Annotated in this window: 111 protein-coding genes and 1 pseudogene (2 of these 112 cut by a window edge); 49 read left to right on the top strand and 63 right to left on the bottom strand. The window is 63.3% G+C overall.

From position 1 onward, the window contains the following. From DNK59_RS04815 to DNK59_RS04805, 3 genes are all read left to right on the top strand, one after another. Positions 1-96: the end of an alginate O-acetyltransferase gene (locus DNK59_RS04815; protein WP_110722439.1), read on the top strand. The gene continues 1080 nt to the left of window position 1, outside the view; only the last 96 of its 1176 coding nucleotides appear in the window; its start codon lies beyond the left edge, outside the window; the stop codon is at positions 94-96. Positions 97-112: 16 nt separating this feature from the next. After that, complete coding sequence (locus tag DNK59_RS04810) at positions 113-769, top strand: alginate O-acetyltransferase AlgF (RefSeq protein WP_110722438.1); 657 nt, start codon at positions 113-115, stop codon at positions 767-769. Between the two features lie 102 nt (positions 770-871). After that, positions 872-2323: a mannose-1-phosphate guanylyltransferase/mannose-6-phosphate isomerase gene (locus DNK59_RS04805; RefSeq protein ID WP_092319777.1), complete on the top strand. Its 1452-nt coding sequence runs from the start codon at positions 872-874 to the stop codon at positions 2321-2323. 275 nt (positions 2324-2598) lie between these two features. On the opposite strand, the gene DNK59_RS04800 is transcribed toward DNK59_RS04805, so the two are convergent. Next, entirely contained in the window at positions 2599-2871 is a 273-nt protein-coding gene (locus DNK59_RS04800; RefSeq protein ID WP_092319775.1) for a DUF3077 domain-containing protein, read from the bottom strand. A 456-nt stretch (positions 2872-3327) separates the two neighbouring features. Between DNK59_RS04800 and DNK59_RS04795 the strand changes: the two genes are divergently transcribed. The 3 genes from DNK59_RS04795 (at position 3328) to DNK59_RS04785 (ending at position 5941) form a co-directional block, all read left to right on the top strand. Beyond that, complete coding sequence (locus tag DNK59_RS04795; protein ID WP_092319773.1) at positions 3328-3792, top strand: multidrug transporter; 465 nt, start codon at positions 3328-3330, stop codon at positions 3790-3792. Positions 3793-3828: 36 nt separating this feature from the next. Beyond that, on the top strand, positions 3829-4653 hold the full coding sequence (locus tag DNK59_RS04790) for an SDR family oxidoreductase (protein WP_110722437.1): 825 nt from the start codon (positions 3829-3831) through the stop codon (positions 4651-4653). Positions 4654-4915: 262 nt separating this feature from the next. Then, positions 4916-5941 (top strand): sel1 repeat family protein, encoded by a 1026-nt coding sequence (locus tag DNK59_RS04785; protein ID WP_256596294.1) that lies wholly within the window; start codon positions 4916-4918, stop codon positions 5939-5941. Positions 5942-6083: 142 nt separating this feature from the next. On the opposite strand, the gene DNK59_RS04775 is transcribed toward DNK59_RS04785, so the two are convergent. The 4 genes from DNK59_RS04775 to DNK59_RS04760 are packed head-to-tail and all read right to left on the bottom strand — an operon-like array spanning position 6084 to position 10875. Next, positions 6084-6944, bottom strand: a complete 861-nt coding sequence (locus DNK59_RS04775) for an HlyD family secretion protein (protein WP_110722435.1) — start codon at positions 6942-6944, stop codon at positions 6084-6086. A 10-nt stretch (positions 6945-6954) separates the two neighbouring features. After that, positions 6955-7155 (bottom strand): DUF1656 domain-containing protein, encoded by a 201-nt coding sequence (locus DNK59_RS04770; protein ID WP_110722434.1) that lies wholly within the window; start codon positions 7153-7155, stop codon positions 6955-6957. Continuing rightward, on the bottom strand, positions 7145-9352 hold the full coding sequence (locus DNK59_RS04765) for an FUSC family protein (RefSeq protein ID WP_092319767.1): 2208 nt from the start codon (positions 9350-9352) through the stop codon (positions 7145-7147). The genes DNK59_RS04770 and DNK59_RS04765 overlap by 11 nt, the downstream gene beginning before the upstream one ends. Before the next feature lie 11 nt (positions 9353-9363). Continuing rightward, complete coding sequence (locus DNK59_RS04760; RefSeq protein ID WP_110722433.1) at positions 9364-10875, bottom strand: efflux transporter outer membrane subunit; 1512 nt, start codon at positions 10873-10875, stop codon at positions 9364-9366. Between the two features lie 266 nt (positions 10876-11141). Between DNK59_RS04760 and DNK59_RS04755 the strand changes: the two genes are divergently transcribed. Next, entirely contained in the window at positions 11142-12110 is a 969-nt protein-coding gene (locus DNK59_RS04755) for a LysR family transcriptional regulator (protein WP_092319763.1), read from the top strand. Positions 12111-12317: 207 nt separating this feature from the next. Beyond that, positions 12318-13292 (top strand): D-glycerate dehydrogenase, encoded by a 975-nt coding sequence (locus tag DNK59_RS04750; protein ID WP_110722432.1) that lies wholly within the window; start codon positions 12318-12320, stop codon positions 13290-13292. 169 nt (positions 13293-13461) lie between these two features. On the opposite strand, the gene DNK59_RS04745 is transcribed toward DNK59_RS04750, so the two are convergent. Beyond that, a complete protein-coding gene (locus DNK59_RS04745) occupies positions 13462-14361 on the bottom strand; it encodes a DMT family transporter (RefSeq protein WP_110722431.1) in 900 nt (299 codons plus the stop codon). Between the two features lie 156 nt (positions 14362-14517). On the opposite strand from DNK59_RS04745, the gene DNK59_RS04740 reads away from it, so the two are divergent. From DNK59_RS04740 to DNK59_RS04730, 3 genes are all read left to right on the top strand, one after another. Next, positions 14518-15411: a helix-turn-helix transcriptional regulator gene (locus tag DNK59_RS04740; RefSeq protein ID WP_110722430.1), complete on the top strand. Its 894-nt coding sequence runs from the start codon at positions 14518-14520 to the stop codon at positions 15409-15411. A gap of 462 nt (positions 15412-15873) precedes the next feature. Then, positions 15874-17148, top strand: coding sequence for an OprD family porin (locus DNK59_RS04735; protein ID WP_110722429.1), 1275 nt, complete (start codon positions 15874-15876; stop codon positions 17146-17148). Positions 17149-17317: 169 nt separating this feature from the next. Beyond that, positions 17318-18028 carry a phosphatase PAP2 family protein gene (locus tag DNK59_RS04730; protein ID WP_256596292.1) on the top strand — a complete coding sequence of 237 codons (711 nt, stop codon included), beginning with the start codon at positions 17318-17320 and terminating at the stop codon, positions 18026-18028. Here DNK59_RS04730 and DNK59_RS04725 read toward each other — a convergent pair. The 9 genes from DNK59_RS04725 to DNK59_RS04685 form a co-directional block, all read right to left on the bottom strand. Further along, complete coding sequence (locus tag DNK59_RS04725) at positions 18025-19074, bottom strand: YncE family protein (RefSeq protein WP_110722427.1); 1050 nt, start codon at positions 19072-19074, stop codon at positions 18025-18027. The genes DNK59_RS04730 and DNK59_RS04725 overlap by 4 nt on opposite strands. Beyond that, positions 19074-21512, bottom strand: a complete 2439-nt coding sequence (locus tag DNK59_RS04720) for a TonB-dependent receptor (RefSeq protein ID WP_092319751.1) — start codon at positions 21510-21512, stop codon at positions 19074-19076. The genes DNK59_RS04725 and DNK59_RS04720 overlap by 1 nt, the downstream gene beginning before the upstream one ends. 153 nt (positions 21513-21665) lie before the next feature. Next, the gene (locus tag DNK59_RS04715; RefSeq protein ID WP_110722426.1) at positions 21666-23369 is read right to left on the bottom strand and encodes a bifunctional UDP-sugar hydrolase/5'-nucleotidase; all 1704 of its coding nucleotides are present in this window, start codon (positions 23367-23369) and stop codon (positions 21666-21668) included. 143 nt (positions 23370-23512) lie between these two features. Then, entirely contained in the window at positions 23513-24157 is a 645-nt protein-coding gene (locus DNK59_RS04710; protein ID WP_060837612.1) for a MotA/TolQ/ExbB proton channel family protein, read from the bottom strand. A gap of 28 nt (positions 24158-24185) precedes the next feature. Continuing rightward, positions 24186-26426: a TonB-dependent receptor gene (locus DNK59_RS04705; RefSeq protein WP_110722425.1), complete on the bottom strand. Its 2241-nt coding sequence runs from the start codon at positions 26424-26426 to the stop codon at positions 24186-24188. A gap of 43 nt (positions 26427-26469) precedes the next feature. Beyond that, on the bottom strand, positions 26470-27240 hold the full coding sequence (locus DNK59_RS04700) for an energy transducer TonB (protein ID WP_110722424.1): 771 nt from the start codon (positions 27238-27240) through the stop codon (positions 26470-26472). Positions 27241-27244: 4 nt separating this feature from the next. Continuing rightward, on the bottom strand, positions 27245-27652 hold the full coding sequence (locus DNK59_RS04695) for a biopolymer transporter ExbD (RefSeq protein WP_060837609.1): 408 nt from the start codon (positions 27650-27652) through the stop codon (positions 27245-27247). A 168-nt stretch (positions 27653-27820) separates the two neighbouring features. Next, on the bottom strand, positions 27821-28810 hold the full coding sequence (locus tag DNK59_RS04690) for a FecR family protein (protein ID WP_110722423.1): 990 nt from the start codon (positions 28808-28810) through the stop codon (positions 27821-27823). Further along, positions 28807-29385 (bottom strand): RNA polymerase sigma factor, encoded by a 579-nt coding sequence (locus DNK59_RS04685; RefSeq protein WP_110722422.1) that lies wholly within the window; start codon positions 29383-29385, stop codon positions 28807-28809. Before DNK59_RS04685 ends, DNK59_RS04690 begins: the two co-directional genes overlap by 4 nt. Before the next feature lie 377 nt (positions 29386-29762). Here DNK59_RS04685 and DNK59_RS04680 point away from each other — a divergent pair, with 377 nt between their 5' ends. The 3 genes from DNK59_RS04680 (at position 29763) to fecA (ending at position 33713) form a co-directional block, all read left to right on the top strand. Then, entirely contained in the window at positions 29763-30251 is a 489-nt protein-coding gene (locus DNK59_RS04680) for a sigma-70 family RNA polymerase sigma factor (RefSeq protein ID WP_110722421.1), read from the top strand. 8 nt (positions 30252-30259) lie between these two features. After that, positions 30260-31225 (top strand): FecR domain-containing protein, encoded by a 966-nt coding sequence (locus DNK59_RS04675; RefSeq protein ID WP_110722420.1) that lies wholly within the window; start codon positions 30260-30262, stop codon positions 31223-31225. 130 nt (positions 31226-31355) lie between these two features. Continuing rightward, positions 31356-33713, top strand: a complete 2358-nt coding sequence (fecA, locus tag DNK59_RS04670; RefSeq protein WP_110722419.1) for a TonB-dependent Fe(3+) dicitrate receptor FecA — start codon at positions 31356-31358, stop codon at positions 33711-33713. 87 nt (positions 33714-33800) lie between these two features. Here the strand turns inward: fecA and DNK59_RS04665 are convergent, their stop codons facing one another. After that, on the bottom strand, positions 33801-34208 hold the full coding sequence (locus DNK59_RS04665) for an HPF/RaiA family ribosome-associated protein (protein WP_016962913.1): 408 nt from the start codon (positions 34206-34208) through the stop codon (positions 33801-33803). A 213-nt stretch (positions 34209-34421) separates the two neighbouring features. Beyond that, positions 34422-35369, bottom strand: a complete 948-nt coding sequence (locus DNK59_RS04660; RefSeq protein WP_092319735.1) for a LysR substrate-binding domain-containing protein — start codon at positions 35367-35369, stop codon at positions 34422-34424. A 135-nt stretch (positions 35370-35504) separates the two neighbouring features. Between DNK59_RS04660 and DNK59_RS04655 the strand changes: the two genes are divergently transcribed. The 3 genes from DNK59_RS04655 to DNK59_RS04645 all read left to right on the top strand — a co-directional run bounded on the left by DNK59_RS04655 (position 35505) and on the right by DNK59_RS04645 (position 38783). Further along, positions 35505-36881: an L-serine ammonia-lyase gene (locus DNK59_RS04655; protein WP_092319733.1), complete on the top strand. Its 1377-nt coding sequence runs from the start codon at positions 35505-35507 to the stop codon at positions 36879-36881. A gap of 63 nt (positions 36882-36944) precedes the next feature. Beyond that, positions 36945-38246 carry a serine/threonine transporter gene (locus DNK59_RS04650; protein WP_110722418.1) on the top strand — a complete coding sequence of 434 codons (1302 nt, stop codon included), beginning with the start codon at positions 36945-36947 and terminating at the stop codon, positions 38244-38246. Positions 38247-38465: 219 nt separating this feature from the next. After that, positions 38466-38783 carry a DUF3509 domain-containing protein gene (locus DNK59_RS04645; protein WP_092319729.1) on the top strand — a complete coding sequence of 106 codons (318 nt, stop codon included), beginning with the start codon at positions 38466-38468 and terminating at the stop codon, positions 38781-38783. On the opposite strand, the gene DNK59_RS04640 is transcribed toward DNK59_RS04645, so the two are convergent. Beyond that, positions 38780-39280 carry a phosphate-starvation-inducible protein PsiE gene (locus tag DNK59_RS04640; RefSeq protein ID WP_016968029.1) on the bottom strand — a complete coding sequence of 167 codons (501 nt, stop codon included), beginning with the start codon at positions 39278-39280 and terminating at the stop codon, positions 38780-38782. The genes DNK59_RS04645 and DNK59_RS04640 overlap by 4 nt on opposite strands. Before the next feature lie 267 nt (positions 39281-39547). Between DNK59_RS04640 and DNK59_RS04635 the strand changes: the two are divergent. Further along, a pseudogene (locus DNK59_RS04635) lies at positions 39548-39802 on the top strand (YebG family protein); the annotation flags it as partial. A gap of 145 nt (positions 39803-39947) precedes the next feature. On the opposite strand, the gene DNK59_RS04630 reads toward DNK59_RS04635, so the two are convergent. From DNK59_RS04630 to DNK59_RS04620, 3 genes are all read right to left on the bottom strand, one after another. Beyond that, positions 39948-40415, bottom strand: a complete 468-nt coding sequence (locus DNK59_RS04630) for a hypothetical protein (protein WP_110722417.1) — start codon at positions 40413-40415, stop codon at positions 39948-39950. Continuing rightward, positions 40412-40666, bottom strand: coding sequence for a hypothetical protein (locus DNK59_RS04625; RefSeq protein WP_110722416.1), 255 nt, complete (start codon positions 40664-40666; stop codon positions 40412-40414). Before DNK59_RS04625 ends, DNK59_RS04630 begins: the two co-directional genes overlap by 4 nt. Positions 40667-40745: 79 nt before the next feature. Continuing rightward, complete coding sequence (locus DNK59_RS04620) at positions 40746-41765, bottom strand: Glu/Leu/Phe/Val dehydrogenase dimerization domain-containing protein (protein WP_110722415.1); 1020 nt, start codon at positions 41763-41765, stop codon at positions 40746-40748. Positions 41766-41947: 182 nt separating this feature from the next. Here DNK59_RS04620 and DNK59_RS04615 point away from each other — a divergent pair, with 182 nt between their 5' ends. Together DNK59_RS04615 and DNK59_RS04610 are read left to right on the top strand one after the other, a co-directional pair. Beyond that, on the top strand, positions 41948-42751 hold the full coding sequence (locus tag DNK59_RS04615) for a SirB1 family protein (RefSeq protein WP_092319721.1): 804 nt from the start codon (positions 41948-41950) through the stop codon (positions 42749-42751). Positions 42752-42810: 59 nt separating this feature from the next. Beyond that, complete coding sequence (locus DNK59_RS04610) at positions 42811-43278, top strand: GNAT family N-acetyltransferase (RefSeq protein WP_110722414.1); 468 nt, start codon at positions 42811-42813, stop codon at positions 43276-43278. Positions 43279-43284: 6 nt separating this feature from the next. Here DNK59_RS04610 and DNK59_RS04605 read toward each other — a convergent pair whose 3' ends face one another. From DNK59_RS04605 to hmgA, 4 genes are all read right to left on the bottom strand, one after another. Further along, the gene (locus DNK59_RS04605; RefSeq protein WP_110722413.1) at positions 43285-44655 is read right to left on the bottom strand and encodes an aromatic acid/H+ symport family MFS transporter; all 1371 of its coding nucleotides are present in this window, start codon (positions 44653-44655) and stop codon (positions 43285-43287) included. A 139-nt stretch (positions 44656-44794) separates the two neighbouring features. Continuing rightward, positions 44795-45433 carry a maleylacetoacetate isomerase gene (gene maiA, locus DNK59_RS04600; protein ID WP_092319715.1) on the bottom strand — a complete coding sequence of 213 codons (639 nt, stop codon included), beginning with the start codon at positions 45431-45433 and terminating at the stop codon, positions 44795-44797. An 11-nt stretch (positions 45434-45444) separates the two neighbouring features. Then, positions 45445-46749, bottom strand: coding sequence for a fumarylacetoacetase (fahA, locus tag DNK59_RS04595; RefSeq protein ID WP_110722412.1), 1305 nt, complete (start codon positions 46747-46749; stop codon positions 45445-45447). Between the two features lie 3 nt (positions 46750-46752). Next, positions 46753-48057: a homogentisate 1,2-dioxygenase gene (hmgA, locus tag DNK59_RS04590; protein ID WP_110722411.1), complete on the bottom strand. Its 1305-nt coding sequence runs from the start codon at positions 48055-48057 to the stop codon at positions 46753-46755. A 167-nt stretch (positions 48058-48224) separates the two neighbouring features. On the opposite strand from hmgA, the gene DNK59_RS04585 reads away from it, so the two are divergent. Further along, positions 48225-49025 carry an IclR family transcriptional regulator gene (locus tag DNK59_RS04585; protein WP_092319708.1) on the top strand — a complete coding sequence of 267 codons (801 nt, stop codon included), beginning with the start codon at positions 48225-48227 and terminating at the stop codon, positions 49023-49025. 9 nt (positions 49026-49034) lie between these two features. On the opposite strand, the gene DNK59_RS04580 is transcribed toward DNK59_RS04585, so the two are convergent. The 9 genes from DNK59_RS04580 to DNK59_RS04540 all read right to left on the bottom strand — a co-directional run bounded on the left by DNK59_RS04580 (position 49035) and on the right by DNK59_RS04540 (position 59894). Then, positions 49035-51590 carry a LuxR C-terminal-related transcriptional regulator gene (locus tag DNK59_RS04580; protein ID WP_110722410.1) on the bottom strand — a complete coding sequence of 852 codons (2556 nt, stop codon included), beginning with the start codon at positions 51588-51590 and terminating at the stop codon, positions 49035-49037. 148 nt (positions 51591-51738) lie between these two features. Next, positions 51739-53106 (bottom strand): DUF1329 domain-containing protein, encoded by a 1368-nt coding sequence (locus DNK59_RS04575; RefSeq protein WP_110722409.1) that lies wholly within the window; start codon positions 53104-53106, stop codon positions 51739-51741. A 24-nt stretch (positions 53107-53130) separates the two neighbouring features. After that, entirely contained in the window at positions 53131-54921 is a 1791-nt protein-coding gene (locus tag DNK59_RS04570) for a DUF1302 domain-containing protein (RefSeq protein ID WP_110722408.1), read from the bottom strand. A gap of 488 nt (positions 54922-55409) precedes the next feature. Then, the gene (locus tag DNK59_RS04565; protein ID WP_060837582.1) at positions 55410-55769 is read right to left on the bottom strand and encodes a hypothetical protein; all 360 of its coding nucleotides are present in this window, start codon (positions 55767-55769) and stop codon (positions 55410-55412) included. Between the two features lie 152 nt (positions 55770-55921). Then, a complete protein-coding gene (locus tag DNK59_RS04560; RefSeq protein ID WP_092319700.1) occupies positions 55922-56833 on the bottom strand; it encodes an SDR family oxidoreductase in 912 nt (303 codons plus the stop codon). A gap of 167 nt (positions 56834-57000) precedes the next feature. Then, positions 57001-57903: an alpha/beta fold hydrolase gene (locus DNK59_RS04555; protein WP_110722407.1), complete on the bottom strand. Its 903-nt coding sequence runs from the start codon at positions 57901-57903 to the stop codon at positions 57001-57003. Beyond that, the gene (locus DNK59_RS04550; protein WP_110722406.1) at positions 57903-58685 is read right to left on the bottom strand and encodes a class II aldolase/adducin family protein; all 783 of its coding nucleotides are present in this window, start codon (positions 58683-58685) and stop codon (positions 57903-57905) included. Before DNK59_RS04550 ends, DNK59_RS04555 begins: the two co-directional genes overlap by 1 nt. Positions 58686-58831: 146 nt before the next feature. Further along, a complete protein-coding gene (locus DNK59_RS04545; protein ID WP_092319694.1) occupies positions 58832-59518 on the bottom strand; it encodes an LrgB family protein in 687 nt (228 codons plus the stop codon). Then, entirely contained in the window at positions 59508-59894 is a 387-nt protein-coding gene (locus DNK59_RS04540) for a CidA/LrgA family protein (RefSeq protein WP_110722405.1), read from the bottom strand. Before DNK59_RS04540 ends, DNK59_RS04545 begins: the two co-directional genes overlap by 11 nt. A gap of 97 nt (positions 59895-59991) precedes the next feature. On the opposite strand from DNK59_RS04540, the gene DNK59_RS04535 reads away from it, so the two are divergent. Beyond that, entirely contained in the window at positions 59992-60888 is an 897-nt protein-coding gene (locus tag DNK59_RS04535; protein ID WP_016964759.1) for a LysR family transcriptional regulator, read from the top strand. On the opposite strand, the gene DNK59_RS04530 is transcribed toward DNK59_RS04535, so the two are convergent. Beyond that, positions 60869-61324 carry a flavodoxin gene (locus DNK59_RS04530; RefSeq protein WP_110722404.1) on the bottom strand — a complete coding sequence of 152 codons (456 nt, stop codon included), beginning with the start codon at positions 61322-61324 and terminating at the stop codon, positions 60869-60871. The genes DNK59_RS04535 and DNK59_RS04530 overlap by 20 nt on opposite strands. Positions 61325-61479: 155 nt before the next feature. Here DNK59_RS04530 and DNK59_RS04525 point away from each other — a divergent pair, with 155 nt between their 5' ends. Together DNK59_RS04525 and DNK59_RS04520 are read left to right on the top strand one after the other, a co-directional pair. Next, positions 61480-61938, top strand: coding sequence for a PAS domain-containing protein (locus DNK59_RS04525; protein ID WP_110722403.1), 459 nt, complete (start codon positions 61480-61482; stop codon positions 61936-61938). Positions 61939-62007: 69 nt separating this feature from the next. Next, positions 62008-62613, top strand: coding sequence for a hypothetical protein (locus DNK59_RS04520; protein WP_092319684.1), 606 nt, complete (start codon positions 62008-62010; stop codon positions 62611-62613). Between the two features lie 18 nt (positions 62614-62631). Here the strand turns inward: DNK59_RS04520 and DNK59_RS04515 are convergent, their stop codons facing one another. Continuing rightward, a complete protein-coding gene (locus DNK59_RS04515; protein WP_092319682.1) occupies positions 62632-63591 on the bottom strand; it encodes a MerR family transcriptional regulator in 960 nt (319 codons plus the stop codon). Positions 63592-63803: 212 nt separating this feature from the next. Between DNK59_RS04515 and DNK59_RS04510 the strand changes: the two genes are divergently transcribed. From DNK59_RS04510 to DNK59_RS04485, 6 genes are all read left to right on the top strand, one after another. Then, positions 63804-64373, top strand: coding sequence for an antibiotic biosynthesis monooxygenase (locus DNK59_RS04510; protein WP_110722402.1), 570 nt, complete (start codon positions 63804-63806; stop codon positions 64371-64373). A 136-nt stretch (positions 64374-64509) separates the two neighbouring features. Beyond that, positions 64510-65220: a dihydromonapterin reductase gene (gene folM / locus DNK59_RS04505; protein WP_110722401.1), complete on the top strand. Its 711-nt coding sequence runs from the start codon at positions 64510-64512 to the stop codon at positions 65218-65220. Positions 65221-65242: 22 nt separating this feature from the next. Then, the gene (folE, locus tag DNK59_RS04500; protein WP_092319676.1) at positions 65243-65803 is read left to right on the top strand and encodes a GTP cyclohydrolase I FolE; all 561 of its coding nucleotides are present in this window, start codon (positions 65243-65245) and stop codon (positions 65801-65803) included. Between the two features lie 2 nt (positions 65804-65805). Then, positions 65806-66177, top strand: coding sequence for a dihydroneopterin triphosphate 2'-epimerase (gene folX / locus DNK59_RS04495; RefSeq protein WP_060837569.1), 372 nt, complete (start codon positions 65806-65808; stop codon positions 66175-66177). Positions 66178-66271: 94 nt separating this feature from the next. Further along, complete coding sequence (locus tag DNK59_RS04490; protein WP_060837568.1) at positions 66272-66568, top strand: DUF1244 domain-containing protein; 297 nt, start codon at positions 66272-66274, stop codon at positions 66566-66568. Continuing rightward, positions 66561-66899, top strand: coding sequence for a HopJ type III effector protein (locus DNK59_RS04485; RefSeq protein ID WP_092319674.1), 339 nt, complete (start codon positions 66561-66563; stop codon positions 66897-66899). Before DNK59_RS04490 ends, DNK59_RS04485 begins: the two co-directional genes overlap by 8 nt. Positions 66900-67045: 146 nt before the next feature. On the opposite strand, the gene trxB is transcribed toward DNK59_RS04485, so the two are convergent. Next, positions 67046-68008 (bottom strand): thioredoxin-disulfide reductase, encoded by a 963-nt coding sequence (trxB, locus tag DNK59_RS04480; RefSeq protein ID WP_060837566.1) that lies wholly within the window; start codon positions 68006-68008, stop codon positions 67046-67048. A 310-nt stretch (positions 68009-68318) separates the two neighbouring features. Between trxB and cysZ the strand changes: the two genes are divergently transcribed. Then, complete coding sequence (gene cysZ / locus DNK59_RS04470) at positions 68319-69068, top strand: sulfate transporter CysZ (protein ID WP_110722400.1); 750 nt, start codon at positions 68319-68321, stop codon at positions 69066-69068. A gap of 45 nt (positions 69069-69113) precedes the next feature. Beyond that, the gene (locus DNK59_RS04465; protein WP_110722399.1) at positions 69114-70394 is read left to right on the top strand and encodes a glycosyltransferase family 1 protein; all 1281 of its coding nucleotides are present in this window, start codon (positions 69114-69116) and stop codon (positions 70392-70394) included. On the opposite strand, the gene DNK59_RS04460 is transcribed toward DNK59_RS04465, so the two are convergent. The 3 genes from DNK59_RS04460 to DNK59_RS04450 form a co-directional block, all read right to left on the bottom strand. Next, the gene (locus DNK59_RS04460) at positions 70391-71494 is read right to left on the bottom strand and encodes an NADH:flavin oxidoreductase (protein ID WP_092319668.1); all 1104 of its coding nucleotides are present in this window, start codon (positions 71492-71494) and stop codon (positions 70391-70393) included. The genes DNK59_RS04465 and DNK59_RS04460 overlap by 4 nt on opposite strands. Before the next feature lie 213 nt (positions 71495-71707). After that, positions 71708-72190 (bottom strand): glutathione peroxidase, encoded by a 483-nt coding sequence (locus DNK59_RS04455; RefSeq protein ID WP_092319666.1) that lies wholly within the window; start codon positions 72188-72190, stop codon positions 71708-71710. A 121-nt stretch (positions 72191-72311) separates the two neighbouring features. Then, positions 72312-72797, bottom strand: a complete 486-nt coding sequence (locus DNK59_RS04450; RefSeq protein WP_016964800.1) for a peptidylprolyl isomerase — start codon at positions 72795-72797, stop codon at positions 72312-72314. Between DNK59_RS04450 and DNK59_RS04445 the strand changes: the two genes are divergently transcribed. The 3 genes from DNK59_RS04445 to DNK59_RS04435 are packed head-to-tail and all read left to right on the top strand — an operon-like array spanning position 72766 to position 76167. Continuing rightward, on the top strand, positions 72766-73104 hold the full coding sequence (locus DNK59_RS04445; RefSeq protein WP_092320581.1) for a DUF3565 domain-containing protein: 339 nt from the start codon (positions 72766-72768) through the stop codon (positions 73102-73104). The genes DNK59_RS04450 and DNK59_RS04445 overlap by 32 nt on opposite strands. 57 nt (positions 73105-73161) lie before the next feature. Next, on the top strand, positions 73162-75261 hold the full coding sequence (gene pta, locus DNK59_RS04440; RefSeq protein ID WP_092319664.1) for a phosphate acetyltransferase: 2100 nt from the start codon (positions 73162-73164) through the stop codon (positions 75259-75261). After that, complete coding sequence (locus tag DNK59_RS04435) at positions 75262-76167, top strand: acyltransferase (RefSeq protein ID WP_110722398.1); 906 nt, start codon at positions 75262-75264, stop codon at positions 76165-76167. A 70-nt stretch (positions 76168-76237) separates the two neighbouring features. Here DNK59_RS04435 and cysN read toward each other — a convergent pair whose 3' ends face one another. The 4 genes from cysN to DNK59_RS04415 form a co-directional block, all read right to left on the bottom strand. Next, a complete protein-coding gene (cysN, locus tag DNK59_RS04430; RefSeq protein ID WP_092319660.1) occupies positions 76238-78136 on the bottom strand; it encodes a sulfate adenylyltransferase subunit CysN in 1899 nt (632 codons plus the stop codon). 53 nt (positions 78137-78189) lie between these two features. After that, the gene (locus tag DNK59_RS04425; RefSeq protein ID WP_092319658.1) at positions 78190-78531 is read right to left on the bottom strand and encodes a four helix bundle protein; all 342 of its coding nucleotides are present in this window, start codon (positions 78529-78531) and stop codon (positions 78190-78192) included. Positions 78532-78641: 110 nt separating this feature from the next. Further along, complete coding sequence (gene cysD / locus DNK59_RS04420) at positions 78642-79559, bottom strand: sulfate adenylyltransferase subunit CysD (protein WP_060837559.1); 918 nt, start codon at positions 79557-79559, stop codon at positions 78642-78644. A 169-nt stretch (positions 79560-79728) separates the two neighbouring features. Then, the gene (locus DNK59_RS04415) at positions 79729-80487 is read right to left on the bottom strand and encodes a Nif3-like dinuclear metal center hexameric protein (RefSeq protein WP_092319656.1); all 759 of its coding nucleotides are present in this window, start codon (positions 80485-80487) and stop codon (positions 79729-79731) included. Positions 80488-80589: 102 nt separating this feature from the next. Between DNK59_RS04415 and algW the strand changes: the two genes are divergently transcribed. The 3 genes from algW (at position 80590) to DNK59_RS04400 (ending at position 84676) form a co-directional block, all read left to right on the top strand. Beyond that, on the top strand, positions 80590-81744 hold the full coding sequence (gene algW, locus DNK59_RS04410) for a Do family serine endopeptidase AlgW (protein ID WP_092319654.1): 1155 nt from the start codon (positions 80590-80592) through the stop codon (positions 81742-81744). A gap of 85 nt (positions 81745-81829) precedes the next feature. Next, on the top strand, positions 81830-83935 hold the full coding sequence (locus DNK59_RS04405) for a TonB-dependent siderophore receptor (RefSeq protein WP_110722397.1): 2106 nt from the start codon (positions 81830-81832) through the stop codon (positions 83933-83935). 12 nt (positions 83936-83947) lie between these two features. Then, complete coding sequence (locus DNK59_RS04400; RefSeq protein ID WP_110722396.1) at positions 83948-84676, top strand: DUF4198 domain-containing protein; 729 nt, start codon at positions 83948-83950, stop codon at positions 84674-84676. A gap of 102 nt (positions 84677-84778) precedes the next feature. Here DNK59_RS04400 and hisC read toward each other — a convergent pair whose 3' ends face one another. From hisC to DNK59_RS04350, 10 genes are all read right to left on the bottom strand, one after another. Continuing rightward, positions 84779-85831, bottom strand: coding sequence for a histidinol-phosphate transaminase (hisC, locus tag DNK59_RS04395; RefSeq protein WP_110722498.1), 1053 nt, complete (start codon positions 85829-85831; stop codon positions 84779-84781). Positions 85832-85833: 2 nt separating this feature from the next. Further along, on the bottom strand, positions 85834-87162 hold the full coding sequence (gene hisD, locus DNK59_RS04390) for a histidinol dehydrogenase (RefSeq protein ID WP_110722395.1): 1329 nt from the start codon (positions 87160-87162) through the stop codon (positions 85834-85836). 154 nt (positions 87163-87316) lie between these two features. Continuing rightward, positions 87317-87952, bottom strand: a complete 636-nt coding sequence (hisG, locus tag DNK59_RS04385) for an ATP phosphoribosyltransferase (RefSeq protein WP_016968619.1) — start codon at positions 87950-87952, stop codon at positions 87317-87319. A gap of 129 nt (positions 87953-88081) precedes the next feature. Further along, positions 88082-89347 (bottom strand): UDP-N-acetylglucosamine 1-carboxyvinyltransferase, encoded by a 1266-nt coding sequence (murA, locus tag DNK59_RS04380; RefSeq protein WP_011059281.1) that lies wholly within the window; start codon positions 89345-89347, stop codon positions 88082-88084. Between the two features lie 22 nt (positions 89348-89369). Beyond that, positions 89370-89609 carry a BolA family protein gene (locus DNK59_RS04375; RefSeq protein WP_016966651.1) on the bottom strand — a complete coding sequence of 80 codons (240 nt, stop codon included), beginning with the start codon at positions 89607-89609 and terminating at the stop codon, positions 89370-89372. A gap of 117 nt (positions 89610-89726) precedes the next feature. Next, positions 89727-90032, bottom strand: coding sequence for a lipid asymmetry maintenance protein MlaB (locus DNK59_RS04370; protein ID WP_110722394.1), 306 nt, complete (start codon positions 90030-90032; stop codon positions 89727-89729). Continuing rightward, positions 90029-90682, bottom strand: coding sequence for a phospholipid-binding protein MlaC (locus DNK59_RS04365; RefSeq protein WP_110722393.1), 654 nt, complete (start codon positions 90680-90682; stop codon positions 90029-90031). Before DNK59_RS04365 ends, DNK59_RS04370 begins: the two co-directional genes overlap by 4 nt. An 11-nt stretch (positions 90683-90693) precedes the next feature. Further along, on the bottom strand, positions 90694-91161 hold the full coding sequence (gene mlaD, locus DNK59_RS04360; RefSeq protein ID WP_092319642.1) for an outer membrane lipid asymmetry maintenance protein MlaD: 468 nt from the start codon (positions 91159-91161) through the stop codon (positions 90694-90696). After that, a complete protein-coding gene (gene mlaE, locus DNK59_RS04355; protein ID WP_092319640.1) occupies positions 91161-91958 on the bottom strand; it encodes a lipid asymmetry maintenance ABC transporter permease subunit MlaE in 798 nt (265 codons plus the stop codon). Before mlaE ends, mlaD begins: the two co-directional genes overlap by 1 nt. Continuing rightward, entirely contained in the window at positions 91958-92767 is an 810-nt protein-coding gene (locus tag DNK59_RS04350; protein WP_092319638.1) for an ATP-binding cassette domain-containing protein, read from the bottom strand. Before DNK59_RS04350 ends, mlaE begins: the two co-directional genes overlap by 1 nt. Before the next feature lie 264 nt (positions 92768-93031). Between DNK59_RS04350 and DNK59_RS04345 the strand changes: the two genes are divergently transcribed. The 10 genes from DNK59_RS04345 to DNK59_RS04300 all read left to right on the top strand — a co-directional run bounded on the left by DNK59_RS04345 (position 93032) and on the right by DNK59_RS04300 (position 100106). Continuing rightward, entirely contained in the window at positions 93032-94006 is a 975-nt protein-coding gene (locus DNK59_RS04345) for a KpsF/GutQ family sugar-phosphate isomerase (protein WP_110722392.1), read from the top strand. After that, positions 94007-94531 carry an HAD family hydrolase gene (locus DNK59_RS04340; protein ID WP_110722391.1) on the top strand — a complete coding sequence of 175 codons (525 nt, stop codon included), beginning with the start codon at positions 94007-94009 and terminating at the stop codon, positions 94529-94531. A 9-nt stretch (positions 94532-94540) separates the two neighbouring features. Further along, positions 94541-95113 (top strand): LPS export ABC transporter periplasmic protein LptC, encoded by a 573-nt coding sequence (gene lptC, locus DNK59_RS04335; RefSeq protein WP_016966644.1) that lies wholly within the window; start codon positions 94541-94543, stop codon positions 95111-95113. Then, positions 95100-95645 carry a lipopolysaccharide transport periplasmic protein LptA gene (lptA, locus tag DNK59_RS04330; protein WP_011059271.1) on the top strand — a complete coding sequence of 182 codons (546 nt, stop codon included), beginning with the start codon at positions 95100-95102 and terminating at the stop codon, positions 95643-95645. The genes lptC and lptA overlap by 14 nt, the downstream gene beginning before the upstream one ends. Then, positions 95645-96370, top strand: coding sequence for an LPS export ABC transporter ATP-binding protein (gene lptB / locus DNK59_RS04325; RefSeq protein WP_011059270.1), 726 nt, complete (start codon positions 95645-95647; stop codon positions 96368-96370). The genes lptA and lptB overlap by 1 nt, the downstream gene beginning before the upstream one ends. Before the next feature lie 182 nt (positions 96371-96552). Then, positions 96553-98046 (top strand): RNA polymerase factor sigma-54, encoded by a 1494-nt coding sequence (locus DNK59_RS04320; RefSeq protein WP_110722390.1) that lies wholly within the window; start codon positions 96553-96555, stop codon positions 98044-98046. 128 nt (positions 98047-98174) lie between these two features. Next, the gene (hpf, locus tag DNK59_RS04315; RefSeq protein ID WP_016966642.1) at positions 98175-98480 is read left to right on the top strand and encodes a ribosome hibernation-promoting factor, HPF/YfiA family; all 306 of its coding nucleotides are present in this window, start codon (positions 98175-98177) and stop codon (positions 98478-98480) included. Between the two features lie 12 nt (positions 98481-98492). After that, positions 98493-98957 (top strand): PTS IIA-like nitrogen regulatory protein PtsN, encoded by a 465-nt coding sequence (gene ptsN, locus DNK59_RS04310; RefSeq protein ID WP_011059267.1) that lies wholly within the window; start codon positions 98493-98495, stop codon positions 98955-98957. Between the two features lie 2 nt (positions 98958-98959). Then, positions 98960-99817, top strand: a complete 858-nt coding sequence (gene rapZ, locus DNK59_RS04305; protein WP_016966640.1) for an RNase adapter RapZ — start codon at positions 98960-98962, stop codon at positions 99815-99817. Positions 99818-99833: 16 nt separating this feature from the next. Continuing rightward, positions 99834-100106: an HPr family phosphocarrier protein gene (locus DNK59_RS04300; protein WP_012722237.1), complete on the top strand. Its 273-nt coding sequence runs from the start codon at positions 99834-99836 to the stop codon at positions 100104-100106. Between the two features lie 29 nt (positions 100107-100135). On the opposite strand, the gene DNK59_RS04295 is transcribed toward DNK59_RS04300, so the two are convergent. The 6 genes from DNK59_RS04295 to pmbA form a co-directional block, all read right to left on the bottom strand. Then, positions 100136-101029, bottom strand: coding sequence for a ZIP family metal transporter (locus tag DNK59_RS04295; protein ID WP_110722389.1), 894 nt, complete (start codon positions 101027-101029; stop codon positions 100136-100138). A gap of 34 nt (positions 101030-101063) precedes the next feature. Then, the gene (locus DNK59_RS04290; RefSeq protein WP_110722388.1) at positions 101064-101675 is read right to left on the bottom strand and encodes a superoxide dismutase; all 612 of its coding nucleotides are present in this window, start codon (positions 101673-101675) and stop codon (positions 101064-101066) included. A gap of 1 nt (position 101676) precedes the next feature. Next, complete coding sequence (locus DNK59_RS04285) at positions 101677-102126, bottom strand: hypothetical protein (RefSeq protein ID WP_110722387.1); 450 nt, start codon at positions 102124-102126, stop codon at positions 101677-101679. Between the two features lie 27 nt (positions 102127-102153). Further along, on the bottom strand, positions 102154-103530 hold the full coding sequence (locus DNK59_RS04280; RefSeq protein WP_110722386.1) for an aspartate ammonia-lyase: 1377 nt from the start codon (positions 103528-103530) through the stop codon (positions 102154-102156). After that, positions 103523-103918 (bottom strand): FagA protein, encoded by a 396-nt coding sequence (locus tag DNK59_RS04275; protein ID WP_110722385.1) that lies wholly within the window; start codon positions 103916-103918, stop codon positions 103523-103525. The genes DNK59_RS04280 and DNK59_RS04275 overlap by 8 nt, the downstream gene beginning before the upstream one ends. Positions 103919-104143: 225 nt before the next feature. Next, positions 104144-105490, bottom strand: coding sequence for a metalloprotease PmbA (gene pmbA, locus DNK59_RS04270; RefSeq protein ID WP_110722384.1), 1347 nt, complete (start codon positions 105488-105490; stop codon positions 104144-104146). 108 nt (positions 105491-105598) lie between these two features. On the opposite strand from pmbA, the gene yjgA reads away from it, so the two are divergent. Continuing rightward, positions 105599-106120: a ribosome biogenesis factor YjgA gene (gene yjgA / locus DNK59_RS04265; RefSeq protein ID WP_016966626.1), complete on the top strand. Its 522-nt coding sequence runs from the start codon at positions 105599-105601 to the stop codon at positions 106118-106120. A gap of 49 nt (positions 106121-106169) precedes the next feature. Here the strand turns inward: yjgA and tldD are convergent, their stop codons facing one another. The 3 genes in view from tldD to DNK59_RS04250 are tightly spaced (at most 58 nt apart) and all read right to left on the bottom strand, a layout consistent with a single transcriptional unit that may run on beyond the window. Further along, entirely contained in the window at positions 106170-107612 is a 1443-nt protein-coding gene (tldD, locus tag DNK59_RS04260) for a metalloprotease TldD (RefSeq protein WP_092319620.1), read from the bottom strand. Between the two features lie 26 nt (positions 107613-107638). After that, positions 107639-108478 carry a carbon-nitrogen hydrolase family protein gene (locus DNK59_RS04255; protein WP_110722383.1) on the bottom strand — a complete coding sequence of 280 codons (840 nt, stop codon included), beginning with the start codon at positions 108476-108478 and terminating at the stop codon, positions 107639-107641. Between the two features lie 58 nt (positions 108479-108536). Continuing rightward, on the bottom strand, positions 108537-112063 hold the 3' portion of the coding sequence (locus tag DNK59_RS04250; RefSeq protein WP_110722382.1) for a YhdP family protein. Its footprint extends 277 nt past the window's final position; the window shows 3527 of its 3804 coding nt (coding positions 278-3804); its start codon lies beyond the right edge, outside the window; the stop codon is at positions 108537-108539.

Genomic DNA, 112063 nt, shown 5'->3' with positions numbered 1-112063 from the left:
CCGCAGTGGGTCGCAGAACTCAAGCAAGCCGGTGCTCGCCAACAAAACCTAGCTGTTAACACCAAATCCGAGACGCCCGACCGGGCGCAAAACTGAAAAAGAGGTAACACTCATGACTTTCATCACTACTCCTCGTCGTCTCGCCCAAGCAATCACCCTGGCTGCCGGCATGAGCGTCCTGTCCCTGTCCGCCTTTGCCGGTGGCGACGCTGCGCTGTACGGCCCCACCGCGCCCAAGGGCTCGACCTTCGTGCGCCTGTACAACGCCAGCAACAGCGAAGTCAGCGCCACGGTGGGCAGCACCAGCATCAACGACCTCGCGCCCCTGGCCAGCAGCGACTTCAGCTTCATGCCCGGCGGCGACTACAGCGCCAAGGTGGGCAGCCAGAGCGTGCCGGTGAAACTCGCCGCCGATCACTATTACACCCTGGTCAACAACGCCAGCGGCCAGCCGCAACTGATCGAAGAGCCGCCGTTCAAGAACAAGCAGAAATCCCTGGTGCGGGTGCAGAACCTCAGCGACCAGGCCCTGACCCTGAAGACCGCCGACGGCAAGACCGACGTGGTCAAGGCGGTGGCCGCCAAAGGCCGCGGCGAGCGCGAGATCAACCCGGTGAAGGTCAGCTTCGCCCTGTATGACGGCGAGAAAAAAGTCAGCGACCTCAAGCCCGTAGCCCTGGAGCGCGGCGAAGCGGCGGTGCTCTACGTCACCGGCAACGGCAGCAACCTGTCGCCGGTGTGGGTAAAACGCCCAGTCTCAACGCGCTAACCGCGCGAGCTATCAGCCACAAGCCTCAAGCGGCAAGTGAAGAGCTTTTAACTTGTCGCTTGCAGCTTGCGGCTCCCAACTGCATTTATTAGGAGTAACAACATGATTCCGGTGATCTTGTCAGGTGGTAGCGGCTCACGTCTTTGGCCGCTTTCGCGCAAGCAGTTCCCCAAGCAATTCCTCGCCCTGACCGGCGAACACACGTTGTTCCAGCAAACCCTGGAGCGCCTGGTGTTCGAAGGCATGGACACCCCGATCGTGGTCTGCAACAAGGACCACCGCTTCATCGTCAACGAACAGTTGGCCAACCGTAATCTGGAAGCCCAACGCATACTCATGGAGCCCTTCGGCCGCAACACCGCCCCGGCCGTGGCCCTGACCGCGATGATGCTGGTCAACGAAGGCCGCGACGAACTGATGCTGGTACTGCCCGCCGACCACGTGCTCGACGACCAGAAAGCCCTGCAGCGGGCCCTGGCCCTGGCCACCGTGGCCGCCGAGCGCGGCGAAATGGTGCTGTTCGGCGTGCCGGCGAGCAAACCGGAAACCGGCTACGGCTACATCAAGTCGGCCAACGATGCCCTGCTGCCGGAAGGCATCAGCCGGGTCGCGCAATTCGTCGAGAAGCCCGATGAAAAACGCGCCAACGAGTTCGTCCAGGCCGGTGGCTACTTCTGGAACAGCGGCATGTTCCTGTTCCGCGCCAGCCGCTTCCTCGAAGAGCTGAAGAAACACGATCCGGACATCTACGACACCTGCCTGTTGACCCTGGAACGCAGCCAGCAAGATCCGGACAGCGTGAGCATCGACGAAGCCACCTTTGCCTGCTGCCCGGACAACTCCATCGACTACGCGGTGATGGAAAAGACCCAACGCGCCTGCGTGGTGCCCCTGAGCGCCGGCTGGAGCGATGTGGGCTGCTGGTCGTCGCTGTGGGACGTGCATGAAAAGGACGCCAACGGCAACGTCAGCAAAGGCGACGTAGTGATCCAGGACAGCAAGAACTGCATGATCCACGGCAACGGCAAACTGGTGTCGGTGATCGGCCTGGAAAACATCGTCGTGGTGGAAACCAAGGACGCCATGATGATTGCCCACAAGGACAAGGTCCAAGGGGTGAAACAGATGGTCAACACCCTCAACCAACAGGGCCGCAGCGAAACCCAGAACCACTGCGAGGTCTACCGCCCGTGGGGCTCCTACGACTCGGTGGACATGGGCGGACGCTTCCAGGTCAAGCACATCTCGGTCAAGCCGGGGGCCTGCCTGTCGCTGCAGATGCACCACCACCGCGCCGAACACTGGATCGTGGTCAGCGGCACCGCCGAAGTCACCTGTGACGAAAACGTATTCCTGCTCACCGAGAACCAGTCCACCTACATCCCGATTGCCTCGGTGCACCGTTTGCGCAACCCAGGGAAGATCCCGCTGGAGATCATTGAAGTGCAATCGGGTAGCTATTTGGGTGAGGACGATATCGAGCGGTTCGAGGATATCTACGGGCGTTCGACGCCGGTGGAGCGGGGGGTTTCGGTGAAAACCATAGCGCAGTAAGCGCAGCGGCAAGTTTCAAGCGGCAAGCTGCAAGTAGAAGCAGCCGTTAGCTTCGAGCGGCAAGCTGCAAGAAAAAGCAGGGAGTCGTGTTGGTAAGACCTTTGTGTTCCCCCTTTCCAGGTGCCTGCGTCCCCTATCCGCAGGCGGTTGGACAGGGGGATTTTTTTTGAAGCAGGGGCAAGGGACAAGGGCGAGCTTCAAGCGGCAAGAAAAAGCGCTACCCCCCTCCCACGAAGACGTAGCGCCCTTTCGACGTCCTGATCAAGAAGCTGCGATCAGGCCTGCAACACCTCTTCCTTCATTCCCAATCCCACGTCATCGATCACCGCCTTGCCCATCTCCGCCAGGAAATGCGCGGCCCAGGCGTAACGCTCGCCCTGGTCTTCCATGGCCGCATCCAGGGCGAGTTTCTTGGCGTAGTACAGCAGGGTCGACGCGTGCTCCAGCGCCTGCAACAGAGGCACATCGGCATTGACGCGGAACAGGGACTGATCGGCATCACCACAGGAACCAAAGGTGACGAAGCCCGAGGTTTTGATAGCGCACATGGTTGAACCTCCCGTATCAAAGTGAGGACTGCCACGTTCGCGACCAAACGAATGGGTGGCAGCCGTGCGTGGATTGGTCGACCGGAGATACAGGAACCCGGCAGGGCCGAAGCCCTTCCACGCACAGCCGCCATTGCACGGAAATGCGGGCGCAAAAAAAGCGCCTGCAATCGTCAAGGGGCGCTGTTGCGCCTGTATCAAGTCGGGCGACCAAACCCGATCACTGCTTTCACAGCGACGCTCAAAGGCTAGTCCCGGGTTCGATACGGAGCAACGACAAAGGCGTCGCAGTTTATGTCCAAGCCACGGGTGTTGGGAACATCCTTGCCTGGGGCACTGCGGGGCATCAGCTCAATCGCGGGTGCAGGTTTTAAGTCTGTTTCGCAGCCCTCCTCCATCGCCAACCCCACCTACGCTTAGGTAGGATGTCCCCTCCTTTTCCCCGAGGCTCGCGTCATGTTCATCGGCGTTCTGCTGGTCATCACCTGGCTGATCCTGCTTCTGCGCTATCCCGCCAAAGCCCTCCCCGTGTCCCTGGCCGCCGCGTTCGGCCTGGCCCTGGTGGCGTGCTGGGTGGTCTGGCTGGATAACCGCGAAGCCCAGCAACTGGCGCGCCTGGAGCTGCGCCTGATCTATGCGCCGGACCACTGCCCCGCCGACCGGCCATTGCAGGTCAAGCTCAACAACGGCAACAAGGTGCCCCTGGTCGAGCTGCGCTGGCGGGTCGCCGCCTATGCTCCGGGGGATACGGTCAACCTCGCCGACAACCAGTACAGCGCCCCACGCTACCGTGGCCCCGGCGAGTTGCAGGCCGGCGCCAGTTGGCAGGATTGTCTGCCGCTGCCACCGCTGCGCCCGGGCTATCGCCCGCAAACCCTGGAGTTTCGCGCCGAGCGTCTGCAGGGTAGTTTCTCCGACTGATTCGCCCTTCCCCTTACCCAGCACAAGGACCGCGCCATGCCTGTAGCCTTGATCACCGGTTGTTCCAGCGGCATCGGCCGCGCCCTGGCGGATGCCTTCAAGAACGCCGGTTTCACCGTGCTCGCCACTGCTCGCAAGGCCGAGGACGTTGCCAGCCTGCAAGCCGCCGGTTTTACCGCCATCCAACTGGACGTGAATGACGGCCCGGCTCTCGGCGCCCTGGGCGAGAAGATCAACCAGCAATACGGCGGCCTGGATGTACTGATCAACAACGCCGGTTACGGCGCCATGGGCCCGCTGCTGGATGGCGGTGTGGACGCCATGCAGCGTCAATTCGAAACCAATGTGTTTTCCCTGGTCGGGGTGACCCGGGCGATGTTCCCGGTGCTGCGCCGCAGCCGTGGCCTGGTGGTGAATATCGGCAGCGTATCCGGGGTGCTGGTGACGCCGTTTGCCGGCGCCTACTGTGCCTCGAAGGCCGCGGTGCACGCCTTGAGCGACGCCCTGCGCATGGAGCTGGCGCCGTTCGGCATTCGGGTCATGGAAGTGCAGCCCGGGGCCATTGCGTCGAGCTTTGCCAAGAACGCCGGGCATGAAGCCGAGCAACTGCTCAACGAACAATCGCCCTGGTGGCCGCTGCGCGAGGGCATCCGCGCCCGGGCCAAGGCCTCCCAGGACAAGCCCACCCCCGCCAGCGAATTTGCCGCCGGCTTGCTCAAGGCCGTGCAACAGCACAATCCGCCGCGCCTGGTGCGCCTGGGCAATGGCAGCCGCGCCCTGCCGCTGCTGGCCAATCTGCTGCCCAAGGGTTTGCTGGAGAAGGTGCTGATGAAGCGCTTCGGATTGAGCGCCAAACTCTGACCTCCCGTAGGAGCCGGCTTGCCGGCGAAAGGGCCCGCAAGCCTTGCATCGCCCACGCCGGCGCCTTCGCTGGCAAGCCAGCTCCTACAGCAGCGGCGCGGTGCGGATTGTGCCCCCGCGCATTCCCAGTAGAATGCGCTCGCCGCATGGAATCGCTGCTATCGACACCCAAGCACGGAATGGCTAACGCTCCACCCTCTCCCGTCCTGTCACTGCCTGATTTCATGCGCGCTTTTTTCATTCGCCGATCAGGGAATACCCATTGAAATTGTTCAACGCGCTGCCACTGGCATTAGCTGTCTTGCTGGCGGCCTGCGCCTCCACGCCTGCGGAAAACACCGGACCGAAAGTCCCCGACCTGAATGACACCCTGCCCAAGCTGACGCTGGACAGCGTCTTGCCCAAGGTCAGCGCCAACGAATACTGCAACCCGGCCATGGAGGCCGATCTGCTGTACGGCATCGGTTACAAGCTGAACGAGATCGAGGACTACAAGAACGCCAAGGGCTGCTTCGCCATGGCCGCGCCGCACTACACCCGGGCCTTCTGCTACCTGTCCACCACCACCGACCAGGAAACGGACAAGCCCAAGGCCGAGCGCGACCGTGAGTCCTTCAACTACATCGCCTACTCGGCGTCGCAGAACGACTGGTGCGCTGAGTACGGCATGTACGCCACCTACTGGTTCGGCGACAAGGACATTCCCAAGGACCGCGACCTGGCCCTGCGCTGGCTTGAGCGCTCGGCGCTGCACGGCAACCCGGAACCGCAGCAGAGCCTGGCCGACGCCGCCGAAGAATCCGGCGACCTGGTCAAGGCCTATGCCTGGCTGAAGATCATCGATAACACCGAAGACACCAGCCAGCTGGACGCCCTGAAAGGCAAGATGAGCCCGGAGCAACTGGCCGCAGGCGAGCAACGCTTCAACGAGCTCAAGGCGCGGGTGACCAGCAAACAGGTGATGTATGACGAAGCGCGAGATGAGGAGGTGGCGATTTTCTCCGCCGAGATCCATTTCGATCTCCCCGACCTGTTCCAGGGCATGACCACGGCCCAGCGCCAGGCCTTTGTCAAAGCGGCCATCGCCAAGGCCCGGGATAGTGGCCAGTTCAAGCTGCATTACGCGGTGACCCAATACATCATCGTCTCGCGCCTGGCCCAGCAGCGTTACCCCGGTGTCGACGTGCTGCAGAACCCGAAGCTGGTGGCGGTCATCAACCACGTCGACGACGGCCTGGAAGCGGCGGCGAAGAAGTCCCTGGCGATCATGCAGAAGAGCTACAAATAACGGCCCCCTCCATCGTAGGAGCCGGCTTGCCGGCGAAGGGGCCCTTGAGCCCTGCATCGCCCGAGCGGACGCCTTCGCTGGCAAGCCAGCTCCTACAGCAGTCAGGCAGACCGTGCAGTTCCTAGGGTTTCCGCCCCTGTTCCTACAACGGCTCGGGGTTGACGATGACGGTGCAGGTGATGCCCGCCGCCAGCAGCACGCCCTCCGGCACTTCATCAATGTGGATGCGCACCGGCACCCGCTGGGCCAGGCGCACCCAGTTGAAGGTCGGGTTGACGTCGGCGATCAGTTCGCGGCTTTCCGGGTTGTCGCGGTCGTAGATGCCGCGGGAAATGCTTTCCACGTGGCCCTTGAGCACCTGGCCGCTCATCAATTGCATGTCGGCCTTATCCCCGACGCGCACGTGGGGCAGCTTGGTTTCCTCGAAGAAGCCGTAAACCCAGAACGAGTTCATGTCGACCACGGCCATTTTCGCCTCGCCGATGCGCGCGTAGTCGCCGCGGTGCACGTTGAGGTTGGTCACGTAGCCGTCCACCGCCGCCCGCACCTGGGTGCGCTTGAGGTTGAGCTCCGCCGCTTCCAGCTGGGCCTGGGCGTGCTGGTAGTCGGCCAGGGCCGAGTCGGCGATGTTGCCGGCGTCGTCGCGGTTTTCCTTGGAGATCACCAGGTTGTCCATGTCGGCGCGGCGCTTGGCGTTGACCTTGCGCATCTCCCAGGTGGCTTTCTTCGACGCCACCAGCGACTGCGCCTGCTTGACCGCGATCTGGTAGTGCTCGGGGTCGATCTGCATCAGCAGGTCGCCCTTGTGCACCAGTTGGTTGTCCTTGACCGGCACGTCCACCACTTCGCCGGTGACGTCGGCGGCGACGTTGATGATGTCCGCCCGCACCCGGCCGTCACGGGTCCAGGGGGTGTACATGTAGTGCTCCCACAGGGTGCGGCCGATCCACAGGGCCAGGGCAAGCACGAGCAGGGTGGCGAGCAGGCTGAAAAACTTTTTCATCGCGGGGGTCTCAACGGTAGACAGTGAGCGCCATGGCGCCGAACAGACAGCAGAACAGGCTCAGGCGCAGCAGCGCCGGGTGCCAGAAGAAGCGATACAGGTCATAGCCGGCGATGAACCGGTCCAGGGCCCAGGCCAGGGCCGCGGCGATGAAGAACATCAGGGTCATGGTGGGCATGTAAACGCCGTGGAAGGCGATTTCACGAGGCATGGTCAAGTCCTTGGGGTGCAGGCGCCGCCGGCTTGGCCACGGCATAGGCCGCCAGCGGCGATTGCGGATCGAGCAGTGAAGTACGAATGAAGTGCAGGTAGCTCTTGACCCGGCGCAGGGCCGAGGTGTCGAAGTGCGGGGCAAAGGGCTCGTCGGTGGCCTGGACCCGGCTGATGGCGTGGTCCACGGCGATCAGGCCGCGCTCCAGGTTGCTCTGGCTCGGTTGCAAAAACAGCCGCACCAGGGAGCGGCCCATGACCCGGATCGCCTGGCGCCAGGGCTGGGATTCGGCATAGGCCGGGTGCACCGGGAGGATCGCCTGCTCCTTGCGCAACTCGATGATGGCGTGACCGACTTCCAGCACCACGAACATCCAGCGCAGCAGTTCGCTCTGCACCTTGGGCTGGCCCACCGCCAGGCCATAGGCCTGGTGCAGCAGGTCGCGGGTGCGGCTCTCGAAGCTCGACGCCAGGCCCTTGAGCTTGCCGCTGATGGCGTACACCACCTGGCCGCGCAGGTCCTGCTCCAGGCGCCGCCACAGCCAGCGGCTGTTGGGCGGCAGGATGATCGCCCCGGCGGCAGCGCAGACCAGCATGCCCATGACCATGGCGATGTAGTCGTTGATGAAGGTGTAGGGGTTGTACACGGTCAGGTTGTCCGGCACCGAACCGGTGCTGAAAAAGATCAGCAGGCCCAGGCCGACCCCGGCGTACTTGGGCCTGGAAGCGAGGAACGAACCGAGCACGATCACCGGCGCCAGCATCAGGCACAGCAGGGGAAAACCGTCGATCCAGGGGAACACGAAGAACATTTCAACGAAGCCCACCAGCGCGCCGACAAAGGTCCCGCAGGCCATCTGGAAGGCCATGCGCTTGGGGTTCGGCGTGGCGGCGGAAAGGCCGATGGTGGCGGCGGCGATCAGGGTCATGGTGGCGCCGCTGGGCCAGGCCGTGGCCACCCAATAGCTGCCCAGTACCAGCAGCACGAAGGCCGCGCGAATGCCCGAAGCGGCACTGGCCAACCAGTTGGTCTGCGGCGTGTAGGGCTCGTCCCAGCGCTCGCGTTCGTGGCTGTGGTCGGCCAGGGAGGCGTGGGTCTGGGCGTAGCTGTGCATCTCGTCGACGAAGCGGTAGAGCAGCTCGTAGGCGGTGTGAAAATCCAGTTGCTCGGCGTCGCTCGGGCCAGTCTCCTGGAACGCTGCGCGCAGGCTGCGCACCCGCGCCGGCAGCTCGCTCTTGTAGGTCGCCAGGGCGGTGGCCAGGCGCGCCGCATCAGGGCTGGTGAGAGCCCGGCCGGAAAAGCCGTCGAGTAACTCCGCCAAGTCGTAGAGCCCGGGTTTGATCGCCGCCACCACGTGATCGGCACCGCTGCTGCGCAGACGTTCGAGCAACTGGTGCAGGGCGTTGAAGCGCGTGGTGATGCCCATGAACTCGCTGTTCAGGCGGCTCAGGCGGCCGTTGCGCCGACGCATGTGCGGGTCTTCGAACACGGTGACGCTGCGCAGCCCTTCCAGGCCCACGGCCTCGGCGATGAAGCGCACGTTGCTGCTTTCAAAACTGTCGCGCTGGCTGCGCCCGCGCAGGCCGTCGGTGACGAACAGGGCGAACACTCCGAAGCGCTGGTACAGGGCGTTGCGCATCGCGGCGCTGGCGGTCTGCGGCAGGATCGCGGCGCTGACCAGGGTCGAGCAGAGAATCCCCAGGGAGATCTCCAGCACCCGCCACACCGCCGCCATGAAGGCGCCTTCCGGATGGGCCAGGGCCGGCAGGCCGACCATCGCCGCGGTGTAGCCGGCGAGGACGAAACCGTAGGCGCGGAAGTTGCGGCAGCGCGCGGCACCGGCCGAGCAGATGCCGACCCAGATCGCCAGGGAACCGAGGAACAGCTCGGTGTTCTGGGCGAACAGGGCGATCAGCGCCACCATCACCGCCGAGCCGGTCAAGGTGCCGAGAAAGCGGTAGAAGCTCTTGGCGAACACCTGGCCGCTTTGCGGCTGCATGACGATGAACACGGTGATCATCGCCGTGCGCGGTTGCGGCAACTCCAGGCGCATGGCCAGCCATAGGGTAAGGAACGCGGCGGCCAGCACCTTGAAGATATACACCCAGGTCACGCCGTCGCTGCGTGCCCAGTCGAAGAAACCCCGGCGCCATTCAAGGGAGTACAGCCAGCGCAAAGGGGCGGGCAAGGAAGTCATGGGAGCCTGCTTCAGTGGTCGAACACGGCCAGGGCCGCGGGGGTCTTGGGTGCCTGGGTGCGATTGTCCGCGGGTACGTCGCGGCCGGCTTCAAGCCCGCCGCCCAGGGCCGTCACCAGGTCCGCCTGGACGGTCAGGCGCGCGGCCTGCACCTGCTGCTGGATCTGCTGCTGGTGAAACAGCAGGCTCTGGGCGTTGAGCACATTCAGGTAGTCGGTCAGGCCGCGCTGGAAGGCCACGGTGGCGATGTCGTAGGTCTTCTGCGCCGCAGCCACCGACTCGGCGGCGAAGACTTGCTGCTTGTCCATGGACTCGCGGCGGATCATCTGGTCGGAGATACTTTTCAGCGCGTCCACCAGGGTCTGGTTGTACTTGGCCACGGCCAGGTCGTAGCCGGCCGCGGCGTCACCCAGTTCCGAGCGCAGGCGGCCGCCGTCGAAGATTGGCAGGCTGATGGCCGGGCCGACGTTGTAGTTGAGCTTCTTGCCGGTGAGGAACTCCAGGGCGCCGCCGCCAGTGGCCATGAAGCCGATGCTGCCCACCAGGTCGACGTTGGGGTAGAAGCCGGCGTGAGCCACATCGATGCCGCGAGCCTGGGCCGCCACCTGCCAGCGGCTGGCGACCACGTCCGGGCGTTGCCCCAGCAGTTCGGCGGGCAGGGCCGAGGGCAGTTTCAGCGCAGCGCCCAGGGACAGGCTCGGCCGCTGCAACTGCGCGCCCTCCCCCGGACCCTTGCCGGCCAGGGCCGCCAGTTGGTTGCGGGTCAGGGCGATGGCTTCGTCCAGGGCGTCCAGTTGGCGATGGGTTTCCGGCAGCGGCGCCTCGGCCTGGCTGACTTCGAAATGGGTACCCAGGCCGCCGTCCAGGCGCCGTTGCGCCAGGGCCAGGATCTGTTGCTGCTGCTTGAGGGTGGCGGCGACGATATCGCGCTGGGCGAAGTGCAAGGACAGCTGGATATAGCTGCGCACCACGTTGTTCACCAGCTCCAGCTGGGCCTGGCGGGCTTCGGCCACGCTCATGTGGGCCAGGTCGACGGCGCGCTCGGTGTTGTTGCTTTCGCGGCCCCAGAGGTCCAGGGCATAACTCAAGCCCAGGGCCGCGTTGTTGTCCCAGGTGGTGGTGTTGGCCAGGGCGCCGGGGCCGTAGAACTGATCAGTGGGCCAGTTGTGGCGCTTGAGGGTGGCGTCGCCGTTGATCTGCAGCGACTCGGCCGACTCGGCGATACCGGCCAGGGCCTTGGCCTGGCGCACCCGGGCGGCGGCCATGGCCAGGCTCGGGCTGCCTTGCACGGCGAGGCTGATCCAGCGGTTCAACTGCGGGTCGCCGTAGGCCTGCCACCACTGGACACTGGGCCAGTGGGCATCTTGCGCGGCGCTCTGGATCGCCTCGTCGGTGGCCAAGGTATTAGCGGGAAGTGTCTTGCCTTGTGGGGCAATGCCTCCGGTTCCGATGCAGCCGCTGATTGCTAACGATAAAGCCCAAACACTAAGGGTCTTGAACCCTCTGCTGATGCGACGCGGCACTGCTGCGAATTCCTGAAGATCGGGGGGGAGTATTTCTCTCGTGGAAGTCGGCCGGCCGGCGCAGCGAGACGCCTGCTACACCGCGTTGCGCGGACCGCCGGCATGCCGACTCCTACGGATCGGGGCAATTCTAGGGGGCGGCCGGGGCGGCGATAAGCAGGGATTCCTGTGATTCTTTGTTACCGTAAACGCGATAATCCCTTGGTCGCCTATCCAAGCCCCCGTAACTTCGTGTCACAATTTGCCATCTCCCCAGAGAGCACCCCATGGACACTTTGCAAAACATGCGTGCCTTCAGTTGTGTGGCCGAAGCCGGCAGTTTCACCGCCGCCGCGGTGCAGCTGGATACCACCACGGCCAACGTCTCGCGCGCAGTCTCCAATCTAGAGGCTCACCTGCAAACCCGCCTGCTCAACCGCACCACCCGCCGTATCGCCCTGACCGAAGCCGGCAAACGCTACCTGCTGCGTTGCGAGCAGATCCTGGCCTACGTCGAAGAAGCCGAGGCCGAGGCCAGCGACGCCCACGCCCGCCCCGCCGGCCAGTTGAAAGTGCACACCATGACCGGTATCGGCCAGCACTTCGTGATCGACGCCATCGCCCGCTACCGCAAGTCGCACCCGGACGTGACCTTCGACCTGACCCTGGCCAACCGCGTGCCGGACCTTCTGGACGAGGGCTACGACGTGTCCATCGTCCTGGCCAGCGAGCTGCCGGACTCGGGGTTCGTCTCCCAGCGCCTGGGGATCACCTACAGCATCGTCTGCGCCTCCCCGGCCTATGTGAAAGCCAATGGCTGCCCGCTAAAGCCCAGCGACCTGCTGAACCACGCCTGCCTGCGCCTGGTGAGCCCGGTGATTCCGCTGGAGAAGTGGGCCTTCGACGGCCCGGAAGGCCAGGAAATGGTCACCATCAACAGCTCGCCGTTCCTGGTGAACTCCGCCGACGCGATGAAGACTGCGATCATCAGCGGCATGGGCATTGGCGTGCTGCCGGTGTATGCCGCCATCGAAGGCCTGCGCAACGGCACCCTGGTGCGGGTGATGCCCAAGTACCGCTCCCAGGAGCTGAACCTGTACGCCATCTACCCGTCGCGCCAGTACCTGGACGCCAAGATCAAGACCTGGGTCGAATACCTGCGCGGCTCCCTGCCGGAGATCCTCGCTGCGCACCAGGCGGAACTGGCGGCCTACGAACTGAGCAGCAGCCTCACCGGTGCCCGCCTGGCCAATTGACTGCCAGCGCGCCCGCCCAAACCACCGCCCCACCCGTAGGAGCCGGCTTGCCGGCGAAGAGGGCCGCATGTCAGGCGCAAACCTGGAGGCCGCCTTCGCTGGCAAGCCAGCTCCTACAACAAGCCGGCCCGTGGTGGGCGCTTTGGCGGCGGCGGCAAAAATGTTAGCTTGCTTGGCATTCCCACCCGCCTGACGAGCCTTCCCGCGATGAAAAAGACTGTACTTGCCTTCAGCCGCATCACCCCCGAGATGACCGAACGCCTGCAACAGGACTTCGAGGTCATCGTTCCCAATCCCAAGCTCGGGGACATCGCCGCGCAGTTCAATGAGGCCCTGCCCCGGGCCCACGGCCTGATCGGCGTCGGCCGCAAGCTGGGGCGCGCGCAGTTGGAAAACGCCGCGCAGCTGGAAGTGGTATCGAGCATTTCGGTGGGCTACGACAACTACGACCTGGACTACTTCAACGAACGCGGACTGATGCTCACCAACACCCCGGACGTGCTCACCGAAAGCACCGCCGACCTGGCCTTCGCCCTGCTCATGGGCAGCGCTCGCCGGGTGGCCGAGCTGGATGCCTGGACCAAGGCCGGACAATGGCAGGCCAGCGTCGGCCCGGCGCTGTTCGGTTGCGATGTGCACGGCAAGACCCTGGGCATCGTCGGCATGGGCAACATTGGCGCGGCCATCGCCCGCCGTGGGCGTTTGGGCTTCGGCATGCCGATTCTCTACAGCGGCAACAGCCGCAAGGTGGCCCTGGAGCAGGAGCTGGGGGCGCAGTTTCGCAGCCTGGAGCAACTCTTGGCCGAGGCGGATTTCGTCTGCCTGGTGGTGCCGTTGAGCGAGCAGACCCGGCACCTGATCAGCCACCGCGAACTGGCGCTGATGAAGCCCAGCGCGATCCTGGTGAACATTTCCCGTGGTCCGGTGGTGGATGAACCGGCGCTGATCGACGCCTTGCAGAAAGGCCAGATTCGTGGCGCCGGCCTGGATGTGTACGAGAAGGAGCCGTTGGCAGAATCGCCGCTGTTCCAGCTGAAGAACGCCGTGACCTTGCCGCATATCGGCTCGGCCACCACCGAGACCCGCGACGCCATGGCCAACCGCGCCATGGCCAACCTGCGCAGCGCCCTGCTGGGCGAGCGCCCGCAGGACCTGGTCAACCCGCAGGTGTGGAAGGGTTGACGCAATAGCCTTGATGGCCCCTTCGCTGGCAAGCCAGCTCCTACAACCAATGCCACAGCCACCACCGCCCCGTAGGAGCCGGCTTGCCGGCGAAGGGGCCCGCAAGTTCCGCGCAAATCCGGAAACCGAGTTCGCTGGCAAGCCAGCTCCTACACAAGCCAGCGCCTGCTCAGGCGGTAGCGGCCTTGGCTGTCGACAGCGGCTTGGGTTTGCGGAACACCAGGACGTTGCCCAGCATCACCAGCACCAGCCCGGCCAGCGCCGGGGCGGTCCATTGGTAGCCTTCGGCAAAGGCCGAGACGTTCAGCGCCACCACCGGAAACAGCACGGTGCAGTACGCCGCACGCTCCGGGCCCATGCGCCCCACCAGGGTCAGGTAGGCGGTAAAGCCGATCACCGAACCCGGTATCACCAGGTACAGCAGCGAGCCGATGTAGCGGGTGCTCCACTCCACGTCGAAGGCAATGCCCTGGGCCAGGCAATACACCGCCAGCATCGTCGCGCCGTAGGCCATGCCCCAGGCATTGGTGGTCAGCGGCTTGAGCCCGGCTTTCTGCTGCAGACTGGAGAGCATGTTGCCCGCCGAGAAACACAGGGTGCCGAGCAGGGCCAGGCCCAGTCCCAGCAAGGTCTGCGGGCTGGCGCTGTGGCCCGCCAGCTCGGGCCAGAACAGCAGCCCCAGCCCGAATAACCCCAGGCCGCCGCCCAGCAACACGTTGCGGGCGATCTTCTGGCCGAAGAACACCCGCGCATTGAGGGCGTTCCACAAGGTCGCGGTGGAAAACACCACCGCCACCAGGCCGCTGGGAATCCATTGGCTGGCGTGCAGAAAGCACATGAAGTTGATGCAGAACAGGCACAGGCCCTGGGCCAGGCAGATCAGGTGGCCACGACGGTTCATCGGCTGCAGCTTGCGACTGAGCAGCAGCAGGACGAACAGCACCAGGGCCGCCAGGGCGAAGCGATAGACGATGGACACCGGAATCGCCACCACCCCCAGTTGCAGTTTCAGGGCGATCCAGGTGGTGCCCCAGATCAGCACGGTCAATAGGTACAGCGATAGGTTCATGGCGCGACTCCTTGGCAAGGTGTGCAGTGTCCTGCCCCTCGGACCTCGCGCGCTTGCACAAACTTGCGCTTTTTATCAGCCCGGGGCTGGCAGCGCAGGGACGACGGAGTAGCATGCGAAACACCGGTAAACGGACCGTTGATTGACGCCCCCACCATGCCCGCACTGGATACCCTGCAAGTCTTCCAAGCCCTCAACCGCTCGCCCCATGCTCGCCTTGAGCACAGCGCCGAGCTCGGTGACGGCTTGTCCGCGGCCTTGTGGAGCAACCATCACGACGCCCAGGAATATCAGGCGCCCGGTCACCACACCCTGTCCTGCTATCTGGCCGGCGGCACCGGCACCTTTCGCCGCGATCAGCCGGGCAGCAAGGGCGCCCCGGGCAAGCTGTGCATCCTGCCCGCCGAGCACCAGTCGGCCTGGGTGATCAACGGCGATATCCGCCTGGCCCACGTGTATTTCAGCCCCGAACAATTCGCCCTGGGCTGCGTCACCCTGCTGGACCGCGAACCCCGGGAAATGCACCTGCGCGAAAGCACCTTCGTCGACGACCCCGAGCAGACCCGGCGCTTTGCGCAGTTGGTCCGCCTGAACTGGGACGAGCCCGGCGAGCGCCTGCTGACCAGCAGCCTGGCCCACGAGATGCTCAGCCACGCCCTGCTCAATCAAGCAGGCCCGCGCCAGGGGGCCCGGCTCAAGGGCGGCCTGGCCGCGCACCAGCGCCGCCTGCTGGTGGACTACATCGACAGCCAGCTGGACGCGCCCCTGAGCCTGGGCCAACTGGCGGGATTGTGCGCCCTCTCCGAATACCACTTCGCCCGCATGTTTCGCGCAAGCTTCGGCCTGCCACCCCATCAATACGTCCTGGCCCGGCGCCTGAGCCGGGCCCGACAGTTGCTAAGCCGCACGGCCCTGCCCCTGGGCGAGATCGCCCTGGCCTGTGGTTTTGCCAGCGCCAGCCACTTCAGCAATCGCTTCCGTCAGGCCCTGGGGGGAACACCGGGGGACTATCGCCTGGCATTCCTGGGCCAAGGTTCGGACGACCGATAAACCACCTCTGCCGGCCCCTTCTTGTGCCCAGCCCCACGCGGGTACGCCTGAATCAGTAATTGACTCAAGTTCCTTACTTAAACAAGACGATTCTTACAAACCAATTAAACAAATCCCACACGCCTTTCCATAAAAGAGCACTTCCAACAAGCTCTTATATGACACTCAAAAACATAAACAAGTAATTATTTTAAAACCTCAGTTACCACTTCATTCACAGAAGTGATGATTCTTGTTTAACCTCGACCCCAACTTAATCTTTAGACCTTGAAGCCCCTGGCATTAGGCAAAAGCCCAACACACAACCACACACCATTTAAGCCAACCAATTGAAACACCCAGCAACATCACCCCCATAACCAAACACCCGAAACCTTCATTAATTAAATGAACCGGCAATAACTCAACACCTCAGTCGTCAATCGCCTTACTCCAAAAACAACAAGAACAGAGGACGATGCAATGCGTTCAAGAAACTTGCCACGACAATGGGTCCAGTGCTCGACCCTAATATGTGCCTCGATACTGGCCGTTCCGGTGAACGCCAAACTGCTGGACGACAGCAGCGCTCGCCTGGAACTGCGCAACTACTACTTCAACCGGGACTATCGCGAAGGCACCGCCCCACCCCGAGAAGAATGGGCGCAAGGCTTCCTCCTGCACCTGGACTCGGGGTTTACCGAGGGCCGCATTGGTGTCGGTGCCGACGCCATCGGCATGCTCGGGATCAAGCTGGATTCCGCCCCCGGCCGAAGCGGCACCGGGCTGCTGAAGGTGGCGCGCAATGGCCGGGCCGAGGATGACTATTGGAAACTGGCCCTGGCCGGGAAGCTCAAGGCCAGCAAGACCCAATTCAAGTTCGGCGCCCTGGTGCCACCGACACTGCCGACGCTGAAACCCAACGACGGCCGCCTGTTTCCGCAGGTTTTCGAAGGCGGGCTGCTGACCTCGAATGAAATCGACGACCTGGAATTGACCGCCGGGCGCCTGAGCCGGGTCATGCAGCGCAACGCCACGGAGTACACCCCGCTGACCCTGAGCCCCTTGAACCGGCGCTTTCAAGGCCAGGGGGCAACCGCGGAACACTTCGACATGGCAGGCATCGACTACCGATTCCACAAGCAATGGCTGGCTCGCGTGCATGTCGCCCAACTGGAGGACATCTACCGCCAGCAGGTCTTCACCCTGGTCGGCAAGAGCCCCTGGGGACCGGGAACGTTCAGCGGCGATCTGCGCCTGAGCCTGATGAACGACTACGGCGATGCCAAGGGCGGCAAGATCGACAACCGCGCATTGCAGGGGATGCTCGGCTACGCCTACAAGGGCCACAGCCTTGGCCTGACCTACCAGCGAATGTTGGGCGACACCGGGTATGCCAACATCCTGGGGGCCGATGCCAACCTGATCAACTTGTCCATATTGGGCGACTTCGCCAATGCCAAGGAGCGTTCCTGGGCCCTGCGTTATGGCTATGACTTCGCCAGCCTGGGCTTGCCGGGCCTGAGCCTCAATAGTCGCTATATATCCGGCAGCCATGCCCAGATCACCGGCACCCGCACTATTGGCAAATCATGGGAGCTGGATAATGAACTGCGCTATGTCGTGCAACAAGGCCCACTGAAAAACTTGAGTGTGCGCCTGCGCAGTGCGCTCTATCGTTCCAATTACGCCAAGAACTTCATTCGCGACACTGACGACACCCGCTTGATGTTCAACTATTCCTGGAACATCAAGTAACTCAATACACAGAGCCGATATAACAGTTCGAATACCTAGAGGTGCCATTTCCATGCAACGCCTATTATTGAAAAGTTTATCCAGCCTGTTGTTTATAAGCCTGTTCAACCCTGTCGCAGCCAAACAAACCGGTACAGCGGAAAATATCCCGGAGTTCCGGCCGGGTTACTTGATCGGCTATCTGAAACAGCAGGATCTGCCCAATAGTCTGTCGCTGTTGCCGCCACCTCCTGCGCCGGGCACTCCGGCCTTCGCTCTGGACCAGCGCATGGCTGAAAAAAGCCAGGCCTTGCGCGGCGGCAAACGCTGGGAGCTGGCCATCAGCGATGCCAACCTGAAGTTCCCCGCCGCCGCTGAGACGTTTTCCTGTGCCTTGGATGCGCCAATCAGCGAACAGCACACACCGGTGTTGTACAGAGTCTTGCGCCGGACCCTGACCGACGCCGGGCTGGCCACCTACAGCGCCAAGAAGCGCTACCAGCGCACCCGGCCCTTCGTCTACAACCAGCAGCCCAGCTGCACCCCGGAAGATGAGGCCAAGCTGGCCGCGGACGGTTCCTACCCATCGGGCCACAGCGCCATCGGCTGGGCCTGGGCGCTGCTGCTGAGCGAACTGGCCCCCGAGCACGGCAACGCGCTCTGGGCCCGTGGCCGGGCCTATTCGGAAAGTCGCATGGTGTGCAACGTGCATTGGTACAGCGATGTGCGCGAAGGCCGCGAGATCGGCGCGACCACCGTGGCACGCTTGCACGCCGACCCGACCTTCCAGGCCGACTTCGCCGGCGCCCGGCAAGAGTTACTGGCCGTCCGCACCAAGGGCCTGACCGCCAGCGGCGACTGCGCGGCACAAGCGCAAGCCCTGGCACTGGGCGCCGACTAGGGCGCCAGGGTGATGACCTTGAAGGTATTGGCGTGAAACAGCGGATCCGGCTTGGGGTCGGCCGGGCTGGCGGCCGGCTGGGTGAAGTCCATCGCCGCCAGATAGACCCGCTGACTGCTGGGGTCGAATGCCATGTTGTAGGCCATGGGCTGGGTGCTGACGCTGCCCAGGGCCTGGTAGCGGTCGGCGTCGAGCTGGGCGATGACGCTGAGGTTGGCGTCCACCCCGCTGGCGATCAGCAAGCGCCGGGCCTGGGGGTCGTAGGCCAGGGCGTTGACGTCGCGGGTGATCGGCAGGCTGGCCTTCAGCGCGCCGCTGTCGCGGTCGAGCACCAGCAGCAGCGGCCGCTCACCGCGGCAGGCGACGAACAGCCGCCCACGCTGTTCATCCTGGGCCAGGGCACTGGGCCGCTGACAGTCGGGATACTGCCAGCGATCCAGGACCTTGAAGCTGCTGGAGGACAACCGCGCGACGATGCCTTCGTCGCGCATCGGCAAAAAGAAACTGCCATCGCCCTTGAGCAGCAAGGGGTCGATCTTCTTCACCGCCAGCTCATGGGCCGCAGTGATCCGTTCTTCCTTGGGATCGAACACGAACAGGGTCGAACGATCGGCCCGGCGTCCGCTGACGATGATCACCTGCCCGGTGCGCGGCTCGTACACCGCGCTATTGAGGTTGCTCTGGGTCACGGCGATGCGCTTGAGCGGCTTGAGTGTGGATAACTCCACCAGCCCCAGGCTGCCGTCGGTGTTGAGCACCAGCAGACGGTTCAGTTCGGGCAACGCCACCACGCCGTTGGCTCCCTGTGATTGCTCGACGGTGCGCAGCAGACGCTGCTTGTCCACATCAAACACGCTCAGGCCGTTCTCGCGCCGGGCCACGTAAAGGTAGGGCCGGGTCGGGTCCAGGGTGATAAAGCCCCAGCTGCTGCCGGCACCCGGCAACTGCACTTGCTGTTCGCGGTGGTACAGGCGTTCATCCGTTGGCGAGACGGCCTGGGCCGCGCCGCAAAACGCCAGGAACGCACTCAGGGTCAGGGCCTTCATCAGAACTCCAGGGTGCTAGACAGCGATACTTGGCGAGCATCACCCATGGACACGAAGAACTTGCTGGCCGACGAGGTGTAGTAGGTCTTGTCGAACAGGTTCTTCACGTTGAGCTGGAACTTGACCTTCTGCCCTTCGAGCCGGGTGTCGTAGGTGGCGAAGGCATCGGCCACGGTGTAGCCCGGCAGGTCGAAGCTGTTGGGCGCGTCCCCGGCGCGCTGGCCGACATAACGGGCCCCGGCGCCGACCCGCAGGCGGTCGCCGCCGATCAGGCTGCCGAAGTCGTAGACCGCCGACAGCGAGCCGCTGTTCTTGGCCACGTTCTGCAGTTGCTTGCCCTTGTACTGGGTGTCCTTGGTCACCTCGGTGTCGGTGTAGGCATAGCTGCCGATCAGGCTCCACTGATCCGTGAGCTGCCCGGTCAGGTCCAGCTCCAAGCCCTGGGAGTGCACTTCACCGGCGACGCTGGTGACGGTCTCGGTGGCGGTGGCCGTGGACACCAGCACATTGCGCTTGGTGATGTCGAACAGCGCCGCGCTGGCGGTGATGCGCCCGGGGATGTCGAGCTTGGCGCCCAGCTCCCAGGACTTGGCCTCTTCCGGGGCGATGGAGCCGTCCAGCACCGCGGTGCCGCCAGCCAGCTGGGCGATGCTGGAGTTGGGTTTGAACGACTCGGTGTAGCTGCCGTAGAACGACAGCTGGTCGGTGTAGCGATACACCAGCCCGGCACGGGGCACGAACTTCTGCCCGTTGCTGTCGGTGTTGGCGTGGAACGGCCGGCCCTTGCCGGCGTACTGGTCGTATTCCTGGAAGCGCCCGCCGCCCACCAGGATCCACTGGTCGGTGAGGTGGATGGCGTCCTGGAAGAACAGCGAGTCGCTGCGCAGCAGGTCGGTCTGGTCGCTGTCCGGGGCGCTGACCGTGGTGCCGGCCACTTCCCGACCGTAGACCGGGTTCAGGTAGTTGAAGGTGGTCCGGCTTTTCTGCCGGATCAGGTCGGCGCGGTAGATCTTGCGGTACTCGTCGTCCAGGCCGAACACCAGGTCGTGCTGCATGCCGCCCAGTTGCACCTTGCCTTCCAGGCTGGCGGTGGCATAGCGGTCGGTGGTCAGGGCGCCCTGGGTGCCGTCCATGCTTCGGGTCAGGGTGCCGTTGGCATTCACCGCGGTCAGGCGCACCTGGCTGGCGTCGTAGGTTTCGCGGTTCCAGCTGTAGCCGAAGTGGGCTTTCCAGTCGTCGCTGAGCTCGTGGTCGACTTCGAAGCGATACAGGTCCGAGCGCCCTTCCATGTTGTTGAACGGCTCGTCCAGGCGCCGGGTGGCCGGAATGTCCAGCGGGTGATTGGTCTTGGGGTCGATGGCCGTGCCGCGGTCGAACGGGGTCAGAAATTCGCGGTGTTCATAGGCCAGCAGCACCTTGGTGCTTTCGCCGTACCAGGCCAGGGACGGCGCCACCAGGGATTCGCGGTGGGTGCCGAAGTTGCGCCAGTAATCTTCGTCTTCGTGATCGACGATCAAGCGGTAGGCCAGCCCGGAGTCGCCGAGCGGCCCGGTGGTGTCCAGGCTGCCACCGCTGCCGTTCTTGCCCGAGCCGTAGGTCGAGCCGCGCACGGTCAAGGAAGTGGACTGTTGCAACTCAGGCTTCTTGCTGACGACGTTGATCACCCCGCCCGGGTCCTGGATGCCATACAGCAGCGACGACGGGCCCTTGAGCACTTCAACCCGCTCCGCCGTGGCATTCAGCGCCCGGCCCTGCACCACCGGCATGCTGTCGCGCATGATCGACCCGTTGCGGTTGTCGCCAAAACCGCGCAGCAACACCGCGTCCTGGGTGCCGCCCAGGGTGTTGGTCTGGGTGATGCCACTGACGTTCTTCAGGGCGTCATCCAGGTTGCGCGGGGTCTGGTCCTTCAGCACCTGGGCCGGAACCACGTTGATGATCTGCGGGATTTCCTGGTTCAGCGCCTGGCTACGGGCCACCGAGGTGGTGGCCGGCGGCTGGTAGCTGGTGCTGTCGTCAGGCCCCTGGGCGGTGATGCTGGTGGGCGCCAGGTTCAATCCGGCGCTTTTCGGCAAGGGTTCGAGAACCAGGGTGCGAGCATCACTGTGCCGGTAGGTGAAACCGGAATTGCCCAACAGCTGCTGCAGCGCCTGGTCGGCGCTGAGCTGGCCGCTGATCGCAGGTGCCTGGAGGCTGTAGGGCGCGTCGTCGGTGTAGACCACGCTGATCCCGGTGACCCGGGTGAAATCGCTCAGGGCTTGGGGCAACGGCTTGGCCGCGATGGAAAAGTTGAACAGCGCGCTGTGTTGCTCGGCACCGACCTGGGCTGCCAATGCAACACTCAGAGGCAGCAGCGCCGCCCCTGAAACCACCAGCGCCGAAGCGCCGAACCACCGTTTGACCGAAGCGTTTGCCGCCGAATGTGCCCTGGACTTCATGCTTGAGACTCGCGTGTAAAAAAGTCGTGAATGCGAATTAGTCGCACTTTCAAGCACTACACGTAGCTCGAACGCAAAGACCTCACCTGTTTTTTGAAAATATTTTCATGACGGCAAACACCACGCCTGTGCCTCGCGGCATCCCCCCTGCGGCTACAGGGATCGCTGGATACGCCCGGCGCTGGTGCTGGAGCCCACTGGCCGGCCCTGCTGGTCCATGGCCTTGAGGTACTGGAGCATTGCGTCGAGGTCACTGAGCCCGAGGTCGCTGCGGTTGCGGCCGCTCTTGAACAGGCTGAAGCGGTCGCCGCCATCGGCCAGGAAACCGTTCATCACCACCCGGTAGTTCGCCTCGGCACGCAGCGGCTGGCCATTGAGGCGCAGGCTGCCGGGCACTACGCGGCTGTCCGGCGGACGCTTGGCATCCCAGCGATAGCTGAAGCCCTGGGACACTTGCAGGATGTTGGCATCGTCCGCGCCCTTCCACTGCTGGTTGAGCACCTGTTCGATCTGTCGGCCGGTGAGGTCGAAGGCAATCAGGTTGTTGTTGAACGGCTGCAGGGTCGCCAGTTGCCCGTAGTTGACCTGAGTCTGCCCGGGTTCCAGGGCCAGGTCGCTGCGAATCCCACCGGTGTTCATGAAGGCGATCTGCGCACCACCCGCCCGGCCGCCGGCCAGATGGGCGTCGGCGATCAGGTCACCAATCGGCATTTCCCCGGCGGCATCGGCGCGCCGGGCAATCGGCGAGGCGGCAATGGCCCCCACCGGCTTGAGCAACACCTTATTGCTGCGGGCCTCCACCTGCTGTTGCAACTGCGCCAGGGCCGGGTCCTGTGGATAACGTGCCGGATCGGCCAGCAGGTTGGCCGCCTGGATGCTCGCCACCCGGTGCTGGCCCGGTGTCACTTGCAGGGTCAGGTGGGTCAGCAGATGGCCGTAGGCATTGCCCTGGGTCACCAGCAGCGGGCCGACCTTGCACAGGTAGCCCTGGTGCGAGTGGGCGCTGATCAGCACATCCACCGCCGGGTCCAGGCGCTTGGCCACATCGACGATATCGCCGCTCAGTTGCGAACAGTCCGGTTGGTCGAACGGCTCCGGGGTCGCGCCGCCCTGATGCACCACGGCGACGATGGCGTTGACCCCCTGGGCGTTGAGCTCGGGGATCAGCCGGTTGATGGCATCGGCTTCATCGGTCACCTGCAAACCACGCATGCCCTTGGCGCTGACCACCGAGGCCACATCCCGCAGCACCGCGCCGACGAAGGCCACCTTGACCCCGCGCACTTCCTCGATGCGATAGGCCGGCAACAGCGGCTGGCCGGTGTCGCTGTCCAGCAGGTTGGCCGCCAGGTAGGGGAAACCGCTGCCGGGGTAGTTCGGGCGGAACTGGCAGGCCTTGTCCGGCCGCGACGACTGGCAGCCGCCGTTGAGCTGGCGCAGGAACTCGGCCTTGCCGTTGTCCAGTTCGTGGTTGCCGATGGCGCTGAGCTTCATGCCCATCTGGCGCAGGGCCTCCAGGGTCGGCTCGTCGGCCCACATGGCCGACAGCGGCGGGCTGCCGCCCACCAGGTCGCCAGCGCCGATGAACAGCAGCTGCGGGTCCTGCTGGCGCAGTTGGGTCAGCATGCCGCCCAGGGTGGCGATGCCGCCAGCCTGCAGTCTGCGTATGCCGCCCGGGGCCTGCGGGTCCTGGTAGCTGAAGGGGTTGGCTTGCAGGTAGCCGTGCAAATCGTTGATGGCGACGATGTTCACCGCCACCGGTTGCGGCTCGCGGGTCAGCGAGCTGCAACCGGCCAGGGCGACCAGGGCCAGGGTCAGTGCACCCAGCAACCGGGGCATGGGACGAAGACGGGACATAAAAGAAATCCTTGGTAGATCACGAAAAAAATCCGCTGGCGCAGGGCAATCGGGCAGAGAAGAGCGCTGGGGGTACAGCGCGCCTTCACCGTCGATCGTCCGAACGCGGCCCGAGCCTACGGCAGCGGCTACAGGCTAGGCCATCAGGCCGGTTGCAGGCTGCCGTGGAGCGCTTGCGGTGCCGGCGGCGCCTTCAGCGCGGTGCCCATGCCGGCGCGCAGCAGGAGGATCTTCAGGTGGTCGGTGATGCGCTCGACCCGGTCCTGGAAGTGGTTGTGGAAGATCATGCTGCCCAGGGCGATGGCGATGCCCAGGGCCGTGGCATAGAGCGCGGTGCCGATGCCCTTGGACACTTCGCCCGGGTCGCTGACGCCGGTTTCGGCCAGGGCCTTGAAGGTGTCGATGATCCCCAGGATGGTGCCCAGAAGGCCCAGCAAGGGCGCGGCGGTAACCACGGTTTCCAGCAGCCACAGGCCATGCATCAGCTTGCTGCGGGTGGCGATGTAGATCGACTCGCTCAAGTCTTCCAGGTCCTTGTGGCTGGCCAGCCCCTGCTTGTGGGCAAACAGCTCGGCGACCATCTCCAGGGGCAGGCTGTTGCGCTGGCGCAGCTCGGCTGGCAAGTCGTCGACGCTGTGCATCTTCGGGTTGAGCACGCTCTCCAGTTTCTTCGCCTGACGCAGGCTGAAGCTGAAGTAGATGCCCCGCTCCACGGCGATAAAGGCGGCAATCGCGGCGGCGCCGTACATGGTGTAGAAGGTGATGTCGTGCAGCAGATTCATGTCCATCGTCATTTCCTCGTGTGCCTGAAGGGCATCAGAACCCGGCTTCCAGGGAGACCATCGCGGTGCGTTCCTCACCGACGTTGTAATAGGCCGTGCTTGGCGCCAGACCGTTGGTGCGTTGGGTGTTGAACGACACGGTGCGGGTCGAGGCCAGGTATTCCTTGTCGAACACGTTGAGCATGGAGAAGCGCAGGGTCGCGGACTTCAGCACCTTCTTGTCCACCGGCAGGTGGATACCGGCGTTGAGGTCGACCACAGTGCGCCCGGCGATCTTCTCGTCGTTGGTCAGGTCGCCGTAGAAGGCGCCGACGTACTTGCCGACCACGTTGCCGTAGTAGCGCGAGTCGTCGTAGCCCAGGCTCAGGTTGAACATGTTTTCCGGCACGTTGGCCAGTTGCTTGCCGGAGGTCGGCAGCAGCACGTTCTTGTTGGTCAGGTCGTCCATCTGCTCGGACTTGGTGTAGGTGTACGAGGCGTAGTAGTTGAAGTCATGGGGCAACTTGCCGCTCCACTCCAGCTCCAGGCCGCGGTTCTTCACTTCGCCAACGTTGGCCACGACGTAGTCGCCGTTGAGGTCGGTGGTGGAAATCTGCCGGTCCTTGAAGCTGATGTAGAACAGGGTCGCGCTCAGGGCCATGTTCTCTTCGCTGTAGCGCCAGCCCAGTTCCTGGTTCCAGCTCAGCTCGGGTTTCAGGCTGATGGAGTCACCCTTGTTGTAGAGCACGTAGTTGGGCGGCGTGCGCATGTTGCGGGTGACGTTGTAGAAGGCCTGGTTGTTCGGGTCGATCTGGTACTTGGCGTTGAAGCTGGGCAGGAACTGGTGGTATTTGGCGTCGCGTTTTTCCGGCTTGTCGGTGAGGCTGCCGAGGTTGTTGCCGTCACGCTCCACGTACTGGTAGGCCAGGGCCCCGGTCAGGGTCAGGTCCGGGGTGGCCTGCCAGGTGTCCTGCACCCAGAGTTTCTGCGCCGGGGTCACGGTGTACTGGTGACGACCCTGGACCGTGACGCCGTTACGGTCCACCAGTTGGTCGGAGCCGTTGTAGTCGCCCCAGACATTCTCCGGTGCGCCGTTGCCCTTGATCCCGATAAAGGGCTGGGTCTGGCGCTGGCGAGCGCGCTCGTACCAGTAGCCGACGTCCAGGCTGTGGGCTTCGTTGAGGTCCCACTTGAGCTTGGTGGTCATCCCTGGGCGCCAGGTTTCGGTCCACGACGGCCGGTAGTAGGTGCCGGCGGGCAAGCCGGTGAGGTCGTAGTTGCCGGCCTTGTTCGAGCTGGCGGACAGGCTGTTGGCGGTCTGGCCGCTGAAGCTGCCGCCGTTGGACCACACGTAGTACGGGTTGAAGGTCAGGCTCAGGTCGTCGCGCAGTTGAAAGCGCTGGGTCAGCGAAGCAGTCACGCTTTCGAAGGGATTGCGGTTGAGCTTGTAGGACTGGGACACGCTGCCGTTCTTGAACACGGTGTTTTCCGAGTAGTCCAGGCGCCGGCCCTGGTTCTGGAACTGGGCCTTGCTCAGGCTGTTGTAGTTATAGTTTTCCTGCAGGTTGTACTTGACGATGGCGTTGGTGGAGTTGCCGTTGCCGTCTTCGAACAGGGTGTTCCACTCGACCTTGTCGGCGCGCAGGGTGCCCTTGCCACGCCACTTGTCGCCCTCGGTGTGGGACGCCGAAACCCAGGTCTTGAAACCGCCCAGGTCACCGGTGTTCAAGCGGGCGAAGCTCTTGCGCACGTTGTTCGAGCCGATGGACTGCTTGGCGAACACGCCAAAATCCTTGCTCGGGCGGATGGTCACCAGGCCGATGTTGCCACCGCTGGAGCCGATGTGCGGACCGTCGGCTTCGGATGAACCCTGGGTGACGAAGACTTCGCTGAAGTTCTCCGGGTCGCCCATCAGGTTGGGGTAGATGCTGTAGTCCCCGGAATCGTTGATCGGGAAACCGTCGGAAGACAGCCCGACCTGGTCGGAGTTCATCCCACGCATGGTGAAGTTGGTGCCGCTCAACCCCGTGGCGTCGGTGCTGGAGACGTTGATCCCCGGGGTGTACTTGAGCTTGTCCACGGCGTTGGCGGTGGGGGCCATCTGGTCCATGGCTTCCTTGGTCACGGTAGAGCGCCCCTTGGCGCTTTCTTCCTTGATCATGTGGCCGTTGCCCAGGGTCTGTTTACCGGCAACGTTCACCGCACCGACGTCGACGCTGTCGTCGGCCAGAACCAATGGCGCAAAACTGCCCAGGCCCGATGCCAGAAGCAGGGCATAAAGTTTATTGATCTTCACGGGTCAATCCCTTGCTTACAACTTTCGTTAATAGGTGATGGGTTTATTCCACGTTGTAACTAAAGGTCGCGGTAAAACGTTGCTTGTTCTTGCCGGAGAACGCGTCCGAGGGAAACGGTGAAACTTTCTCCACGCGGCGCAAACTGGTTTGCGCGGCGCGATTGAGCAACATGTTCGGCGCCTTGTTTTCGATGCCACTGTCGAGCACGTTGCCGGCCCGATCGACTTCCAGCCAGATCACCACATCGCCCTGGGGACGTTGCAGCGAGGCCTCGCGGCCGCTGGGGTATTGCTTGTGCTTTTCCAGTTCCTTGCGCAAAGCGGCGGTGTACAGGCTTTCCTTGATGGCACTGCTGGGCGCCGCGGGGGCGGGGGCCGGAGCAGGTACGGCGGCCGCCGGCGCCACCGGTTGGGCGGCGGCCACCGCGGCGGGTTGCGGTGTTGCTGGAGCGCTCTGGGCCACGGCCGGAGCCGGCTTGGGTGGCGAAGGCTTGGCCACCATGGGCTTGGGCACGGGCGGCTTGGGCTTGACCACCGGCTTGGGCTTGGGTGGCTCGATCACCAGCGGTTCTTCCTCCGGCACCACCTGCGGCGGCTCGGGCTCGATGGGCAACGGCTCGGGCTCGGGCGGCGGCGGTGGCTCGGCAGCGGCCAGCAGTTCGGCGGCATCGACCAGGGCAATTTCCACGGTGCTTTCGTCGTACACCGGCTTGATCTGCAACTGCTGCAACTGGCTGGTATAGATCACCAGCAACAACAGGCCAGCCGGCAGCAGGCACGCCAGCCACTTGCGTGTTTTATATAAGGCGAACATGGCGTCAGGACTTGCGTGTAGCGATGGAGACGGAAGAGAAGCCATTGCCCTTGAGCAAGTCCATCACCGACACCAGGCGCTTAACTTCCACGCCCTGATCGCTATTGATAATGATCACCAACTTTTCACTGCCGTTGTTCAGCACTTTGAGTTGGGCCAACAGTGCCCCTTCATCCAGATCCTGTCCGTCCAGTTGCAGACGTTCCTGCAGACCCAGGGTAATCACCGCCTTGTTTTGCGGCTTCAACTGTTGCGCGGTGCTGGCGACCGGCAACTGCGTCTTGATCCCTACGGCCGGGATCACGTTGAGGCTGATGAGTACAAAGAACACCAGCAAAAACATCATCACGTCGATCATCGGAATGATTTCGATGTGGGCCTTCTTCTTTTTAGCGACATCCCAGCTGCGCATCGTCTTGCTCCCGCTTCAGCCTTCCCTCCCTTGTGAGAGCTGAATCACAACCCTCGCCGATCCTGACCATGTGCTCAGGAATGCGCAGATCATCCGCGTCCGAGATAACGGTTTGGTGACAGAACGGTGTGATCTCGATGAATGTTCGGGAGCTCTGGGACGGGCTTTTCAGCGCAGAACCAGGAGTCGGCCAAAGAGCTGGTGCTGCTCGAAGCCCAAGACCGCCTGCAGGGAATCGAGGATCGCTTGCGGGTCCTTGCTGGAGAAACTGCCGCTGACCCGGCGCGCCGCCAACTCGTCGTTGAGCAGCACAATGCGCCCGGGGAAATAGCGCCGCAGGTCGGCCACCACCTCGCCCAGGGGCGCGTGGTAATAGTTCAGCCAACCCTGGCGCCAGGCCAGTTGCGCCTCGCTGTCGACGCCGTGCAAAGGGGTCGCTACAGCGTGCCCGTAGGCCACTTGCTGGCCGGCGCCGAGGACCTGCTGCGCCGCGCCTTGGGCCGCTGTGACCGCGACCCGCCCGGACAGCACCGTGACCTGCGCGCCCGCCGGTTGCAGGCGCACTTCGAACTGGGTACCCAGGACCCGTGTCTCGCCCTCCCCGGCCGCCACCACGAAGGGCGCGCCGGTGTGGCTGACACTGAAGAATCCGGCGCCGCGGCGCAGTTGCACATGCCGCTCGCCGCCGCTGAAGTCCACGGCAATCGCGCTGTCGGCGTCCAGGGTCACCTGGCTCTGGTCGGCCAGGGTCACGGTGCGCACCTGGCCCGGCGCGGAAACGTAGTCGGCCCCCAGGTCATCGACCCAGCGCCCAGGCTGCCAACCGGTGCCCAGGGCCACCGCCAGCACCAGGCTGGCGGCCATGGCCAGGCCCGCCGACCAGCGTCGTCGCGCTCGGCCCTTGGCCGCATCCATGGAGCGCAGCAGGCCTTGCAGGGCAAAGGCGTCCTCATCGGCCAGGGTCCGCGCCGGCTGTTCGCTCAACTCCCACAGCACCTGGGCCTGGGCATAGGCCTCGATGTGCGCGGGGTCGGCCTGCAGCCACTGGCTGAAGGTCGCCTGATCACCGCTGCTGGGCTGATCGTGGAGCAGGCTCAGCCAGGCCAGGGCCGCCTGTTCCTGGGCGGGCGTCGGGATAACGCGGGAGCGGTGGTTCACGGTGCATTCCTTGGCGTGCGCGGGGTCGAGGGGTCCCGCAGGCTGGCCTTGCAGGCTTCGAGGGCGCGCATCATGTGTTTTTCCACGGCGCTTTGGGACAGGCCCATGACTTTGGCGATCTCGGCGTACTTGCGCCCGTGGATGCGATTGAGCAGGAAGATCTGCCGGGTACGCTGCGGCAGGCTGCGCAGGGCGGCCTCGACATGGCGCAGATCGTTGCCGGCTTCCAGGGCGGCCTGGGGCTCGCAGCCCTGATTGTCCTGTTGCTCCGGCAGCCAGCCTTCACTGACCCGCACCCGCGCGCCCTCGCTACGCAGATGATCGATGGCGATGTTGCCGGCACAGCGCAGCAGGTAGGTGCTGAGTTCTTCGACCTGCACCAGCGGCCGGCGCCAGAAGCGCAGGAACAGGTCCTGCACCAGGTCCGCAGCGGTGGCCCGGCAACCGACCCGGCGGCTGACCAGGGCTTCCATCTGTGCCCGCTGGGACAGGAACACCTGCAGAAAATGCGCGCGGCTGCCCTGAGGATCGGCGTGTTCCAACTCAGAAGGCTTGGGTGGCAAGGTGCTCATCATCGTCGGCTCGCTCAGCAACAGGCCGGGGCGAGCACTGGCGGCCGCACCCGGTGAGCGAGCCCCTGCTTGAAGCAGGAGGCGTGCGCCAGCAACGCGGCGAGAACCTGCGAAGCCAACGCCAGACAATAGGAAGTGGCGATAGCGCCGACCTGGCTTTTCATGTTTCGACCTTGAAGCGAGAGGAAAGCCGGCACCGCGCACAGGGACCGGAAAACAGGCGGGCATTTTAATGATAAATATTCTCATATGCAAAAAGCCCGCGACGAATTTCTCCTGACTTCGCGGCCGCCCCCTGATTGCCGAATGCCGTATCAACCCTCTAAAATGCGAACAATTCTTGTTATCTAATAAGTCTTGTTCGCGCAGGAGCGTCCGGTTTGTCCCACTCCGCTACCGTCGAAGGCCTCTACCACGCCCATCACAGCTGGCTGAACAACTGGTTGCGACGCCGGCTCGGCTGCCCGCACAGCGCCGCCGACCTGGCACAGGACACCTTTGTCCGAGTGCTCGGCGCCCGGGAAACACCGGCCCTGATCGAACCCCGGGCGTTTCTCACCACCGTCGCCAAGCGTGTGCTGTTCAACCACTACCGGCGCCAGGACCTGGAACGGGCCTATCAGGAAACCCTGGCGCAGATGCCGGAACAGTTCGCGCCCTCCGAAGAGGAGCGGGCCATCATCCTGCAGACCCTGATGGAACTGGACAGCTTGCTCGATGGCCTGCCGCGCCCGGTCAAGCGGGCCTTCCTGCTGTGCCAGCTGGACGGCATGAGCTACGGCGAAATCGCCCGGGAATTGAACATCTCCATCGCCACGGTCAAACGCCACCTGAACAAAGCTGCCATGCGCTGCTACTTCGCCCTGTGAGTGCCTTGATGAATCCACACCTCAACGGCCAGCCCGACTTCAGCCAGCAGGTGGCCGAGCAGGCCGTGCACTGGCTACTGGAAATGCACGGCGGGCCGTTGAGCCCGCGTCAGCAACAGGCCTGGCAGCACTGGCACGACGCCCACAGCGAACATCAACGGGCCTGGGAGCATATCCAGCGGGTCAACCAGCGCTTGCGCGGTGTGTCGTCGCCCCTGGCCCATGCCGCTCTGAACGGCCCCAGGTCCTCCAGTCGACGCCAGGCGCTGAAGCTGTTGCTGCTGCTTGGCGCCGGCTCGGTCGCGGCCTGGGGCCTGCGCGAGCACAACCCGCTGCCGCCGCTGCTGGCGGACTATCGAAGCAAGGTGGGCCAGCGCCGCCAACTGCAACTGAGCGACGGCAGCCAACTGCAACTCAATACCCGCAGCGCCGTGGACGTGCGCTTTGACGGGCAGCAGCGGCTGATCCGTCTGCTGGAGGGCGAGATCATGCTCAGCAGCGCCCAGGACGCCCGCCCCTTGCAGGTGCAGACCGCCCAGGGCTGGCTAAGCCCGCAAGGCGCACGGCTGAACCTGCGCCAGTTCAAGACGCGCGCTCACCTGGCGGTGTTCTCGGGAAGCGTGAGCGTAAAGCCCCTGAGCGACTCGGCCGCGCCCTTTCAGGTGGCGGCCGGGCAACAGGTGAGTTTCGACCGTCACCGCGGGGCAACGCCCCGCGCCCTGGATGCCGGCAGCGGCGCCTGGAGCGAAGGCATGCTGGTGGCGGCGCACATGCGCCTGGCGGACTTTCTCGATGAACTGGGGCGCTACCGCCCTGGCCAATTGAACTGCGATGGGCAAGTGGCCGACCTGCTGATTTCCGGCAGCTATCCGCTGGATGACAGCGAACGGATTCTGGATCTTCTGGAAATCAGCCTGCCGGTCAAGGTGCGGCGCTTTACCCGGTATTGGGTCACTGTTGAAGCACGGGCGTAGAAGCGGCCCGTTCATTCGCACAGGGGTCTTTGCCGCCGAAAAAAATGTCCGATCAGGTGAGCCGTTTGCAACGGCTCGGGTGACAGAGAAGGAAAGCCACCTTGATTCCCCCTTCTCAGGACCCCCGTTCATGACCGAGCAACCCACCCGTCTCACTCCCTTGGCCCGCGCATTGCGCCACTTGCTGCTGGGCGCCAGCCTGACTCTCGGCGGTCTGCCCCTGGCTCAGGCCGCCGAGGCAGCCAAGAGTTATCACATCGCCCCCACCACCCTGGAAGACGCGCTGAACCAGTTCGGCCGGGAGTCCGGGGTGCTGATTTCCTTCGGTTCACAGCTCACCCGTGGCGTGCAAAGCCGTGGCCTGGAAGGGCAATACGCTGCGCAGGAAGGCCTTGATAGGCTGCTGCAAGGCACCGGCCTGCAAGCCCGCGCCGAAGGCAACAATGCCTTCAGCCTGCAACCGGCCAGCCCGGACAAAGCCCCACAAACGCTGCACCTGGAGGCCTCCAACGTGGTGGGCGACTGGCTCGGTGATGCCCAGCAGAACGATGTGTTCGAGCACGCCGGCGCCCGCGACGTGATCCGCCGGGAAGAATTCGAACACCAAGGTGCAACCCAGGCGCGGGACGTGCTCAATCGGATTCCCGGGGTCAATGCACCGGACAACAACGGCACCGGCAGCCACGACATGGCGCTGAACTTCGGTATCCGTGGCCTCAATCCGCGCCTGGCCTCGCGTTCCACGGTGTTGATGGATGGCATTCCGGTGCCTTTCGCCCCCTACGGTCAGCCGCAACTGTCGTTTGCCCCCATCAGCATGGGCAACATGGACGCGGTGGACGTGGTACGCGGCGGCGGTGCGGTGCGCTATGGCCCGCAGAACGTCGGCGGCATCGTCAACTTCGTGACCCGGGCGATTCCCGATACGCCAACGGTCAAGGGAGGTTTTCAGACCGAGACCAGCCCCTCCTCCAGCCATGACGGCTTCAAGACCACCGGCAACCTGCTGGCCGGCGGTACCGCCGATAACGGCCTGGGTGGCGCCCTGCTGTACTCCGGCACCCGCGGCGGCGACTGGCGCGAACACAGCGACACGCAGATCGACGACCTGATCCTCAAAGGCAAGTACCAGCTCGACGAGGCCAACAGCTTCAACGCCATGGCCCAGTACTACGAAGGTCAGGCGGACATGCCGGGGGGCCTGAACGTAGCGGACTACAAGGCCAACCCGTACCAGTCGACCCGCCCTTACGACAAGTTCTGGGGCCGGCGCACGATGTTCAACGTCGGCTACCGCTACCAGGAAGACCGTCGTGAATTCACCGTCAACAGCTTCTTCACCAAGACCCTGCGCAGCGGTTACCTGGACCAGGGCAGCTTCCTCTCCCTGTCACCCCGGGAATATTGGGTGCGCGGCCTGGAAACCCGCTTCGCCCAGGGCTTCGACCTGGGCGCCAGCAGCCACGAGGTGGGGGTCGGTTATCGCTACATCAACGAGGCCGGGCATGAACTGCGCTATCGCACACCGCTGACCGCCAATCAGCAACTGCCCACCAGCAACAGCCGCAACGACCGCGACACCCGCGGCGGCACCGAGGCCCACGCGTTCTTCGTCGACGACCGGATCGATATCGGCAAGTGGACCCTGACCCCGGGCATCCGCTACGAGATGATCGAGTCCCAGCAAAGCAACAACCTCACCCACGTCAAATACCAGGGCGACTACAACACCGCACTGCCGGCGCTGAACGTGATGTATCACCTCAACGAGAGCTGGAACCTCTACGCCAATACCGAAGGCTCCTTCGGCAGCGTGCAGTACAGCCAGATGCCCAACCGTGTGGCCAGCGGCGAGGTCAAACCGGAAAAGGCCCGCACCTGGGAACTGGGCACCCGCTATGACGACGGCACCCTGCGGGCGGAACTCGGCGCGTTCCTGATCAACTTCGACAACCAGTACGACAGCAACCAGACCAACGACAGCGTGATCGCTCGTGGCGAAACCCGTCATCAGGGGATCGAGGGCAGCCTCAACTACGCCCTGGATGGCCTGGATCCGGCGTTGGCCGGTTTCAATGTCTACGCCACCTACGCCTACGTCGATGCCACGATTCGCGAGGACGGTCCGAACAAGGGCAACCGCGTGCCCTTCTCTTCCAAGCACAAGGGCACCCTGGGGGTGAGCTACACCGAAGGCCCGTGGAAGCTCAATCTCGACAGCAGCTACCAGAGCAGCCAGTTCGCCGACAATGCCAACACCTCGCGCGAAAGCGCCGATGGCAGCAACGGTCGAATTCCCGGCTACATGCTGTTCAGCACCCGCGCCGGCTATGACTTCGGCCCGCAGCTGTCAGACCTGAATGTCGCAGTGGGGGTGAAGAACATCTTCAATCACCAGTACTTCACGCGCTCTTTCGACGACAACAACAAGGGCAAATACGTGGGCGAACCGCGCACCCTGTATGTGCAGACATCCGTCGCCTTCTAAAACCCGCCGCGCGCCACACGAACGCACCTGGCAGTGAAAAAAAAGGGCCTGCAATGCAGGCCCTTCTTTGGGGGGGACGCTTGGCCGTCAGCTATTGAGCGCGGCCTGTTGGTTTTCCAGGAATTCTTCTTCAAGCAGGGCATCGGCCTCGCTGCCATCGCTGCTGGGCACGGCGGCCGCACGTTTGCCGCGCAGTTTGCCGAACATGTGCTCCAGGGCGCTTTCCAGCTTGACGGTGGCGCCATCGATGGCCTGTTCCAAAGTATCGGCCTTGTGGGTCACGGAAATCGGTTGGTGACCTTTCGGACGGGCTTCCAGCTGGCAGCGCATATCGTCTGGACCGGACTTGCCGCCGTTCTCGTCCCGCAGGTGGACCACTACCCGGGTCAGGTCTTCTTCGTAGCGTTCGAGCGTGCTTTCAACGGTGCTGCGCACCCACTCCTCCATCCGAAGGCTGCTTTGAATATGGTTATCGCTATGGACTTGGATTTGCATAGTTCTTCCCTTATTTCAGCTTGCTCGTAAGAGGGTCAATGCAGGGCGTTTGGACCTGCGTTTCGTGACCTCTTGGTTACACAATTAGGCACGGCGAGGAACATTTCAACCCCTAAAAAAAGATAAATATTCATACGCAAATAAACCCGGACAAACCGCAAAAGCGCTGTTAATGTCGGGAGTTAGCTCGATTCGGCTTCCTCGCTCAAACCCTCACAATTGCCCCTCTCCCAGAGGGTGCAGACCACGAAAAATCTCCGCCTCCTCCACCAGCCAGTCATGCACCGCGCGAACCCCCGGATGACTCAGCGCGCCCGGCGCATAGAGCAGCACATAGCGCTTGTGATTGGGCACCGCCAGGCCGAAAGGCACGATCAGGGTGCCGCGCTCCAGCTCGTCGTTGAGCAGGGTGCGTCGGGCAATCGCCACGCCCATGCCGGCAATCGCCGCCTCGATGGTCAGGTGATTGCGATTGAAGGTATGACCACGGCGCACATCCGCGCCTTCGAAACCGATGGCATCGAGGTAGAACTCCCATTCGGCGTATTCGTAGCTGCCACGCCAGGCGGTGATGTCGTGCAGCAGCGCAAAGTGCGCCAGGTCCGCCGGGCCATGCAGCGGTGGTCGGCCCCGCAGCAAGCCCGGCGCGCACACAGGAAAGATCTGCTCGTCCAGTAGCGCGGTGGACTGCAAGCCCGGATAACTGCCGTCGTTGAGATCGATGGCCAGATCGAAGTCGCCTTCGTGCAGGGCCACGCTGCTGTCTTCGGCCACCAGCCGCAGCTGGATCTCCGGATAACGCTGTTGCAGGCGCGGCAGGCGCGGAGTCAGCCATTTGCCGAGAAACGAAGGGATCGACCGCAGGCGCAAGGTGCCGCTGATCATTCCCGCGTCCAGGCGCCGCAATTCCGCATCGATGCTGCCGTAGGCCTCGCTCACCGTCAGCGCCAGCCGCTGGCCCTCGGCACTCAGCTCGACGCCCCGGGGCCGGCGATGAAACAGGCGCAGCCCCAGGCGCTCTTCCAACTGGCGGATCTGCTGGCTGACCGCGCCGGGAGTGATGTGCAGTTCTTCGGCACAGCGGGTAAAGGACAGGTGCCGCGCGGCACAGGAAAACACATGCAGCCAGACATAGGTCTGGGCATGAAATTGACGACTCATCGTTTAGTCCTGCTAAAGGATCTCTTAGGAATTTTCGTTGGTCAGCCGCGACCGACCCGGGCAGTATCGCCGACATTGCGCTTGGCCTACAAAAAATGGCAGCGATCCACCTTCCATTGCTTGTAAGGCTTTAGCATGGCTATCAGTGTTTTCGATCTTTTCAAAGTCGGTATCGGCCCCTCCAGTTCCCACACCGTAGGCCCGATGCGCGCCGCCGCCACCTTCGCCCAGGCGCTGTTCGACCAGGGCCTGGAGCAGCAGGTGCAGCGGGTGCAAATCCGCCTCTACGGCTCCCTGTCGGCCACCGGCGTCGGCCATGCCACCGACCGCGCCAGCGTCATGGGCCTGATGGGCCAATGGCCAGACAGCATCGACCCCAGCAGCATCGACCCTTGCATCCAGCAACTGCGCGAAAGCGGCCAACTGCTGCTGGGCGGACGCACCCCCATTGCCTTTGACTGGCAGCAGGATTTGCTGCTGCTGGACGAAAGCCTGCCCTACCATCCCAACGCCATGTCGCTGAGCGCCTGCGGCGAGCAGGGCATGCTGCTGGAGCAGACCTACTACTCGGTGGGTGGTGGTTTCATCATCGAGGCCGCTCAGGTCGAGGCCGGTGTCGACGCCGCTGCCAGCGTCCAGTTGCCTTACGACTTCAACAGCGCCGCCGAACTGCTGGCCCTGTGCAAGACCCACAAGCTGCGGGTCGGCGAACTGATGCTGGCCAACGAACGGGCCTGGCGCAGCGATGCCGAAATCCGCAGCGGCCTGCTGCATATCTGGTCGGTGATGCGCGAGTGCGTGGAACAGGGCCTGCGCCACGAAGGCACCCTGCCCGGCGGCCTCGACGTGCCGCGGCGCGCCGCCAGGCTGCACCGCAGCCTGCTGGAGATCGGCAAGCCGAATGTCATCACCTCGACCCTCTCGGCCATGGAGTGGGTCAACCTCTACGCCCTGGCGGTAAACGAGGAAAACGCCGCCGGCGGCCGCATGGTCACTGCCCCCACCAACGGTGCGGCGGGGATCATCCCGGCAGTGCTGCACTACTACATGAAGTTCAATCCCCAGGCCTGTGACGACGACGTCGTGAGCTTTTTCCTCGGCGCCGCGGCCGTGGGCATCCTGTGCAAGAAGAACGCCTCCATCTCCGGTGCCGAAGTCGGTTGCCAGGGTGAAGTGGGCTCAGCCTGCGCCATGGCCGCCGCCGGTCTGGCGGAAGTGCTCGGCGCCACGCCCGAGCAACTGGAGAACGCCGCCGAGATCGGCCTGGAACACAACCTCGGCCTGACCTGCGACCCGGTGGGCGGCCTGGTGCAAGTGCCGTGCATCGAGCGCAACGCAATTGCCGCAGTGAAGGCGATCAACGCCACCCAGATGGCCCTGCGCGGCGACGGCCAGCATTTCATTTCCCTGGACCGGGTGATCCGCACCATGCGCGATACCGGCGCCGATATGCACGACAAATACAAAGAAACTTCACGGGGCGGCCTGGCAGTGAGCTGGGTGGAATGCTGAGGAGCCTTGCCTGACCGTCCGTAAAACGTGAGCCCGAGCAAAAATAATAACGAGGCGATACCGATGACCGATGTACCCACACCTGCTGCCGAACACCCTGCTGTAGCCACACCCCGCGACACCGCGACGGCCCATCAGGGCTGGAGCAAGCACGACACCACCTGGATGCTCGGCCTGTATGGCACCGCCATCGGCGCCGGCACCCTGTTCCTGCCGATCAACGCCGGGGTCGGTGGCTTCTGGCCGCTGATCGTGCTGGCGCTGCTGGCCTTCCCCATGACCTTCTTCGCCCACCGCGGCCTGACCCGTTTCGTCCTCTCCGGACGCTCCGGGGACATCACCGAAGTGGTCGAGGAGCATTTCGGGATCGGCGCCGGCAAGCTGATCACCCTGCTGTACTTCTTTGCCATCTTTCCGATCCTGCTGGTGTATAGCGTGGCCCTGACCAATACCCTGGGCAGCTTCATGGAGCACCAGTTGCACATGACGCCACCGCCTCGGGCGCTGCTGTCGCTGCTGCTGATCCTTGGCCTGATGGCCATCGTGCGCTGCGGCCAGGGCGTGATCGTGCGGGCCATGAGCCTGCTGGTCTATCCGTTCGTCGCCGCCTTGCTGCTCCTGGCCCTGAGCCTGATCCCCAACTGGAACGGCGCGTTCTTCGCCTCAGCCAGCGAAGGCATGGCCCTGCCGCTGTTCTTCAAGACCCTGTGGCTGGCGATTCCGGTGATGGTGTTTTCCTTCAACCACTCGCCGATCATCTCGGCCTTCGCGGTGGATCAGAAGCGCCAGTACGGTGCCCTGGCCGAGCGCAAGAGCAGCGGCATCCTGGCCACGGCCCACGGCATGATGGTACTGACGGTGATGTTCTTCTGCTTCAGCTGTGTGCTGGCCCTGTCGCCGGCGGACCTGGTGGCGGCCAAGCAACAGAACATCTCGATCCTGTCCTACCTGGCCAACCACTTCCAGACACCGGTGATTGCCTACGCCGCGCCGCTGATCGCGCTGGTGGCCATTACCAAGTCGTTCCTGGGCCACTACATCGGCGCCAGCGAGGGCTTCCAGGGGCTGATCGTGAAAAGCCTGCGCAGCCGCGGCCGTGTCCTCTCGGCCGGCAAGCTGGAAAAGATTACCGCGCTGTTCATGGTCCTCACCTGCTGGGCCGTGGCCACTTTCAACCCGAGCATCCTCGGCATGATCGAGACACTGGGCGGCCCGGTGATCGCCTGCCTGCTGTTCCTGATGCCGATGTACGCGATCCAGCGGGTGCCTTCACTGCGCCAGTATTCAGGCCAGCTGTCGAATCTGTTCGTGGTGCTGATCGGCCTGATCGCACTGTCTGCGATCATTTACTCGTTCCTGCCCTGAAACGGACCGGAATGAAAAAAGCGGACCCTGCGGTCCGCTTTTTTATCCCCGCAATCATTGCCTCGCGCGGTTCCCGGCATGCCCCTTGCTTCGTTCGTCCTTGAGCCACACGGACGTAGACAAACCTCGACGAACGACCGGCCGGCGGTCTGGAATCGCGAACCTATTGCGCGCCCTGCCGGTCAATGACTGCACGATCCAATCAAGCGGTGAGGCATCATGGACAACCCCTTCCAACTGATTACCGACACCTTCACCCCGGACTATCAGGTCAACCTGAGCATCCAGGGCCTGGACGGCAGCATCATGCTGACTCTGTCCCAGGCCGGTCGGGTGGTGGCCAAACGCATGATCAGCGCGGCCCAGCGCAATGACCCGCAACGAATCAAGCGCCTGGTGCAAAGCATCCAGTTCGGCATCGCCATCGAGCAGGGCCACAGCGCCGTGGCCATCCTCGAAGCCATGACCAACGGCGACAACCTGGCGCAGTTGCCACCCGCCGGCCACAGGCCCGCGCCCCAGGCCCTGAGGATTTAAAGCTCGCCCTTCTCCACTTCCGGGTGCTCGCCGGAGCCGGCGCCGAGCTTGCGTTGCGGGTGCTCGATCTTCACCGAGGGAAATTGCGACGAGGCGTAGCGCACCACCAGGATGGCGAAGGCCAGTAGCAGGATGCCGCCGCACAGGTAGATGATCCCCAAATCCGGCGGGTTGTGGTGGGAAACGTTGGAGATCAACAGCCGGGTCAACGCGGTGATCGCCACGTAGATCAGGAAGCGCACCGGCATGTGGTTGGTCTTGAAGTAGATACCGACCATCGCCCCCAATTCCAGGTAGATGAACAACAGCAGGATGTCATCGATCTTGATGTGCCCCGCCTCGATCATCTGCAAAAATTCCATCACCGCCGCCCAGGCGGTCACCGCTCCGATGGCGAACAGCGCCAGGTAATGGAATGTCTCGACGAACAGGTTGCCCAGGGATTCGGCCAACTGATGGACGTTCTGCCGCAGGTTCTCGGCCCAATTGATTTTCACGATGGTACTTCCTTAGGTCGGTTCGACCGGATGATGCGGATTGGACGTGACGGTTGTTCTGCATGCAGAAAAAAGGCCAGGAGCCGTCAATGAGATGGTGGCCGCCCGCAACGAGGCACGGCCCGATAACAATCGACCCCGGAAAAAAATTTCCGTCTACATTAAAAAGCCACTATCCAAGGGAAAAGGATTCGCCTATCCTCTCGACCTGTATATAGATACAGTACTTGTACAGACCCATTATCGTGAAGGCATGTGAGGTGGTGAATGGCCGTCGAAGTGGTATACCGCAGCAGCCGAGATCTGGAGCGCTTGTTCATGGATAAAGCCGAAGCTGACCGTCATGACAAAATGCTCGAACTGGCTGAATTGCTGGCTGAAGTGTTGCAAAAAGCCGTGCCGTCGTTGAGCGAGCAGCAGGTGGAAGAAGCCGGGATCTACATGGCGAAGAACCGCGATGTGTTCGCCAAGGCGTTCAAGAGCCAGCCGGACGCCTTGTCCGAGTTGCTCAGCGCCCCCGCGCCCGCAGTGGAAACAGTTGAAACCGCTGAAGTGCAGCAACCTGCCGAAGCCGAGGCGCCATCCAAACCGGCGAAAGCGGCCAAGGCCGCGAAATAGGCTTCACGCGAATTGAATAAGCCCTGTGCCCCGTGGCACAGGGCTTTTTTCATGCCTGCGAAGGCAAGACTGGCACTTGTGCGGTGGCCGGTTGAAGCGCTGTCGCCCCTGGCGGATCAGGCAATTCGATAGCGTTGCGACGCAGCAGGGAAGTGATCTTGCGCATGAAGGTCAGGGGCATATCAGTTGAGTCGCCATACAGGTCAACCATTCCTACCTCAACTGCGCTGTCAACGATGCAGGAGAACGCCTCAACCTCTTCAGGCGCTATCAAGGCGACAAGTTCCTGGGGCCAATCATCTCCGCGACCATTGAGTGCCAGCCGCGCCCCGGCGCTCTCCCACGCAGTTAGATCACCCTTTGGCGGGTAGCCCTCAAGGTGCTTTATCAAGTCATCGATGGAGGGGTGAGCAATGCCTTTTCGTTCGCAATAAACCGCCAGGCATGCCGCAGCGTACAACTGCAGTTGCCTGATGGAGTAGCCCGTCAGTGGTGGGGCTGGATCTGGCGCTGTCATTGCGCGACGTCCCAGACCCTGGAGCCTGCGGAACAAAAGTCTGATGCGATATCCATGGCTTCCAGAATTCGTTCTTCCAACCCTTCTGATGCGCCAGGCCGGAGTGACGCCAGATGGTTGTACACGGCCTCTGCGCAAAAGCCCTTGTCCCGGTACGCCACAAGAACATCGCGAACCGCCTGAATGTCCGCCCCCGCCCGCAACAGGCAGGACAACTGCTCGTCCAGCCCGGTCTCCAGCGCTTCACGCATCGTCAATAGATTCCTTGTCAGTGGGCACTTCGCTGCCGGATGGTACACAGAGCCTGGCCAAGGGTTAAGGCGTGCATGCCTAGCGGTACAGCACCCGTTCCGCCAGTTCATCGGCCACTCGCGCCGGAGAGCGTTTTTCCGCCTGGGCGTGGGCGAAGATTTCCGTCAGCCGCTGGCTGATCTTCGACAGGTGCGCGGTGATCACCGGCAGCTCGACGTGCTGATGCTTGAGCGACACATAGATCAGGCCGCCGGAATTGATCACGTAGTCTGGCGCATAGAGAATCCCGCGCCGTTCCAGTTGATCGGCGACCTGCAGGTTGGTCAGTTGATTGTTGGCCGAACCGGCCACTGCCGAGCAGCGCAATTGCGCCACGCTGAGGCTGTTGAGCACCGCCCCCAGGCCGCAAGGGGCAAGGATGTCGCAGGGGGTGCTGAGCAGTGAATCGTTGGCGATCGGATGCGCGCCCAGTTGCTCCATGGCCAGTTGCACCTTGCCGGCATCGATATCGCTGACCAGCAATTCGGCACCGGCGGCGTGCAACTGTTCGGCCAGGGCATATCCGACATTGCCCAGGCCCTGGATCGCGACCCGCAAGCCCTCCAGATTGTCACTGCCCAGGCGCGCCATGGCGGTGCTGCGGATGCCGGCAAAAACCCCCATGGCCGCATGTGGAGCCGGGTCCCCCGCGGCGGTGGTACTGGTGACGTAGCGGGTCTGCTGGGCGATGCAGTCCATGTCGGCCACCGATGTGCCGCTGTCGATGGCGGTGATGTAGCGCCCGTCCAGTTGCTCGACGCAACGGCCGAATGCTTCGAACAGCGCGGCGCGGCTTTCCACATGGGCCGGACGGATGATCACCGCGGTGCCGCCGCCCTGGGGCAGGCCAGCCAGCGCGGCCTTGTAGCTCATGCCCTGGGCCAGGCGCGCGGCATCCGCCACGGCACTGATGTCGTCGGGATAGGCGAGATAACGACAACCGCCGAGGGCGGGCCCCAGGCGGCTGTCGTGGATGGCGATCACTGCCTTCAACCCGGTGCTGGGGTCGACGCTGAGGTGCAGCGATTCAAGGCGGGTGCTGTGCATGAGAGCAAACATCGACGGGCTCCCGAATCACTTCTTTTAGTCGCCAGTATAGGCTTGCGCCTGGAATTTGCTGCGCCACGCAGGAATAAGCCCGAGGGATTAGCAGGCTTTGGGAAATAACCTGCTACCACGCATTTCAACACTGGACGAAGCTTCGTCACGAGGCTAAAACGGGGCATCCGTCGGAGATCGTGATGAACCCGCGCCAAGCTTTTTTCGCCTGCCTGCATCGCTCGCCGCCCGCTCTGCTGGAAGCGGCGCTGTGGATTGCCGCCGAACATGCACCGCAGCTGGTCCCCGAACGCCAGCTGGAAGCCTTCAAGGAGATCCAGTTGCAGATCGGCCATAGCCTGCCTCCGCTGCCCGCGAACGAACTGGGCCAGCCGCTGTTGCGCCGGATGAACGACCTGGGCTTCCAGCAGGACGAACATCTGCCCCTGCGGCCCCAGGCGGCGCTGATGGACAAGGTTCTGGAGTCGCGCCGCGGGCAGCCCCTGGCCCTGGCGCTGATCGCCCTGGAGCTGGCGCAGCGCCTGCAGATTCCCATGGTAGGGGTGAACTTCCCCGGACACTTCCTGCTGCGGGTACCCGGCGCCGACCATCTGCTGGACCCTTGCGGCGGACGCCGCTTGTACCCCGCCGACTGCCGGGAACTGCTGCAACGCCAGTACGGTGCCCACATCAAGCTCAGTGCCGAACACCTGGTCAGCGCCGAGCCCACGCAGATGTTCCAGCGCCTATCGCGCAACCTGCGCCAGTTGCACCTGTCCTACGACGACCACCTGGGAGCCCTGATCAACGCCGAGCGCGTGCTGGAGCTGGGCAATGGCAGCGCCGCCGACTACCTGGCCCGGGCCAGCCTCTACCAGCGCCTGGAATGCCCGAATGCCGAACGCTTCGACCTGGAACACGCCCTGCTGCTCAGCGATGACCCGATCCAGCGCCTGCGCCTGACCGAACGCCTGGGGCACCTGCCGCCCAATACCGTGGTCCACTGATCGTGTCCCGGACCGCTCTCTGGCAGGATGGGCGGCTCACACCAAGGAACGGAATCAGCATGCTCATCAGAAAAGCTCACAGCGGCGACGCGCAGCGGGTCTTCGACATTCGCAATCAGGCCATCAACCACCAGTGCGTCGGCCACTATCCCGAAGCGGACCTGGCGGTCTGGACCCGTGGCGAACTGTCGGACTACTTCATCGAGGTGGTGGCGAACACCGGCCATGTCGCGGTCATCGACAACCAGGTGAGTGCCAGCGGCCTGCTCGACCTGGAGACCGGGCAGGTCGATGCGGTGTTCGTCGACCCTGCCTACATGGGCCGCGGAATCGGCCGCCAGATGATGGACTACCTCGAACAACAGGCACTGCAAGCCGGCCTGTCGCACCTGATCCTGGACTCGACCCTCAACGCCGCCGACTTCTATCGCCGCTGCGGTTTCGTCGGCGAACGCATCGCCCAGTACCAATCGCCCCGGGGCCTGACCCTGGCGTGCGTGCCGATGATCAAGCATCTGGCACGCTGAGCGGCTTCAGGACTTGAGTGGCGCAGAGCGTGGCGCGGCCGGCCCCGCTTCGCCAGAGTCCGGCGCCTGCGGCGAACGCACCTGCATGATCAGCAGCGCCGCGAGCAGCGCCGGAATCCCACAGAAGAAGAAAATCTGCTGCACCGGAACCTGCATCACCAGCAGCATGCTGCCGAACAGCGGGCCGAGGATCGACCCGAAACGCCCGACGCCCAAGGCCCAGCCGGTGCCGGTAGCGCGCACCTGGGCCGGGTAGAAGTTGCTGGCAAAGGCGTTCAGGGTCAGCTGGCCGCCGATGATGCAAAAGCCCGCGGCAAACACAAACAGCACCAGGTAGCGCGGATTGTCATGGTTCAGCCCCAACAGCACGGTGCACAGCGCAGCCGCCGCGAGCACCGCCGCCAGCAGGCGCACCTTGCGTTTCAGGCGGTCGGCGACCCAGGCCATGCAGATCGCGCCGAGGGTGCCTGCGAAGAGGAACATCGAGGTCACCAGGTTGGCCTGCTTCAGGGCCAGGCCACTCTCCAGCAGCAGCGTCGGCAGCCAGCTGATCATGAAATACAGCAGGATCAGGCTGACGAAAAAGGTCGACCAGATCAGCAGGGTCGGCCGCGCATAGCCGTGGCGAAACAGTTCCAGCACCGTGAGCTGGCTGTCCGCCTGCGCTTCGTCGCGGCCCAGCTCGGCAGCCGGCGGCTGCCAGCCCGGAAGCATTTGCGCGGTGAGCTTGCGCAGGCGCGCATAGGGCGGCGCATCCCGCAGCAGGCGCGGCAGCGATTCGGGCAAGCGCCAGAGCAGGAAAGGAAACAACAGCAAAGGCGTGATGCCACCGGCGAGGAACACCGCCTGCCAACCGAAGCGCTCGATAAAGCCGGCGGCCACAAAACCACCGGCAGCACCGCCAAAGGAGAAACCGCAAGCCGCCAGGGTGACCATCAGGGTGCGCAGGCGTGGCGGTGAATATTCCGACATCAGCGCCATGGCGCTGGGCATCGCCCCGCCCATGCCGATGCCGCAGATAAAACGCGCCGCCATCAGGCTTTCCAGGGAACGGGTGAACACCATCAGCACCGTCAGGCTGGCGTAGATCAGCACGCAACAGAGCAGGATGCGGCGCACGCCAAAACGGTCCGCCAGGGGAGTCACCGCCAGGGAGCCCAGGGTCAGGCCCAGCAGGTTGGCGCTGAATACCGGACCGAAGGCGGCCTTTTCCAGGCCCCAGTCCTGGGCCAGAGCCGGCACCACATACCCCAGGACCTGGGCATCATAGCCGTCGGTGACCAACAGCAAGGCGAGCAGCAACAAGAGCAACCACTGGTAGCGGGACACCGGGCGGGCGTCGAGTGCAGCACGAAAGCTGGCAATCTGATTTTGCATCGCAAGGTACCTGTTCGGTTTTTTATGGTTATGGACTGCGGTGTTGCGCAGGTCACCGGTGGTGACCGCCCAGGCCCCATTGCGGGGCCTGGGTGATGCAGATGCCGCGCGGCCCCGAATGCCGGGGCCGCGCGCAGGCTCAGGCCGGGGTGTCCGGCTGGTTGGCCGGGTGCGCGGCCTGGAACGCCGGGTGTTCGGCAGCCAGGGCCGCGACCCGGAGAATCCGCGGGTAGTTCTCCAGGGACACCTTGAAACGCTCCGCCGCGTACAGCTGGGGAATCAGGAACACATCGGCCAGCCCCGGCTGCTCGCCAAAGCAGAAGCCCTGATCGCCGATCAGCTGTTCCAGAGCCGCCAGGCCCTGGCTGATCCAGTGGTCGATCCACACCAGCAACTGCTCTTCCTCATGCCCCCATTCGCGCAGCAGGTTGAGGGTGCTGGAGTTGTGCAGCGGATGGACGTCGCAACCGATGATCGCCGCCACCGCCCGTTCCCGGGCACGACTGGCCAGGTCCTCAGACAGCAGCGGCACCTGTGGATAACGCTCTTCCAGGTACTCGATGATCGCCAGGGACTGGATCAGCAGGTCGCCGTCGTCGGTGCGCAGGGCCGGCACCCGGCCCTGGGGGTTGATCTCCAGGTACTCCGGCTGGCGGTTGGCGCCGCCCTTGGGCACCAGCAGGTTGACTGGAATCGCCTGGAACTCCAGGCCCTTGAGGGCCAGGGCAATGCGCACCCGGTAGGACGCGGTGGAACGGTAGTAGGTATAGAGCTGCATGGGGCTCTCCCTTAGCGCGCCGGTTGGACCGTGCCCCGGCATTCGCCGAAGCCGATGGAGGCGAAGCCCTCGCGGCGGCAGCGCCCGCGCAGGATGATTTCATCGCCGTCTTCGAGGAACTTGCGCACCTCGCCGGAGGCCAACTCGATGGGTTTCTTGCCGCCTTCGGTGATCTCCAGCAGGCTGCCGAACTGACCGCTCTGCGGACCGGACAAGGTGCCCGAACCGAACAGGTCGCCTGCCTGCAACTGGCAGCCGTTGACGCTGTGGTGCGCGACCATTTGCGCCACGGTCCAGTACATGTACTGGGTGTTGCTCAGGGTCAGGCGGTGGGCCGGCAAGCCTTGCTCGCGCATGGCCTGGGTGATCAGCAGCACTTCCAGTTCGATATCGAAGCCGCCAGCAGCCTGATCGCGCTTGTCCAGCAGGTATGGCAGCGGTTGCGGGTCGCCTTCCGGACGCGGCGCCTGGGCCTGGCGGAACGGCTCCAGGGCTTCGGCGGTCACCACCCAGGGCGAAATGCTGGTGATGAAGCTTTTCGACAGGAACGGGCCCAGCGGCTGGTATTCCCAGGCCTGGATATCCCGCGCCGACCAGTCGTTGAGCAGGCAGAAACCGGCGATGTGCTCGGCGGCATCGCCAATCGCGATCGGTTCGCCCATCTGGTTGCCCTGGCCGATCCAGATCCCCAGCTCCAGCTCGTAGTCCAGGCGGGCACAGGGGCCGAAGCTCGGCTCGGTCTGCCCGGCCGGCAGGGTCTGGCCCTTGGGCCGACGCACGTCGGCACCGGAAACCCGAATGGTCGAGGCCCGGCCGTGATAACCGATGGGCACGTACTTGTAGTTGGGCAGCAGGGGGTTGTCCGGGCGGAACAGCTTGCCGACGTTCTGCGCATGCTCGATGCCCACATAGAAGTCGGTGTAGTCGCTGATCTTGGCCGGCAGGTGCATCTGGCAATCGGCCGCCAACGGCAGCAGCTTCGCGCCCAGGGCTTCAACCTTGGCGCGCAGGCTGCTGCCTTCGCCCAGCAGTTCCAGCAGGCGTTCACGCAGAGCTACGCGAGCCGGGCGGCCGAGTTCGAAGAACGCGTTCAACTGGCCACCGCGGGTGGCTTGCGCCGCGGCCTTGGCCGGGCCCTCGAACAGCCCGGCATCCAGCGCCGCTTCCAGGTCGAAAATCTGTTCGCCGATGGCCACACCGCAGCGGGGCGCCGAGCCCTGGGTGCTGAAGACGCCCAGCGGCAGGTTCTGCAACGGGAAGTCGGGGTGACCGTTGGCGGACTCGACCCAGCTACGGGTGATGGTGGGCAAGGTCATGGGTTATCTCCGATTCGGGTTGAAGGTGACGGGCAGCGAGGCCCAGCAAGCATCGTAGTCGTTCTGCAGTTCCGGGCATTCCAGGGCGAACTGGCTCGGGCGCAGCACCTGGCTGGTTTCGAACATGAAGGCCATGGTGTTGTCGATCTTGGCCGGCTGCAGCTCGACGTTGATCGCCTTGGTGCAGGTTTCGCCGTCTGGACCGTGGGCGCTCATGCAGCTGTGCAGCGACGCGCCGCCAGGCAGGAAGCCTTCGGCCTTGGCATCGTAGGCCCCCTGGATCAGGCCCATGAACTCGTTCATCAGGTTGCGGTGGAACCATGGTGGACGGAAGGTGTTCTCGGCCACCATCCAGCGCGGCGGGAAGATCACGAAATCCAGGTTGGCCAGGCCCGGTACGCTGGTGGGCGAGGTCAATACGGTGAAGATCGACGGGTCCGGGTGGTCGAAGCTGACCGTGCCGATGGTGTTGAAACGACGCAGGTCGTATTTGTACGGCACGTTGTTGCCGTGCCAGGCGACGACGTTCAGCGGCGAGTGGTCAAGCTCGCAGCCCCAGAGCTCGCCCAGGTACTTCTGGACCAGCGTAGTGGGCTGGCGCAGGTCTTCGTAATGAGCCACTGGCGTCAGGAAGTCGCGGGGGTTGGCCAGGCCGTTGCTGCCAATGGGCCCGAGGTCCGGCAGGCGCAGTGGCGCGCCATGGTTCTCGGCGACGTAGCCACGGGCTTGCGGATCCAGCAGCTCGATGCGGAATTTCAGGCCGCGAGGCAGCACGGCGATTTCCAGCGGTTCCAACTGCAGCACGCCCAACTCGGTGACGATGCGCAGGCGGCCCAGTTCCGGCACCAGCAGCAGTTCGCCATCGGCGTTGAAGAACACCCGTTCCATCGAGCGGTTGGCGCGATAGTGATAGACGCTGATACCGGCCGGATGCTGCGCCGCCGAGTTGGCCACCATGGCCACCAGGCCGTCGATGAAGTCGGTGGGCTCGCCTGGAATCTGCAGGGGGCTCCAGCGCAGGCGGTTCGGCGTGACCTCACCCAGCGGGCCGCCTGCCAGTTGCCGCGCCAGCTTGGCGAAAGCCGGGTGCTTGGCCGAAGGCTGGATGCGGTACATCCAGGTGCGTCGGGCTTCGCTGCGGGTCATGGTGAAGGCGGTGCCGGAAAACAGTTCGGCGTACAGGCCGTAAGGGGCTTTTTGCGGGGAGTTCTGGCCAACGGGCAGTGCGCCCGGCAGGGCCTCGCTGGCGAATTCATTGCCGAAGCCCGATTGGTAGCTGAGGGCCGACGCCGAAGAATCGAGGTTCATGGAGCCTCCTGGAAGTTGGAATAGGCAGGGGCCCACCACTCCTTCGCAAGAGTTATCGGCACGCCTGGGTTGTTTTTATCGTAATCCAATTACGCATAACGTAATTTGATTGCCTATGAGCGTCAAGCTATAAAGACCGCCACTTGTCACGGGACCCCGACACCTCCATGGAAAAGCCGCGCAGCACCAGCGACAGCACCGGTAAACAGAAAGTCCGCTCGGCCGAAGTCGGCACCGACATCCTCAAGGCCCTGGCAGAACTGTCACCGGCCACTTCTCTTTCGCGCCTGGCCGAACATGTGCAGATGCCGGCGAGCAAGGTCCACCGTTATCTGCAGGCGTTGATCGCCAGCGGTTTTGCCGAGCAGAACACCGCCACCAATCATTACGGCCTGGGTCGCGAGGCCCTGCGGGTCGGCCTAGCGGCGCTGGGCAGCATGGATGTGCTGAAGGTCGGCGCCCTGCCCCTGGCGGAACTGCGCGATGAACTGAACGAAACCTGTTTCCTCGCGGTGTGGGGCAATCAGGGTGCGACCGTGGTGCACATCGAACCGGCAGTACGGGCAGTGACCGTGGTCACTCAACTGGGTTCAGTGCTGCCGCTGCTCAGTTCATCCACCGGCCTGGTGTTCAACGCCTACCTGCCACAACGGGAAACCCTCGATCTGCGTCAGCAGGAACTGGCCAGCGGCGGGCCCCATGCACTGGCCGATCCCCAGGTTCACGATGCATTGGCACAGCAGATTCGCCAGCGCGGCCTGCACCATGTCCACGGCCTGCTCATGCCCGGGGTCGATGCGCTGTCGGCCCCGGTATTCGATGCCACCGGCAAGATCGCCGCCGTGCTGACCGTGGTGGGACCGACTTCGCTGTTTCACGCCGATGAACATGGGCCGGCGGCCCAGCGCCTGCTGGCGGCCAGCGCCGCCGTGAGCTGGCGCATGGGTTATCAGGCCCAGCCCGAGTAAGCGGCTCCCTCAGCTCATCAGCCCCAGGGCCTGGGCCTTGGCCACGGCCTGGGTGCGCCGCTCCACCCCCAGCTTGCTGTGGATCCTGCGACCGTGGGTCTTCACCGTGTGCAGAGAGATGAACAACTGCTCGGCAATCTGTTGGTTGGAGCAGCCCTGGGCAATCAGTTGCAGCACCTGCAGCTCCCGCAGGCTGAGCAGGTTCTCGTGACTTTCGGGCGGCGCCTGGGCCGTCACGGCCGGCGGGCTGTCGGCTGGCGGCAGCAAGCCAGGCTGCCGCAGGCGCAACTCGTGCAGGGCGTGGGGCAGATTGCAGCGCGCCGCCAGTGCCTGCCCGGCCTGCAGGGCCTGGGCCGCCAGAACCTGATCGCCGAGCCTGAAGGCCACCTCGGCCAAAACCAGCTGCACCTGGACCTCCAGGCCCAGCATGCCGTGGCGCCGGGCCCGGGCCAGCAGCCCCTGCAAGGTGGCCACCGCTGCCTGGGGCTGTCCCAGATGCACCTCGGCCAGCACCAGCAGGCATTCGATACTCGGGATCAGCTCCAGACTGGCCGGTGGCGCCTGCAGTGCCTGGGGGCCGCGATAATGCCGGAGCACCCGACTCAGGGCTTCGTGCGCCAGATCCGCCCGCCCCTGCTGCAGCCAGAGTTGACTGCTGACCTGCAACAGCACACCACGGTAGACGCTGTCCGGGATCTGCCGTTGCTGCATCAGCCGCTCGGCGTCTCGCAGGCGCACGAAGGCCTGGGCGTAGTCGCCCTGATTGGCCGCCAACTGCGCCTCACCGAGAAAGCCATACAAGGCGCACTTGTCATGACTGACCAGGCAATCCTCAAGGCCCCGGCGAAAATACCCGGCTGCTTGCGGGTCCTGTCCCTGGCGCAAGGCCAGACGCCCCAGGCGCAAGGCCAGGCGCCCCAGCAAGGGCGTGGCCCGCAGCGCTTGCCCGGACAAGCGCTCGAGCACCTGCTCCAGCAGGCTCTGCGCCCGATGCGGCGCGCCGCGCTGTTCCAGCAGTTGGGCATGGTCGAGTTCCAGCAGGCCCTCGAACAACAGCGCATCCTGGGCCCGAGCCAGGCACAGGGCTTGCCGATTGAGGGACTGGGCCACGTCCAGCTCGCCACACAGCAACGCTTGCTGGGTCAGGCCGGACAGACACAGCAAGCGGATGGTCCAGGCGCTGTCGTCCAATTCGTTCAAGGCTTCGCGAAAGTGCTGCCGCGCGGCCTCCATGCGCCCGCCCAGATGCAACAGCCAGCCCTGCTGCGCCTGCCAGCGGGCCAGCAACTGCCGCTGTTCGGCGGCCGACCCTTGCGGCGTGAAACGAGCCATCTGCGCCATGCACTGCCCGGCCTGCTCGAAACGCCCGGCAAACAGCATGGCCGCCGCCAAGAGCCCCAGTAACTGCGGACTGCCCAGCAACAGCTCGGCGCCCTGGCGCTCGTGCAGTTGCAACAACAGCAAGCCATTGTGGCGCTGGAACAGAAACTCGAAGTTGAAGTGCTCCAGCAGGCTGACCGCCACTTCAAACTCCTGCGCCAACAGCGCCTGCTCAAAGGCCGACTGCCAATCCTCCTGCACGGTAAACCACTGGCAGGCCCGGCGATGCCAGGAGCGTGCCGTGGGCCAGGCCTCGTCGCGCATCAACCGGGCCAGGGGCGCGAACACCTGCAGCCAGTCGCCACCGCCCTCCCAGGGTTCGATAAAGCAGCCCAGGTCCTGCAGGGTACGCAGGTACTGGGCCCCTTCTCCGGCGCCAAACAGGTGCTCGCACAGCTCGGCATTGAACCGCGGCATATGGGCCAGCACTTGCCAGACTTCCGCCAGTTCCGCCGGCAGCACGCTGAACAGCTCGTGCTCCAGGTATTCGAGCAAGGTGTTGGGGCGCCCGGGCTTGCAGGGTTGGCTGACCCACTCGCTGCCGTCGAGCAAGGCGATACGCACCCCCGCGCACCAGCCACCGCTGCGTTGCAGGACGCGGCTGGCGGTCTGGGCGCACAAAGGCTGCGGCAGGCGTTGCAGCAAGCGCTCGATATCGTCCTGGCTGAACGCCAGGGCGCCGCCGTCCAGTTCGTGGAGCTGGTCGTCCAGCAACAGTCGTGGCCAGTTGCATTGAGGCCGGCGGCGGCTGCCGATCCACCAGGTGAGCCCGGGGTTGTCGACGCTCAGCAAGCGGTCCAGCAGCAGGTCCAGATCGGCCGCCGGCAACCGGCAATAGTCATCGATGCACAGCCAGGTCGGGGCCGGCAGATGGGCCAGATGAGCCAGCAGTGCAGCCGGCTCGGCTGCGGCCAGGCCCAGGGCCGAGGCCAGGGCGCGACACAGCTCCTCGGGCGTCTGCCGCGCGCCGCCCAGGGGCAACCAGATGACTCGGCAGCCCTCCGGGGCCTGCTGCAGGCATTCGCTGAGCAGCGCGGTCTTGCCGCTGCCGGCGGGGGCGCACAACAACTTGACCCGCGCGCTGGAGAGCAGCAGGGGCGTACTCAAATGGCGGCGTGGAGAATGATGGGAAGACAAACGGGGCATGAACCCGGGACGCTCTGGACAACGAGTCATGGCAGTCATTGCGGCGAGCCTTTTTATAGTTTTAGCCAGCGTGCCCCCACCCTAGCCCCGAGCTCCCGACCTGTTGAAGAAGTATTCAGCGGGCTGATCCCCTGCCATAAAAAAGGCGACCGGGCGGTCGCCTTTCAACCTCGTGCGTCACCCGTGCCTAGCGCACCCCGCTGGCGCGCAAGGCGGCCGGGGTGTAGTCGGCGGCCTTGGCGGCGAAGCCGAATTCCAGGCTGTGCTTTTCCTCGTTCTTCATGCCCAGGGCCAGGTAGCGACCGGCGTTGAGGTCATACAGGGCTTCCAGGGTGTAGGCCGGAACCTGGTGGTCGTAGTAGTACTGCGCGTGCCCTTCGGCGACCCGCCACAGTTGGCCACGACCGTCGTAGTGATCCACCAGGGCCACCTGCCAGCTGTCCTCGTCGATGTACATGTGCCGAGTGGCGTAGATATGCCTCTGGTTCGGCTTGACCGTGCCCACCACTTCCCAGACCCGGTGCAGCTCGTAACGGGTCAGGTCCTGGTTGATATGCCCGGCCTTGACGATGTCGTCGTACTTGAGGCTCGGGGAGTCCAGCTTGTAGCTGTTGTAGGGGATGTACATCTCCTTCTTGCCCACCAGCTTCCAGTCGTAACGATCGGGCGCGCCGGAGAACATGTCGAAGTTGTCCGAGGTGCGCATCCCATCGGAGGCGGTGCCCGGACCGTCGTAGGCCACTTGCGGAGCCCGCCGCACGCGGCGCTGGCCTGCGTTGTAGATCCACGCCGAACGTGGCTCCTTGACCTGGTCCAGGGTCTCGTGGACCAGCAGCACGTTGCCCGCCAGCCGCGCCGGGGCGGTCACCGACTGCTTGAAGAAGTTCAGCACGTTGGCCGCTTTGGCCGGATCCAGATCAGGGATCATCGGCGGCGCCGCGATCTCTTCCTCGAAACGGATCGAGGTATAGCTGCCGTTGGTCTGCGGGGTGACCTGAGTGATGATGCGTTTCTGGTTGCCACCGTGATAGCGGGTCAGGTGGTTCCACAGCACCTCGATGCCGTTCTTCGGAATCGGGAAGGCGTAGTAGCGGTTGCCGGTGAAGTTGGCCAGGCCGTTGCCGTCATTGGTGGTGGTCACGTTCAGCGCACTGCGCTTGGCCGACTCGTAGATCTCCGGCGGCAGGCCGACGCTGCGATGGGTCGGGTAGACCGGGATCCGGTAACTGTCGGGGTAACGCTTGAACATCGCCAACTGCCCTGCAGATAGCTTGTCCTTGTACTTGTCCGCCGTGGCCGCGGTGATGATGAACAACGGCTTTTCATTGGCGAACGGGTCGGCGAGAAAGCCCTTGCTGTCCACCGCTCCGGCGTTCTTCGGGATGCCTCCGTTCCAGGCCGGGATCGAGCCATCGGCATTGCCGGCCTTTTGCGCCCCTATGGGAGTCAGGCTGGTGCCCAGTTGGGCGGCGTCTTCCGGGCTCACCGCGGCCATCAGGTTGGCCGCCCACAGGCCCAGTGCCAGGGCGCTGCATTGCAGAATCATGTTGCGCATTCAAGTGCTCCTTCTTGTGCCGGTTCAGAAGTTCACGCCAAAGCTCAACGCGAGGAAATCCCGGTCGGTGAGGGTGTTGTAGCGCCCGCCAAAGAAGTCGGTGTAGCTGAGGCTGGCGGTGTAGGTGTTGCGGTAGTCGGCATCGACCCCGACGCTCAGGGCCTTGGCCCCCTGGTTGAACAGGCCATTGGGACCGTAGCCGTTGACGTCATGGGACCAGGACAGGTTGGGCTTGAAGTTGATCCCGCCAATCAGGTTGCTGTAGTCGAGGATCGCCCGGGCCCGATAGCCCCAGGAGGTAGCGGTGACGAAACCGCCGGTATCGCCGCCATAGCCGTATTGGCCGTAGACCGAGTCACGGCCATAGCGCAGCTTGCTCTTGTCCTCCAGGCCGCCGACGTGGACGACCGCCGCTTCGCCCACCAGGGTCAGGCGATCGGCCCCCAGCACCTGATCGAAGAACTGGGTCATGGTGCTCTGGATCTGGGTGATTTCCTTGCGCCGGTAGCCGGTGTTGTCGGCGCCCAGGGCGGTCTTGATCGGCGACGCCGCGCCGCCGGCAATCGGGTTGAGCAGGGCCAGGGTCAGGTCGTTGGTGTTGACCTGCACCGGGGCGTTGGGACGGTAGCTGATCTCGCCGGTCCAGGCGGTGCCGGTGGGCAGCGTGGTGGAGAAGCTGGCGCCATACAGGCGGATGTCTTCGGGGTATTCGAGGTAGTACTGGCCACGGCCGAGCATCACGCTTTGCACCAGGCCGCTGCCGGAGCCGGGAACGATGCCGTTGGCAGCCCCGGCAATCGCGCCCAGGGTCGCCGGACGCACATTGGCCGTGGTGGTACTGACCACCGGGCTGCGAGCGTGGTAGTTCATGAAATACAGGCCGTACTCGGTGTCGTCGCCGAGCCAGCGCAAGGCAGCGCCCCACTGCCCGGAATCACGGGCATCGCGGTCGCCGCCGCGGGGCAGGATCACCCCCTCGCGGGACACCTGGAAGCCCTGGCCAAACGCCGCGGCGACCGGTTGCAGCGGCGCGATCGCCGGGCTGCCGACGGTGTAGCCGGTGGTGCAACCATCGGCCACCACATCGTTGCCGAAGAAGGTGCCGCAGTTGTCCACCACGGTCTGGTCCCACTCCAGCTGATAGAAGCCCTCGACGGTCAGCTGGTTGGTCAGGCCCTGGGAAGCGAACAGCATGTTCACCGGCACCAGGCCTTCCTTGATCTCGGCGCCAGGTCGGCGAAAGGCCGAGACGTCCACCGGGTTGATGCTGTTGATGGAGTTGCCGATGAAGGTGCTCTCGCCCCAGCTGACCACCTGCTTGCCGGCGCGCACGGTGCCCGGCAGGTCGGCGATGGAATAGTTGTGGTAGACGAAGGCGTCGAGAATCTGCGCCCCCGAGGACTTGGCGCCTTCCTTGCGGTTGTGGTCGCTGATGGGCTTGAACTCGCGGTCTTCGTCCTTGAGTTCGAAGTCGTACCAGTACTTGCCGCGCACGAAGACCCCGGTGTCGCCGTACTTGAGCTCCAGGTCGTGCAGGCCCTTGAAGATCTTCGAGAAGGTTTCGCCCTTCTTGAAGTTCAGGCGGCCATTGTCGCCGGTAGAAGACTGCGCGGTGCCGCCGTTGACCGTACCGACGAACGCCCGGTCGGCATCACGCATGCCCCAGCTGGCGCCGACCGATAGCGACGAGTCGAACTGCCCCTCGACTTCCCCGATGTTGAACGAAACCGCTTGCACCTGGCTGCAGCAGCCCAGCGCCACCGCGGCGGCCAACGCCTGCGGTGTGAAGATGGCGCGCATTGTTATTTTTGTCATGCGTCTTCCCCGGTGAATGACAGGAGAAGTCACCCTACTGCCGGGGTACCTCGGCCGATAAGCGCACCAAGGAGGTATTCGCGTTGTCGCTCGAAAGGATGAATGCCCTTGCCTCAGGGGCACTTCAGCGGCCTATCCATGGGCTGGATACGGCCCCATCAGGGGCGTCGATCCAGTTCCCGGGCGACCACTTCGAACTGTTGCTCAGGCTGTAACAGTCCTTGTCCTGAATCGCTATTTTTCCCAGGCGGGCCAGGGCTTATTCTTGCTTCGCAGTCACGGCAAACAGCGCCACGCCACTGCCATGGGAAGTACCCGGCACCCGGGTTCCCCGAATCAGTTTCCAGGCGGCTTGAAGGGTTTGAATTCAGGTCGCGACACCAGGTTCACCGACGTTGATTTTGTAGCTCCTTGATCTAACGTCTTGCTTTGGCCGCTGCGCTTGCAGCGGCCTTTTTTATGCGCGCAAGACAACGGCCAGGCGGAACTTACAACCTGTCGTCATCACCTTCGTCGTAATGAAATTTGTGCAACAGGCGATGCGCCACCGGTGACAGGATCAAGCCCAGCGTGGCGGCGAAAACCAGGTTGGTGTAAAGCCCGTAGGTGGCAAAAAACAGTTTGCCGCCAGGGGTTTGCGGCATGTTGATGGGCCCGATGCCGCCGAGGATCATGGCCGCGTCATACAAGGCGTCGTGAAAGGAAATGTCCTGCTCGAAGTACAGCAGGCCGCTGATACCCAGCAACACCGAAAAGCTGATCAGGGCCAGAACCACCAGGCCGTGAACACATAGCCGGCGGATGAACAGCAGTCGCGACAGTACCGGCTGATCCTTTGATTCATACATCTCAAGCGCTCCTTGTGCGTTCGCCAACCGTCGAGCATAGAGACGAACGCCACAGGAGTAAAACCGCCGCAGCCCAGGCTCCGGCGGATCATTGAATGGCTGCTTTCCAGCCTGGAAAGAGTGCCCGCCGGACCACCCTGCTTCCCGCAGCGTCAGAGGGCGTACTTTTGCAGATTCTGCATCATCTGCTTAAGCGCCTCGATGTTGTCATTGGGATGGGCCGCCCCTTCGAAATCGCAGATCTGCTGCCAGTGCGCCGCCACGTCGTCGGGCGAAAAGCCCTGGCGCGGATCGAAACCGACACCCAGGCTGCGCTCCCAACGCACCTTGCCGATCCAGCCGCCGCCCACTTCGAACAGGCCGGAGGTTTCCTGGCATTGCTCGCTGCCCAGGTACACCACCAACGGGCTCACCAGTTCCGGCTTGAGCTGCTCGAACACTTGCGGCGGGATCAGCCCCTCGGTCATCCGCGTGCCACCGGTGGGGGCAATGGCGTTGACCAGGATATTGTTCTTGCGTCCTTCGATGGCCAGGGTCCGGGTCAGGCCGTACAGGCCGAGCTTGGCCATGCCGTAGTTGGACTGGCCGAAGTTGCCGTAGATGCCCGATGTGGAGCTGGTGAAGATCACCCGCCCGTAGGCCTGGTCCCGCAGGTGCGGCCAGGCGGCACGGGTGACCTTGTAGGCCCCTTCGACATGCACCCGGTACACCAGGTCCCAATCGCTGTCGTCCATCTTGTGGAAGGTCTTGTCCCGCAGGATGCCGGCGTTGTTGACCAGCACATCGACCCGGCCGAACACATCCAGAGCGTTCTGCACGATCTTGTCGCCATCGGTGACCGAGTCGTGGTTGGCCTCGGCGATGCCCCCGGCCTCGCGGATCTGCGCCACCACCTTATCGGCCGCCGAGGCGCTGGCGCCTTCTCCTTGGGCCGAGCCTCCCAGGTCGTTGACCAGCACCTTGGCCCCGTGCCTGGCGAACAGCAATGCATGGGCCCGGCCCAGGCCGCCGCCGGCTCCGGTAATGATCACTACTTTGTCTTGCAAGCGCACCGATTCACTCATACCGAACTCCAGCTGGGCCAATGGACTATGGGTCGAGTGTCAGGCAGCCGGGCGGCGGTCACAATAAAAGCGTCCGGACCTGAATGGTGCGCAATAAGACAGCGGGATAATTGCCCCGAGCGCTCAAGAGCGGGCTGCGCCAAGGGACCACGGCGCAGCCCTGGCGCTCAGGAGCCCACGGCCTGACGCGATGGCGAGGGCAGCCTGTCGCGAAAGCCCAGGTAATGCTTGAGCACCGGCAGCGGCGCCTCGATCTGCGGGTAATGGCCGATGCCTGGCAGCAGCACGGTGTCCGGCTCGGGGATCAGCTGGCAATAGCGCTCCACCATGTGCGCGCCGGAAATCGGGTCCTGGGCACCGTCGATCACCCGCAGCGGCACCTCGCCGCGTTGCATGGCACTGACCCAACGCTCGCGCTGCAGCCGCCGCTCGGGGATGTAGGCGATCAACTTGTGCAGGATGCGCGGCCCGTTGTTGCTGTGCACCAGGCTCCAGAAGTCGTCCAGGACCGACTCGCTGGGCCGGGTCTGGGGGCCGAAGATCTGCCGGAAGCTGTTCGCCAGGCCATGACGGCTGAAGGCCCGCCCAAGCATCCAGCCCAGTGGGCTGAGCAGGAGCTTCTGGGTCAGCACCGGGCGATGGGTTTCCGGAAACAGGCCGCCATTGAGAAATACGCAGCTGGCAATGGCGATCCGCTGTTCATAGTGCCGGGCCAGCAGTTCCTGGGCGACGCTGTCGCCATAGTCATGGGCCAGCAGGTGCACCGCCTGGCGAACCTGCAAATGAGCCAGCAGCGCCTGCTGCAAGTCCGCCTGCTCCAGCAGGCTGTACTCATGCTCCAGGGGCTTGTCCGAGTCGCCGAAGCCGAGCATGTCGCAGGCGATCACCTGATAACGCCGCGCCAGGGGCTGCCACAGGTAATGCCAGTCCCAGCTGGCCGTGGGAAAACCATGGATCAACAGCAGCGGCTCGCCATGCCCCGCCACCCAGTAGCGAATGCGCCGGCCGCGGAACTCGAAGTCCTTGCCGCGCTTGCGCCAGACAGACAGAGGAATCTCGGCAATAGGCATCAGAGGTTATAACCCGGGTCGAGTTGATCGAGTTTGCGCAGCAGGGCCGGCCAGGCCAGCACCCCGCCCATGCCCTGTGCACTGCGGGTGACCCCGGCGATCATCGCCTTGGCACCGCTCAGGATCGCTGGGGAAATGGCCATCAGCTCGGCGCCGCCACTTTGCGCCAGCACCTGGATCTCACAGGCACGCTGGAAGATGAACATCATCAGAAAGGTGTCGGCGATGCTGGCGCCGCAGGTCAGCAAGCCATGGTTGTGCAGCAGCAGAAAGTTGTTGTCTCCCAGATCGGCCTGCAGCCGGACCTTTTCCTCGGGGTTCAGGGCCACCCCTTCATAGGGGTGATGGCCCAGGCTCGACAGGACAAACAGCGACTGCTGACTGATCGGCAGCACGCCCTGCTTCTGCGCCGACACGGCGACCCCGGCAGCGGTATGGGTATGCAGCACACAGAGCGCATCGTGGCGCACCGCATGCACGGCACTGTGAATGGTGTAGCCGGCCGGGTTGATCTCGTAGGGGCTGTCCATCAACTTGTTGCCGGCCTGATCGACCTTCACCAGGCTGGAGGCGGTGATCTCGTGGAACATCATGCCGAACGGGTTGATCAGAAAGTCTTCGGTGCCCGGCACCTTGGCGGAGATGTGGGTGAAGATCAGGTCGTCCCAGCCATGCATCGCCACCAGGCGATAACAGGCGGCCAGGTCCAGGCGGGTTTGCCACTCGATAGCGCTGACCTGGTTTTTCACACTCGCTGTCGATTGAACGGGGGCTGGGCTCACGGCAAGGACCTCGGTGACAGTTCTTATTGGAGGAAGAGGACCCTCAGAGTCTAGACAGCCCGGAGCGCTGGCGGAGTTGCATTGCCAGCCAGCTTGATGACCGAGCGGGTCAGCCGGAAAAAAGGCTCTGGCCCGCGGTTTTCACGTCAAAGCACCGACGCCAGCAAAGGGGCGGCGAACAGGTTCAACAGCCCGGTCAGCACCATCACCAGCCCGGCCACGGAGCCCTCCTCGCCGCCGACTTCATGGGCCCGGCTGACCCCGGCTCCGTGGGCCCCCACCCCAAACAAGGCGCCCCGGGCCAGGGCACTGCGCAAGGGCAGCCAGCGCAGCAGCACACCGCCAAGCATGGCGCCGAACACCCCGGTGAACATCACGAACACCGCCGTCAGTTCGGGCACGCCGCCCAGGTCATGGGCCAGGGGCATGGCGAACGGCGTGGTAATGGAACGGGGCACCAGGGACAGCGTCACCGAGCTGTCCAGGGCCAGCATCCTCGCCAGACCGAAGGAACTGCCGATGGACGCGGCGCTGCCCGCCAGCATGCCCAGCAGCAGGGCCGACCAGTGGCGCATCAGCAGTTGCCGCTGCTGCCAGATGGGAATCGCAAAGGCCACGGTCACCGGCCCCAGCACCAGCATCAGCCAATGGGTGTTGGCGGCGTATTCGGCGTAGGCGGTGTGCAGCGGCACGGCGATCGCCAGCAACAGGGCCGGCACCAGGATCAGCGGCGACAGCAGGTAGCGCCCGGTGCGCCGATAGATCCAGCGGCTGAACAGATAGGCCCCCAGGGTCAGGGCCAGCCAGAACATCGGCATCAGCTCAAGCCTCATGGCGCATTCTCCAGCGGCACACCCACTCCACGGTCAGTGCGGTCACCAGCATCACCAGCAAGGTGCTGACGCCGATCACCAGCAGGATCCGCCAACCGTCCTCACGCAGCAGGCTGCCGTAATCCAGCAGGCTCATCAGCGCCGGAATGAAAAACAGCAACATCTCCGCCATCAGCAGGCCGGCCCCCAGTTGCAGCGCCGCCGGCTTGACCCAGCCCAGGGCGAAGGCCAGCAGCAACAGGCCAAGGCCGATGACCCCGCCGGGAATCGGCCAGGGCAGCCAGGTGGCCAGTTGGCAACCGAGAAAATAGATGGCCAGCAGCACTGCCAGTTCACCAATCAGGCGGCTCAGGCGTTTACAGGTGGAAATGTTCATGGGGTCAGGTCCTCTCAGGGGGCTATTTTATGAAAAGCCCCCGCATCACCGAAGCGAATTGTTAGACTCGAAACCATTCCAATCTGGAATTACCACCATGGATTTCAAACAACTGCGCAGCTTCGTCGAAGTGATGCGCCAGGGCGGTTTCACCCAGGCGGCCAAGACCCTGCACATCAGCCAGTCCGCCGTCAGCAAGCAGATCGCTCAGCTGGAACAGAGCCTGGGCACGCCCCTGCTGGAGCGCCAGGGCTCGCACATTCATCTGACTGCCGCCGGCAGCGTGGTCCTGCAACGGGCCGAGGGCATGCTGCGCCTGCGCCAGGAACTGCTCAGCGAACTGGACGACCTGAGTCAACTGGCCCGAGGCGAACTGCGCCTGGGCTTGCCGTTGCTGGGCAGCGACGCACTGTTCGCCAGCCGCTTTGCCGAATACCGCCGGCGCTATCCGAACATCCAGGTGTCACTGCTCGAAGGCGGCAGCCTGAATGTCGAGCAGGCGGTGCGCAATGGCGAACTGGAACTGGGCGGCAGCCTGACCCCCAAGGACCCGGCGTTCGCCTATCAGCCTTTTTGCGATGAGCCTCTGGATGCCTTGCTGCCCGCCGATCATCCCCTGGCGATGAACGCCCAGGTGCGCCTGGAGGAACTGGCGGATACCCCCTTCCTCCTCTATCAGCGCAGCTTTGTGCTCAACGACCGCTTGCTCCAGGCCTGCCAGCAGGTGGGCTTCACCCCCAAGGAGGGCGGGCGCAGTGGTCAGGCGGATTTTCTCGCGGCGCTGGTGGCCGCGGGACAAGGCGTGGTGTTGCTGCCCAGCGTGGTGGCCCGCGGCCTGGTGCGGCCGGGGGTGGTGCGCCTGACACTCAAGGCGCCGGACTACCTGCGTTGGGATATCGCCTTCATCTGGCGTCAGGGCGCTTATCTGTCCAAGGCAGCGCAAGCCTGGCTCGCGCTGCTGCGGGAACAGCCGGTCAGCCCCGCAGGGCGCTGATCAGCTCGGCCAGCCAGGGCTCGGCGTCGGTTTCCGGGGTCACGCTCTCGCTGGCGTCCAGGCGCAGCATCGGCAGCACTTCGCGCACGCCCAGTTCGGCGAACAGTTCGCGCATCTGCTCACCGCCACCGCAAAAGGTATCGCCATAGCTGGAATCGCCGAGGCCGATCACCGCCCCCGGCAGCCCGCGCCAGGCGGCGGGCAACTGATCGCGAAGGCTCGAATACAGCGGTAGCAGGTTGTCCGGCAGTTCACCCATGCCGGTGGTCGAGGTCACCGCCAGCAACGCCTGCGGCGCGAAGGCCTGGAGCTCGGCCAGACTGGCCCGAGGGTTGTGCCAGGCCTCCAGGCCTGCAGCGTTGAGGAGCTTGGCGGCGTGCCTGGCGACTTCTTCAGCCGTGCCATAGACCGAGCCGGAAAGGATGGCGACTTTCATCAATCTGTTCCTGAAGCTGACTAAAAGACTGGGATATTACCAGCTACGGAGTAAAATCCCTTTCCTGGCATGCCGCGCCTCTGGAGAGCCCCAGTGGACAGCGTGCCAGCATGTCTTAGAATCCAGCACCTACTGATCGATAGCGGAACTTCGGGATGATCAACGCGCATCTGTTGCAACGGATGATCGACGCCTCCAACGACGGGATTGTGGTCGCGGAACAGGAAGGCGAAGACAACATCGTGATTTACGTGAACCCGGCTTTCGAGCGATTGACGGGCTATAGCGCCGACGAGGTGCTGTACCAGGATTGCCGTTTCCTGCAATCGGGTGACCGTGACCAGCCGGGGCTGGAGCGGATTCGCCAGGCCCTGGGCAAGGGCCAGCCGTGCCGCGAGGTGCTGCGCAACTACCGCAAGGACGGCAGCCACTTCTGGAACGAGCTGTCGATCACCCCGGTGTTCAACGACAGCGATCAGCTGACCTATTTCATCGGTGTGCAAAAGGATGTCAGCGCACAGATCAAGGCTCAGCAGCGTCTGCTCCAGTTGGAACAACAGCTGGACGCCGTCCAGGCCGAACTGGCCGCGCTCAAGGCGACCGACGGGCACTAATAAAATCCATCTTTCGTGGTCTGTAGGGATATTCCCCGCCGATCTGTACTCCACCCTTCGAGCAACATCATGCAGCGTGACGCCCTCCTCACTCAGGATGAACTGGATTTCATCCGGACCATGCAGCACAACCCGCAGCTCAATGTGCGCGACAGCACATCCAGCCTGATGGTCAATGGCGGCTCGCAGATCCGTGACTTGCTGACTCGCCTGGCCGCCAATGAAAAGCTCACCATCCAGGCGCACTTCGACAACCAGCAGATGACCTTTCCCCTGCAATTGGTGGAAGACGAGTTCCATGCCCTGCATCTGCGCCTGGGGGTGCCGAGCATCTTCGAAGACGGGCCCATGGTCCGGCCCTGGCGCCTGGCGCTGGAAGAGCCGGTGGCCCTGGAAAACGCCAAGGGCCAGCCGGGGCGCCTGTGGGTACGGGAAGTGTCGTTCAAGGGCGTGTTGCTGGAGATCCGCAACCGGACCCGGCCGCCCAAGCAGTTCGCCCAGTGGTTCAGCCCCTCGGGGTATGAGCGGATTGCCCTGCATGGGCGCTTCGAGCGCCAGACCGAAGCCGGTTTCTACGCCTATCGCCTGGATCAGCGTGATGTGGAAGAAACCGAGCGCCTGCGCCAGTTCATCCTCCAGGAGCACCGCCACAGCCATCCGGCCCTGCACGCTTGAGGGCGGCCAACGGCGGCTTCAGGTATCCAGGCGGCCGCTGAGGAACTGCCGCAGGCGCTTCTGCATCAGGCGCCCCTCATTACCCAGACAGGCCACCGGCGAACCGCTGAGACTGTCCTGCGCCAGGTCCGCCGCATCTCCGGCCAGCATCAGCGGGCAATCCAGGGTCAGTGCCAGGCGCTGGAGACGCTTGGGCAGTTCCGCCGTGGGCGCATGATTGGAAAACACCACCAGGGCCACGGGCTGAAGCTTCTCGCAGACCAGGGTCAGTTCCTCCAGGGGCGCCCCCGGTCCCAGCAGGCGCACACCGAGCTGGTCATGCCCGAGCATCAGCGCCGCGACCAACAGTTCCAGCTCGCGACATTGTTCGTTGAGCGCCGTCAGCAACAATTGCCGGCTCTGCCCGGCCCGCTGCAACAACAGACGCTGAGTGATCCGCGCACGCAGGAAACCGTCCAGAAACAGCCACTCGCTGGTCTGGCCAAAACCGTCCCGCACCTGCAGCAACTGCTTCCAGAACGGCAGGAAGATGTCCTGGAAAACCACCGGCAGGGCGTAACTGGAAAAGATCTGCCCGTACAGGCGCTCCAGCAGCTCTTCATCGAAGGCGCTCACCGCCAGCTTCAACTGATCGCGCCACTGGCCGTACTCGCCTTGCAGGGCATCGTCCAGCGGCGCCTTGCCCTGCGCCTGGACAGCGCGGTTCTTGGCCAGGATCTTGCCGACCTTGCTCACCGCCACGCCGCGCTCGATCCAGCCCAGAATCTCCCGCACCGCCTCAACATCGTGCATGGAATACAGGCGATGCCCGCTTTCGGTGCGCGTAGGTTGAATCAGACCGTAGCGTCGTTCCCAGGCCCGCAGGGTCACCGGGTTGATGCCGGTCAGGCGCGCCACCTCACGAATCGGAAACAACTCGTCCTGAGCGACAGGGTCAGGGGCTGGCGTGACAGGGGCAAGTTCAGTCATGACGGGCATCTGGAGGAGAACACACCGGTAAACAAAGTGGCGCTCATTCTACTCTTCCCCAGCGCAAATGCTTCAAGCCTGGGAAAAACCGACCAGCGTCGTTGGTCCCGCACAGCCAATCAGGAATAATCCTTGCTTGTTTCAGGCGCGGCCCACTACCCCGGTGCCACGTCAAGCGCCTGCCTTATCCAGGCAGCGCATTGGTTTTACGGAGATACATAATGTCTACCTCACCCGTCACCCTGATGGTTGCCCGGCGCGTTGCCGACGGCCGTTACCAGGACCTGATCGCCTGGCTGCGCGAAGGCGAACAACTGGCCACCGACTTTCCCGGCTACCTGGGTTCCGGTGTCCTTGCACCACCGCCCGACGATGACGAATTCCAGATCATCTTCCGCTTTGCCGACGAGCACACCCTGCACACCTGGGAGCACTCCGCCTCGCGTACCGCCTGGCTGGCCCGAGGCAGCGACCTGTTCGCCCACCCTTCGGAGCACCGGGTCAGAGGCATCGACGGCTGGTTCGGCGGCGCCGGACAGCGGCCGCCACGCTGGAAGCAGGCCGTGGCCATCTGGCTGGCATTCTTCCCGGTATCGCTGCTGTTCAACTTCGTCCTCGGCCCCTTGCTCGGTGATCTGAGCCTGCTGCCCCGGGTGTTTGTCAGCACCCTGGCGCTGACCCCGCTGATGGTCTATTTCTTCATTCCGCTGTCCACCCGCCTGCTGGCCAACTGGCTCAACAGCACACCGGCGCGCGCATTGCCGAGCGCCGCCTCGACGCAGAATCCGTGATTCGCCGGCAAGCCGGCTCCTGCAGCGCCACGCGCAACATTCGCGCCGACCGCAGGAGCTGGCCAGCCCATTGCCTGCGGGCACAGGTCCGCCCCTCGCTGGTATAGTTTCCCCCTACCCGCGACGCGAGCCCTCCATGAACGCCTCCCCCGCCCCGATCCTGATCACTGGTGCCAGCCAGCGTGTCGGCCTGCATTGCGCACTGCGCCTGCTGGAAGACGGACAGCCGGTGATCGTCACTTACCGCAGCCTGCGCCCCGGCCTTGAAATCCTGCGTGAGAAAGGCGCGACCCTGCTGTTCGCCGACCTGTCCAGCGAAGCCGGAATCCTGGCCTTGATCAGCGAGCTGAAAAACCACACCGACCGCCTGCGCGCCATCGTCCACAACGCCTCGGAGTGGCTGGAAGAAAGCCCGGGCGAGGAAAGCACCGCCTTTACCCGGATGTTCAGCGTGCACATGCTCGCGCCCTACCTGATCAACCTGCACTGCGCAGAGTTGCTGCAGCGCTCAAGCCCGGCGGACATCATCCACATCAGCGACGACGTGACCCGCAAAGGCAGCAGCAAGCACATTGCCTACTGCGCCAGCAAAGCCGGGCTGGACAGCCTGACCCTGTCCTTCGCGGCGAAGTACGCCCCGACCATCAAGGTCAACGGCATCGCTCCGGCCCTGCTATTGTTCAATCCCGACGACGACGCGGCGTACCGCGCCAAGACCCTGGCCAAATCCGCGCTGGGCATCGAACCCGGCAGCGAAGTGATCTACCAGAGCCTGCGCTACCTGCTGGACAACCCCTATGTCACCGGCACTACCCTGACCGTCAACGGCGGGCGACACATCAAGTAAGCCGGCCCCATGAGGACCATGCATGAGCCTTTCCCTGCCCCAGCACTACCGCGAGATCCTCAAGGATCTGGGCGAAGACCCCGAGCGCGAAGGTTTGCTCGACACTCCCAAGCGCGCAGCCAAAGCCATGCAGTACCTATGTCACGGCTACAGCCAGTCGCTGGAGGGCATCGTCAATGGCGCGCTGTTCGCCTCCGACAGCGATGAAATGGTGATAGTCGCCGACATCGAACTGTATTCCCTGTGCGAACATCACCTGCTGCCCTTCATCGGCAAGGCCCATGTGGCTTATATTCCCACCGGCAAGGTGCTGGGGCTGTCGAAGATCGCCCGCATCGTCGACATGTTCGCCAGGCGCCTGCAGATCCAGGAAAATCTCACCCGGGAAATCGCCGACGCCGTGCAGAACGTGACCCAGGCCGCCGGCGTCGCGGTGGTGATCGAGGCCAAGCACATGTGCATGATGATGCGCGGCGTCGAGAAACAGAATTCCACCCTGCACACCTCGGTGATGCTCGGCGCCTTTCGCGACTCGAGCACCACTCGCCAGGAATTCCTGCAATTGATTGGACGGAGCAAGTAGCAATGCCACAACTTCAGCCAGGAATGGCTCGTATCCGAGTCAAGGACCTGCTCCTGCGGACCTACATCGGAATCAACGAGGAAGAGATCCTCAACAAGCAGGATGTGCTGATCAACCTGACCATCCTGTACCCCGCCCAGGAGGCGGTGCGTGACAACGACATCGACCACGCACTGAACTACCGCACCATCACCAAGGCGATCATCGCTCACGTCGAAGGCAACCGCTTCGCCCTGCTGGAGCGCCTGACCCAGGAACTGCTGGACCTGGTGATGAGCAACGACTCGGTGCACTACGCCGAGGTCGAGGTCGACAAGCCCCACGCCCTGCGCTTTGCCGAATCGGTATCCATCACGTTAGCGGCAAGTCGCTAGCGCCAAGCGGCACGTCAAAGCGTTTCGGCTTTCACTTGCCGCTGGCAGCTTGTAGCTTGCAACTGTTCCCATTTTTCTATGTGCAGTGAGTCTTATGTCCCCTCAACAACGCCTGGAACTGGAAGCCGCGGCCTTTCGCCGCCTGGTGGCCCATCTGGACAACCGCAAGGACGTGCAGAACATCGACCTGATGAACCTGGCCGGGTTCTGCCGCAACTGCCTGTCCAAGTGGTACAAGGCCGAAGCCGATGAACGCCAGATCGAGGTCAGCCTCGATGAGGCCCGTGAAGTGGTGTACGGCATGCCCTACGCCGAATGGAAAAATCTCTACCAGAAAGAAGCCAGCGCCGAACAACAAGCGGCGTTCGCCAAAGGAAAGCCCCATGACTGATCTGAACACCCTGCGCGCCAGCCTCAACAGCGGTGAACACGTCTTTGCCGACACCCTGGCCTTTATCGCCGCCGGCTACCACTACCAGCCCCAGGCGTTCAGCAACGGCGGCGTGGAAAACGCTGCCGGGCAGAACGAAGGTTCATGCAAGACCCTGGGCCTGGCCCTACTGGAAGGCCTGAGCGACAAAGAGGCCCTGTTGGCCTTCGGCGAACACTACCGCTCGGTACTGGCCACTCCCGAGGGCACTGATCACGGCAATATCCGCGCCCTGATCGCCCACGGCCTGGCCGGGGTGAAGTTCGCCGCCCAGCCGCTGACCCGGCGCTGATCCGTACTCCGTAGGAGCTGGCTCGCCAGCGAAGGCGTCAGCGCAGGCAGCGCAGGGCTCGGAGGACTCTTCGCCGGCAAGCCGGCTCCTACAGTGCGACACCCATAAAAAAACCGGCTTGCGCCGGTTTTTTTATTGCCTGGGAATCAGTGTGCCGCGTTCTGCAGACCGTCCAGGTAACGCTCGGTGTCCAGTGCCGCCATGCAGCCGGCGCCGGCCGAGGTGATGGCCTGACGGTACACGTGGTCGGCCACGTCGCCGGCGGCAAAGATGCCTTCGACGCTGGTCGCGGTAGCGTTGCCGTCACGGCCGCCCTGCACCACCAGGTAACCGTCCTTGAGGGTCAGTTGGCCTTCGAACAGCGAGGTGTTCGGGGTGTGGCCGATAGCAATGAACACGCCGTCGACTTTCAGTTCGTCGAAGCTGCCGTCGTTGTTCTTCAGGCGAGCACCGGTCACGCCCATGTTGTCGCCCAGGACTTCGTCGAGGTTGGCATTGAGCTTGAGGATGATCTTGCCTTCGGCCACACGGGCGTTGAGCTTGTCGATCAGGATCTTCTCGGCACGGAAGGTTTCGCGACGGTGGATCAGGGTCACGGTGCTGGCGATGTTGGCCAGGTACAGGGCCTCTTCAACGGCAGTGTTGCCACCACCGACCACGGCCACCGGCTTGTTGCGATAGAAGAAACCATCGCAAGTGGCGCAGGCGGAAACGCCCTTGCCCATGAAGGCTTCTTCCGAAGGCAGGCCCAGGTAACGGGCGCTGGCGCCGGTGGCGATGATCAGGGCATCGCAGGTGTAGGTCGCGCTGTCGCCGGTCAGGGTGTAAGGCTTGGCGGCGAAGTCCACGGCATTGATGTGATCGAAGACGATTTCGGTTTCGAAACGCTCGGCGTGCTCGCGCATCCGCTCCATCAGCGCAGGGCCGGTCAGGCCGTGCACGTCGCCAGGCCAGTTGTCGACTTCAGTGGTGGTGGTCAGCTGGCCGCCGGCCTGCATGCCGGTGATCAGCAGCGGCTTCAGGTTGGCCCGGGCGGCATAGACGGCGGCGCTGTAACCGGCAGGGCCGGAACCGAGAATAATCACACGCGAATGACGTACTTCAGACATGACTCACTCCTATCGACCGGCCCGGGTGACCTGGCACGGAACGCCGGATTGCCGGCTGGAATAAAAAAGGACGGCGATACCTTGGGGAAGGCTTTGACTCGTCCGTCCAAAAAATAATGGGTGAAGCGTATAGAGGGGGCGAAGATTAAGGAAATACGGTTTAACAATCCAGCTCATAGGCGGTCTCTATCCTCAGCGGACTCATTTGAAAGGGTCTTTGTTACCGTTGATGTCGAGCTGATCTCACCGCTTTCACCCCCTGGGCAAAGCCGGTAAGGTCGGCGCGTTTTCCACCTGCTCGGAGCGTTCTATGCCCGCCCCCGTACTGTCCGGACCGCAATACCTGCGCGAAGGCCTGAAGCTGGTCCTCAGCCCTGGCCTGCGCCTGTTCGTGCTCCTGCCCCTGGCGATCAACCTGATACTGTTCGTCGGATTGATCTATTTTGCCGGCCACCAGTTCAGCCTGTGGATCGACAGCCTGATGCCGACCCTGCCGGACTGGCTGAGCTTTCTCAGTTACATCCTCTGGCCGCTGTTCTTGGTGCTGGTGGCGCTGATGGTGTTTTTCACCTTCACCATGCTGGCCAACATCATCGCCGCGCCCTTCAACGGCTTTCTATCGGAAAAAGTCGAAACCGTGGTCCGCGGCACCGATGATTTTCCGGCCTTCAGCTGGGGCGAGCTGATGGCCATGATCCCCCGCACCCTGTCCCGGGAAATGCGCAAGCTCGGCTATTTCCTGCCCCGGGCCATCGGCCTGTTCATCCTCTCGCTGATCCCGGTGGTCAACCTGGTGGCCGCGCCGCTGTGGCTGCTGTTCGGCATCTGGATGATGGCCATCCAGTACATCGACTACCCGGCGGACAACCACAAGATGAGCTGGCAGGACATGCTCGCCTGGCTGCGGGAAAAGCGCTGGCAGAGCCTGGGCTTTGGCGGCATCGTCTACCTGGCGCTGATGATCCCCTTCGTCAACATCCTGATGATGCCGGCCGCCGTGGCTGGAGCGACGCTGTTCTGGGTGCGTGAACGCGGGGTGGAGAAGCTGCCGGGCCAATAGGCCCCCGGCGTCATAAATCCATCATCCGCACGTCACAATGGCGACATGGCCTCATCCGACACTGAGGCCATGACGACTGCTCTGCATATCACCCTCATCACTGAAACCTTCCCACCGGAAATCAATGGCGTGGCCAATACCCTTGGCCGCCTGTGCGATGGCCTGCGCGCCCGTGGACATCAGGTGGAGCTGGTGCGCCCACGCCAGGGCTGCGATCAGAGTCGGCCCAGCGATGAGGCGCTGCTGCTATGCCGCGGCTGGCCGCTGCCGGGCTATCCGGGGCTGCAATGGGGTCAGTCGTCGATGCACAAACTGCTGCGGCGCTGGAAACGCCAGCGCCCGGACGTGCTCTACATCGCCACTGAAGGGCCGCTGGGATTATCCGCTCTGCGGGCCGCCAAACGCCTGGGGATCTCCGTGGTCAGCGGCTTTCACACCAACTTCCAGCAGTATTCCAGCCAGTACGGCCTGGGTTTGCTGACCCGTCTGCTGACCCACTACCTGCGCTGGTTCCACAACCGTTCGAAGCTGACCCTGGTGCCCAGTGCCAGCCAGCGCCTGGAGCTGGAACGCCGCCACTTCGAACGCCTGGCCCTGCTGTCCCGGGGCGTCGACAGCCAGTTGTTCCATCCGGCCAAGCGGCTCAATGAGCTGCGCAGCCATTGGGGCCTGGGCAACGACGACCTGGCGGTGATCCATGTCGGGCGCCTGGCGCCGGAGAAGAATCTCGGGCTGCTCAAGCGTTGCTTCGAACAGCTCAAGGCCAGTTATCCACAGCGTCGGATGAAGTTGATCGTGGTAGGGGACGGCCCACAACGTGCCGCCCTGGAAAAAAGCCTGCCCGAGGCTCTGTTCTGCGGTAGCCAGCGCGGCGAGGCGCTGGCGGCCCACTACGCCTCGGGGGATGTGTTCCTGTTTCCCAGCCTGACCGAAACCTTCGGCAACGTAGTACTGGAAGCCCTGGCGTCAGGCTTGGCGGTGGTGGCTTACGATCAGGCTGCTGCAGCCCAGCACATCCGCCATGGCTACAACGGCGTGCTGGCCATGCCCGGGGATGAGGGGGCGTTCTGCGAGGCTGCCGGCTGGCTGCTGGAGGAAGCGGAAACCCTGCGCCGGGTACGTCTCAACGCCCGGCAACACGCCAGCCGCCAAGGGTGGCCCGCCGTGATCGAACAGTTTGAAGATCAGTTGCGCAATGCCTGCCAGCCGGTTCCGGCCGAAGACTACGAGGCAATGATCGAAGCGGCGCTGCAAACGCCAGGTGCGGTCAAGACACTCCAGACGGTGAGGAGGCTGCCCCCCTCGCCGCCCGGAGCCGGGCGTTAGACCAGGGTCATCAGGGCTTCACGGCTGAACGGCAGAATGTCCTGCTCACGGCCCTCGCGGACTTTCTGCGCCCAATCCGGATCCACCAGCAGGGCCCGGCCCACGGCCACCAGATCGAACTCGTCGTTGTTCAGGCGCTGCAACAGGTTTTCCAGACTGGCCGGCTGCGCCACCTTGTCGGTGTTGACCATGAACTGCAGGAACTCGCCATCCAGGCCAACGCTGCCCACGGTGATGGTCGGCTTGCCAGTGAGCTTGCGGGTCCAGCCGGCCAGGTTCAGATCCGATCCTTCGAACTCCGGCTCCCAGAAGCGCCGGGTCGAGCAGTGGAAGATATCCACACCGGCATCCGCCAGCGGCTTGAGGAAGGCACCCAGGGCTTGCGGGGTCTGTACCAGGCGAGCGCTGTAGTCCTGCTGCTTCCATTGGGAGAAGCGCAGGATGATCGGGAACTCCGGACCGACAGCGGCACGCACGGCCTGGATCAGTTCGATGGCGAAACGCGAACGCTGGGCCAGGTCGCCACCGTATTCGTCACTGCGCTGGTTGCTGCCTTCCCAGAAGAACTGGTCCACCAGATAGCCGTGGGCGCCATGAATTTCCACGCCGTCCATGCCGATGCTCTGGGCATCCTTGGCGGCCTGGGCGAAGGCGGCGATCACCTCCCGGATGTCCTCGTGGGTCATGCCATGCACCACCACCTGGCCATCCTTGAGCTTCTCACTGGGGCCGTAGCCGGGCACGCTGGCATCCGGTTCGGTGCCCAGGCGCCGCACATTGCCCACATGCCACAGCTGCGGGACGATCTTGCCGCCCTCGGCATGCACCGCGTCCACCACCTTCTTCCAGCCGGCCAGGGCCGCTTCGCCATAGAACTGCGGCACGTTGGGGTAACCGTTGGCGGCCTTGTGGCCGACCGTGGTGCCTTCGGTGATGATCAGGCCCACGCCGGCGGCGGCACGGCGCCGGTAATACTCGATGACCTTGGAGTTGGGCACCCCACCCGGGGAAAACGAGCGGGTCATGGGCGCCATCACCACACGGGTCGGCAGCTCCAGCGCGCCGAGTTGAAAGGGTTTGAACAAGGCTTGAACAGGCATGCTGCACTCCGACAAAAAGGCTTGAGTCGATATTCGACGCACAAGACCGCGCCGGATATCTGCCCCGGCGCACTTATGATGGGGATAATATTCGTCCCCCAAAGCCCTGCACAGCATTATTGATTTAAGTGATTTAGATGCAAAAACGCCGCATGAGAGCGGCGCGGGGCAGGCAGGAACAATGGGCCGGGCGGGTGGACCCGGCTGGCCGCTTCAGCTCAAGGCCTTCTCGATAGCCTGGACCACAGTGGGATCATCCGGCGCGGTGCGTGGCGAGAAGCGCGCCAGAACCCGGCCATCCTTGCCCAGGAGGAATTTTTCGAAGTTCCAGGTGATGTCCCCCGGAAACTCGGCCCCCTCGCCTGCCAGCAGGCGGTACAGCTGATGACGCTCGGGGCCATTGACCTCAAGCTTGGCGCTCAAGGGAAAGGTCACCCCGTAGTTGAGGCTGCAAAACTCCTGGATCTGCTGCTCGGTTCCCGGCTCCTGCCCGGCGAACTGATTGCAGGGCAGGCCCAGTACGCTGAACCCCTGGCCCTTGTATTGCTGGTAGAGATTTTCCAACGCCGCATATTGTGGTGTCAGACCACATTTGGAGGCGACGTTGACCACCAGCACGACTTGCCCCTTGAAGGGCGCGAGCGGTAGCTCCTGACCATCCAGGGCTTTCAATTTAAGGTCGTGAAAAGCACTCATGACGAACTCCAAATTCCTGTGTTCCTACAGAAGACAGCCTCTCGACAGTACAGCCAAAAGCCGCGGACTAAAAAGGCGCCCTCGGGCGCCTCTCCAGTAAGCTTGAGCTTAGCGCAGAAAATCAGTGGTGATGGCCACCTTCGCCATGGACGTGGCCATGGGCGATTTCTTCCTGGCTGGCGTCACGGATGGCAACGATCTTGACCTGGAAGTTCAGGCGCTGGCCGGCCAGCGGGTGGTTGCCGTCGACGGTCACGTCGTCGCCGTCCAGATCACGGATGGTCACGATCTGCATCTGGCCGTCCGGAGCGGAAGCGTGGAACTGCATGCCCACTTCCAGCTCGTCGACGCCTTCGAACATGCTGCGGCTCAGGGTGCTGACCAGTTCGGCAGCGTATTCGCCGTAGGCATCTTCAGGTTCTACGGAAACGTTCAGCTCGTCACCGACTTGCTTGCCTTCCAGGGCCTTTTCCAGACCAGGAATGATGTTACCTGCGCCTTGCAGGTAAACCAGCGGGGCGCCGCCGGCAGAGCTGTCGATGACCTCACCAGCGTCGTTGGTGAGGGTATAGTCGATGGAGACAGCCTTATTGGCGGCGATCAGCATGGGGTGGGACCTTTTGCATAAGAATGAAGAGGGTCGAAGTTTAGCGAAGCAATCGCTCGAAAGCGAACGGAACCCGGACCAACGGAACGGGAAAACCCCGTCGACAATTCGTGGATTTCATCAGGATGAAGACGGCCACTGGGTGGCGGAGCTGTCCTGTGGCCATACCCAGCACCTGCGCCACCAGCCGCCCTGGCAATCCCGGGCCTGGGTCCTGGACCCACAGCAGCGGACAGAAAAAATAGGCCAGCCCTTTGCCTGCGGCTGGTGTGCTCAAGCCCCGGGAAGCGATAACCTTAGCGCCTGACGATTCGGCAGACGGCCTTAGACCGTCGCCCTTGCCATGCACCTTCCGAGAATTCGCATGCAAACTTTTTTCATCGCGCCCACCGATTTTGGTGTGGGTCTGACCTCCATCAGCCTCGGGCTGGTGCGTACCCTGGAACGGGCCGGCCTCAAGGTCGGCTTTTTCAAACCCATTGCCCAGCCTCATCCGGGCGATACCGGCCCCGAACGCTCCACCGAACTGGTGGCCCGTACCCACGGTCTGAAGCCGCCGCAACCCCTGGGCCTGGCCCATGTCGAGCGGATGCTCGGCGACGGTCAACTGGATGAACTGCTGGAGGAAATCATCACCCTCTACCAGCAAGCCGCCATCGGCAAGGACGTGCTGATCGTCGAGGGCATGGTGCCGACCCGCAGCGCCAGCTATGCCGCCCGGGTCAACCTGCACCTGGCGAAAAGCCTGGATGCCGAGGTGATCCTGGTGTCCGCCCCGGAAAACGAAGTACTCACCGAACTGTCCGGCCGGGTCGAACTGCAGGCACAGCTGTTCGGCGGCCCACGGGACCCGAAAGTGCTGGGGGTGATCCTCAACAAGGTGCGCACCGATGAAAGCATGGAGGCCTTCTCCGCACGCTTGAAGGAGCATTCGCCATTGCTGCGCAGCGGTGACTTCCGCCTGCTGGGCTGCATTCCCTTCCAGCCGGAACTCAACGCCCCACGCACCCGCGACGTAGCGGAACTGATGGGCGCCCAGGTGCTCAACGCCGGCGACTACGAAAGCCGGCGCATGACCAAGATCATCATTTGCGCGCGCACCATGCGCAACACCGTGGAGCTGCTCAAGCCCGGCGTGCTGGTGGTGACCCCGGGGGATCGCGACGACATCATCCTCGCCGTGAGCCTGGCGGCCATCAACGGCGTGCCCCTGGCCGGCCTGCTGCTGACCAGCGACACCCTGCCCGACCCGCGGATCATGGAGCTGTGCCGTGGCGCCCTGAACGCCGGCCTGCCAGTGCTGTCGGTCAGCACCGGCTCCTACGACACGGCAAACCAGCTCAATGGCCTGAACAAGGAAATCCCCATCGATGACCGCGAGCGCGCGGAAATCATCACCGACTTCGTCGCCAGCCACCTGGACGCCAACTGGCTGCACCAGCGCTGCGGCACCCCGCGGGAAATGCGCCTGTCGCCAGCGGTGTTCCGCTACCAGTTGATCCAGCGCGCCCAGCAGGCCGACAAGCGCATCGTCCTGCCCGAAGGCAGCGAGCCCCTGACCGTGCAGGCCGCCGCCATCTGCCAGGCTCGCGGCATTGCCCGCTGCGTGCTGCTGGCCAAGCCGGAGGAAGTGCATGCCGTGGCCCGGGCCCAGGGCATCGACTTGCCCGAAGGCCTGGAGATTCTCGACCCGGACCTGATCCGCGAGCGCTACGTGGAGCCCATGGTGGCCCTGCGCAAGAGCAAGAGCCTGAACGCGCCCATGGCCGAGCAGCAACTGGAAGACCCGGTGGTGATCGGCACCGTGATGCTGGCCCTGGATGAAGTCGATGGCCTGGTTTCCGGGGTCATCCACTCCACCGCCAACACCATCCGCCCGGCCCTGCAACTGATCAAGACAGCCCCGGGCTGTAGCCTGGTGTCTTCGGTGTTCTTCATGCTGTTCCCCGAGCAGGTGCTGGTCTATGGCGACTGCGTGATGAATCCGCACCCCAGCGCCAGCGAGCTGGCGGAAATCGCCTTGCAGAGCGCCGACTCGGCGGCGGCCTTCGGCATCACCCCACGGGTGGCAATGATCAGCTACTCCAGCGGCGACTCGGCCAGCGGCGAAGAAGTGGAGAAAGTCCGCGAGGCGACCCTGCTGGCCCACGAAGCCCAGCGCTCACTGCTGATCGACGGCCCGCTGCAATACGACGCCGCGGCCAACGAAAACGTCGCCCGACAACTGGCGCCCAACAGCCAGGTGGCGGGCAAGGCCACGGTGTTCGTGTTCCCCGACCTGAACACCGGCAACACCACCCACAAAGCGGTGCAGCGCAGTGCCGATTGCGTCAGCCTGGGCCCGATGCTGCAAGGCCTGCGCAAGCCCGTGAACGACCTGCCCCGGGGCGCCCAGGTGGATGACATCGTCTACACCATCGCCCTGACCGCGATTCAAGCCGCCAACCGACCCATGGATGTCTAAATGCTGGAATTTCTACCTGCCGTCGTGCGCGGGATCATCGCCTCGATCCTGCTGGCGCTGAACACCATCCTGCTGTGCTCGTTCCTGTTCTGCGTGGCGATCTGCAAGGCCCTGCCCTTCGCCCTCACCCAGCGCTTGACGCACTGGCTGATGAACCACACCCACGAAGCCTGGATCAGCAACAACAAGGCCTGGATGCAACTGGTGTGCCGCACCCGCTGGCATGTGCAGGACCTGCAAGGCCTGGATTACCAGCACTCCTACCTGGTCACCAGCAACCACCAGAGCTGGGTCGACATCATGGTCCTGCAGTACGTGTTCAACCGGCGCATCCGCCCGCTGAAGTTCTTCCTCAAGCAGGAATTGATCTGGGTGCCGGTGATTGGCCTGGCCTGGTGGGCCCTGGGTTTTCCGTTCATGAAGCGCTACTCCAAGGCCTACCTGGAGAAGCATCCGGAGAAGAAAGGCAAGGATCTGGAAACCACCCGCAAGACCTGCGCGAAGTTTCGCAACAACCCGGTGGGCATCTTCAACTTCGTCGAAGGCACGCGCTTTACCGAGGCCAAGCACGCCCAGCAGCAATCACCGTTCCGCTACCTGCTCAAGCCCAAGGCTGGCGGCATCGCCTTCGTCCTCGACGCCATGGGCGAGCAGTTGCACTCGATCATCGATGTGACCCTGCACTATCCCGCTGGCCGTCCCGGTTTCTGGGACCTGCTGTGCGGCCGAGTCAAGGACGTGGTGGTGCACTTTGAGGAGGTGCGGATTCCGCCGCAGTTCATTGGCCGTAACTACGAGCAGGACACGGCCTATCGTCAGGAATTCCAGGGCTGGATCAACCAGCAGTGGCAGGCCAAGGATGCGCTGCTGGAAAAGCTGCATCGCGAGTATCCAGCGCGGCCTTGAGGGCCTGACATTGTAAAAGGCAAAAGAAAGCCCGCAGCCGATCACTCGACTGCGGGCTTTTGGCTACGGCTTAGATCGCGCCGCGGCTACGCAACAGGTCCAGCACCTGCTTGACACTCTCTTCCACCGACAGCGCCTGGGTGTCGATCACCAGATCGGCATTGAGCGGCACGTCGTAAGGGAAGGATTCGCCCGGGATGTTATCCCCGCCCGCCGCGTACAGTCCTTGCGGATCACGCTCGGCGCACACCGCAGGCGATGCCTGGACGTAAACCGTCAGCAGACGCTCCTTGCCGATCAGGTCCTTGGCCTGCTCGCGTCCTTCGGCACTCGGCGCCACGAACGCCGCCAGGGTCAGCAGGCCGGCTTCGTTGAACTGACGGGCGACGTGGGCCGCACGGCGCCAATTCTCGGTCCGCCCGGCACGGTCCTGGGGCAGGCCCTTGTTCAGGTCGTGCCGCAGGTTCTGGCCATCGAGCACATACACCGCACGCCCCATGTCGAACAGCTTGCGCTCCACGGCGTAGGCCAGGGTGCTCTTGCCGGCGCCCGACAGGCCGCTGAACAGCACGGTGGCCGGTTGCTGGCCGAAGCGCTGGGCACGCTCTTCAGTGGCGACATGCGCCAGCTTGCCATGGTGGGTGGCGCTGCCATGGGCCACTGGCTGGGCGATGATCATGCCGGCGCCGACGGTGCCGTTGGTCAAGCGGTCGATGACGATGAAGGCCCCGGTGGTGCGGTTGCTGTCGTAGCCATCCAGGGCGATCGGCGCGTCGAGGCTGACCTTGACCTTGCCGATCTCGTTCAGTTGCAGCGCGCTGGCCGCACCCTCTTCCAGGGTGTTCACATCGACCTTGTGGATGATGCTGGCAATCGAGCCCGGCACGTAGCTGGTAGCGCGCTTGATGTCGTATTTCTTGCCCGGCAGCATCGGTTCTTCGGCCATCCACACCAGCATGGCTTCGAAGCTGTCGGTGACCGGCGGCACGTTGTCGGCATGCACCAGCAGGTCGCCACGGGAGATGTCGATCTCGTCTTCCATGGTCAGGGTCACGGCCTGGCCCGGGCCAGCCTGCTCCAGCTCGCCCTCGAAGGTGACGATGGACTTGACCCGGCTGCTCTTGCCCGACGGCAGCACCACGACTTCGTCGCCCTTGTGCACGATGCCGCTGGCCAGGGTGCCGGCAAAGCCACGGAAGTTCAGGTTCGGGCGATTGACGTACTGCACCGGGAAACGCAGGTCGGTGAAGTTGCGGTCACCGGCCACTTCCACGGTTTCGAGGATTTCCATCAGCGACTGCCCGGTGTACCAGGGCGAACGCTCGCTCTTGTTCACCACGTTGTCGCCCTTGAGCGCCGACATCGGCACGAAGTGCAGGCTGGTGGGCTGCAACTTCAGGCCCTGGGCAAACTTCAGGTAGTCGGCCTTGATCGACTCGAACACACCTTCATCGAAGTCCTTGAGGTCCATCTTGTTGATGGCGACGACGATGTGCTTGATGCCCAGCAACGAGGCGATGAAGCTGTGGCGACGGGTCTGGGTCTGCACGCCGTAGCGGGCATCCACCAGGATGATCGCCAGGTCACAGGTGGAAGCACCGGTAGCCATGTTGCGGGTGTACTGCTCATGGCCGGGGGTGTCGGCGATGATGAACTTGCGTTTGGCGGTGGAGAAATAGCGGTAGGCGACATCGATGGTGATGCCCTGCTCGCGCTCGGCCTGCAGCCCATCGACCAGCAATGCCAGGTCGATGTCGTCACCGGTGGTGCCGACCTTCTTCGAATCCCGGGTAATGGCTTCCAGGTGGTCTTCGTAGATCATCTTCGAGTCGTGCAGCAGGCGCCCGATCAGGGTGCTCTTGCCGTCATCGACGTTGCCGCAGGTGAGAAAGCGCAGCAGCTCTTTACGTTCGTGCTGGCCCAGGTACGCGAGGATATCCTCGCTGATCAAATCAGATTGATGGCTCATAGCGTTCAAGCTCCAAGCTGTCAGCTTCAAGCGGCAAGCTTGTCGGCGTACAGCTAGTCAGAAATTTTTTTGATCAAGCCGCTGAGCATTTTCGAAAGCTCGCGAGTTTCTGTAATCCAGTGTTCAGCCAGCGGTTGTGTGATGTAGGCAATTTCCTGACCGATGATGATCTGCGTGCGCAGCTCGCCATTGGAGGCTTTGGCGATCCAGAGATAGTGAACTTTCTCTCTGGCGCTACGCCGCTCCATGCCTTCGGCAATATTGGAGGGCACCGAGAGTGCTGAGCGCGTGATCTGACTCCGGAAGGAGAAATCCTCACATCGCGCAAACTCTCTGTAGATCTCCACCGCCAAGGCTTTGCTTCTACGCCAGACCACCAGTTTCTCGAAATCCATGACGAGTCATCCGGTGTCGGCTCACAGCAACCTGCCGCAAGCATCAAGCCACAAGCTACGCATCACGCAGGCAACTTGCAGCTTGTCGCTTGTCGCTTGTAACTTAAAACTCAGAAATAACCCTGACGTTTTTTATCTTCCATCGAGCCTGCGCCATCGTGGTCGATGACCCGGCCCTGGCGCTCGGAAGTTCGCGTCAGGAGCATTTCCTGGATGATGTCCGTCAGGCTCTCGGCCTCGGACTCAACCGCGCCCGTCAACGGGTAGCAGCCAAGGGTACGGAAACGCACTTTCTTCTTGACGATGCGGGCTTTCTCTTCATCGGACAGATGTTCGAGGATGCGCTCGTCATCGATCATGATCAGGGTGCCGTTCTTCTCGATCACTTCACGCTCGGCGGCGAAGTACAGCGGCACGATCGGGATGCCTTCCAGGTAGATGTATTGCCAGATGTCCAGCTCGGTCCAGTTGGACAGCGGGAACACGCGGATCGACTCACCCTTGTTGACCTTGCCGTTGTAGACGTTCCACAGCTCGGGGCGCTGGTTCTTCGGGTCCCAGCGGTGCTTGCTGTCGCGGAACGAGTAGACGCGCTCCTTGGCGCGGGACTTCTCTTCATCGCGACGGGCGCCGCCGAACGCGGCGTCGAAACCGTACTTGTCCAGGGCCTGCTTGAGGCCCTCGGTCTTCATGATATCGGTGTGCTTGGCACTGCCGTGGGTGAAGGGGTTGATGCCCTGGGCCACGCCATCCGGATTGACGTGAGTGATCAGGTCCAGGCCCAGTTCTTCGACCATGCGGTCGCGGAACTTGTACATTTCCTGGAATTTCCACTGGGTATCGACGTGCATCACCGGGAACGGCAGCTTGCCGGGGAAGAACGCCTTGCGGGCCAGATGCAACATCACGGCGGAGTCTTTACCGATGGAGTACAGCATCACCGGGTTGTCGAACTCGGCGGCCACCTCGCGGATGATGTGGATGCTTTCCGCCTCCAGCTGTTTCAGATGCGTTAGTTTGTCGACCATGGCTACTCACGAAAGCTTTCTTATGGACGGCCATCGGGCCGTGTTCGAGCGGGGCATGCTAGCACAGCGACCTGCTTCTAATCAGGAAGCCAACTAGAACGAAACGATATATGAATATGCCGCCCGGTTAGGCAGAAAAATCGCCTGCCCGGACGGCCCATGCACGGGATCAGATCGGGTTGGGGCAGTCGATGAACAGGTGCTCCAGAGCAAAGCGCCGGGCCAGATAGTCGCCCAGGGCCTGGACGCCGTAACGCTCGGTGGCGTGATGGCCGGCGGCGATGAAGCTGATGTCGTTTTCCCGGGCACTGTGAAAGGTCTGCTCCGAGGCCTCGCCACTCAGGTACAGGTCGACGCCGGCCTGCACAGCCTGGTCGATGTAGCCCTGGCCCCCACCGGTGCACCAGCCGACCCGGCGGATCATCTCGCTGCCTTCGATCAGCAGCGGTTCACGGCCCATCGCTTCCTGCACTCGCCGGGCAAAGTCCCGCGCGGTCATGGGTTCGCTGAGGGATCCGACCAGACCGACGACCTTGGGGTTCTCCGGGTCCAATGGGCCTTCCACGGTGATCTCCAGCTGCCGGGCCAACTGCACGTTGTTGCCCACCTCGGGATGCAGGTCCAGGGGCAGGTGATAGGCCAACAGGCTGATGTCGTGCTTGAGCAGGGTTTTCAACCTACGCTGCTTCATGCCGGTGATGCAGGGGTTCTCGCCTTTCCAGAAGTAGCCGTGATGCACCAGCACCAGATCGGCCTTGGCCTCCACGGCGGCATCCAGCAATGCCTGGCTCGCGGTGACGCCGCTGACAATACGCATCACCTGCGGACGCCCTTCGACCTGCAGGCCATTGGGGCAGTAGTCGGCGATGCGTGAACTGCCCAGATAGCGGTCCGCTTCTTCCACCAATGTACTCAGGGCAACGGCCATAAAAGACTCCTAAATATCCCGTTCAGAGGCGCGCGCGGCCTCGTATAATGCGCGACATTATGGGCCGTGCGCAGCCCTTCGTAACCACCCAGGACTCGCTCAATGCTCAAGGCTCTGCGTTTTTTTGGCTGGCCGCTTCTGGCCGGCGTGCTCATCGCGTTGCTGATTATTCAGCGCTACCCCCAGTGGGTCGGCCTGCCCAGCCTGGACGTCAACCTGCAGCAAGCGCCACAAACCACCAGCACCCGGCAGGGACCGGTGTCCTATGCCGATGCGGTGCTGATTGCCGCACCTGCGGTGGTTAACCTGTACACCACCAAAGTGATCAACAAGCCGGCCCACCCGCTGTTTGAAGACCCGCAGTTCCGGCGTTTCTTCGGCGACAACCTGCCCAAGCAGCAGCGCATGGAGTCGAGCCTGGGTTCCGGGGTGATCATGAGCCCCGAAGGTTACCTGCTGACCAACAACCACGTGACTTCCGGCGCCGAACAGATCGTGGTGGCGCTCAAGGATGGGCGGGAAACCCTGGCCCGAGTCATCGGCAGCGATCCGGAAACCGATCTGGCGGTGCTCAAGATCGACCTGAAGAACCTGCCTTCGATCACCGTCGGCCGCTCGGAAAGCGTCCGCGTCGGCGACGTCGCCCTGGCCATCGGCAACCCGTTCGGGGTCGGCCAGACCGTGACCATGGGCATCATCAGCGCCACCGGACGCAACCAGCTGGGCCTGAACAACTACGAAGATTTCATCCAGACCGACGCCGCGATCAACCCGGGCAACTCCGGCGGCGCCCTGGTGGACGCCAATGGCAACCTGACCGGGATCAACACCGCGATCTTCTCCAAGTCCGGCGGCTCACAGGGCATCGGCTTCGCCATTCCGATCAAGCTGGCCATGGAGGTGATGAAGTCGATCATCGAGCATGGTCAAGTGATCCGTGGCTGGCTGGGGATCGAAGTGCAACCGCTGACCCAGGAACTGGCGGAGTCCTTCGGCCTGGCCGGACGTCCCGGGATCGTGGTGGCGGGGATCTTCCGCGATGGCCCGGCACAGAAAGCCGGCATGCAACTGGGGGATGTGATCCTCAGCATCGACGGCGAACCTGCCGGTGACGGCCGCCGCTCGATGAACCAGGTGGCGCGCATCAAGCCGATGGAAAAAGTCGCAATCCTGGTGATGCGCAATGGCAAGGAACTCAAGCTGACGGCGGAAATCGGCCTGCGTCCGCCCCCCGCACCGGTCAAAGAAGCAGAGTAAAGCTGGGCCCGGCGATGCCGGGCCAACAGCATACATTCTCATTGGTCATGTTATATTGTTTCAATATTGCTATTGGAACAGCCCCATGACGTCCCGAAAAATCCTCCCCCTGGCCGGCCTGGCCCTGGGCCTGCTGGCCGACCCCCTGCTCGCCGAAGAACCGCAGCCCCTGGAGCTCGAAACCACCCGCATCACCAGCGAATACGAATCCGCCACAGGGCCGGTCAAAGGCTACCGGGCCACGCGCTCGGCCAGCGCCACCAAGACCGATACGGCGATCCGTGACATCCCACAATCTGTCAGCGTGATCCCCGCCAGCGTGCTCAAGGACCTGGGCAGCAGCAACGTCGAACGCGCCCTGGAGTTTGCCGGCGGCGTCGCCAAGCAGAACAACTTCGGCGGCCTGACCCTGTATGAATACAGCGTGCGAGGCTTCACCACCTCGGAGTTCTACAAGGACGGCTTCAGCGCCAACCGCGGCTACCCCAGCCCCCCGGACGCGGCCAATATCGAGCGCATCGAAGTACTCAAGGGCCCGGCCGCCAGCCTCTATGGTCGCGGCGACCCCGGCGGTACGGTGAATATCGTGACCAAGAAACCCCAGCCCGAAGCCTTCACCACCCTGCAGACCAGCGCCGGCAGTTGGGACCGCTACCGCACCGCCCTGGACCTCAACACCCCGCTGGATGCTCAGGGCAATCTGCTGTCCCGGGTCAATCTGGCGGTGGAGGACAACCACAGCTTCCGCGACCACGTCGACAGTCGCCGGGTGTTCGTCGCGCCGTCTTTCAGCTGGCAATTGAACCCGGACACCAGCCTGTTGGTGGAAAGCGAATTCGTGCGCCACAGCTCGACTTTCGACCGCGGTATCGTCGCCCCCAACAACCGCTGGAGCGGCGTCTCCCGCAAGACCTTCCTCGGCGAACCCAGCGACGGCAACATCGACAACCACAACAACATGCTCCAGGCCGCCCTGGAACATCACCTCAACGACAGCTGGAAGCTGCGCCTGGCGAGCCACTACAAGGAAGGCAAGTTGTGGGGCTTCGCCTCGGAGGCCCGTCCGCTGAATGCCGACCAGCGCACGGTCAATCGGCGCTACCGCGAGCGCGACAACAACTGGCACGACAGCATCACCCAGCTGGAACTGCGCGGCCTGTTCGATACCGGCAGCTGGCAGCACGAACTGTTGATCGGCAGCGAATACGAGAACTACCGCAAGAACGAACGAGTCACCACCTTCGCCGGCGGCCCTTACGCCATTGATATCCACGATCCGATCTACGGCCAGGCCAAGCCCGACGGCAAGCGTTCCGGCACGGACTTTTTCGAGCATATCGAAAGCCGGGCCCTCAACCTGCAGGACCAGATCATCTTCACCGACCGCCTGCGCGGCATGCTCGGCGCCCGTTTTGAACACTTCGAGCAAAAGATCGACGACCACACCACCGGCAAACGCAGCCGCCAGACTCACGACGCCCTGACCCAGCGCGCCGGCCTGCTGTATCAACTGACTCCGCAGTGGGGCCTGTTCGCCAACGCCTCCACCTCGTTCAAGCCCAACAACGGGCTGGATGCGGCCGGCAAGACCTTCAAGCCCGAGGAAGGTGTCGGTTATGAAGTGGGGATCAAGAGCGAGCTGTTCGACGAACGCCTGAGCGCGACCCTGGCCGCCTTCCATATCGACAAGGAAAACGTCCTGGCACTGGACCCCGGCAGCGACTCCAGCCGCGCCGTGGGCAAGGCCCGCAGCCAGGGCTTCGATGCGCAAGTGACCGGCCAGTTGACCGATGCGGTGCGGGTGATCGGTGCCTATGCGCTGATCGATGCCGAGGTCACCAAGGGCGATCGGGCGATCCCGTCCGGCAGCCGCATACTCGGCGTGGCCAAGCACAGCGGCAGCCTGTTGGGCGTCTATGAATTTCAGGACGGGCGACTCAAAGGCTCGGACGTCGGCGCCGCCCTGACCTACGTCGGCGATCGCTCGGGCGAGGCTGGAGGCAGCTTCGAGTTGCCCGCCTACCGCACCCTGGACCTGCTGGCCCACTACAAGGCCAGCGACAACCTGACCCTGGGCCTGAACCTGAACAACCTGTTCGACGAGAAGTACTACGAGCGCTCCTACAGCAACTACTGGGTCACTCCAGGCGAGCCGCGCAACTTCACCGTCAGCCTGACCCTCAACCTGTAGCCGGAAATCGCCATGCACAACCTCAAATCAATCGCCCTGCTGGGCCTGCTCGCCACCCTGGGTACAACCCAGGCCTCGGCCCACGGTCTGTGGACCGAACAGCGACGCGGGAATATCGAAGTGATCTACGGCCACGGGGCCGAAGACGATGCCTTCAAGGCCAAGAAGGTCAGCGGTGCCTGGGCCTACGACGGCGCCGCCAGAATGATTCCAGTGACCGTGCAACGCCTGGCCGACCACGCACGCCTGCAACCACTCAAGCCACCGGCGGTGCTGGCCGTGGCGCTGGACAACGGTCCGTGGTCGCAAACGGCGGACAAAGGCTGGGTCAACCAGGGGCGCAGTAAAGTCCCGGGGGCGATCGCCTCGACCCACACCTTCAAGTACAGCCTGGCGATCTATCAAGCGGGGGCGAAGCTGCCAAAGCTGGAACAGCTCAAGCTGCTGATCCTGCCGGAAGTCGACCCGCTGACGGTGGGCCAGGGCAACAGCCTGCCGGTGCGGGTACTGCTGGATGGGCAGCCCGTGGCTGGGGTCAAGTTGATCGGCGATTATCGCAATGCACCGAGCACCCTGAGCACCGAGACCGATGCCCAGGGACGCGCGCAAGTGCTGGTGAGAAATGAAGGCTTGAACGTGATTGCCGCAGAGCTTGAAGTACCGCTCAAGGACGATCCGGATGTGGCTTCACGCGGCCTGTTCAGCTCCCTGACCTTCCTCGGCAACCCGCACCACGAATGAGGGCAGCCGGGGGCTGCAGCTACAAGTGGCAAGCTTGTAGCTGCAAGTCAGAGGCTCCTGGCATTGCTCTGGGCTTCCAACTTGCAGCTTGCAGCTCACGACTTAGAGCTGCCCCAACCCGTCGATCAGTGCCTGGTTCTGCTCCGGGGTGCCGATGCTGATCCGCAGGAACTGGGCGATCCGCTCCTGCTTGAAGTGACGCACTATCACCCCTTGCTCGCGCAGCTTGGCCGCCAGCCCCGCCGCATCGTGCTGCGGGTGGCGGGCAAAGATGAAGTTGGCCGCCGATGGCAGCACTTCAAAGCCCTTGGCCTGCAACTGCGCCACCACCCACTCGCGGCTGTCGATCACCAGCTGGCAGGTCTTGGCGAAATATTCGCGGTCCTCGAAGGCCGCCGCCGCACCGACGATCGCCAGGCGATCCAGCGGGTAGGAGTTGAAGCTGTTCTTGATCCGCTCCAGGGCCTCGATCAGGTCCGGATGGCCCACCGCCAGGCCCACCCGCAAGCCGGCCAGGGAGCGCGACTTGGACAGGGTCTGGGTCACCAGCAGGTTGGGGTAGCGGTCCACCAGACTGATGGCGGTCTGGCCGCCGAAGTCGATATAGGCTTCGTCCACGCCCACCCCCGAACCCGGGCTGGCCTGGAGGATCTGCTCCCCCGCCTCCAGGGCCAGCAGGCAGCCGGTCGGCGCGTTCGGGTTGGGGAAGATGATCCCGCCGTTGGGCTTGGCGTAGTCGGCTACGTTGATCTGGAACTGTTCGTCCAGGGGCACCGCCTGGTAATCGATGCCATACAGCCCGCAGTACACCGGGTAGAAGCTGTAGCTGATGTCCGGGAACAGCAGCGGCTGATCCTGCTGCAGCAGGCCATGGAAAATGTGCGCCAGGACTTCGTCGGAACCGTTGCCGAGGAACACCTGGTTGCCCTGCACCCCGTAGTAACTGGCCACTGCCTGCTTGAGCAGGTCGCTGTTGGGGTCGGGGTACAGGCGCAGGTTGTCGTTGAGCTCGGCCTGCATCGCCGCCAGGGCCTTGGGCGACGGGCCATAGGGGTTTTCATTGGTGTTGAGCTTGACCAGCTTGGTCAGCTTGGGTTGTTCGCCCGGCACGTAAGGCACCAGGTTCTTGACGAACGGACTCCAGAATTTGCTCATGTTCATTGCCCCTGATCTTGGTCGTCGACGATGCGGTATTCGGCGCTGCGGGCGTGGGCGGTCAGCGACTCGCCACGGGCCAGCACCGAGGCGGTCCGGCCCAGCTCGGACGCACCCTGCTCGGAGCAGAAGATGATCGACGAGCGTTTCTGGAAGTCATACACCCCCAGCGGCGAGGAGAAACGCGCGGTGCCGGACGTCGGCAGCACGTGGTTCGGCCCGGCGCAATAATCGCCCAGCGCCTCGGACGTGTGACGGCCCATGAAGATCGCCCCGGCGTGACGGATCTGCGGCAGCCAGGCTTGCGGGTCGGCCACCGACAACTCCAGGTGCTCGGGGGCAATGCGATTGGCCACGTCCATGGCTTGTTGCATGTCGCGAACCAGGATCAGGGCGCCACGGCCATTGATCGAGGTGTTGATGATCTCTGCGCGTTCCATGGTCGGCAGCAGCTTGGCGATGCTCGCAGCGACTTTATCCAGGAACTCGGCGTCCGGGCTGACCAGTATCGCCTGGGCGTCTTCGTCGTGCTCGGCCTGGGAGAACAGGTCCATGGCGATCCAGTCCGGATCGGTCTGGCCGTCGCAGACCACGAGGATCTCCGACGGGCCGGCGATCATGTCGATGCCGACCTGGCCAAATACGTGGCGCTTGGCGGTGGCCACATAGATGTTGCCCGGACCGACCACCTTGTCCACCTGGGGCACGCTTTCGGTGCCGTAGGCCAGCGCGGCAACAGCCTGGGCGCCGCCGATGGTGAACACCCGGTCGACCCCGGCAATGCAGGCCGCCGCCAGCACCAGTTCGTTGACTTCACCACGCGGGGTCGGCACCACCATCACCACTTCAGCCACGCCCGCCACCTTGGCCGGGATCGCGTTCATCAGCACCGACGACGGGTATGACGCCTTGCCCCCCGGTACATACAGGCCGGCGCGGTCCAGCGGCGTGACCTTCTGGCCCAGCACCGTGCCGTCGGCCTCGGTGTAGCTCCAGGAATCCTGCTTCTGTTTCTCGTGATAGCTGCGCACCCGCGCCGCGGCCTTTTCCAGGGCTTCGCGCTGGGCCACGGTGATTCGGGTCAGGGCCAGTTCCAGGCGCTCGCGCGGCAGGATCAGATCGGCCATGGAAGCCACCTGCAAACCGTCGAAACGCTGGGTGAACTCCACCAGCGCCGCATCCCCGCGCTCACGCACGGCCTTGATGATGTCCAGCACCCGCTGATTGACCGAATCGTCAGAGACACTTTCCCAGCTCAGCAGATGATCCAGATGACGGGCGAAATCCGGATCGGCAGCGTTGAGTCGGCGAATTGCAGTCGGAGCGGTCATAGCGAAGGCCTCAGTAATTGGCGAGTGCTCAAAAGGGCAAGCTTGGATTTGCAAAGCTCAGGCGCCGCAAGACTACCAAGCCATCCGCGTGGGCACCTGAGCATTCTGGCTATGACGCGGATAGATGGGCGCGGCTCAAGGCCACGCATGTGAATCAGCCGCGGTGTCGCGACTCCACTGCCTTGCGCAGGGTGTCGATCAACGCCTGGATACGGGCGTGCTGCATCTTCATCGATGCCTTGTTGACCACCAGACGGGAGCTGATGGTGGCGATCAGTTCCTGGGGCTCCAGACCGTTGGCCCGCAGGGTGTTGCCGGTGTCGACCACGTCGATGATCTTGTCCGCCAGACCGATCAGCGGCGCCAGCTCCATGGAGCCGTAGAGCTTGATGATGTCCACCTGGCGGCCCTGTTCGGCGTAGTAACGCTTGGCCACGTTGACGAACTTGGTGGCTACCCGCAGGCGCCCCTTGGGTTCGACGGCGCCGATGGCTCCGGCGGTCATCAGCTTGCACTGGGCAATCTGCAGGTCCAGCGGTTCGTACAGGCCCTGGCCGGAGTACTCCATGAGGACGTCCTTGCCGGCCACCCCGAGGTCGGCGGCGCCATGTTCGACATAGGTCGGCACATCGGTGGCGCGCACGATCAGCAGGCGTACATCGTCCTGGGTCGTGGGGATGATCAGTTTGCGGCTCTTGTCCGGATTCTCGGTCGGCACGATGCCCGCTTCAGCCAGAAGCGGCAGCGTGTCGTCGAGGATACGGCCCTTGGACAGTGCGATGGTCAACATGAGTAACGTAAGTCCTTATGCGGCGACTGATGCCCGGACGCAAACGGCGCCAGACATGCGTCGAGCCTGAAGACAGGCTCGACGTGGAACAGATTCGGCTGTGGGCACCTCCCTGTGCCCGTCATGCAACTAGCCCGGTACGCGGCGGATCTTCGCGCCGAGCATCTGCAGCTTCTCTTCGATGCACTCGTAACCACGGTCGATGTGGTAGATGCGGTCGATCAGGGTATCGCCTTCGGCCATCAGGGCCGAGATCACCAGGCTGGCCGAGGCCCGCAGGTCGGTGGCCATGACCGGCGCGCCCTTGAGGATTTCGGTGCCGGTGACGATCGCGGTATTGCCTTCGACCTGGATCTTGGCGCCCATGCGGTGCAGTTCGTACACGTGCATGAAACGGTTTTCAAAGATGGTCTCGATCACCGCGCCAGTGCCTTCGGCAATCGCGTTCAGGGAAATGAACTGAGCCTGCATGTCGGTCGGGAACGCTGGGTACGGAGCGGTACGCACGTTGACCGCCTTCGGGCGCTTGCCGTGCATGTTGAGCTCGATCCAGTCGCTGCCGGTGGTGACTTCAGCGCCGGCTTCCTTGAGTTTCTCCAGTACGGCTTCAAGGATGGTCGGATCGGTGTCCTTGACCTTGACCCGGCCGCCGGTGACGGCTGCCGCCACTAGGTAGGTGCCGGTTTCGATACGGTCGGGCATGACCTTGTAGATCGCCGAATGCAGACGCTCGACGCCATCGATGGTGATGGTGTCGGTGCCGGCGCCGGAAATCTTCGCGCCCATGGCGATCAGGAAGTTGGCCAGGTCGACGACTTCAGGTTCGCGGGCGGCGTTCTGCAGCACGCTGCGGCCACGGGCCAACGCCGCGGCCATCATGATGTTTTCGGTACCGGTCACGCTCACGGTATCGAAGAAGAAGTTCGCACCGCGCAGGCCGCCTTCAGGGGCCTTGGCCTTGATGTAACCGCCTTCGACGTCGATCACTGCACCCATGGCCTCCAGGCCGCGGATGTGCAGGTCAACCGGGCGCGAGCCGATGGCGCAACCACCCGGCAGGGCCACTTCGGCTTCGCCGAAACGGGCAACCATCGGGCCCAGCACCAGGATCGAGGCGCGCATGGTTTTCACCAGCTCGTAAGGCGCCACCAGGGTCTTGATGGTGCGCGGGTCGATTTCAACGCTGAGTTTCTCGTCGATCACCGGCTCGATGCCCATGCGACCGAACAGCTCGATCATGGTGGTGATGTCGTGCAGGTGCGGCAGGTTGGCCACGGTGACCGGGCCATCGCACAGCAGGGTTGCCGCCAGAATCGGCAGCGCGGAGTTCTTGGCCCCGGAAATGCGGATCTCGCCATCAAGGCGAACGCCGCCGGTAATAATCAATTTATCCATAACAGTCTCGACGCCCTTGGGCTCAGGTGCGCTCGGCCCAAGCCGCGCGGCTGAAAAATTTCATAGTGATCGCGTGGATGCTGCCATCGGCAATCCATGGATTCAAATGGGCATAGATGCTCTGCTGACGCTTGACCGGGCTCAAGGCCACCAGTTCGTCGCTAATCACGTTCAGCTGAAAGTTGCAGCCTTCGCCCTCAACTTCTACCTGAGCTCCGGGCAGCTTTCCCTCAAGAAAGCTCTTCACTTCGTTGGCCTGCATGCTCAACCTCAATCGGCGCCCTGTGCGCGCGGGTCGGACATCATACAAAAAAGCCCCGCGCCTGCGAACCCCGCATAGCAGGACTCTGACGGGGGGCTTCTATATAGATGTGGGTTACTACGGATGGAGGAGGATCTCGGTGACCCCGGATACCTCGGCGATTTCCCGCATGCCCTCGGGCAGGGCGCGAACGCTCACCGTCTTGCCCAGCCCCTGACCATCGCGAATGAAGGCCAGCAATAGGGCCAGACCGACACTGCTGGATTTTTCCACAGCCGAGCAATCAAGCACCAGGGCCGTGCCCGGACTCGACTTGATCAGCGCCCGGCCCTGCTTGCGCAGGCCCGGGCCGCTGCGGTAGTCCAGCACGCCACCGATCAGCAGCTCCCCGGCGTCACCCAGGCGTACGGCCGACTCACTCATTGCGCAGCCTTATGGGCGGCGTCTTCGGTGACTTCCTTGGCCTTGGCCACTTCGCCGGCCCAGCCGTCGATGGTCTTGTCCAGGTTGTTGCCGTTGCGCTGCATGGCGTCGGCGAACTGATCACGGAACAGCTTGCCGATGTTGATGCCGTTGATGATCACGTTACGCACTTTCCACTCGTCGTTGATCTTCTCCAGGGTGTAGGACACCGGATAGATAGCGCCGTTGTTGCCTTTGACTTGCATGTCCACGCTGGTACGGGTGCCGCTTTCATCCCTGGCCGGAGAAACGGTGATGCCCTGGTTGTTGTACTCGAGCAAGGCGTTGCCATAGAACTGCATCAGGCTGCGCTTGAAGTTCTCCTGGAAGCGCGCCATCTGCTCCGGGGTGGCCTTGCGCGAATACTTCACGGTCATGATGCTGCGGGAGATGCCGTCGGCATCCACCACCGGACCGACAATGCCGTTCAGGGCGTTGTAGAAGTCGTTCGGGCTTTGCTTGTACTTTTCCTTGTTGGCCGCCAGATCCGCCAGCAGGCGGGTGGTGGTGTCCTGCACCAGATCGTGGGCGGAAGGTGCACTGGCCGCGTTAGCCAGCAACGGCAGGGCCGCCAGCAGCACCAACAGGCCACGTCGCAAGATAGAGATCATCGAAAAACTCCTCATTTGGCGTCTTTGCTAACGGTATTGAGCAGGAATTTACCGATCAGGTCCTCCAGCACCAGCGACGACTGGGTGTCGTGGATGGTCCCACCATCCTTGAGCAAGGTTTCTTCCCCGCCCACGCTGATACCGATGTATTTCTCACCCAACAGGCCAGCCGTCAGGATAGATGCAGTGGAGTCGGTCGGCAGATTATCCACACGTTTTTCCAGCTGCATGGTCACCCGACCGGTGAAGCTGTCGCGGTCCAGATCGATCGCCGTAACCTTGCCGATGGTGACCCCAGCCATGGTGACCTTAGCTCTGACCGTCAAACCGGCGATATTGTCGAAGTAGGCGTAAAGCTTGTAGGTATCGGTGCTTGCGCTCGGAGACAAGCCACTGACTCGCAGGGCAAGCAACAGCAAAGCCAGGATGCCGGCCAGCAGGAAAAGGCCGACACCGATTTCCAGGGTGCGGTTTTGCATCAGAAATCTCCAAACATCAAGGCGGTCAGAATAAAGTCCAAGCCCAGTACGGCCAACGAGGCGTACACCACGGTCTTGGTAGTGGCACGGCTGATCCCCTCTGAAGTGGGCTCACAGTCGTAGCCTTGGAATACGGCGATCCAGGTCACTACAAACGCAAAGACGATACTTTTGATCACGCCATTGAGTACGTCACCGCTGAAGGTCACGCTGTTCTGCATGTTCGACCAGTAGGAACCTTCATAGACCCCCAGCCAGTCCACAGCAACCCAGGAACCGCCCCAGATCCCCACCACGCTGAAAATCATCGCCAGCAGCGGCAGGGAGATGAAGCCGGCCCACAGGCGTGGCGCGATGATGTACTTGAGCGGGTCGACCCCGATCATCTCCAGGCTGGAGAGCTGCTCGGTGGATTTCATGTTGCCGATCTCGGCAGTCAGCGCCGAACCTGCACGACCAGCGAACAACAGCGCGGTAACCACCGGCCCCAGCTCACGCAACAGGGTCAGGGCGACCATCTGCCCCACCGCCTGCTCCGAACCGTAGCTGGAGAGAATGTTGAAGCCCTGCAGCGCCAGCACCATGCCGATGAAGATTCCGGACACGACGATGATCACCAGGGACATCACGCCCACGGAGTGCAGTTGCTTGATCAGCAAGCCGAAACTGCCACCGATGCCACCGCGGCCCAGCAACGCGTGAAACAGGAACAGGGTGGAACGCCCCAGTACCGCCAGGACATCAATGCCTGAGCGACCGAAGAGGCGAACCCTCTCGATTAGCGATATTTTGCGCATCAGCGCTTCCCCAGAAGATCTGCGCGGTAATCCGTCGCTGGAAAGTGAAACGGCACCGGGCCGTCGGGATCACCCTTCATGAATTGACGGATACGCGGATTGTCGGAGTCCATCAGTTCGTCAGGAGTTCCCTGACCCAACACCTGGCCATCACCGACTACATAGAGGTAATCGGCAATGCTCGCGGTTTCCGCAAGATCATGGGACACCACGATGCTGGTAATGCCCAGGGCATCGTTGAGCAGACGGATCAGCCGCACCAGGACACCCATGGCAATCGGGTCCTGCCCCACGAAAGGTTCGTCGTACATGAGAATCTGCGGGTCCAGGGCGATGGCCCGGGCCAGGGCGACCCGGCGCTTCATGCCGCCGGACAGCTCATCGGGCATCAGGTCGACGGCACCCCGCAGGCCCACCGCCTGCAGCTTGAGCAGGACAATGTCGCGAATCATCTCGTCCGGCAGTTCGGTATGCACCCGCAGCGGAAAAGCCACGTTCTCGAACACATCCAGATCGGTGAACAGGGCGCCACTCTGAAACAGCACGCCCATCTGCTTGCGCGCATCGAACAGATCGCTGCGCGAGAGGCTCGGCAGATTCTGGCCGTTGACCCACACTTCGCCGCTGCTGGGCCGCAACTGCATGCCCATCAAGCGCAACAGGGTGGTTTTTCCGCAGCCGGAAGGCCCCATGATGCCGGTGACCTTGCCTCGCGGAATACGGATATCCACGTTATTGAAAATGCTGCGCGCACCGCGCTTGAAGGACAGTCCCTTCAGCTCGACCGCGTAGGCGTTATCGGCACTCATCTAAACTCCTTGCGATGCAGCCTATCACTCGGACGCTTGGCTCCCTGCCGGGAGTACGTGCCCCTGGGCAGGCCGAACTGGCGGCGAACTATATCACTGCTGATACGACGCCCCCAAGGCCGAAGCCGTGAACGTTCAGGTCCAGGACAGGCAAAATCGGAGGATTCCTGATACCGGCCAGATAAAGGCTGACGAACTTGCGTGAGGGATTTGCTCATTACCGCTATAATCGCCGCCTTTTCATCGGGCTATACGATTTCAGACATGAGCCAATCCAGCGACCTGATTCAATCAGCACAACGCACCATCCGCCTCGAACTTCAGGCCGTAGAAGGCTTGCTGCCCCATATCGACGCAGATTTCGTACGCGCTTGCGAGATGATTCTGGCCAGCAAAGGCCGCGTGGTCGTGGTCGGCATGGGCAAATCCGGGCACGTCGGCAACAAGATCGCCGCTACCCTGGCGAGTACCGGAACCACGGCTTTCTTTGTCCATCCAGCCGAAGCCAGCCATGGCGACATGGGCATGATCACCCGCGATGACGTGATCCTGGCCCTTTCCAACTCGGGTTCCACCAACGAAATCGTCACCCTGCTGCCGCTGATCAAGCGCCTGGGCATCCAGCTGATCAGCCTGACCGGCAACCCTGAGTCGCCACTGGCCAAGGCCGCCGACGTCAATCTCAACGTGCATGTCGAGCACGAGGCCTGCCCGCTGAACCTGGCTCCCACCTCCTCGACCACCGCGGCCCTGGTCATGGGCGATGCCCTGGCCGTGGCCCTGCTGGAAGCCCGCGGCTTCACCGCCGAAGACTTCGCGTTCTCCCATCCCGGCGGCGCCCTGGGCCGCCGCCTGCTGCTCAAGGTCGAGAACGTGATGCATGAAGGCAACGATCTGCCGCAGGTGCAACGGGGCACCCTGCTCAAGGATGCGCTCATGGAAATGACCCGCAAGGGCCTGGGCATGACCGTGATTCTGGAGGCCGACGGTCGCCTGGCCGGGATCTTCACCGACGGCGACCTGCGCCGCACCCTGGATCGCGCCATCGATATCCACCACGCCACCATCGATTCGGTCATGACCCCTCATGGCAAGACCGCCCGCGCCGATATGCTGGCCGCCGAAGCCCTGAAGATCATGGAAGACCATAAAATCAGCGCCCTGGTGGTGGTGGACAAGGAAGACCGGCCGATCGGCGCCTTGAACATGCACGACCTGCTGCGCGCGGGAGTGATGTAAATGAGTGCCGACCTGCTGCAACGCGGTAAACACATCAAGCTGGCGGTCTTCGACGTCGACGGCGTCCTGACCGACGGTCGTCTGTACTTCCTTGAAGACGGCAGCGAGTTCAAGACCTTCAATACCCTCGACGGCCAGGGCATCAAGATGCTCATGGCCGCCGGGGTGCAGACCGCGATCATCAGCGGGCGCAAGACCCCGGTGGTCGAACGCCGCGCCAAGAACCTGGGGATTCCCCACCTGTACCAGGGCCGCGAAGACAAACTGGTGGTACTGGACGAGCTTCTCGCCCAACTGGGCCTAAGCTATGAACAGGTCGCCTACCTGGGTGACGACCTGCCCGACCTGCCGGTGATCCGCCGTGTCGGCCTGGGCATGGCGGTGGCCAACGCCGCCGGTTTTGTCCGCGAACACGCCCACGGCATTACCGCTGCCCGCGGCGGCGAAGGTGCCGCACGGGAGTTCTGCGAGCTGATCCTGCGTGCCCAGGATCGTCTTGAAGCAGCCAATGCCGCTTATCTATAGAGCCCTCCCATGCTGAGTAAAAAGATTCGCACCATCCTGATCTTCGGGACCATCGCCCTGCTGTTCGCGGCGGTCGGTTACTGGAACATCAGCCCGGAACGCTTCCTCGACAAGCCTGTGGTGCAGGTCGACGAGAGCGCCATCGACTATTACGCGATCAACGCCCGCAGCGTGCAGTACCTGCCAGACGGCAAACTGCAGTACGAAATGACCTCGGACAAGGTCGAACACATCAAGGCCAGCGAAGTGACACTGCTGACCAAGCCCGACCTGCAGATGTACCGCGGCACCACTTATCCCTGGCATGTCCAGAGCGAGCGCGGCGAAGTCAATCCGGACGGCACCGAGGTCGAGCTGATCGATTCGGTTCGGGTTTCCCGCACAGACGAGCACAATCGCAACCTGCTGATCACCACCAGCCGCATGACAGTATTCCCGCAGAAGCAATATGCGCAGACCGAGCAAGCCGTTAGAATCGACGGCGCCGACGGCGTGACCACTGCCAAGGGAATGAAAGCGTATTTGAAAGACGGCAGGATGAACCTGCTATCGAACGTAAGAGGACAGTATGAGGCTCGTTAAAACCCTCCCTATTTTGCTCAGTCTGGGCGCAGCACTGGGAAGCGTGAGCGCCTGGGCTCTGCCGAACGATAGCCAACAGCCCATCCGCATTCAGGCCGACGACGCCCAGCTGGACGACAAGAACGGCGTGGCTACCTACAAGGGCGATGTGATCATCACCCAGGGTTCGATGAAGATCACCGGCAACACCGTGACCATCACCCGATCCAAGACTGGCGAAATCGATGTCGTGACGTCGGTGGGCAACCTGGCCTACTTCGAACAGCTGCAGAAGCAGACCGACCCGAAACCGGTCCAGGCCTACGCCGTGACCATCCAGTACCATGCCCAGCAGAACCGCATCGTGCTGATCGACAAGGCCAAGGTCATCAACGACGGCAATACCACCGAAGGCGAGAAAATCGTCTACGACACCGTCAAGCAAGTGGCTAACGCCGGTCGCGCCAACGGCAGCTCGGTCACCGCGCCACGTCCGCGGATCGACATGGTCATCCAGCCGAAAAAGAAAACCGACGAGCAAAAGGCCCAGTAATGGCAACTCTGAAAGCTCAGCACCTGGCCAAGAGCTACAAGAGCCGCCAGGTCGTGCGTGATGTCAGCCTGTCCATCGACAGCGGGCAGATCGTCGGCCTGCTCGGCCCCAACGGCGCCGGCAAGACCACCTGCTTCTACATGATCGTCGGCCTGGTCCAGGCTGATCAGGGGCGCGTCCTGATCGACGACCTGGATGTCAGCCACCAACCGATGCACGGTCGCGCCCGCGCCGGCATCGGCTATCTGCCTCAGGAAGCCTCGATCTTCCGCAAGCTGTCGGTCGCAGACAACATCATGGCCATCCTCGAGACCCGCAAGGAGCTCGACAAGGCCGGCCGCCGCCAGGAGCTGGAAAGCCTGCTGCAGGAATTCCACATCAACCACATCCGCGACAACCTCGGCATGAGCCTGTCCGGTGGCGAGCGCCGCCGCGTGGAAATCGCCCGGGCGCTGGCCACCGCCCCCAAGTTCATCCTGCTGGACGAACCCTTCGCCGGGGTCGACCCGATCTCGGTCGGCGATATCAAGCAGATCATCCATCACCTGAAGGCCAAAGGCATCGGTGTACTGATCACTGACCACAACGTCCGGGAAACCCTGGACATCTGTGAAACCGCCTATATCGTCAACGACGGGCAACTGATCGCCGAGGGCGACTCCGAGACTATCCTGGCCAACGAACTGGTCAAGGAAGTCTATCTGGGCCATGAGTTCCGCCTGTAACGGCTGAGGTGTCGGGCCAGACGCCAGAGCGCCGCAAACGATAAATCCCCACAAACTTTATTGTTACAGCGCTCTAGGCAAACACTTCAGTTTCAGGCATATAATTTGCTTATGTTTGGCGCTTCGGCGCCCTGTAGTGGATGGCGCATGTGCGCCGGCAAATAAGGTGTTAAGCCCCTGCCATGAAACCATCGCTAGTCCTCAGAATGGGCCAGCAGCTGACGATGACACCGCAGCTGCAACAGGCCATCCGCCTGCTCCAATTGTCGACCCTGGACCTGCAACAGGAAATCCAGGAAGCCCTGGAGTCCAACCCGATGCTCGAGCGCCAGGAAGACGGCGACGACTTCGACAACAGCGACCCCCTGGCCGACAACACCGAGTCCAAAACCAATACCGAAATCCAGGAACCCTCCTACCAGGAAACCGCCCCCACGGTGGACAACCTCGAGGAAGGCGAATGGAACGAACGCATCCCCAACGAGTTGCCGGTGGATACCGCGTGGGAAGACGTCTACCAGACCAGCGCCAGCAGCCTGCCCAGCAGCGATGACGACGAGTGGGACTTCACCACCCGCACATCGGCCGGAGAAAGCCTGCAGAGCCACCTGCTCTGGCAACTGAACCTGGCCCCGATGTCGGACACCGATCGCCTGATCGCCGTTACCCTGATCGATTGCATCAACAATCAGGGCTACCTGGACGAAACCCTTGAGGAGATCCTTGAGGCCTTCGATCCGGAGCTGGACATCGAACTGGACGAGATCGAAGCCGTACTGCATCGCATCCAGCAATTCGAACCTGCCGGTATCGGCGCACGCAACCTGGGTGAATGCCTGCTCCTGCAATTGCGCCAGTTGCCGGCGAAAACTCCCTGGCTGAGCGAGGCCCAGCGCCTGGTCTGCGATTACATTGACCTCCTGGGCAGTCGCGACTACAGCCAGTTGATGCGTCGCATGAAGCTCAAGGAAGACGAACTGCGCCAAGTCATCGAACTGGTGCAAAGTCTCAACCCGCGTCCCGGCTCGCAGATCGAATCCAGCGAAGCCGAGTACGTGGTTCCAGACGTCATCGTGCGCAAGGACAACGAACGCTGGCTGGTGGAGCTGAACCAGGAATCCGTGCCACGCCTGCGGGTCAACGCCCAGTACGCCGGTTTTGTACGCCGTGCCGACACCAGCGCCGACAACACCTTCATGCGCAATCAGTTGCAGGAAGCCCGCTGGTTCATCAAGAGCCTGCAGAGCCGCAACGAAACCCTGATGAAAGTTGCCACCCAGATCGTCGAGCACCAACGGGGCTTCCTCGAATATGGCGACGAAGCCATGAAACCCCTGGTTCTGCATGACATTGCCGAAGCGGTAGGCATGCACGAATCAACGATTTCCCGGGTGACCACACAAAAATTCATGCATACCCCTCGGGGCATATATGAACTGAAATACTTTTTCTCCAGCCATGTCAGCACCTCGGAAGGCGGCGAATGCTCGTCCACGGCAATCCGCGCGATCATCAAAAAACTGGTGGCTGCGGAAAATCAGAAAAAGCCGTTGAGTGACAGCAAGATCGCTGGTTTACTGGAGGCACAAGGCATTCAGGTAGCCCGTCGGACCGTCGCCAAGTACCGCGAATCCCTTGGGATCGCGCCTTCCAGCGAACGCAAGCGGTTGATGTAACCGCCGGGCCGGCCACAGCGTTTCGGAGTGTGCCTGCAAGCTGGCTGAGCCAGCCGGTTGCAGGCATGGTCTAGGTGGCAGGCATCTCAGCCTGCCGCGTTATGCACTGGCAACGAAGGAGAAGCTGTATGCAAGTCAACATCAGTGGACACCAACTCGAAGTGACTGAACCTCTGCGCGCTTACATCGGCGAAAAACTCGACCGGCTGGAGCGGCATTTCGACAAGATTACCAATGTGCAGGTCACCATGGCCGTCGAGAAATTGAAGCAGAAAATCGAAGCCACCTTGCACATCCACGGTGGGGAGGTTGTCGCCAATGCAGAACATGACGATATGTATGCCGCAATCGACCTGCTCACGGACAAGCTTGACCGCCAACTGAAAAAGCATAAGGAAAAGCAACTCCACCTTCTCCAAGGCACGGGTCGCTAACACTCCCCTCCCATGATCCGACTTGAAAGCATCCTGACCCCCGGCCGTTCCCTGGTGAACGTGCCGGGCGGCAGTAAAAAACGCGCCCTCGAACAAATTGCCAACCTGATCAGCCGTGAAGTGCCTGATCTGGAGATGCAGGACGTCTTCGAGAGCCTGATCGCCCGTGAGAAACTCGGCTCCACCGGTTTTGGCAACGGCATCGCCATTCCTCACTGCCGCCTCAAAGGCTGCGAGTCGCCCATCAGTGCACTGATGCATCTGGACGCTCCCATCGATTTCGACGCCATCGACGGCGCCCCGGTCGACCTGCTGTTTGTCCTGCTGGTCCCGGAAGCCGCCACCGATGCTCATCTGGAACTGCTGCGGCAGATCGCCAGCATGCTCGATCGCAAGGAAGTTCGCGATCGCCTGCGCAGTGCCACCAGCAACGAAGCCTTGTATCAGGTTGTCCTGGACGAGCAAAACGGTCAGTAATCATGCGCTTGATCATCGTCAGCGGCCGATCCGGCTCAGGTAAAAGCACCGCCCTCGATGTTCTCGAGGATCACGGCTACTACTGCATCGACAACCTGCCCGCCGGCTTGCTGCCCGAGCTGGCCGAACGCGCATTGATTCACACTGAACTGGCGCAACCGCTGGTAGCGGTGTCCATTGATGCCCGCAACTTGCCCAGCCACCTTTCACGCTTCCCCGAACTGCTGGAAGAAGTGCGCAGCCGGCATATCCAGTGTGACGTTCTTTATCTGGATGCCGACGAGGAAACCCTGCTCAAGCGATTCTCGGAAACTCGTCGTCGTCACCCGCTGAGCAGCGCCAATCGCTCGCTGGCCGAAGCAATCCACGATGAAACCCAACTGCTGGGCCCGATCGTCGATCTGGCCGACCTCAAGGTCAACACCACCAATCTGAACCTCTACCAACTGCGAGACACCATCAAGCTGCGCCTGTTGAACCAGCCGGAACCGGGTACCGCGTTCCTGGTGGAGTCCTTTGGTTTCAAGCGCGGCATGCCGGTGGACGCCGACCTGGTGTTTGACGTTCGCTGCCTGCCCAACCCGTATTGGAAACCCGAACTGCGTGCCCAATCCGGACTGGACGCCCCGGTGGCGGAATACCTGGCTGCGCAACCCGATGTCGAAGAGATGTTCCAGGACATCGAAAGCTATCTGCTCAAGTGGCTGCCGCGCTTCGCCGCCAGCAACCGCGCCTACGTGACCATTGCCATTGGCTGTACCGGCGGGCACCACCGCTCCGTGTACCTGACCGAGCGCCTGGGCAAGGTGTTGCAAAAAACCCTGAAGAACGTCCAGGTTCGCCACCGCGACCTTAGCTGAAAGGATCTACCCCGCGATGCCAGCTCTGGAAATCGAGATCATCAACAAACTGGGCCTGCACGCTCGCGCCTCGGCCAAGTTCGTCGGCGTGGCCGGCCAGTTCCCCTGCCAGATCCGCGCCGGCAGGACCCCGGAATCCATGGTCGACGGCAAAAGCATCATGGCCATGATGATGCTCGCCGCCGGCAAGGGCACCAAGATCCACCTCAAGACCGAAGGCGAGCAGGAACAGGAAGCAATGGATGCGCTGGTTGCCCTGATCAACAACTACTTCGACGAAGGCGAGTAGGCACGAGCGAGCCGCTCGCCACGCGGCATTCAGGCAAGCGCCGTGTCCATCACCATCATCAGGCAAAAACCGATACACAGGCCGAGACTGGCGAGCTTGTCATGGCCATTGCGCCGCGACTCCGGAATCACTTCATGAGTGACCACCAGCAGCATCGCCCCCGCTGCCAGGGCCAGCCCCAAGGGCAGCAGCACCTGCGCCAGGCTCACCAGCCAGGCACAGAGCAAGGCAAAGACCGGCTCCACCAGACCTGAAGCGGCGCCGATCAGGAACGCCTTGACCCGCGACATCCCCGCCCCCGCCAACACCAGGGCAATCACCAGCCCTTCCGGCACATCCTGCAAGGCAATGCCCATGGCCAGACTGTCCGCATCGGGCATGCCGCCTCCGGCCGACACTCCCACCGCCATCCCTTCAGGAATGTTGTGGGCAATGATCGCGAAGACGAACAACCAGATACGCGGGGCAATTACCGGATGCTCCGACGTGCCCACCAGCAGCTCCGGACTGCCCCCGGAAATCTTGCGATCCACCAGGAACAGGACAAAGGCCCCCAGCATGATGCCGGCACAGATCAGGCCGCTGGAGCCCCAGGCAGACAAGCCCAGATCCTGGGCTGCGGCAATGCCGGGGACAACCAGTGAAAACGCCGTCGCCGCCAGCATCACTCCGGCACCAAAACCCAACAGGGTGTCGCTCACCGCCACCGGCATCTGCCGGATCACCAGCACCGGAACCGCCCCCAATGCCGTGCCCAGGGCGCAAATGGAACCGCCCTGCAAGGCGCGCAGCAGGCGCGGCTCCAGGCTCAGCCAGCTCAGCCCTTGAGCCACCAGCAAAGCAGTACCCGCCAACAGCAACAGCGAACCGAAGGCATAACGAAACATTCGCCCGCTGCTGATCGCCAGTGTTTCAGTGCCCATAATCGGCCTTAGATCTTGTATCCAGGAGAAGGGATCAAACCATCGCGGCCCGGTAGCGCTGAGCCACTTCCGGCCAGTTGATCACGTTGTAGAACGCGTTGATGTATTCCGGCCGCCGGTTCTGATATCGCAAGTAATAGGCGTGCTCCCACACGTCCAGACCGAGAATGGGCGTATTGCCGTTCATCAGCGGGCTGTCCTGATTGCCGCTGCTTTCCACCACCAGCTTTTTCTCCGGAGTCACGCTGAGCCAGGCCCAGCCACTACCGAAACGGGTCAGCGCGGCCTTGGTGAAGGCCTCCTTGAAGCGTTCAAAACCGCCCAGTTGCTGCTCGATGGCCTGCCCCAAGGCACCTTCGGGCTTGCCACCGCCGGCCGGGGTCATGACCGCCCAGAACAGGGAATGGTTGGCATGACCACCACCTTGATTAATCACCGCGGCACGCAGTTGCTCGGGCAGTTGCTGGACGCTGGCCACCAGCTTCTCGATCTCCCAACCGGCCCACTCGGTGCCTTCCACTGCGGCATTCAGGTTGTTGATGTAGGTCTGGTGATGCTTGCTGTAGTGAATTTCCATGGTCTGCGCATCGATGTGCGGCTCCAGGGCGTCGTAGGCATAAGGCAGTGCAGGCAAGGTAAAGGACATATCAATGAACTCCGAAAATGGCGCCGCCGGCGCGGGGGATGTCGGTCGACAGGCCCGCGGCGTTGTCGCCCAGCAGACGATGGGTGCGGGGGTATTCACCGTGCTCGCCGATGAAATTCAGCAGCTCGACATAGGTCTTGCTGCTCTGGCGCCAGGCGGCTTCGCGCAAGGCCGGGGTCAGGCGACTGTCCTGCATGGTCTGCAGCAGGCGCTGATGGATGGCGCAGAGGTATTCCGCACTCTCCTCCGGCTGGTTCAGGCGTAGATGCAGGTCCGCCAGGTTGTGATGGGAAATCACGCAGGCCGCCACCGCTTCGTCGGCATCCGCCCAGCGCTCGAACAACACCTGGGCCAGCGCCAGCGCCTGCAGGTAGAACTCGCGAGCATCCACCAGTTCACCCCGCATAAAGAGACGATTGGCCCTTTCGATCGTGCGTTTCCAGTGCTCCATGGTGCGCCTCCAAAACGGTGTCGAGGGTTACAGGCCGCCTGCGGTGAGTTTTTCCGGATCCAGCAGAGTTTCGAGCTGGCTACGCGGCAGATCGGTGAGCTCCAACGCCACATCGATCACCGGCCGTCCCTGCTTGTAGGCGGTCTTGGCAATTTCTGCGGCCTTCTGGTAGCCGATGATCGGGTTCAGAGCGGTGACCAGGATCGGATTGCGCGACAGCGCCTCCTTGAGCTTGGGCTCATTGACCTTGAAGCTGGCAATGGCCTTGTCCGCCAGCAGCCGGCTGGAACTGGCCAGCAGCTCGATACTGCCCAGCAGGTTCTGGGCAATGATCGGCAGCATCACGTTGAGCTCGAAGTTGCCCGACTGGCCAGCCACGGTGATGGTGCTGTCGTTACCAATGACTTGGGCGGCAACCATCGCCACCGCCTCCGGAATCACCGGATTGACCTTGCCCGGCATGATTGACGAACCCGGCTGCAACCCTTGCAGCTCAATCTCGCCCAACCCCGCCAGCGGGCCGGAGTTCATCCAGCGCAGGTCGTTGGCGATCTTCATCAACGACACCGCGGTGGTCTTGAGTTGGCCGGATACCGACACCGCGGTGTCCTGGGAACCGATCAGGGCGAACAGGTTCTTGCCCGGGGTGAACTGCACCTGGGTCAGGTGGCTCAACTGCTGGCAGAAGCGCGCGGCGAACTCGGGGTGGGCGTTGATCCCTGTGCCCACCGCAGTGCCGCCCTGGGCCAGGGCCTGCAGGCTCGGCAACAGATCCTGCAAGTGAGCGATGTTGGCCTTGAGCTGTTGCGCCCAGCCGTCCAGCACCTGGCTCATGCGTACCGGCATGGCGTCCATCAGGTGAGTACGCCCGGTCTTGATGAAGGGATGCACCTGCACCGCCTTGCGTTCGATGACCTCCACCAGATGCACCAGTGCCGGCAGCAAGCGCTCGTGCAGGGTCAGGGCGGCGCTGACGTGAATGGTGGTGGGAATGATGTCGTTGCTGCTCTGACCACAGTTGACGTGATCGTTGGGATTGACCGGCTCGCCCAACAGGCGGCCGGCCAGGGTCGCCAGCACTTCGTTGGCGTTCATGTTGGAACTGGTGCCTGAACCGGTCTGGAGGACATCCACCGGGAAGTGCTGCATGAAGTCGCCTTCCAGGAGGCCCTGAGCGGCATCGACAATGGCCTTGCCCTGGGATTGGCTGAGCTGACCCAGTTCGACGTTGGCCCGGGCCGCAGCGGCCTTGGCCAGGATCAGAGCACGGATGAAGGCTGCCGGCATGCGCTGGCCACTGATGGGAAAGTTATCCACCGCCCGCTGGGTCTGCGCGCCGTACAGCGCCTGCTCCGGGACCTGCAGTTCGCCCATGCTGTCACGTTCGATACGAAAGTTACTCATCGGGAAATCCTTGCATCAGTTCAATCAGGGGAATGGAAGGCAGCAGCGACACCGTCGCCAACTGCCAGGCATGTCTTTGCCAGCGCTTGAGCCGGCACTTGCACAACGACAACCGCTCCAGATCGCGCAATGGGCGCCAGGCCTGGTCCAGGCACAGGCTGCGCCAGTGCCAGGGCAAGGCGGTATCGGTAGCGGTATCGATCAATAAACGGAAGGAAGTTTCAGCGACGGTCCACGCCGACATGGAGGTGCAGCACGCCAGATAGCGCCCTTCGGCCAGGTAGTGCTCAATCAGACGCGGTTCATCCGGCTCCAGCGCGCAACGGATCTGGCGACTCATCCAGCGCCAGCTTTCGAGGTAGGGCTGCTCGTGCAAGGCAGAACTCATGACCTGGGCTCATTGATTAATGATTTTCATTATTAAATGATATTGAGAATCAAATCAATCTGACTTGTACGATTTTCACCCAACGCCTGTAGGAGCCGGCTTGGCGCCGAAGAGGCCCTGAGGCGTCAGGACGCCTTCGCTGGCAAGCCAGCTCCTACGAGAATTGCGCGCATAAAAAAACGCGCCACCCGGGGAAGGTGGCGCGTTTGGCTGGCACAGAACCGGTCAGCTGCCGGCGACGGTCATGCGTTCGATCAGCACCGAGCCGGTGCGGATGTTGCTGCGCAGTTCCAGGTCGCTGCCCACGGCCACGATCTGCTTGAACATGTCGCGCAAATTCCCGGCAATGGTCACTTCCTGCACCGCGAACTGGATCTCGCCGTTCTCGACCCAGAAGCCCGCCGCGCCACGGGAGTAGTCGCCAGTGACCATGTTCAGGCCATGGCCCATCAGCTCGGTTACCAGCAGGCCGCGTCCCATGCGCCGCAACAGCGCAGCCTGATCTTCATCGCCATGGGTGACGAACAGGTTGTGCACGCCGCCGGCATTGGCGGTGCTGGGCATGCCCAGTTTGCGCCCGGAATAAGTGCCGAGCACATAGGACACCAACTCGCCGTCCTTGACGAAGGGCTTGGCATAGGTGGCCAGGCCATCGCCATCGAACGCCGAACTGCCCATGGCGCGCATCAGGTGCGGCCGCTCGTCGATGGTCAGCCACTGGGGAAACAGCTGCTGGCCCAGAGCGCCTTCAAGGAACGAAGATTTGCGGTACAGGTTGCCGCCGGAGATTGCCCCGAGAAAACTGCCGAACAGCCCGCCGGCCAGTTCGGCGGAAAACAGCACCGGCACTTCGCAGGTCGGCACCGGACGGGCACCCAGCCGGCTCGCCGCGCGCTGGGCCGCACGCTGGCCAATGCTCTGCGGATCCGCCAGCAACTGGCCCTGGCGATTGACGTCGTACCAGTAGTCACGCTGCATCTGGCCGTTGGCCTCGGCGATCATCACGCAGCTCAGGCTATGGCGGGTCGAGGCGTAACCGCCGATGAAACCATGGCTGTTGCCATACACCCGGCACCCCTGGTGGGTGCTCAAGGTGGTGCCATCGGCATTCTTGATCCGGCTGTCGGCGGCAAAGGCTGCCGCCTCGCAGGCCAGGGCCTGCTCGATCGCTTGCTCGGGGGTGATGTCCCAGGCATGGAACAGATCGAAGTCCGGCAGATCCTTGGCCATCAGGGAGGAATCGGCCAGGCCCGAAGCTTCATCTTCCGAAGTGTGCTTGGCAATCGCCAGAGCCGCGGCCACGGTTTCACGAATGGCCTCCGGACCGCTGGCGGACGTGCTGGCCGAACCCTTGCGCTGGCCCACATAAAGGGTGATGCCAAAGCCCTGGTCGCGGTTGAACTCCACGGTTTCCACTTCCCGCTGGCGCACCGACGTCGACAGCCCCTGCTCCAGGGACACCGCCACTTCGCAGGCACTGGCCCCCTGGCGCTTGGCCTCGGCAACGATCTGCTCGACTTGCTCCTGCAGGGCCGGCAAAGCCTGTGGGCCGACGCTTTGTGCTGCACTCATGCTGTTCTCCACTCAAATTCTGCTTTCGATTAAGGCCGGCGAGCGACCGAGCCGGACAAGCGGCCCTCGACTGGTTATCATGGCGGCGTTTCTTTGCGGACTGCCACCATGGTTGATTCTTACGACGACTCCCTCGATGGGGAGAAAAGCAAATCCCAGGTCAAACGCGAGCTGCATGCTCTGGTTGATCTCGGCGAGCGCCTTACCACCCTCAAGCCCGACCTGCTGAACAAACTGCCTCTGACCGACGCCTTGCGCCGGGCCCTGGCGGATGCGCCCAAGCACGTCGCCCATATCGCCCGCAAACGCCACCTGCAATTCATCGGCAAGCTGATGCGGGACCAGGACACCGACGCGATTCTGCAACTGCTTGATCAACTCGATGCCTCCACCCGGCAGTACAACGAACGCTTCCATAACCTGGAACGTTGGCGTGACCGCCTGATCGGCGGCGGCGATGACGTGCTGGAAAAGTTCGTCAACGAGTACCCGGATGCCGATCGCCAACAGCTGCGCTCCCTGATCCGTCAGGCCCAGCATGAGGTGGCCCATAACAAGGCGCCGGCCTCCAGCCGTAAAATCTTCAAGTACATCCGCGAACTGGACGAGACTCAACGCGGCCTGCGCTGAGCCTTCCACGGGGTGAGCTGCCCGGCAGCTCACCCGACGCCCTCCTTCCTTATGCCCCAGTGCCACCCACGGTGATCGCATCGATCTTCAGGGTCGGCTGGCCGACGCCCACCGGCACCGATTGTCCATCCTTGCCGCAGGTACCGACGCCGCTGTCCAGGGACAAGTCATTGCCCACCATCGACACCCGGCTCATGGCCTCGGGTCCGTTGCCGATCAGGGTCGCGCCCTTGACCGGTGCGGTGATCTTGCCATCTTCGATCAGGTAGGCCTCGCTGGTGGAGAACACGAACTTGCCGCTGGTGATGTCCACCTGGCCGCCGCCGAGGTTGGCGCAGTAGATGCCCTTCTTCACCGAAGCAATGATTTCCGCCGGGTCGCTTTCGCCCCCCAGCATGTAGGTGTTGGTCATGCGCGGCATGGGCAGGTGGGCATAGGATTCGCGCCGCCCGTTGCCGGTACGGGCCACGCCCATCAGGCGGGCGTTGAGCTTGTCCTGCATGTAGCCCTTGAGCACGCCGTTCTCGATCAGCGTGGTGCATTCGGTCGGGGTGCCTTCGTCGTCCACGCTCAGGGAACCACGGCGCCCGGCCAGGGTGCCGTCGTCGACGATGGTGCAAAGCCTGGAGGCCACCATTTCGCCCATGCGCCCGCTGTACGCCGAACTGCCCTTGCGGTTGAAGTCGCCCTCCAGGCCATGGCCCACGGCTTCGTGCAGCAGCACTCCGGACCAGCCGGAGCCCAGCACCACCGGCAAGGTGCCGGCCGGTGCCGGAATCGCTTCCAGATTGACCAGGGCCTGGCGCAACGCTTCACGGGCATAGCCCATGGCCCGGTCCTCGCTGAGGAAATAGCGGTAATCGGTCCGCCCGCCACCGCCGTGGCCACCGCGCTCGCGACGGCCGTTCTGCTCGACGATGACACTGACGTTGAAGCGCACCAACGGCCGCACATCCGCCGCCAGGCCGCCGTCGGTGGAGGCCACCAGGATTCGCTCCCAGACCCCGGCCATGCTCACGCTAACCTGCTGGATACGCGGATCCAGGGCCCGGGTCGCGGCGTCAACACGCTTGAGCAGCTCGACCTTCTCGGCGCGGCTGATGACCTCCAGCGGATTGTCCGGCGCGTACAGCTGAGCCACGTCCTGGGTCGAGAACGCCTGCACCGTGCCGTTCTGCCCGGCCCGGGAAATCGAACGCGCCGCTCGGGCGGCGAGGCCCAGGGCTTCAAGGGTGATGGCGTTGCTGTAGGCAAAGCCGGTCTTCTCACCGGACTGCGCGCGCACCCCGACCCCCTGATCAAGGTTGAAACTGCCTTCCTTGACGATCCCGTCTTCCAGGGACCAGGACTCGGAAATCTGCCCCTGGAAATACAGGTCGGCGGCGTCGATGCCCGGGCCGGCCAAATCCCCCAGCACGCCCTGCAGGCTTTCGATGGTCACGCCGCCAGGGGCTAGAAGATGTTCACTGACTGAGGACAACAACCCGCTCATATGCTTTGGCCTTAAATTCGTCGTACTTATGCAAGCCGTTGAACGCCTTGCGAGAAAATGCGCCGGTGACTGAACACCGGCATCCGCGCCCGGATGGACGCCTGTTCACTGCTGTCGCGCTCGGCCAACAGCACAGCCTCACCTTGATCCTGCTGCGCCAGCACTCGCCCCCAGGGGTCGACGATCGCCGCGTGGCCGTAGGTTTCCCGCGGGCCCGGGTGCACGCCGCCCTGGGCCGCCGCCAGTACATAGCACTGGGTCTCGATGGCCCGGGCCCGGATCAGCACCTCCCAGTGGGCAGCACCGGTGACCGCGGTAAACGCCGAAGGCGCGGTAATCAACTCGGCACCGGCAGCGCGCAGCTCGCTGTACAGCTCGGGAAAGCGCAGGTCATAGCAAACCGTCAGCCCTACCCGTCCTACTGGCGTATCCGCCACCACCACGCGGTTTCCATGAGCATAGTCATCGGATTCACGATAGCGGCCGCGATTGTCGGCCACGTCGACGTCGAACAGGTGCAACTTGTCGTAGCGCGCCACCCACTGTCCCTGGTCATCCACCAGCAACGAACAGGCGTTGGACTTGGCATCGGGCTGATGCTCGGGTGGCAGCGGCAGGGTGCCGGCGACAATCCATAACCTGAGGTCGCGGGCGGTCTGTTTCAACCACGGCAGGATCGGTCCCTCGCCCAGGGCTTCGGCGCGACCGATGGCGGCCATGTCGCGGCGGCCCATGGCGGCGAAGTTTTCCGGCAGCACCGCCAGCCTGGCGCCACCTTCGGCAGCGCGTTCGAGCAGGCTGTGGGCCTGCTGCAGATTGGCCAGAACATCGCTCTGGCTGACCATTTGAATCACCGCAAGAGACATGGCGCACTCCGTATTGGGTAGGCCGCCATGCTACTCCATGGGCACGCATCGAGGATTCTCAAAACGGCTTGTCGAAGGTGATTTTCGGCTCTTTCCACGGGCCCTTGACGTTGTACTTGACGCTGGCGAAGCGCGCCACGCGGTCACCGATCAGCTTGTCGATCAAAAACAGCGCCCCACCCACCGCCGGCGCGCCGACAATCAGCGCGGCGATCGGCAGGTTGTTGGTCACCGGCAAGGTCACCAGCAATTTGGCGTCCACCTGATCGGCTACCATGTCCAGGGTGCCATTGAGCTCCAGATTGCTCGACGGCCCGGTCAGCGTGATGGGTTCGCGGGTGACATAGACACCGTTGCTTGCCACCAGCACGCCACGCACCCGGTCGTAGCTCAACCCCTTGCCGAACAGATCGGAGAAGTCCAGACGCAGGCGCCGGCCGATGGAGTTGAAGTTCAGCAGGCCGAATACCCGTAGCGCCTGGGCGCCGCCCTCGACTTCAACGAACTGGCCCTTGCGCAATGTGGCGTCCAGGCTGCCGGAGTAGCGCTTGAGGCCGACCCAGGCCGGCGAGCCGGGCCAGCGCCCGTCAACATCCAGATGAAAGTCTTCGCTGGTCACCGTGGGTGCAAAGCCCCAGCCCTTGAGCACGTCGGCCAGGTTCTTGCCGCCAATGCGCCCGCGGTACCAGCTATTGCTGGCACCGGCCTGGCCTTCCCAACCACCTTCGCCTTGCAGCTGCATGCCCTTGAGCCCCAGGTCCAGGCTGTTGAAGCTCATGCCCTTGGCGGTAGGACGCACCTTGAGCGCCCAGCGGCCGATCAGGTCCGGGCCCTGGAACAGTTGCTCGATGGCGATATCCAGCGGCGGCACATTCTTGGGGTCCACCGAAGCCAGCGGATCGGGAGCATTCTCATCGGCCTGCGCCGTAGGGTCCGCGGCCGGCAAGCGCACGTACTGCATATTGATTGCCATCGGCGCCGCCTTGGCATCGGGGATGCCGACATTGCCCTTGGCCTGCTGGCTGTCAATCTGCAACGTCCAGGCGGCGGGCTGCCGGGTCAGCTGCAGGTTGACCTGATCCAGGCGAGTGCCAAAGGCGCTGAGGGTCCCGACCTTGAAGTCAGCACTGCTGAGCAACTGCTTGGCGCTGCCTCCCGGGTCCTTCCCCGCATAGCGGTCCACCAGGTTCTTCCAGGGCTCGACATCCAGCTCGGACAAGATCCCCCGCACCCGCAGCCCTTTGCTGGTGGGCAGCAAGGCCGCGCCGTCACCGAGAAACAGTTCGCCACGGCCCTCGCCGAGCTTGCCGCTGGGGGCGGCGAAGGTGAAATCGGCCAGCTCGCCATAATCGAACCAGTAGCGACGCTCGGCCCCTTGCAGGGTCATGCGGAACACACTGTTGCGGCCAGTACTGGCGCTCATGCCGAACGGTGCCGGCAGGTCCACCGCCACCCCCTTGAGACTGGAACTGACCATCAACTGGCTGTCGGCGCCATCGAGGTTCAGTTGCAACTGATAGGGCAGCTCGCCAGATACCGGCAACGGCTGGCTGACCTGCAGCCAATCGGTGAGTTTCTTGATTGCCACCTGCCCCTTGGCCACCACCCGCGTATTGGGCTTGCCAGGCTTACCATCGGCGAAAATCTGCGCGGTCACCGGCCGGTCGAAGGCCTGGGCACTGATGCCCTCGCCACTGAGCCCCTTGCTGCTGTCAAAGCGGAAGTCGCCCTTGAGCTGACTCAACTCCAGCGACGGCTCACTGAGCTTGAGGCGCGCCTTGTCGGTCTTGAAATCCACCACGATCTTCGGCTCTTCGCCCTTGACCAGCGGGATGTCCAGATTCAGCTTGCCTTGCAGATCGCCCTCGCCCTGCCAGCCGGCAAAGGTCGAGGCGGTGCCGATCGGCGCCTCCTGCAGGATCTTCACTCCGTCGCCCAGGCCGCCGGCAAAACTGCCGTCGATCAGCATGTGGCTGCTGTGCCCGCTGGCCACATGAGGAATGTTGACGAAGACATCCCGCACCTTGGTATCCAACAGCTGGCCCTTGCTGGCGACGATGCGCACGCCACTGTCTTCGACAAACACATCGCCACTGATCTTGCTCAGGTGCGGCCAGCCTGGCTGGAAGGCCAGTTCGGCGTCATGCACCTTGAAGAACAGGCTGATGCTACGGGCCGCTTCGATGGCGTCATGGTTCAGCGAGCCCTGGTACTGGAAGAAGCCCTCATCCACCGCGCCCTTGAGAATCGCCGTGCGCAGCCATTCATCCAGCGCCGGGCTGAGCACCTGGGGCAGGTACTTGGCGGTGTAGCGGCCATCGCCCTCCACCAGGCCGACCCGCAGGTCCATGTAGTCTTCCTGGCTGTGGTCGAAGTGCAGCCGGATCAGGAAATCGCCGGCAATCTTGCCCTCTTCCCCCAGCACCTTGAGGTACGGAGCGATCAGGGTGAAACCTTGCTGGTCCAGTTTCCAGGTCAAGGTCGCGTTGGCCTGGATGTACTGCCAGGGCTTGGCGAAGATCGGATACAGGTGCAAGGAGAAATCCTTGCTGTCCATGCGCAGCTCGCCCTGCCCCAGGTCGCCGCTGATGCTGCCGCTGACATTGCGGGCCGCTGGAGCGCCGTGATAGGCGTCGAAGCCGACCCGATCCAGGTTGGCGGCAAAGCTCAGGCGCTGGTCGCCGGTGTTCTGCGGACGATAGTCGAGCAGCACGTTGCGCAGCCCGCCGCTGACCTTCAAGCGCTCGATGGTGGTGGCCAGGCCTTCCGGCAGAGGGGCCAGGGCATTGAGGATCGGCGTGAGCGGCGTCAGGTCCAGGCGATCGGCCTGCAGATGCCAGAGTTCTTCGCGGTTGTCGCCGGCCTGGGTTTGCTGCAGTTGCAGGCGCGATTCCCAACGAGTCTCGCCAAGGCTCAGCGCCAGGGAGTCGAGTTGCACCTGCAGGCCCTGGTCGCTGCGCTGAAAGAAGGCGTTCAACGCCAGGTTCTTCAGGGTGACCGGCGTCCGCTCGGCATAGGCGCCAGTGAGCTGGGGCGCGTTCAGGCGCAGCGCGGCGCTCTGCACGCCACCCTTGGCCCAGTTCAGCCACAGCTCGCCGCCGGCCTTGAGTTCGGAGAGTTTCCATTGCTGAGTGACACGCGCCGGCAGCCAGCGCGACCAGTCGCTTTGCGGCAGGCTCAGGTACAGCTCGGCCTGGGCGTCGCGCCATGCCTGCGCCTGGATCCGCGTGCGCAGGTTGACGGCCAGGGGCTGCCCATCCGGCAGGGTCAGGCGCAGGTCAAGACGCTGGCGACTGGGGCCGGTGCGCAGGTTGAGGCCGACATAGGTCAGGGCCAGCGGCGCATGATCCTGCGGCAGCAAGGTGACCTGGCTGTCCAGCAAGGAGAGTTCGGCGACTTGCTGCAAGCGGGTCAGCAGTTGCTCCGGGTCCATGGGCTGGTCCTGCTGCATCGGCAGGCCTTGCAATTGCCACTGGCCGTCCGCGCCTTCCTTGAGGCTCAAGCTCAGGCCACTGAGTTCCAGGCGCCCGATGCGCAGGTCCCGGGCCAACAGGCTGCCGAGCATGTCAGGGGCCACGCTGACCT

It is taken from the genome of Pseudomonas sp. TKO26, assembly GCF_003225665.1.
GTDB classification, from domain to species: domain Bacteria; phylum Pseudomonadota; class Gammaproteobacteria; order Pseudomonadales; family Pseudomonadaceae; genus Aquipseudomonas; species Aquipseudomonas saponiphila.
This window is presented reverse-complemented; position numbering and strand designations above follow the sequence as displayed.

Coding starts and splice junctions, on each gene's coding strand:
- folE (WP_092319676.1), top strand. CDS start 65,243: ATGAGCCTTTCCCTGCCCCAGCACTACCGCGAGATCCTCAAGGATCTG.
- DNK59_RS04570 (WP_110722408.1), bottom strand. CDS start 54,921: ATGACAAAAATAACAATGCGCGCCATCTTCACACCGCAGGCGTTGGCC.
- DNK59_RS04405 (WP_110722397.1), top strand. CDS start 81,830: ATGACGTCCCGAAAAATCCTCCCCCTGGCCGGCCTGGCCCTGGGCCTG.
- DNK59_RS04715 (WP_110722426.1), bottom strand. CDS start 23,369: ATGTCCCGTCTTCGTCCCATGCCCCGGTTGCTGGGTGCACTGACCCTG.
- DNK59_RS04290 (WP_110722388.1), bottom strand. CDS start 101,675: ATGTCCTTTACCTTGCCTGCACTGCCTTATGCCTACGACGCCCTGGAG.
- DNK59_RS04510 (WP_110722402.1), top strand. CDS start 63,804: ATGTCTACCTCACCCGTCACCCTGATGGTTGCCCGGCGCGTTGCCGAC.
- DNK59_RS04675 (WP_110722420.1), top strand. CDS start 30,260: ATGAATCCACACCTCAACGGCCAGCCCGACTTCAGCCAGCAGGTGGCC.
- DNK59_RS04520 (WP_092319684.1), top strand. CDS start 62,008: ATGCAGCGTGACGCCCTCCTCACTCAGGATGAACTGGATTTCATCCGG.
- hisG (WP_016968619.1), bottom strand. CDS start 87,952: ATGTTGACCATCGCACTGTCCAAGGGCCGTATCCTCGACGACACGCTG.
- DNK59_RS04625 (WP_110722416.1), bottom strand. CDS start 40,666: ATGCGTGAAGCGCTGGAGACCGGGCTGGACGAGCAGTTGTCCTGCCTG.
- trxB (WP_060837566.1), bottom strand. CDS start 68,008: ATGTCTGAAGTACGTCATTCGCGTGTGATTATTCTCGGTTCCGGCCCT.
- DNK59_RS04795 (WP_092319773.1), top strand. CDS start 3,328: ATGTTCATCGGCGTTCTGCTGGTCATCACCTGGCTGATCCTGCTTCTG.
- hmgA (WP_110722411.1), bottom strand. CDS start 48,057: ATGAACCTCGATTCTTCGGCGTCGGCCCTCAGCTACCAATCGGGCTTC.
- DNK59_RS04610 (WP_110722414.1), top strand. CDS start 42,811: ATGCTCATCAGAAAAGCTCACAGCGGCGACGCGCAGCGGGTCTTCGAC.
- tldD (WP_092319620.1), bottom strand. CDS start 107,612: ATGAGCGGGTTGTTGTCCTCAGTCAGTGAACATCTTCTAGCCCCTGGC.
- fecA (WP_110722419.1), top strand. CDS start 31,356: ATGACCGAGCAACCCACCCGTCTCACTCCCTTGGCCCGCGCATTGCGC.
- DNK59_RS04805 (WP_092319777.1), top strand. CDS start 872: ATGATTCCGGTGATCTTGTCAGGTGGTAGCGGCTCACGTCTTTGGCCG.
- lptC (WP_016966644.1), top strand. CDS start 94,541: ATGCTGAGTAAAAAGATTCGCACCATCCTGATCTTCGGGACCATCGCC.
- folX (WP_060837569.1), top strand. CDS start 65,806: ATGCCACAACTTCAGCCAGGAATGGCTCGTATCCGAGTCAAGGACCTG.
- DNK59_RS04810 (WP_110722438.1), top strand. CDS start 113: ATGACTTTCATCACTACTCCTCGTCGTCTCGCCCAAGCAATCACCCTG.
- murA (WP_011059281.1), bottom strand. CDS start 89,347: ATGGATAAATTGATTATTACCGGCGGCGTTCGCCTTGATGGCGAGATC.
- DNK59_RS04800 (WP_092319775.1), bottom strand. CDS start 2,871: ATGTGCGCTATCAAAACCTCGGGCTTCGTCACCTTTGGTTCCTGTGGT.
- DNK59_RS04525 (WP_110722403.1), top strand. CDS start 61,480: ATGATCAACGCGCATCTGTTGCAACGGATGATCGACGCCTCCAACGAC.
- DNK59_RS04345 (WP_110722392.1), top strand. CDS start 93,032: ATGAGCCAATCCAGCGACCTGATTCAATCAGCACAACGCACCATCCGC.
- DNK59_RS04530 (WP_110722404.1), bottom strand. CDS start 61,324: ATGAAAGTCGCCATCCTTTCCGGCTCGGTCTATGGCACGGCTGAAGAA.
- DNK59_RS04700 (WP_110722424.1), bottom strand. CDS start 27,240: ATGTTCGCCTTATATAAAACACGCAAGTGGCTGGCGTGCCTGCTGCCG.
- DNK59_RS04695 (WP_060837609.1), bottom strand. CDS start 27,652: ATGCGCAGCTGGGATGTCGCTAAAAAGAAGAAGGCCCACATCGAAATC.
- DNK59_RS04750 (WP_110722432.1), top strand. CDS start 12,318: ATGAAAAAGACTGTACTTGCCTTCAGCCGCATCACCCCCGAGATGACC.
- DNK59_RS04365 (WP_110722393.1), bottom strand. CDS start 90,682: ATGATCTCTATCTTGCGACGTGGCCTGTTGGTGCTGCTGGCGGCCCTG.
- DNK59_RS04545 (WP_092319694.1), bottom strand. CDS start 59,518: ATGAGGCTTGAGCTGATGCCGATGTTCTGGCTGGCCCTGACCCTGGGG.
- hisD (WP_110722395.1), bottom strand. CDS start 87,162: ATGACCGCTCCGACTGCAATTCGCCGACTCAACGCTGCCGATCCGGAT.
- DNK59_RS04655 (WP_092319733.1), top strand. CDS start 35,505: ATGGCTATCAGTGTTTTCGATCTTTTCAAAGTCGGTATCGGCCCCTCC.
- DNK59_RS04370 (WP_110722394.1), bottom strand. CDS start 90,032: ATGAGTGAGTCGGCCGTACGCCTGGGTGACGCCGGGGAGCTGCTGATC.
- folM (WP_110722401.1), top strand. CDS start 64,510: ATGAACGCCTCCCCCGCCCCGATCCTGATCACTGGTGCCAGCCAGCGT.
- DNK59_RS04770 (WP_110722434.1), bottom strand. CDS start 7,155: ATGCCTCGTGAAATCGCCTTCCACGGCGTTTACATGCCCACCATGACC.
- DNK59_RS04295 (WP_110722389.1), bottom strand. CDS start 101,029: ATGGGCACTGAAACACTGGCGATCAGCAGCGGGCGAATGTTTCGTTAT.
- cysZ (WP_110722400.1), top strand. CDS start 68,319: ATGCCCGCCCCCGTACTGTCCGGACCGCAATACCTGCGCGAAGGCCTG.
- ptsN (WP_011059267.1), top strand. CDS start 98,493: ATGATCCGACTTGAAAGCATCCTGACCCCCGGCCGTTCCCTGGTGAAC.
- DNK59_RS04740 (WP_110722430.1), top strand. CDS start 14,518: ATGCCCGCACTGGATACCCTGCAAGTCTTCCAAGCCCTCAACCGCTCG.
- DNK59_RS04350 (WP_092319638.1), bottom strand. CDS start 92,767: ATGAGTGCCGATAACGCCTACGCGGTCGAGCTGAAGGGACTGTCCTTC.
- DNK59_RS04745 (WP_110722431.1), bottom strand. CDS start 14,361: ATGAACCTATCGCTGTACCTATTGACCGTGCTGATCTGGGGCACCACC.
- DNK59_RS04630 (WP_110722417.1), bottom strand. CDS start 40,415: ATGACAGCGCCAGATCCAGCCCCACCACTGACGGGCTACTCCATCAGG.
- hpf (WP_016966642.1), top strand. CDS start 98,175: ATGCAAGTCAACATCAGTGGACACCAACTCGAAGTGACTGAACCTCTG.
- DNK59_RS04425 (WP_092319658.1), bottom strand. CDS start 78,531: ATGGATTTCGAGAAACTGGTGGTCTGGCGTAGAAGCAAAGCCTTGGCG.
- DNK59_RS04585 (WP_092319708.1), top strand. CDS start 48,225: ATGGAAAAGCCGCGCAGCACCAGCGACAGCACCGGTAAACAGAAAGTC.
- DNK59_RS04765 (WP_092319767.1), bottom strand. CDS start 9,352: ATGACTTCCTTGCCCGCCCCTTTGCGCTGGCTGTACTCCCTTGAATGG.
- DNK59_RS04515 (WP_092319682.1), bottom strand. CDS start 63,591: ATGCCCGTCATGACTGAACTTGCCCCTGTCACGCCAGCCCCTGACCCT.
- DNK59_RS04580 (WP_110722410.1), bottom strand. CDS start 51,590: ATGACTGCCATGACTCGTTGTCCAGAGCGTCCCGGGTTCATGCCCCGT.
- DNK59_RS04560 (WP_092319700.1), bottom strand. CDS start 56,833: ATGAGTGAATCGGTGCGCTTGCAAGACAAAGTAGTGATCATTACCGGA.
- DNK59_RS04465 (WP_110722399.1), top strand. CDS start 69,114: ATGGCCTCATCCGACACTGAGGCCATGACGACTGCTCTGCATATCACC.
- DNK59_RS04755 (WP_092319763.1), top strand. CDS start 11,142: ATGGACACTTTGCAAAACATGCGTGCCTTCAGTTGTGTGGCCGAAGCC.
- fahA (WP_110722412.1), bottom strand. CDS start 46,749: ATGACCTTGCCCACCATCACCCGTAGCTGGGTCGAGTCCGCCAACGGT.
- DNK59_RS04665 (WP_016962913.1), bottom strand. CDS start 34,208: ATGCAAATCCAAGTCCATAGCGATAACCATATTCAAAGCAGCCTTCGG.
- yjgA (WP_016966626.1), top strand. CDS start 105,599: ATGGTTGATTCTTACGACGACTCCCTCGATGGGGAGAAAAGCAAATCC.
- cysD (WP_060837559.1), bottom strand. CDS start 79,559: ATGGTCGACAAACTAACGCATCTGAAACAGCTGGAGGCGGAAAGCATC.
- DNK59_RS04555 (WP_110722407.1), bottom strand. CDS start 57,903: ATGCCTATTGCCGAGATTCCTCTGTCTGTCTGGCGCAAGCGCGGCAAG.
- DNK59_RS04275 (WP_110722385.1), bottom strand. CDS start 103,918: ATGAGTTCTGCCTTGCACGAGCAGCCCTACCTCGAAAGCTGGCGCTGG.
- pmbA (WP_110722384.1), bottom strand. CDS start 105,490: ATGAGTGCAGCACAAAGCGTCGGCCCACAGGCTTTGCCGGCCCTGCAG.
- maiA (WP_092319715.1), bottom strand. CDS start 45,433: ATGCAGCTCTATACCTACTACCGTTCCACCGCGTCCTACCGGGTGCGC.
- DNK59_RS04735 (WP_110722429.1), top strand. CDS start 15,874: ATGCGTTCAAGAAACTTGCCACGACAATGGGTCCAGTGCTCGACCCTA.
- DNK59_RS04615 (WP_092319721.1), top strand. CDS start 41,948: ATGAACCCGCGCCAAGCTTTTTTCGCCTGCCTGCATCGCTCGCCGCCC.
- DNK59_RS04535 (WP_016964759.1), top strand. CDS start 59,992: ATGGATTTCAAACAACTGCGCAGCTTCGTCGAAGTGATGCGCCAGGGC.
- DNK59_RS04720 (WP_092319751.1), bottom strand. CDS start 21,512: ATGAAGTCCAGGGCACATTCGGCGGCAAACGCTTCGGTCAAACGGTGG.
- mlaD (WP_092319642.1), bottom strand. CDS start 91,161: ATGCAAAACCGCACCCTGGAAATCGGTGTCGGCCTTTTCCTGCTGGCC.
- DNK59_RS04645 (WP_092319729.1), top strand. CDS start 38,466: ATGGACAACCCCTTCCAACTGATTACCGACACCTTCACCCCGGACTAT.
- DNK59_RS04375 (WP_016966651.1), bottom strand. CDS start 89,609: ATGCAGGCCAACGAAGTGAAGAGCTTTCTTGAGGGAAAGCTGCCCGGA.
- DNK59_RS04255 (WP_110722383.1), bottom strand. CDS start 108,478: ATGTCTCTTGCGGTGATTCAAATGGTCAGCCAGAGCGATGTTCTGGCC.
- DNK59_RS04575 (WP_110722409.1), bottom strand. CDS start 53,106: ATGCGCAACATGATTCTGCAATGCAGCGCCCTGGCACTGGGCCTGTGG.
- rapZ (WP_016966640.1), top strand. CDS start 98,960: ATGCGCTTGATCATCGTCAGCGGCCGATCCGGCTCAGGTAAAAGCACC.
- algW (WP_092319654.1), top strand. CDS start 80,590: ATGCTCAAGGCTCTGCGTTTTTTTGGCTGGCCGCTTCTGGCCGGCGTG.
- DNK59_RS04790 (WP_110722437.1), top strand. CDS start 3,829: ATGCCTGTAGCCTTGATCACCGGTTGTTCCAGCGGCATCGGCCGCGCC.
- DNK59_RS04415 (WP_092319656.1), bottom strand. CDS start 80,487: ATGGCCGTTGCCCTGAGTACATTGGTGGAAGAAGCGGACCGCTATCTG.
- DNK59_RS04460 (WP_092319668.1), bottom strand. CDS start 71,494: ATGCCTGTTCAAGCCTTGTTCAAACCCTTTCAACTCGGCGCGCTGGAG.
- DNK59_RS04285 (WP_110722387.1), bottom strand. CDS start 102,126: ATGGAGCACTGGAAACGCACGATCGAAAGGGCCAATCGTCTCTTTATG.
- DNK59_RS04455 (WP_092319666.1), bottom strand. CDS start 72,190: ATGAGTGCTTTTCACGACCTTAAATTGAAAGCCCTGGATGGTCAGGAG.
- DNK59_RS04605 (WP_110722413.1), bottom strand. CDS start 44,655: ATGCAAAATCAGATTGCCAGCTTTCGTGCTGCACTCGACGCCCGCCCG.
- hisC (WP_110722498.1), bottom strand. CDS start 85,831: ATGAGCAAATTCTGGAGTCCGTTCGTCAAGAACCTGGTGCCTTACGTG.
- DNK59_RS04710 (WP_060837612.1), bottom strand. CDS start 24,157: ATGGACATGAATCTGCTGCACGACATCACCTTCTACACCATGTACGGC.
- DNK59_RS04650 (WP_110722418.1), top strand. CDS start 36,945: ATGACCGATGTACCCACACCTGCTGCCGAACACCCTGCTGTAGCCACA.
- DNK59_RS04450 (WP_016964800.1), bottom strand. CDS start 72,797: ATGCTGATCGCCGCCAATAAGGCTGTCTCCATCGACTATACCCTCACC.
- lptB (WP_011059270.1), top strand. CDS start 95,645: ATGGCAACTCTGAAAGCTCAGCACCTGGCCAAGAGCTACAAGAGCCGC.
- DNK59_RS04565 (WP_060837582.1), bottom strand. CDS start 55,769: ATGTATGAATCAAAGGATCAGCCGGTACTGTCGCGACTGCTGTTCATC.
- DNK59_RS04400 (WP_110722396.1), top strand. CDS start 83,948: ATGCACAACCTCAAATCAATCGCCCTGCTGGGCCTGCTCGCCACCCTG.
- DNK59_RS04775 (WP_110722435.1), bottom strand. CDS start 6,944: ATGAAAAAGTTTTTCAGCCTGCTCGCCACCCTGCTCGTGCTTGCCCTG.
- lptA (WP_011059271.1), top strand. CDS start 95,100: ATGAGGCTCGTTAAAACCCTCCCTATTTTGCTCAGTCTGGGCGCAGCA.
- DNK59_RS04540 (WP_110722405.1), bottom strand. CDS start 59,894: ATGAACATTTCCACCTGTAAACGCCTGAGCCGCCTGATTGGTGAACTG.
- DNK59_RS04490 (WP_060837568.1), top strand. CDS start 66,272: ATGTCCCCTCAACAACGCCTGGAACTGGAAGCCGCGGCCTTTCGCCGC.
- cysN (WP_092319660.1), bottom strand. CDS start 78,136: ATGAGCCATCAATCTGATTTGATCAGCGAGGATATCCTCGCGTACCTG.
- mlaE (WP_092319640.1), bottom strand. CDS start 91,958: ATGCGCAAAATATCGCTAATCGAGAGGGTTCGCCTCTTCGGTCGCTCA.
- DNK59_RS04485 (WP_092319674.1), top strand. CDS start 66,561: ATGACTGATCTGAACACCCTGCGCGCCAGCCTCAACAGCGGTGAACAC.
- DNK59_RS04280 (WP_110722386.1), bottom strand. CDS start 103,530: ATGAGTAACTTTCGTATCGAACGTGACAGCATGGGCGAACTGCAGGTC.
- DNK59_RS04660 (WP_092319735.1), bottom strand. CDS start 35,369: ATGAGTCGTCAATTTCATGCCCAGACCTATGTCTGGCTGCATGTGTTT.
- DNK59_RS04340 (WP_110722391.1), top strand. CDS start 94,007: ATGAGTGCCGACCTGCTGCAACGCGGTAAACACATCAAGCTGGCGGTC.
- DNK59_RS04300 (WP_012722237.1), top strand. CDS start 99,834: ATGCCAGCTCTGGAAATCGAGATCATCAACAAACTGGGCCTGCACGCT.
- pta (WP_092319664.1), top strand. CDS start 73,162: ATGCAAACTTTTTTCATCGCGCCCACCGATTTTGGTGTGGGTCTGACC.
- DNK59_RS04320 (WP_110722390.1), top strand. CDS start 96,553: ATGAAACCATCGCTAGTCCTCAGAATGGGCCAGCAGCTGACGATGACA.
- DNK59_RS04725 (WP_110722427.1), bottom strand. CDS start 19,074: ATGAAGGCCCTGACCCTGAGTGCGTTCCTGGCGTTTTGCGGCGCGGCC.
- DNK59_RS04435 (WP_110722398.1), top strand. CDS start 75,262: ATGCTGGAATTTCTACCTGCCGTCGTGCGCGGGATCATCGCCTCGATC.
- DNK59_RS04620 (WP_110722415.1), bottom strand. CDS start 41,765: ATGTTTGCTCTCATGCACAGCACCCGCCTTGAATCGCTGCACCTCAGC.
- DNK59_RS04445 (WP_092320581.1), top strand. CDS start 72,766: ATGGAGACAGCCTTATTGGCGGCGATCAGCATGGGGTGGGACCTTTTG.
- DNK59_RS04685 (WP_110722422.1), bottom strand. CDS start 29,385: ATGATGAGCACCTTGCCACCCAAGCCTTCTGAGTTGGAACACGCCGAT.